Here is a 110,949-nt window from a genome sequence, read left to right on the forward strand (position 1 = left end):
GAGCGCGTGCCGCGGGGACGAGCGCGTGCCGCGGGGACGAGCGCGGGCCGGGCCGGGCCGCCCGAGCGGGCCAGGTCAGCCCAGCGCGACGAGCACCGTGAGGCCGGCCAGCACCGCGCAGAGGGGCGCCATGGTCCACCGCTCCGGCCGCGACCGTGAGGCGGCATTGAGCACGATGCCGAGCAGGAAGTAGCCGGCCAGGACCCAGGTCGCAACGATGACGAACCCGGGCCACGGGATGATGTCGGCCAGTCCGGCGCGCTGCACAACGAGCACCCCGAAGATCAGGTAGAGACCGATCGACGTGGCACTGCCCAGGCGCTTCCGGATGGGCAGCACCCGGTCCTGCCCGCCCCAGGCGAACTGCCCCAGTGGCGCCCCGGCGATGAGTGCGGCCTGGAAGACAATCAGACCGGCCATGAGCACACAGAACAGCACGGCCGCGCCGGTCACCACCCCGCTCACCGGGGCACTCCCGTCGGCCCGGCCGGTGGGCCTTCTCGCTCACTGAGCGCCAGAAGCAGCGTCAGACCGAACAGCAAGGCCGTGAACGGGGCCCAGCCGAACCGTTCCCAGGGGCTGGATGAGGCCAGGTTCATGAGCACGCCCAGCGCGAGATACCCCACCAGCACCCAGGTGCCCCAACGGCTCAGCGCGGGTGGCACGCGCATCCCGAGTCCACCCCGAGCGAGCACGATGACCGCGGCGACAACCCAGATCACCGCGCTCACGGCGCTGACCATCCGCAGCTCGGCCGGCAGGGTGCCCGCATTCGCGCCACCGAGCGCGGCGGCGCCGAACGGTGCACCGAGCAGCAGGCTGATCTGGAAGATCACGACAACGAGGAACCCGAGTGCGACGGCAATGGCGGTTCGCCGCCGTGGGAAAAGACGGCGCGAGACGGTCGAGCCGGCGCTCATGAGTGCTCCCGGGCGGGGGTGGCGGCGGAGTTGGCAGCGGGCGGGGCCGCCGACGCCAAGCCGTCGAGAACACCCAGCGCCTCATCCGCCCAGGCGAGCGAGGCACGCGCGGCATGCTCGCCGGCCAGCACGGTGAGGAGAATATACGGCGCATCCGGTCCGGTGTCGGTCTCCAACTCCTCGCGGATGCGGCACATCTCGGCGAGTTCGGCGTCGGCGGTGGCCCGAGTGTCCGCCACCAGTTTCCGGCAGGCCTCCTGACCGAGTTGGCGCCCGAAGAACAGCCGCAACAGCACACCGTTTCGCGGCTTCACCGGCTGAGGGGCCTCGGCGAGCAACTCGCGCAGGCGCTCAGTGCCCAGCGGGGTGAGGGCGAACGTGGACGAGCCGGCGCGGAGGGCCGCCTGGCGCTCGATGAGCCCGTCGCGCTCGAGTGCGCTGAGCGCGGGGTAGATCTGCCCGAAGCTCTCCGCCCAGAAATGCCCGAGGGCATCCCGGATCTGCTCACGCAGGGCGTACCCGGTCATCGGCGCGATGCTCAGGCCGCCGAGGACGGCCATCCGGGTCTGGTCTGTCGTAGCCATCGATAAACTCCTTATATCTTCTAGATATATTTATCAGATAGACGAGCCGAAAGCCAGCTTTCGGTCCTCAATCGCTAGACTTGCCATAACGTTACGAACAGTAACGATATTGGGCGCAACAATATTGGGGGAGTGACGATGGCACCGGGCGACCTGGCTGCACGACCGCAACGAGGGTCGGCGCGGGAGCGCGGGCGTCCGCGGCATCCCGATGTCGACGCGGCCATCATCGCCGCGGCCCTCGATCTGCTCGGTGAGGTCGGCTACGCCGGCTTCACCATCGCCGGGGTAGCCAGGCGGGCCGGGGTGGGCAAGCCGACCGTTTACCGACGATGGCCGCACAAGTCCCAGCTCGTCGTCGAGGCGATGGCCACGCAGATGCCGGGGGAGACCGGCGTGCGCGTCGGCAGCGTCGCCGAACAGCTGCTCGATTACGCCACCCGGCTGTCGGTGACGCTCACACACACGCCGCTCGGTCGGGTGCTGCCCGGACTCGTCGCCGAGATGGCGACCGACCCTCAGCTCGCAACGAGCTATCGCACCCTGATCATCGAGCCCACCCGACGGCTGTGGCGGGATGCCGTGCAGCGCGGCATAGCCACCGCTGAACTACTGCCGGACACCGATGTCGAGTTCGTGCTCGACGCGCTGGCCGGCCCGCTGTACGTGCGGGCGCTCATCACCGGGGCACCCGCGAACCCCGATGCGCCACGGCTAGCCGTTCAGCTTGTACTTGCCCGCTACGGGATGGCGCCGGCCCACGGCGCGCCCCGGCACCCGTTCCGCACCGCGAACACCGGGGCCACGCCGTGACGGCCAACCACGTGCCGAGCGAAGCCCGGCAGGTGAGCGAGGCGTGGCGCCAGCTGGCCGCCCGCTCCGCCCCGACCGAGGCCTTCGCGCCTGAGCTCGTGGCGCAGCTGCCCGAGCCCGCACGGCGCTGGCTCACTCACGCCATCCCCACGGGAACGCCCCTCTCCAGCTCGGTGCAGCTGACCATGCGCGGCGAGATCAGGCTCGGCGTCTGGCGGAGGTTCTCCGCCCGTCAGATCCTCGCTCCCGGCATCGGCTACATCTGGGCGGCCACGGCCTGGGTGGCCGGGCTGCCCGTGCGCGGCTTCGACCGGTTCACCACCGGCGCCGGGGAGATGCGCTGGCGGATGCTCGGGCTCTTTCCCGTGGTCACCGCCGTCGGCGCCGACGTGGCCCGCAGCGCCGCCGGGCGACTGGCCAGCGAGATCGTGCTCGCCCCCGTCGGCTTCCGCACGGCGGTCTGGACGGCCGGCCGTTCGGCAGATCACGTCATCGGAACGTGGCAGGTCGACGGCGAAGCGGAATCCGCCGAACTGTGCATCGGGCCGCGCGGTGAGGTGCAGTCCGTGTCCCTGTGGCGCTGGGGGAACCCGGGCGGGGAGCCTTTCGGACGATATCCCTTCGGCTGCACCGTGCACAGCGAGCAGGAGTACGCGGGTCTGACGCTGCCGGCTACGTTCACCGCCGGGTGGTGGTGGGGCACCGCTCGGCAGGGTGAGGGTGAGTTCTTCCGCGCCCGCATCACCGCGGTGGAGCTGGGCTGACGCCGAAGACGGTGAAGCTCGGCCTGAACTCGGCCAATGATCCGCATTCTCTTGCATTCCCGGCGAATTCCAGTAGCGTATGACGTCAGACGTTCTACATCCCACAGACGAGAGGCGAAAATCATGCTTGCAAACCTCACCGGATGGCACATGGTCATCATCCTGGCGATTGTTCTGCTGTTGTTCGGCGCCCCCAAGCTCCCGGGCCTGGCCCGCAGCGTCGGCCAGTCGATGCGCATCTTCAAGAGCGAAGTCAAGACCCTGAAAGACGACGACGGCACGGATGCGCCCGACCCGGCCGCCGAGCTGACCCACCCCGGCGCCCCGGTTGCCGAGCCCATCCCGCTCCCGACGCGCGCCTCCACCCGGATCTGACCCATCGTGACCACCGTCACGAAGGTGAAGTCCGCCCGGGACGGAAAGATGACGCTGGGCGGACACCTGATCGAGCTGCGCAAGCGCATCACCCGGGCGGCTATCGGAATCCTGTTGGGCGCGATCGTGGGCTGGATGCTCTCCGAGCCCGTGCTCGACGCGCTTCGTGTTCCGATCGGCAACATCGCCCAGGCCCAGGGCCGCGCCTCCGAGCTGAACTTCACCACCATCTCCGAGGCGTTCGACCTGCGGATGCAGATTGCCGTCACCGTCGGCGTGGTGATCTCCTCACCGATCTGGCTGTACCAGATCTGGGCATTCTTCATGCCGGGCCTGGCGCGCCGGGAGAAGCAGTTCGCGATCGCCTTCGTCGCCTCCGCGGTGCCGCTGTTCCTGGCCGGCTGCTCGGCGGGCTGGTTCGTGCTGCCCAACATGGTGGCGCTGCTGACCTCGTTCGCTCCGGAGGACTCGGCGGCGATCATCAGCGCCAAGGGCTACTACGACTTCGTGCTCAAGCTCGTGGTTGCGATCGGCATCGCCTTCGTGCTGCCGGTGTTCCTGGTGCTGCTCAACTTCGCCAGTGTGCTGAGCGCCAAGTCGATCCTCGGCTCGTGGCGGATCGCCATCGTCGTCGTGATCATCTTCACCGCCGTCGCCACCCCCGCCGCCGACGTGATGTCGATGTTCATGCTCGCCGTGCCGATGATCCTGCTGTACTTTGTGGCCGGTTTCATCGCCTGGATCCACGACCGGCAGGCCCGAAAGACCGCCGACCGGATCGACCAAGAACTGGCCGGCCTTCGATGACCGGCCGGTCGACAGCAGCGAAGGAGTTCCCGCCATGTTCGGATTGACGTTCGACAAGCTCATCATCATCGCGATCATCGCCGCGTTCCTGCTCGGCCCCGAACGCATCCCGCATTACGCCGCGATGCTCGGCCGGTTCGTGCGCAAGGCCAAGGAAATGGCCGACGGCGCCAAGGACCGTCTCAAGGACGAGATGGGCCCGGAATTCGACGACATCGACTGGAAGAAGCTCAACCCCCGCCAGTACGACCCGCGCCGGATCATCCGCGATGCCCTGCTGGACGAGTCCCCGCACGACCCCGCCACCCCAGCCACGCCCGCCACACCCCTGATGAAAGGCTCCACCCCGTGAAGATCGCCCGCACCAGCACCCCCGGCCTCGTCCTAGGCATCGGCCACAACGCCGATCCGCAGGCGACCCTGCCCGTGCAGGCCTGGCTCAAGTCGGTGCGCACCGTCGCCAACGACGGAGACCAGATCGTGCTGGCGGCGGATGCGGGCACCGTTGTGGCCGAGGGCGAGCTCGCGGTCGTCATCGGCCGCACGGCCAGCCGGCTGACGGTGGAGAACGCTCTCGAGCACGTGCTGGGCTACACGATCGTGAACGACGTGACCAGTGCCGAGCGCAACGCCGTGGACAATAAGAACTTCGAGAGCAAGGCCGGTACCAACTACACCCCGCTCGGCGCCTGGATCGAGACCGAGATCGCCGACCCCGAGAACCTCGAGATCATCGTGGAGGTCAACGGCCAGGTCGTGGCCAGCTCCGGCACCTTCAACCTGCCCTCCCGGGTGGTCGACACCCTCGTCTACGTCACCCGGTGGATGACCCTCGAGCCCGGCGACGTGGTGATGACAGGGTCGCCGAACACCGCGGCCGAGCTCAACCCGGGCGACGAGGTGGCGATCACCATCCCCGAAATCGGCACCCTGCGCAACACGGTCCGCTGAGAGCGCCCGCATGCTGTTGGACCTGCCCGAAGCCGAGCTGCACGACTACCGAAGCGCGCAGGTGAACCCAGACGATTTCGACGAGTTCTGGGCCGAGACCCTGCACTCCTCCCGCCGGCATCCGTTGGTCCTCGAGGTGCAGAAGATCGACGCCGGCCTGGTCACCCTCGACGTCTTCGACCTCACCTTCTCGGGCTTCGAGGGAGAACGGATCAAGGCCTGGCTGCGGGTACCCGCAGGCACGACGGATGCCCTGCCCACGATCGTGCAGTTCCACGGCTACGGCCGGGGCCGCGGCGATGCCATCGAGAACCTGCTCTGGGCCTCCGCCGGCTACGCGCACCTGGAGCTGGACACCCGAGGACAGGCCTGGAGCGGCTCGCGGGGGAGCACCCCGGACAGTGCGGGATCTGGGCCCCAGGTTCCCGGGTTCGTCACCCGGGGCATCGACTCGCGGGAGACCTATTATTACCGACGCCTGATCGTGGACGCCGTGCGCCTGGTCGACACCGTGACCGAGCTGCCGACCACGGATCCGGACCGGGTAATGGTCACCGGCATCAGCCAGGGCGGCGGGCTGGCCCTGGCCGTCGCCGGCCTCGTTCCCGGCCTGCGGGCCGTGGCCGCGCGGGTGCCGTTCCTGTGCGACTTCCCGCGGGCGATCATGATCACCGACTCCGACCCGTACAAGGAGATCGCCAACTACCTGTCCTGGTATCGGGATAAGGCCGACGCCGTGCTGCACACCCTGTCGTACTTCGACGGGGTCAACTTCATCACCCGCGCCACCGCGCCGGTCTGGCTGTCCGCGGCGCTGATGGATCCGATCTGCCCGCCGTCGACGGTGTTCGGTGCCTACAACGCCTACGAGGGCCTCAAGGAGATCACGGTGTGGCCGTTCAACGGCCACGAGGGCGGCGGGGTCGACGACGAGCAGCTGGTGCTCGACATCGCCCGCCGGAGCCTCTCCGGCGGCTAGGGGGCAGCTAGCCGGCGACGGTCTGCAGCGCCGCCTTCTCGAGGGAGCGACGCAGCGGTTGGTAGTGCGCGATGACCGCTTCACGATACGCGTCGAGGTCGCCGGCCTTGGCCGCATCCAGCATCGCGCCGTGCGCACGCGCCGTGTCGTCGATATCGGTGGCCGGGGCGATGCCGAGCTTCGGGTACAGCACGGTGTTGATCTCCCAGAACGCCGTGACCAGCTGGCCGACCAGGGTGTTGTCCAGGTACGCCAAGAGCCGGGTGTGGAAGGCCAGGTCTTCCTCGGCGAAGGACTCGCCGGTCGCGCTCTTGGCGACCATGGTGGCCACCAGGCCCTCGAGGATCTCGTCGGTGCCGCCGTGCAGCGCATCGATGATCTGCTGCGCCATGACGGTGTCGAGCGCCTCGCGCACCTCGATCACCTCGCGGAGCGCCGCGAAGTCGTCCTGCGGCCGGAGCACGCCCCGGAACACGAGCCCCTCCACCAGGGGGGCCAGCGACAACTGGCCGACATAGGTGCCGTAGCCGTGTTTGACTTCCACGATGTCCAGCGCAGCAAGGGTCCGAATCGCCTCGCGAACACTCGACCGGCTAACTCCCAGTTCAGCGCAAATTTCGGTTTCGGTGGGCATCAGGTCGCCCGATTTGAGCCCCTTGGTCAAGATAAAGTCCTTGATCTGGTCGGTCACGGAACTGCGTTTCCGCGACGTTTCGGATGCGAAAACTCCTGATTTCGACTTGTCATGATTTGGCATCCGATGCTTGACCTTTCACTCGAGTGTGTATAACTTCAGTTTATCACGTAGGACGTCTGACGTCTGATTTAGCTTTCCGAACACAAAAAAACGAGAGGCAATCTGATGCTCCAAGAATCACTTCAGGGGAAGACTAGCCGTAGGGTCTTCCTCCAGGCCGCAGGCGCCATGGGTTTGGTGGCGACACTCGCCGCCTGCAGCGGCCCCGCGTCTACCAACACCGTGGCACCGACCAGCTCCGAGGGCCCCGGCATTGACAAGAACGGAACCATCGAGGCGGGCATCTCCTACGCCCTCTCCACCGGTTTCGACCCGATGACCACCACCGGCGCCGTCACGGTCGCCGCCAACTGGCACGTGCTCGAGGGCCTGGTCGAACTCGACCCAGTCACCCGCGAGGTGTACGCGGCGCTCGCCGCCGACTTGCCCGCGGTGAGCGGCAAGACCGTCACCGCAAAGCTCCGTGACGGCGCTGTCTTCCACGATGGCAGTCCGGTAACAGCAGACGATGTCGTCTTCTCGTTCCAGCGTGTGCTCGACCCGGCGAACGCGTCGCTCTACCTCACCTTCCTGCCGTTCGTCGACTCGATCGCCAAGGTCGACGCCAGCACTGTCAAGATCACGCTCAAGCAGGAGACCGCCCTCGCGCTGGAGCGCCTCTCGGTGGTCAAGATCGTTCCCAAGGCACTGGTGGAGGCAGACAAGGTCGCCTTCGACTCCCTGCCGACCGGAACCGGTCCGTACAAGATGCTGTCGGCCGTCAAGGACGACAAGATCATGTTCGAGCGCTTCGACGCCTACACGGGCGCCCGCCCGGCCCTGGCCGCCGCGATGACCTGGAACCTGCTCTCGGATGCCGCTGCCCGCGTCACCGCCGTGCAGTCCGGTCGGGTGCAGGCCATCGAGGATGTGCCGTACATCGACGTCGCCTCGCTGAAGGACGCCACCGTGGAGTCGGTGCAGTCGTTCGGCCAGCTGTTCATGATGTTCAACACCTCGGTCGCCCCGTTCGACGACAAGCGCGTTCGCCAGGCGTTCCGCTACGCCATCGACTACGAGAAGCTCATCAACACGGGCATGCTGGGCCAGGCCACCGCGGCCACCAGCTACCTGCAGAAGGAGCACCCGTCGTACCAGAAGGCCAAGACGGTCTACACGTACGACCTGGCCAAGGCCAAGAAGATGCTCAAGGCCGCTGGGGTCGACGGGCTGTCCATCACGCTGCTGGCCACCGACACCAGCTGGGTGAAGGATGTGCTGCCGCTGATCAAGGAGGACCTCGACGCCGCCGGCATCGCCACCACCATCGACTCCAACCAGTCCGGTGCCCAGTACAAGACCGTCGACGAGGGCAACTACATGGTGATGGTCGCCCCCGGCGACCCGTCGGTGTTCGGTAACGACGCCGACCTGCTGCTGCGCTGGTGGTACGGCGCCGCGACGGTCTGGCCCACCAAGCGGTACCGCTGGGCCGACTCCGCGGAGTTCGCCACGCTGACCGGCTACCTCGACGACGCCATGGCGACATCGGATGCCGCCGAGCAGAAGAAGCTGTGGGGCAAGGCCTTCGACCTCATCGCCGACGAGTGCCCGGTCTACCCGCTCGTGCACCGCAAGCTGCCGACGGCCTGGAACGAAGACGCAATCACCGGCTTCAAGCCCGTGGCCTTCACGGGCCTGTCCTTCCTGGACGTCGCGCGCACCGCAGAGTAATCCACCCGGGGGCCGGCCGGTGGCCGGCCCCCACCCCATTTTCTTTCTAGAGGAGACAATTGTGACCGCGTTGCTCAGGCTCATGGCCCGACGAATCGCCGTGCTCCCGATTATGATCCTGGGCATCACCGCCCTCGTCTTTTTCGTTATGCAACTCGCGCCGGGAGATCCGGCCATCAACGCTCTCGGGGAGAGCTCGTCGGAGACCGCCAGAGAGGCCTATCGCGAAGACGCGGGTCTCAATGACCCTCTGATCGTGCGCTACCTCACCTTCCTGGCCAACCTGGTGCAAGGCAACCTCGGCGTCACCGTTCCACCGGCGAGCAAGGTGACCACCCTGATCGGGTCGGCCTTCCCCCTCACCGTGCAGCTGACCATCATGGGCCTGCTGATCGCGGTGGTGCTCTCGCTCACGCTCGGCGTGACCGCGGCGCTGTACCGCGACCGCTGGCCCGACCAGCTCATCAGGGTGGTGTCCATCGCCGGCATCGCGGTGCCGTCCTTCTGGCTCGCCATCCTGCTCATCCAGAACTTCGCCCTGGGCCTGGGCTGGCTGCCCACCGGCGGGTACGTCAACATCAACGACTCGTTCACCGGCTGGCTGGGCACCATGATCCTGCCGGCGATCTCGCTCGGCATCCCCGTCGCCGCCTCCCTCACCCGGGTGGTGCGCACCTCGATGGTCGAGGAGCTCGACCGGGACTACGTGCGTACCGCCATCGGCAGCGGCCTGCCGCGCAGCGTCGTGGTGAGCCGGAACGTGCTGCGGAACGCCCTCATCACCCCCGTGACGGTGCTCGGCCTTCGGGTCGGTTACCTCATCGGAGGGGCCGTCATCATCGAGGTCATCTTCGACCTGCCCGGCATGGGCAAACTCATCCTCAACGGTGTGACCAACAACGACATCAACCTGGTGCAGGGCGTCACCCTCACCGTGGCGCTGGCCTTCGTGGTCGTCAACATCGTCGTTGACATGCTGTACCTGCTCATCAACCCACGGATTCGGACGGTGTAACGATGCGTCGATCACTCAACGCACGACTGAGCGTGCCGGCCCAGCGCTTCGGCGCAATGCCGCTCGGCTCCAAGGTCGCCCTCGCCTTCTTCGGTCTCGTGGTGCTGCTCGCGGTCCTCGCGCCGGTCATCGCCCCGTTCGACCCGCTCAAGTCGGGCATCCCGGCGCTGCCGCCGTCGTTCGAGCACCTCTTCGGCACCGACCGCAACGGCCGCGACATCTTCTCCAGGCTGCTCTACGGCGCCAGGTTCTCCCTGGCCATCGGCCTGGGGGCCACGTCGCTGGCTCTCATCGCCGGTGCGATCATCGGGTCGATCGCCGCCACCGCGTCCCGTTGGCTCAGCGAGACCATCATGCGCATCCTCGACATCATCATGTCGTTCCCCGGCATCGCCCTGGCTATCGTCTTCGTTGCCGTCTTCGGCAAGGAGCTGCCGATCCTGATCTGCACGATCGCGTTCCTCTACGTTCCGCAGATCGCCCGGATCGTACGCGCCAACGTGATGGCCCAGTTCGGCGAGGACTACGTCTCCGCCGAGCGGGTAATGGGTGCCCAACTGCCGCACATCCTGTTCTGGCACGTGGCCCGCAACTGCGCGGCCCCGATCATGGTTTTCGTCACCGTGCTGGTGGCCGACGCGATCGTCTTCGAAGCGAGCCTCTCGTTCATCGGCGCCGGCGTGCAGGACCCCGCCCCTTCCTGGGGCAACGTGATCTCCTCCGGCCGGAACCTGCTGCTCAGCGGCGGTTGGTGGGCCACCTTCTTCCCCGGCATGCTCATCCTGATAACGGTGTTGTCGCTGAACATCCTCGCCGAGGGCCTCACCGACGCCCTGGTGAAGCCGGCCGCGAAGAACGCCAAGGCCGTTGCCGCCGTGTCCGCGGCCGACAGCGCCACCACTACGACAGTGTCCGTGGTGGAAGTGGCCGCAGCATCCGTGCCCCTCGAGATGCACCTCGCCCAGCTGCGGCTGATCGAATCGACCCGCACCGACCGACTGGTGTACACCGGTGATGCGGCCCCGCTGCTCGAGGTGAAGAACCTGAGCATCCGCTTCCCGAACCGGCACGGTGACATCGCCATCGTCGACAACGTGAGCTTCTCGGTTCGCCCCAGCGAGACCATGGCCCTGGTCGGCGAGTCCGGCTGCGGCAAGAGCATCACCAGCCTCGCCATCATGGGGCTGCTGCCGGACACCGCCGAGATCACCGGGCAGATCCTCTTCGAGGGTCGCGACCTGTTGACCATGCCGCGCAAGGAGCGCCAGGCGCTCCTCGGGCACGAGATGGCGATGGTCTACCAGGATGCGTTGAGCTCGCTCAACCCGTCGATGCTCGTCAGCACCCAGCTCGGCCAACTGATCAAGCGCGGCGGCACCCGAAGCGCCAAGGAGCTGCTCGAACTCGTGGGCCTGGACCCCGTGCGCACGCTGAAGAGCTACCCGCACGAGCTGAGCGGCGGACAGCGCCAACGGGTGCTGATCGCCATGGCGCTGACCCGGGACCCCAAGCTGATCGTGGCCGATGAGCCCACCACTGCGCTGGACGTGACGGTGCAGGCCCAGGTCATCGACCTGCTCAACGACCTGCGCGAGAAGCTCGGCTTCGCGATGGTGTTCGTCAGCCACGACCTCGCGCTGGTCGCGGAGCTGGCACACCGCATCACCGTCATGTACGCCGGCCAGGTGGTGGAGTCCGCTCCGACCACGGCGTTGCTGATGAGCCCCCGCCACGAGTACACGAGGGGCCTGCTCGGTTCGGTGCTGTCCATCGAAGACGGCGCCACCCGCCTGCACCAGATACCCGGCACGGTGCCCTCGCCGCGTGACTTCGCCACCGGCGACAGGTTCGCGCCACGGTCGAGGAGCGGCGACGCGGTACGGGCCACCCGCCCGGAGCTGCGGCCGATCACCGGCACCCTGCACCTTGTGTCCACCCACAACGATGCCCTGCTGGCACCGGATGACGAACTGGAGACCACGCGATGAGCACCGGCAACGAGATTCTGCGACTCGACGACATCCACGTCATCCACACCGCCCGCACCGGAACGCTGTTCCGCCGGGACAAGGTGCACGCCGTCAACTCGGTGAGCCTCACCCTGAACCGCGGCGAGACCATCGGCATCGTGGGGGAGTCCGGCTGCGGCAAGTCCACCCTCGCCCGGGTGATGGTCGGGCTGCAGGAGCCGACCAGCGGCACGGTGTCGTTCAAGGGACGCAACATCGTCAAGCGCGACCGGACCACCGCCAGGGCCTACGGCAAAGCGGTGTCCATCATCTTCCAGGACCCGTCCACCGCCCTGAATGCCCGCATGAGCGTGCACGACGTGCTGATGGACCCGCTCCGGGTGCACGGAATCGGCACCCTGGCGCAGCGGGAAGCGCGGGTGCGGGAACTGCTCGACCTCGTCGGGCTGCCCGCCTCCACCAGCGATGTGTTCCCCGGTCAGGTCTCCGGCGGCCAGCGCCAGCGTGTGGCCATTGCCAGGGCGCTCGCGCTCGAACCTGACATCATCATCGCCGACGAACCGACCAGCGCCCTGGATGTGTCGGTGCGCGCCCAGATCCTCAACCTGTTGAGCGACCTGAAGGTGGGCCTCAACCTCGGCATGGCGTTCATCTCGCACGACATCCAGACCGTGCGCTACGTGTCCGACCGGATCGTCGTCATGAAAACCGGACGCGTCGTGGAGGAGGGACCCGCAGAGCAGGTCTTCACCACTCCGAGCGATCCGTACACCCGCACCCTCCTCGGTGCGGCTCCCAGCCTTCTCATCCATAACTAAAGAAATCAGGAGCAACAACTATGTCAGCACCCACCTTCGGCGGAGTCGTTCCCCCTCTCGTCACCCCTCTCGCTGCAGACGGAGCCGTCGACCTCGAGTCCTTCGAGCGTCTGGTCAACCACCTCATCGACGCCGGCGTCGACGGCCTGTTCGTCCTGGGTTCCTCTGGTGAGGTCGCCTTCCTCTCCGACGCGGACCGCACCGTGGTCCTGACCGAAGCCGTGCGCATCTCCGCCGGCCGGGTCAAGATCATGACCGGCGTCAACGACATGACCCCGGCCCGCGTCGTGGCACAGATCCGCCTGGCCGAGGCCGCCGGCGTCGACGCCATCGTGGCCACCGCCCCGTTCTACACCCTGCCGAACCAGGCCGAGATCGAGACGCACTTCCGACTGCTCGCCGCCGCGACCACGCTGCCGGTCTTCGCCTACGACGTGCCGGTGCGGGTGCACAACAAGCTCAGCCTCGACATGCTCATCCGTCTGGGCACCGAAGGCATCATCGCCGGCGTCAAGGACTCCAGCGGCGACGACGTCGGATTCCGCCGCCTGGTGATGGCCAACCGGGCCGCCGGCAGCCCCCTGGTCGTCTTCACCGGCCACGAGGTCGTCGTCGACGGCGCTCTGCTGCTCGGTGCCGACGGCGTGGTTCCCGGCCTCGGCAACGTCGACCCGAAGCGCTACGTCGACCTGTTCGCCGCGTCGAAGGCCGGCGACTGGGAGGCCGTGCGCCGCATCCAGGACGAACTGTCCGAACTGTTCGAGATCGTCTTCCAGGCCTCCGGCGTCAGCGGCGAAGCCGCGGGCCTCGGCGCGTTCAAGACCGCCCTGGCGCACCTGGACATCATTTCGACAAACCGGATGTCGCCGCCGGTTCCCGCCCTCGCCGGCGAGACCGTCGAGCGCATCCAGGCGATCGTCGACCGCGCGGGCCTTTTGGTGCGATGACCTTCACACTCGGCGTCGACCTCGGCGGCACCAAAATCGCGGCGGGACTCGTCGCCCCCGGCGGCGTCGTCACCCGGCGGATGTCGGCGCCGACGCCAACCGCCGAGGGCCCGGAAGCTATCCTCCAGACCATCGTCGACCTCGCCACCAGCCTCACCGCATCCGCACCCGGCGCCGCCATCGCCGGGTGCGGGATCGGCGCGGCCGGCGTTATCGACCCCGTGAGCCGCACCGTGCAGTTCGCCACGAACTCCCTGCCCGGCTGGACCGGAACCCGGCTCGGCGCCGAGATCGAGCGCCGGCTGGCTGTGCCGGTCGCCACCGTCAACGATGTGCACGCGCATGCCATCGGCGAGGCCGTGCACGGCGCCGGCCGGGGCGAGGGCACTGTGCTCGTCATCGCCGCCGGAACCGGGATCGGCGGGGCTCTGGTGATCGACGGCGTGCTGCAGGCCGGTCGCCACGGGGCCGCCGGCCACTACGGGCACGTCCCCGCCGCGGAAGCCGCGGGACTGGCCTGCACCTGCGGCGGGGTCGGCCACCTCGAGGTCATCGCCTCGGGGCCCGCGATTCTGCAGGCCTATCTGCGCCGCGGCGGAAGCGCGCCCAGGGATACCCAGCAGATCTTCGCCAAGGCCGACGCCGGCGATTGGGTGGCGGCGGAGGTCATCGACGTCGCCGCCACCGCGCTGGGCCGCTCGATCGGCGGCCTGATCAACAGTCTGGACCCCGATCTCGTCATCGTGGGCGGCGGTCTCGCTGCCGCCGGCCCCCGCTGGTGGAACACCGTAGAGAGCCAGGCCCGCGCCGAAGCGATGGGCCTGCTGGCCGGCTGCCGGATCGTGCCGACCTCCCTGGGCGCGGACTCGGCCATCGTCGGCGCGGCGTCCCTGATCACCAGCTCCACACTTCTGACACCACAATCTCTTTGAACTCTTTCTGAACGGACACCCGGAATGACGCATCCCTACCTCGCCGCGCTCGAAGGCGGCCTCATCGTGTCGTGCCAGGCCTACCCGGCTGAGCCCATGCGGCACCCCGAGACCATGACCCAGATCGCCGAGGCCGCCGTGCGCGGCGGCGCCGTGGGCATCCGGGCCCAGGGCCTCGCCGACATCCGCTCGATCCACGAGCGGGTGGCCCTGCCGCAGATCGGCCTGTGGAAGGACGGCGCCGATGACGTGTTCATCACGCCGACCCTCGAGCACGCCCTGGCCGTGATCGCCGCGGGCGCACAGATCGTCGCGATCGACGGCACCCGCCGGGCCCGGCCAGACGGCCTGACCCTGGCGGAGACCATCGACCGCATCCACGAGCAGACCAGCGCCCTGGTGATGGCGGATGTCGGCTCTGTCGCCGACGGTATCGCCGCTCACGAGGCCGGCGCCGACTGTGTGGGCACCACCCTGTGCGGCTACACGGGGGAGCGGCCGAAGCTTGTCGGACCCGACCTCGAGGTGCTGCGCGAGCTCGCGTCGACGCTGCCGATCCCCGTGATCGCCGAGGGCCGCGTGCACACGCCGGCCCAGGCGTCGGCCTGCATCGATGCCGGCGCGTTCGCGGTCGTCGTCGGCACCGCCATCACGCATCCGACGACCATCACCACCTGGTTCGCGGATGCCGTTGCGCGGTAGCGCGACATAAACGGGTGCCGGGCCTACAAGGGTGCCGGGTCGGCGTCGGCCGTGGGTTCCGCGAGGCTCGTGGGCGAGTCGGTGAGGTAGCCCATGCCGCAGCCCGCGAGCAGCGCGCCGGCGCCTCCCCAGACCAGGTCGCCTATCGAGTCGTTGTAGCCGACGAAGATCTCCGGATCGAGGTAGGTGTGCCCGAACCACTCGAAGACCTCCCAGAGCACGCCCAGCGCCAGCCCCAGCGTCGTCGTCACCACGGCTGCCGAGAGCATCGGCCGGGGCAGGGTGTCGGCGTCGGCCAACACCCTGAACTGCACGAGCACGATGTAGAGCAGCGCGGCGCAGAGTCCGTTGGTGAGGAAGTGCACTGGCAGGTCCCACCAACGGGTGGTGAGGTAGATCCCCAGCACGCTGCTCCAGACCGCCACGAGCACCACCACGCCGAACGCGATGTCGACGCTCGGTCGCAGCCCCAGCAGCCGGGGGAGCAGCATCCCGCCGGCCACGAGCGCCAGGCTGATCCCGGACAGCGGGCCCCAGCCGACGCCGGCGACCACGATGCCGACCAGTGCCAACGCCCGCAGCGCGTCGGCGGTCGCCTCCGCGAGGCCGGACGGTCGCCGCAGCAATGTGTGGATCATGGCCAGCACACTAGCCGGATCGGCCGCCGGCAGTAGAGCCTGCCGGGCGCAGAACTGCCTGCACGGGCTCGTGGTCGGAGCCGGACCGACCGTCGAACCGTGCCGCGTTGATGCCCGTGCTCGCCACCTCGACGCCCGGCCCCACCAGGACGAAGTCGATGCACGCCCCGCCCCGGCGCAGGCGCCGATAGCCCGAGAAGGTGCCCCACTGCGGGGTCAACCGTTCGGCGGCCGCCAGCCAGGAATCCCGGAGCGCACCCTCGCCGGTCAGCCGGCGGTAGACGGCGGAATCCACGGTGGCGTTGAGGTCGCCGGTGACCACGATTACGGCGTCGGGTTCCGCGGCGTGGGCGGAATTCACCAGGGTGATGATGAACCCCGCCGAGGTGAGCCGGGACCGCCAGGATAGGTGGTCGAAGTGGGTGTTGAAGGCCAGCAGTCGGGCGCCGGTGGCGAGGTCGGTGAAATCGGCGGACACCACCACCCTGCTGGTGAGATTGCCCCAGGAGCGCGACCCGTGCACGTGCGGCGTGGCCGACAGCGCCCGTTGCCGCCAGGCGGTGAGCTGCAGGCGTCGGCTGTCGTAGAAGATCGGGTTGTGCTCGTCGCGCCCGGTGGCGTGCCGACCGCGGCCCACCCAGCGGTAGTGCGGGCCGAGGGCGGTGGCCACGAAATGCACCTGGTCCACCAGCGCCTCCTGCGCGCCGAGCAGTGTCGGCTGCTCGGCGACAAGCAGGCGCTTCAACAACAGCTTGCGGGTGTCCCACCGGTCGGCGCTGCCTCGCCGCAGGGTGGGCACCCGGCGACGGATGTTGTAGGTCATCACGTGCAGGTCGGGCGCACTCACCGCACCGATCAGCGCCGCATCCGTCATGGGGCCCACGGTACCCGCGCGGTGGGGAAAGTGCGCCAGAAGAGGTGGCTGTCCGGTGGTTATCTCGCGGCCATTTGGCTGCTATTTGGCGGCCAGCAGCCGGGCCACGCGGGGCTTCACCTCGGTGGCCAGCAGGGTGAGCGACTCGTGTAGGTGCTCCGGCGGCAGACCGCCGAAGTCGCCCTGCACGAAGTGCCGCATGTGGCCCAGGTAGCCGTGCAGGTGCACGATGCGCTCGGCGACGTCATCGGGATCGCCCACGTAGTAGGCGCCGGGCGCCGCGACCTGGGTGTCGAACTGTCGGCGGTCGGGGGCGCCCCAACCGCGCAGTCGGCCCATCTCCACGTTGAGGCTGTGCCAACCAGGGTAGAACCGCTCCAGGGCTTCCGCCTTCGAGGGGGCGACCAGACCGAACGTGGCCACCGAAACCTTCACGTTCTCGGTGTGCCCGGCCTGCGCGGCCGATCGGCGGTAGAGCTCCGTCAGCGGTGCGAACCGGTGCGGTTCGCCGCCGATGATGCCGTAGGAGACGGGCAGGCCCAGCCGTCCGGCCCGGGCTGATGACGCCGCGTTGCCTCCGGTGGCCAGCCAGATCGGCAGCCGGCCGTTCACCGGGCGGGGCACCACGGCCAGGGCGTCGATCGCCGGGCGTACGCTGCCCGACCAGCTCACCGTCTCGGTGGGGCTGTTGTTGATGGTCATCAGCAGGTCGAGCTTCTCGGCGTAGAGCCTGTCGTAGTCGGCCAGGTCGTGTCCGAACAGCGGGAAGGTCTCGACGGAGGATCCTCGCCCCGCGGTGATCTCCACCCGGCCGCCGCCGGAGACGGCGTCGGCGGTGGCGAGCTGCTGGAACACCCGCACCGGGTCATCCGTGCTGATGATGCTCGCCGCGCTGCCGAGGATGATCCGGTCGGTCGCGGCGGCAGCGGCGGCGATGAGAGCACCGGGGGAGGATGCGGGCATGCTCACGGTGTGGTGTTCGCCGATGCCGAAGTAGTCCAGCCCCACCCGGTCGGCCAGGACGATGGCGTCGAAGAGGGTGCGGATGCCCTCCGCGGTGTTGCGGAAGCTGCCGTCGGGGTTCAGTGGGGTGTCGCCGAAGCTGTATGCGCCGATTTGCATGGGTCTGTCCGATGTCTGGTGGAACGGGGTTGTCTGGTGGAACGGGGTGTCTGGTGGTGCGGGGTCTGGCGGAGCGGGGGGGGGCCTGCGGAACTGTGCCCGAAACGGACATCTGCGCCCGGTGTGCCGGATGCAGATGTCCGCACGGGGAACAGTTAGGCGGCGGCGTCCGCTTCGGCGGCGGCGAACTCCAGCTCGGCCATCAGTTCGGTCGCGGTGTGCCGGCCGCCGAACACTGTCGAGCCCGGCTCGAACGCCGCCCCGGCCGCGAGCGGGCCGGCGTAGACGGCGTCGAAGCCGAACCGCTCGATGACCTCGGCCACGACGGATGCGGCCTGCGGTTCGCCCGCGATGGCCAGGGCGTGCCGGTCGGGATGCCCGGCCGGCCGGGCGTCGGTCTCCAGGTCGTGGTAGCCGATGTGGTTGAGGGTCTTCACCAGCCGGGCCGTGGCGAAGTGGTCGGCGACGACCTCGCTGCTGCCGCGGGGGTCGGTGGCGACCTCGGGGAGTTCGCCGTCGATGGGCTGCCAATAGTTCATGGTGTCGATCACGATGGCGCCGGCCAAGGTCGCCGGGTCGACCGAGCGGAACTTGTGCATCGGCACGGCGAGCACCACGAGGTCGGCGGATGCGGCCACCTCCGCCGCCGACATCGCTGAGGCACCGGGGATGACGATGTCAACGATGAGCTGGATGTCGGCCGCGGCCCCGGATCCGGCGATGGTGACCGCGTAACCGGCCTTGAGCGCGGTGCGGGCGATGGCGGAGCCGACGCGGCCCGCCCCGAGGATGCCGATCGTGGTAACCATTGAGGGCCTTTCTGCGGGTGTTCGCGGCGCCCGAATTCGCGCCGACATCCCACGATGCCAAACTCCGTCACCATTCGCCATCCGGAGGTAAGCTGCTAATCAATAGTTAGTGAGTCGGTCAGTAAGGAAGCGCAGCCAGTGAAACAAGACGTCAGCGAATCGACCTTCGCCCTCGACGAGGAAGAGTGCCGTCGGTTCCAGATCTCGGTGGAGTTGGCGGGCCGCAAGTGGAGCGCCGCGATACTGATGGCCGGCGCCCGGGGCGCTCGCCGCTTCTCCGAGTACCGTGCCCTCGTCGAAGGCATCTCAGACCGGGTGCTCGCCGCCCGGCTCAAGGAGCTCGAGCAGGAGGGCCTGATCGAGCGTGACGTGCAGCCCACGACGCCGGTGTCGATCAGCTACAGCCTGACGACGTCCGGCCGGCAGCTGATCTCGCTGCTGCATCCGCTGGTCACCTGGAGCCGCACCCGCCAGGGCACGGACACGCCCTAGCCGCCTCGCTGCCGCAACTATTTTGCGCGGCGCACCAACGCGGCCGTCGACCAGAGTGCCCAGGCGATCAGCAGCGGCTGTCCGAAGAGGCGACCGATCCGCTTGGCGTCGGTGTCCAGCCCGAAGGCATCCTTGTGATGCACGGCCTGGGCGATGTTGCCGGGGAAGATCGCGGTGAAGAAGGCGGCGGCCAGCAGCCCGACCTTGCCGCGCAGGCCGGCCGGGGCGAACAGCAGCGCGCTGCCGAGCGAGATCTCGGCCACTCCCGAGAGCAGCACCGTGGTGTCCTCGGGGAGCGGCACGAACTCCGGCACCTGTGCCCGAAAGTCGTCCCGCGCAAAGGTGAGGTGGCTGGTGCCGGCCAGGACCAGGATCGCGCCGAGCGCGATCCTGCCGGCGGTACGGCCGGTGGATGCGGGTGTGCTGGTCATGCGTGCTCCTTGTCGATACGTCATGGCCCGGTTCCGGGCTAGCGAATCCCGGCGATCCGCTCCAGGCCGGCGCGCAGGATGAGTTCTTCGGGGTCGGCGAGCAGGTGGTGGTTGAGGTAGAGCCCTTCCAGCCACTCGAGCACCTCTGCCTCGGGCAGGCCCACAGCGTCCCAGTCCACCCGGGGGCGGGCCGAGACGGCCGGCTGGCCGCTGGCCGGGTCGGTCCAGGCGGTGGCCAGGGGCAGGTCGGGCTCCTCGTGCTGCGCGTTCCAGAGCAGCGCGATCGGGTGGTTGGGCCCGTCGATGTGGTCGTGGCCCACGTGGCCGGCGCCCAGCCAGGGCAGCATCATCTGTTCGCCCTCGAGTTCGAGGTCGACGACCTCCAGCTGTGTCGGTTCGGGCGGGCTGGTGGCGTAGACGGTGAGGCCCAGCGCGCTCCACTCGGCAGCTTCGGCGGCATCCATGGTCAGTTCCTCGAGCAGCTCGCTGACGTGACGCACGAACGGGCCGGCCCAGGCCAGCAGCTGCGCGGTATCGGCAGCCGGCCACGGGCTGATGTCGCTGTCGACGCCGTCGACGTTGTGGAAGTGGTGCGCAATGCCCCGTTCCGACACGTCGAAGTGCAGCTCGCCCTCCTCGAAGCCGATGTAGATCGCGGCCCCGTCCTCGAGCCACTGCGCATCCAGCACCGGCAGGGCGAATCGCGTCGGCAGAGGGGGCGCCACCAGGGGCAGAACGCCGAGGTTGAGCACCGCGCAGAACTGCGTGTTGGGCAGGCGAAGGCTGGGGTCTGACACCGGTCTCATCTCCGTGGATCGTGGCGGGCGGGTGCCCATATCCAAGTATGGGGCAGGCTGCCGACTCCGGGCGATGCCCTCACGGCTGAGCCGGCGAGGTGCCGGCGCGCAACACCGCCTGCACAGGCTCGTGGTCGGAGGCCGCCAGGCCGTTGAACCGCACCGCGTTGATGCCGGTGCGCAGCACGGTCACAGCGGGCCCGGCCAGGATGAAGTCGATGCGCTTGCCGCCGGGTGTCGGTCGTTTGTAGTGGCCGAAGGTGCCCCACTGCGGGGTGAGCCGATCGGCCGCCGCGAGCCAGGCGTCGCGCAGGGTGCCATCGAGGGTCAGCCGCCGGTGCAGCGCCGAGTCCGCGTCGGCGTTGAAGTCGCCGGTCACCACGATCGCGGCGGCCGGCTCCGCACTCTGTGCCGCGCGCACCAGCCCCAACAGGGCGTCGGCGGCGCGCAGCCGGGAGCGCCAGGAGTGGTGGTCCAGGTGGGTGTTGAACGCGAGCACCCGCCCATTGGTGGCGAGATCGGTGAACTCGGCCGACACCAGCACCCTGCGCACCCGATTGCCCCAGGACCGGGAGCCGGGCACGTCCGGCGTGTCGGACAGCGCGCTTTGGGTCCAGTCCGTGAGCTCGAGGCGACGGGAATCGTAGAAGATGGTGCAGCGTTCGTCTCCTCCGTCGGCGTTTCGCCCCCGACCGACGCCGCGGTAATGCGGCCCGAGGGCGCCGGCCAGCCATTCCACCTGGTCTGCCAGAGCCTCCTGCACGCCGAGCAGCGTGGGCTGCTCGGCGACCAGGATGCGCCGCACGAGCGGCTTGCGGCTCTCCCAGCGGTCAGGATTGCCGGGCAACAGATGGGCGAACCGCCGGCGGATGTTGAAGGTCATGACGTGCAGCTCGGGTGCGGCCACCGGGCCGATCAGTGCAACATCCGTCATCAGGCCAGCGTACGTCGTGCCCGACCCGCCAGTGCCGCGACCTGCGGCCCCGCACCTTCAACCCACAGTCTCTAACGCGCAGCCTCTACCCCGTGATCTCGACCTTCCCGGCCCCGCCCACCACGGTGCGGTCCCCAAGCGGCTGGGTCGGCCGGGCGTTGTGGTTATGCGCGCCCGCGAGCGTGCCGATCTGCTCCGCCGACATCGAAATCGGTGTACCCATCACCACCCACTGCACGTCCTCGGTGCACGGCGGGGTGGTCAGGCTGCCCGAGTACTCGTAGTTCTCCAGCGACGCCGGCAGCACGGCGGCGAGATCCAGCGTCACCTCCTCGTCGTCGGCCAGGTGGCTGGCCGCCTCGATGAACGGCGTCAACGCGTCGGATGCCGCCCCCTCGGTCACCAGGACCCCGAGCACCAGCAGGTTTCCGTCCGCATCCGCATGCACCAGGTGCAGCTCGGCCGCGGCGGGCTGTCCCGCCACGGTGTGCTCCGACGGCACATGCGCGTGCAGTTGCTGCAGGCTGTAGTCATCGTCGGCGAACGTGAGCGTCTCGCCCTGCCCGTCGGTCTCGATCTCCACGGCATGGCCGCTGTCGAAGACGTCCCCCTCCGCTTCTTCGGCGCTCAGCTCGATGCTGGTGCTCGGTGCCGGAACGGCCGCCGGCAGGTCGATCGGGGACTGATCCGTGCCGGCCTCGCAGGCCTGGAAAGCGTCGTCCAAGCCGGCCCAGGATTCCGGGCCACTGTCTCCGTCGTACGACCAGTGGGCCGGCTCGGCCACTGGCCTCTCGGTTGGCGCAGTCTCGGCCGGAGCGGCCTGTGCGCAGCCGATAAGGGTGGCGGCGGCCACCGTGAGAGCTGAAGCGGTGAGCCAGGATCGTGCGGACATGGGAACTCCTCGTACTGCGTAGAGAACGCCACACCGAACATGTGGCGTGGCCGCTCTCCTGCGAGAGCCGCCTTCCCGAATCATCCTCTCGACCCGCACCCCTGCTGCCGCCGGCGTAGGGCCTTCCGACCTACCGCGCCGGGTTCCTTCCTCGTCGTTGCACCAGGTATGGCCCACCGCGCCCCCTATAGCGGGCGCAATGGGCCATACGAGGTGCAGTGAGCGCGCTGCTCGGGCTTTCGCCGCCGTGATCTACACCAAGGCGAACTACACCGCGGCGAGCTCGGCGCGGGTGGGCGGGTCGGCCCCGGGGCGGGACACCGTGACGGCGGCCGCCGCGGCGCTTCGCCGCATGATGCTCTCCAGCACCCCCAGCGGCACGTCGCGGAGCGCCTGGCGACGGTCGGCCCCGATCAGGTCCGCGTCGATCAGCCCGTCGATGAGAGCGCCCATGAAGGTGTCGCCAGCACCGACGGTGTCGACCACCGTCACCCGGGGCGCCGACGTCCACACCCGTCCCTGAGCGGTGAGCGCGAACGCGCCCTGCCCGCCCTGGGTGACCACCACCACGGCGGGCCCGGCGGCCAGCCAGGAGGCGGCAGCGTCGGCGAGTTCGCGGTCGGGGTGCAGCCAGAGCAGGTCTTCGTCGCTGACCTTCACGACGTCGGCGAGGCGCACAAGCTGCTCCACCCGCGACCGGGCGGCCGCGGCATCGTCGATCAGGGCCGGACGGATGTTCGGATCGAACGTGATGGTCGCCGTCGCGCGGCGGGCCTCCACCAGGTGCGCCACGTCGGACGCGCCCGGCTCGAGCACCGTGGCGATCGACCCGATGTGCAGCACATCGGCCGGGCCCGCCAGCGCCACATCCACGGCCCAGGCCAGGTCGAACTCGTAGGTGGCCGCCCCCGCGTCATCGAGCAGTGCCGTCGCGGTGGAGGTGTGCGCCCCTGTCGCGCTCCCCGCAGACACCTGTACCCCCGAGTCCTCGAGCCAGGTCCGCACCGCGTGGCCGCGGTCGTCCTCGCCCAGGCTGGTGAGCAGCTGCGGATGCCGGCCCAGCCGCCCCAGCGTCAGCGCCACGTTGGCGGGGCTGCCGCCGGGCGCCTCGTCCCGGGAGCCGTCGGCCCGTTGCACCAGGTCGATCAGTGCCTCGCCGACCACCAGCACTCGGCGCTCGGCCCGGTAGGTGCCGGTTACCGCACCGCCGCTCACAGCACCGCGGCGGCGAAGGCCGGCGCCTCGGCCGAGTCCAGCGCCGGCCGGTGCACAAGCCCCCGCACCGGATCGGCCGTGACCGGGATCGGGTCGCTGAGGGTGCCGACGAACTCGCCGTCGACGATGTTGATGAAGCCGAGCAGCGCCCAGCCGCCGTCGGCATCCCGCAGCAGTCGGGCGGCGTAGAGGTCGGTGCGGTCGAACAGCACCGAGCCGGTGAAGTCCACCTGCTCCAGCCGCGCATCCACAGCCACGCTGTAGACGCCGCCCACTTCGCCGGCCGCCTGGCGCTCGGGCGAGAGCTCGGAGACACCGCAGCAGAACAGCAGGATCGGCACCCCGTCGACGATCTCGAACTGGAACACCTCGAGCTGGCCGAAGCCCTGGCCGGGCTGGCTGAGCGGCGGCTGTACCGTCCAATGGAGCAGGTCGGAGCTGGTGGCGTGGCCGAGCACGCCGCGCACCCGCGGGTCGCCGGATGCGGCACGGGCGGTGATCAGCATCTGCCAGGTGCTCTCGCCGGGGAAGCGGAACACCCACGGGTCGCGCCAGGCCTGGTCGTGCCAGACCGACAGGTCGAGCGTCTCGTAGAACGCCGGGTCGGCCTCCACGAGCGGCTCGGTCGACACCTTGGTCCAGGTGAGCAGATCGGGGGAGGTGGCCGCGCCGACGCGCTGCACCATGGTGTCTTCGGTGCGGGAGGTGCCGGTGTAGAACATCCACCAGAGGCCGTCGTCGGCCTGCACCACGGAGCCGGTCCAGGTGGTGGCGTCGTCGAACGCGGGAGCATCCGAGATGATCAGGGCGTCCTCAACGACGGTCCAGTTGGTGAGGTCGGTGCTGACGGCGTGGCCCACGATGGGGTGCCGGTGCCGGCGTTCGGGGTCTCCCAGGGCCTTGCTGGCGTGCAGATAGTAGGCGTGCGTGACACCGTCGACCTGAACGTACCAGGAGTCCCAGATCCACTTATCGGGCAGTTGGAGCGACATGAAAACCGGCCTAACCTTTCACACCGCTGGACGCGATGCTGTTGACGAATGAGCGTTGGAAAGCGATGAACAGGGCCACCACGGGCAGCGTGATCAGCGTGGAGTACGCCATCACCTCGCCCCAGGAGACGTTGAGCTGGAAGAAGTACTGCACGCCCACCATCACCGGGCGCAGCTCCTCGGTTTGCACCACCATCAGCGGCCAGAGGTAGGAGTTCCAGGCGGGCAGGAAGGTGAGGATGGCGACGGTGGCGATTGCGGGGCCGGAGAGCGGCATCACCACCTGCCGGTAGATGCGGAACCAGCCGGCGCCGTCCATGCGGGCGGCCTCGTCGAGTTCCTTGGGGATCGATTCGAAGTACTGGTGGAACAGGTAGATCGAGAAGGCGTTGGCCACGAACGGGATGATCTGCACCTGGTAGGTGTCGATCCAGCCCTTGCTGAACATGAAGCCCAGCTCGGTCAGCTCGAACGAGGGCAGCTGGTTCACCCACCACACCAGCGGCAGCGCGAGGGTCTCGAACGGCACGATCAGGGTGGCGATGATCAGGGTGAGGATGACGGTCTTGCCGCGTACCCGCATCCGGCTCAGCGCGAATGCGGCCAGGCTGTTCACCAGGATGCCTGCGACCACGGTGATCGCCGAGATGCCGATCGAGTTGACCAGGAACCGGGCGGCGGGCACCCGGTCGAAGACGGCGGCGTAATTGTCCATCGAGATGTTGCCGATGGGCAGGAACGCGGCGATCGACGAGAGGTCGCCGAAGATCTGCTGGTCGGGCTTCAGCGACGAGACGAACATGAACAGGATCGGGAAGAGGAACAAGACGGCCAGCCCGATCCGGAGGATCCAACCGCCGAGGCCGATCACGCGCTTCTTGCGGGCCGTCTTTTGGCCGAGCACCACGTGCGGGGCGGATGCCGGCGCCACGTCTGCGATGGCCGCTGGCGCTGTAGAGATGTGGGGAATCGCCATGATCAGGCCTTCTCTCTGCTGAGGAAGCGCTGCACGACGGAGATCAGCAGCACGATGACGAAGAACACGAGGGAGATCGCCGAGGCGTAGCCGGTCTCCTGCTGGGCGAAGCCGGATTCGACGGCTTCGTAGACCACCGTGGTGGTGGAGTTGAGCGGGCCGCCCTGGGTCATCACGCTGATCTGGGTGAACAGGCTCAGCGCCTGGATGGTGATGGTCACCAGGATCAGGCTGCGGGTGGCGGACAGGCCCGGCCAGGTGATGTACCTGAATCGCTGCCAGGGTGAGACGCCGTCGAGGTCGGCCGCTTCGTAGAGGTCGGCGGGGATGGTCTGCAGCCCGGAGAGCCAGATGATCATGTGGAAGCCGACGCCTTGCCAAACCGACATCAGGATGATCGCCGGCATCGAGGTGGTGGTGTCGTTGAGCCAGTCGGGCCCGGTGACCAGTCCCACCGTGACCCGGTCGATGATCACGTTGATCAGGCCGTCCTGGCGGTACATGAACAGCCAGAGCAGCGACACGACGACCATCGAGGTGACCACCGGCAGGAAGTACACCGTGCGGAAGAACGTGGTGCCGCGCACCTTCTTGTTCACCAGGATCGCCATCACCAGGGCGAGGCCGGCCTGCAGCGGAACGACGACCAGGGCGAAGTAGCCGACGTTGATCAGCGCCCGGAAGAACGCGGCATCCGCGAACAGCCGGACGAAGTTGTCGAGGCCCACGAAGGTGGCCGGGTAGGGCGAGATGAGCCGGGCGTTGGTGAAGGCGAGCCCGAACGCGAGGATCGCGGGGACGAAGATGAACAGGGCCAGCAGCAGCACCGCGGGCGCGAGCATGGCCAGTCCGGCGCGGTTTTCGGTCTTGCTGGTGCGGTCCCGTTTAGGCCGGCTGGGCCGGGCCGGGCGGCCGGCGGCGGGGGCCGCCGGGGGTCGTTCGATCGTGCTGGTCATGAGAGTCTCCCTGAGCGAGAGCGGGGGCGCAGCGTGGCTGCGCCCCCGCGGTCGACTACTTCTGCGTGTAACCGCCGTTGGACTTGATGTTGGCGTCGATGGCCGTGACCGCCGCGTCGAGGGTCTCTTGCGGGTCGCCGCCGTTGATGATGTCCTGGGTGGCCTTGGTGAACTCCGTCGCGATGAACGGGTACGCCGGGGTCTCGGGGCGGAGCACCGCGCTCTTCGCGGAGAACTCACGGAAGATGGCGAGGTTGCCGCCCTCCTCGAAGCCGGGCACCAGGGCGGCGGCGGCATCCGTGGCGGGGATGGTGGCGGTGGCCACCGCGACCGCGGCGATGTTCTCGGGGGAGAGCGAGTAGGAGAGGTAGTCCATGGCCGCCTCGGTGTCGGCGCAACCGGTGGTCACACCCCACTGCCAGGAGCCGCCGCCGATCTTGGTGCCTTCGCCGAGGTCGACGGAGGGCATCACGGCCAGGTCGTCGCCGACAGCGGCGGCGTTGTTGGCGGCCGCCCAGCTGCCGCCGTACTGGATGGCGGTGACGTTGTTCTGGAAGTCCAGGGCGGAGTCGGCGCCGCTCTTGGTAGCGATGTAGCCGTCGGTGGCGAGGGACTGGATCCACTCGGCCCACTCGAGGGCTTCGGGGCCGTTGAGCACGCCCTCGGCCGACTGGTACTCGTCACGTTCGATGAGGTCGCCGCCGAAGGACTGCAGCAGCGGGGAGAACGCGTAGGGGTACCACTCGCCCACATCGCCGGTGCCGATGTCGAGCGGGTTGGTCCAGGTGCCGGTGGCCTTGAGCTTCTCCAGAGCGTCACCGAACTCGGCCTGGGTCCACGGCTGGTCGATGGTGGCCTGGCGGATGCCGTTCTCGGCGAGCACCGACTTGCGGGCGAACATCGCCAGCGCCACGTCGTAGTAGCCCACCGAGTAGGTCTCGCCGTTCCAGATGCCCAGGGTGCTGGGCAGGTTCTCGTCCAGATCCACGCTCAGGTCCAGCGGTGTGAGGTACTTGGCCCAGGCCCAGTTGGGCACGTTGGGGCCGTCGATGTCGACGATGCAGGGCAGCTTGCCGGATGCCGCGGCCGCGATGACCGAGTCGTTGTAGGAGGCCTGCGGGAACGCCTGCAGCTTCACCGTGGTCTTGTCCTGGCTCTCGTTGTAGCCGTCGACGATGGCCTGCACGGCGGCGAGCTCTTCAACGTTGCCGCCGTTGTGGGTCCAGACGGTCAGTTCGCCGTTGTTGCCATCGGAGCCGCCGCCAGCGGCGCCGCTGGCGCAGCCGGCCATCGTGGCAACGAGACTCGTGGCGACTAAACTCGCTACGATCAGGCGCTTCTTTGCGTGTCGCATCTTCATTCCTTCTTATCGGTTGGGTTGGGGGTGTTTCGGCGGAGGCGCCGATCGTCGCGGCCGTTCCAGCGGTCGCGAAGTAGAGGAGGTCGGCTCGTCGCCGCGTTATCGCGGGGGCGGGCCGACTGACTGCCGCTGAACCAGTGGGCAGTGCATGCGAATCTGCTGCGGTGCCGACTCGGCGTCGCCGGCGAGCTCGGCCGCGAGCCGTTCGATGGCCCAGCGGCCCATCTCGTAGTGGGGCAGCGCGATGGAGGTCAGTCCGGGCAGCAGCGCGTCGGCCAGGACCTCGAAGTTGTCGATGCTCACGATGCTCAGGTCGTCTGGGATCGCCAGGCCGGCCAGCTGTGCCGCCTGGTACGCGCCCATGGCGATGCGGTCGTTGAAGCAGAACAGCGCGGTGGGCCGGTCGGGCTGGGTGAGCATCCGGCTGGCGGCGTCGCGGCCCGGTGCGGTCATCGACTCGCTCACGGTGACGAGGGACTCGTCGAAGGCAATGCCGTGTTCGGTCAGGGCGGCGCGGTACCCGGCCAGGCGTCCGCGGGTGGCGGGGATGTCGTCGACGTTGCCCAGGTAGCCGATGCGGCGGTGCCCGGCCTCGATGAGGTGCTCCATGGCCGTGTGGGCGGCGCCCTCCTCGTCGGGCACCACCGAGGACAGGTCGGTGCGGTCGCTGGATGCGTCGAGCAGCACGGTGGGGATGCCGCTCAGTGCCCCCGGCAGCTCCACCGCCTGGTGGTACATGCGGGCGTAGATGATGCCGTCGACCCGGTGCTGCAGCAGCGCTTCGATGCCGAGGTCTTCGACCTTGTAGTTGCGGTTGGAGTTGACGACCATGAGCACCTGGTCGTTGGCCGCGGCGGCCTCCTGCGCGCCGAGCAGCACGTTGCCGGCGTACGGTGTGGTGGAGATCTCGTCGCTGACGAAGCCGATGATCTGTGAGCGCTTGCTGCGGAGGCCGCTGGCAAGCCGGTTGGGTGCGTAGTTGAGGCCCTCGGCCACCGACTTCACGCGTTCCCGGGTGGCGTCGCTGAGCTGTCCGCCGCCGCTGAGCGAGTGCGACACGGTCGTCACAGAGACGCCGGCCGCGGCCGCGACCTCTCGAATTCCCACACGCTTGCTCATCATTGAACCCATTCCCAAAAACGTTTTTGTTGATGTGGGTGAGAGCTTACATAAACGTTTTTGTGGATGTCAAGAGCTTCTCTTGTCTCTTCCGCGGAGGCGATGCTCTTAGCTGCGGCCTCGCCGGGTGGCGCAGTGTGGACATTCGAGTGTGGTGTGGGTGGGGTCCCGACAGGCGATATCGCGACCATCCATCACGTGGACGCATGGGGAATGCGCCTGCTGACTCGCTCTGCAGGGCCTTCAAATCAGCGGCCGGGGTGATCCCTGGGGACTGCTGCCTCAAGTTGGGCAACAGGAGTTGACAATCGACAACCTCGTACGCACAATGGATGTACACAGGAGGCAACAATGAATGCCAAGACTCCCACGCGCCCATCTAAGAACCAAAGAATAAACGTTCGCGCCACGGACAGACAAGAACAGCTGATCCGACGCGCAGCAGAAGTCACTGATCGAACAGTAACCGACTTCGTTTTGGAAATCGCAAGCCAAGAGGCGGAGCGAATCCTTGCCGATCGCAGGTGGTTCGTCGCGACTGACGCGCAGTGGGACGAATTTGAGCGGCTACTCGACGTCCCCATTCCTAAGGACAGTAAGCTCGAAAGACTTTCTCGCCGACCAACTCCATTTGCCGAGTGACTCCGAAACCCTCTGTTCCGAGGAAGCTCGCACGATCCGATGTACGTGAGTCATTCACTTCTGGGGCTGATGAGCTTGACGTATGGTTACGACGCTATGCGCACCAAAATCAGAAGGCCAATAGCGCGGTAACCTATGTCTCGTGCATCGATGGTGTCGTCGTTGGCTACTATGCGATAACCGTCGCTGCGATCTCTCGGGAAGAAGTTCCGGGCGGATTGCAGAAAAGCGCACCCCAGCAGATTCCATGTATTCTCATCGCGCGTCTCGCGGTTGATTCGAGCTACTCGGGTCAGGGCATAGGAGCGGCACTGCTGGAAGATGCCCTGCGGCGGTCGCTTCAGATCAGCGAAAGCGTGGGGGCAATGGCTGTGCTAATTCACGCCAGAGACAGCGACGCCCGATCGTTTTACGAGCATCACGTGGATTGCTATCCGTCGCCCGTGGACGACCTTCAGCTCGTTATCCCGATGAAACAAATCGCCTCGGTCTATGCCGCCGAAGCGACGGCCTGAGATTCAAATGGCGACGGTGCGTGCGGCGGATATCCACTCAGTCACAGCGTAATAACGCAATTCAGGGGCTTGATCTCGCATCAGCGATTCGGGCGCCCAAAGCCAACCTGAGCGGGTGTCGTCCTCAGTAACCTGCAACGCCTCCAAGAGCATGAGACATTCGGTGCGCTTTCCTTGAGCCAAGAGGCATGATGCGTGGTTGATGCTGTTTATCAATGGATTTAGACGTTCCAGCTCCGTGTCAGTTAGCAACTCCGCAGCGTGAAACGGGTCGGTCGCGACCAAGAGAAATGCAAAAGCATTCCGGATGTGCGGGTCAGTGGGAAACTTTTTTGAGGACTCACGTGCGAGACTTTGAGCCTGTACGAGGTCGTTCGCTCGCGCGAGATGAACGATCTGCTCGAGGACCTCCAAGATGTCGATGCCCGCAAAGGAACGTCTTCCGGCTTCGACGCTTGCCGCCGAGTTACGAGTCACGAGCTCCGCGATTAGGGCGTCCGATTCGACTTCGCGCTCCCCTAAAATTGCTGGATTAATGCCCGCGCCAGCCGCCACAGCAATTGGTTGTGATATGTAACTTAATTCCCAGGAAATGCTGGACGGCGACCACTCAGTCAGGTAGGTGTGCGCGAAGCGCTCGAATATCCAAACAGTCGCCTCGCGTCCCCCTCGGACTATGCAATCCTGCGGTCGCACGTCTGACCTGAACACATCAGCTATGTTCCAGGCAATCAGGTGGGAGACGGCGGTGTCGTCCATCCAAGACGTGACAACTTGGTTGAGCGTGCCAGTGCGCGCCGCAGCCAGGACTTCTTCGAGGGCCAGCTTGAATCTGTCGCCCTCCAGATCGGCTAGGGCTGCATCAAACAATCGCAACCAGTCCTGCATCCCAGGTGGCAGGTTAGACGGGTCGACCGCACCCGTGCTCGCCGCATGCCAGGCAGTGGCCACGTCGAAACAGATGCGGCGCCTTAGTGCGGACGACAGGCACGTCCTCAGAAGCGCGTCAGCGGGGAAGCCTCGTTCGGCAAGCCGGGCGAGTGCGCCTGTCAGCCAAATTGTCCGCCGAAATGCGTCCGGTGCCCAAGGCGACGATAAGAAGAGCTCCTTTGCGCATCTCATGAGTGCCGCAGTTGACCACCTTGCGCTCGGCTCAGTCTGCTCAACACTCAAATACTGGCTGAACGCATCGAAGCTGCTCCCTGGTGCTGCCGGTGCTGAAGCGGACAACTTGTCGCAGCGTTCTGGATCGCCACACTCTATGTGGCCTGAGTCGCCGCAACTTTTCGCCAACAAGGAAATCACCTTGTGATCGCGCTGGTCCGGCCGACTCATTGATGTCCCCCCCCTGATCCCAAATGGCCCTGAGACACACTTGAACTCTATTCCCAGTCGCCTTGGCTATCGCGTAAAGCGCAGATGTGTCCCGCAGGTCTTTGGTGTCGGGTGCCCCAAAGCGATCGACGAGCAGGCAGTCCGCCGAAGAAGTTGAGTCCTTCACCACTCAGCGGGACGTGGCCCGAACTCGGTCGGCCTTCTGGACGGCGCGATGAGCGGCTTGGCATGCGATTCAGATACCGCATTGGGTCACCAGTCGGGGCAGCCCCGTGGAGGCGGCGACCGCGGCGATGGACGGGTCGGTGGTGTCCAGGAGTTCGCGGGCTCGGACCATCCGGAGCTGGGTTTGGTATTGCAGGGCGGGGTAGCCGATGCGGCTCTTGAAGAGGGCGGCGAAGTGGGAGCCGCTCAGGCGCGACATGGCGGCGACCGCGGCGACACTCACGTGGTCGTCGATGTGGGCGCGCAGGTATTCGGCGGCCCGGTCGATGGTGGCGTAGTGGCCGTCGCCGGTGGAGCGGTCGGAGGCGAGCAGGGCCATCAGGTGCCAGGCGGCGCCGGCGGCGGCGAGCAGGCTGGCGGTGGTGGTGTCGCGCTCCATCGGCTGCAGGACCTCGGCGATCAGCGCCCACCCGGTACACGTCGGACGGCGTGCGGATCGGGGCGCCCGGGGTCATGCCGGCGGCGGTGAGAAACTCGGGCAGGTCGCGGCCGGGCCGTCGTGACGATCTGCGGTGCTTTGGTGGACGCGTCGCCAACGCGATATTTGGTGTGTTCTCGCACCGCACGCCGGGAGGATGGGGACGCCGCAGCCCCCGGCTTCTGGGGGCCCAGGCGAAGGAAAAACCCTCGTACAATGATTCGCTATGGGGGATTCGTCGTTTGAAGAAGAGCTGCGTGCTGCGCTGAGCGAGCAGGCGTGGTCCGCCGCAATCGACTCAGTCGAGACGCACTGGGTAGCTCTCACACAGACGAATCAGGCCCTCCTCTTGGAAGTGATTAATGCGCTCCCGGCCGAGGTTCTTGCCGATAACCCGCGGCTCGTTGCGGCGAAGACCTACGTGAATTACCTGCCGGTGAGCGGCGATCGCCGCCCGCTTCGGTTCCAGCATCGGGTAGCACCCGTTCCCCGTGGCCTGCTCGACATCCTCGTCGACCTCACGAGCCGGAGCGTGTCCGCACGGTTCCAGGGCAACATGGCCGAAGCGGTGGCTTTGGTGCGCGAGGCGCACGGGATGATCGCCGACGTCTCCGACGAAGCGATCGCATCCATCCGACCGGTGCTCCCTGACATTCGGCTGCAATGGGCGATCACTCTCGAACTGGGAGGCGAGCTGATCGATGCGAACCGTGCCTACGAACGCACCTTCGATGAAGCGTTGACCTTCGACAACGAGCGGATCGTCACGGAGGCGGCGGGTTCGTTGGCGCTCAACTACGCGCTCTCCGGCAACCGAGGTGTCGCTGAACAGTGGTTGAGCCGCCAGCCGGGAGCCGGGCGTGAGACTCAAGATGGTCCAGCGGAAGCGACGGCCGTTGACACTGTATTGACGGCGGGCGCACTCGCGCGCGCCCTTCTGGCCGTAAATGATCTGCGTTTCGAAGATGCGCAAGAGGCACTGGATGCCGCGCCATCGGCCGACATCGACCGGGAGTCTTGGGCGTTCAGGCTCTTTGTCGAATCCGCATTGGCCAGAGCCTCCGGTCAAACTCAGCAGCAGCTCGCCCGCGTCGGCGCGACACTGTCAACTCAGCCAGAGCGCCTGCGTTCGAGCGGCCTGAACGGGTGGCTGTCCACGATGGCGGTCGCTGAGTTGCAATTGGCGCTTGGCGATGTCGGCTCGGCGACTCAGACGATCGCGCAACTCGACGGTGTCACCCTTCCCGCCGCGGTCGATCCGGTGCGCCTCGTTCGTGCGTGGGCTGCTCTCCGGCGGGGAGACGCCCGGGGGGCTCTCGTGCTCGCAACTCCGGGACTGTCCCAGACTCTGATCAGTCCTCGCGTCACCGTCGAACTGTTGGTGCTCGTCGCCGCGGCGAAGCTCGAGCTCGGCCAGATCGAGGAGGCACGGGGGCACTTCGCGGCGGCAATCGACCTCGTGGCCTCTGAGAAACTCGGCATCGTGCTGCTGCGCCTGACCGCTTCCGAACAAGCGACACTGCTTTCCAATCACCGGGCGGCGCTCGAACCGCGCATGCTCCGCGAACTCCACGCTCGTACAAGCGCGGTAACCGCACCCCCGACCGTGCAACTCAGCGAACGCGAACGAGTCGTGTTCCGCCACCTTGTGCAACGGCGAAGCGTCGCGGCGATCGCTGCCGCGGAGCACCTGTCACCCAACACGATCAAGTCCCAATTGAAGTCGATCTATCGAAAACTCGAAGTGAACGACCGAGACGGTGCCATTCGAGTCGCTACGTCGGCACCTCACCTGCTCGCCTGACCACAAACCGTCAACCGCGCCGAAGAAGGCAAGCGCAGCCAAGCCGAATCTCTCGGTTTTGGGCATCGACAGCGCCATGATTCCGAGCTCAGCCGCTGGGGCGACGAGTCGATGAAGGCCACCCCGCCCGGTTCGCAATGGCCGCTTTGCCGCCTGTCGGCACCTGTTCTGGCCTGGGATGCGATAATTGCCGCCTCATCAGCCAGATTGCAGATTCCTGTCCCCCAAGGGGAGGGTGTCCGGCCGCGACGCGCGCCACAGATCGCCTGCCGGGAAAAGGGTGAAGTGGCGGGTGAAATTCGCAGAATCCGAGCTGGTGCGGGCGTGGGAGAGGCGAGCATTGGGCGGCAGTAACCCAGCTGCCGGGCATGGCCGTTCTCCGTATGTGCTGTGCCATCCGATCGACCATGGAGACCCGATCACGTGAGACGACTACGTCCTGATTCATCCGCACGACACAGAAATACGCGACATGTCGCGCGCGGGGCGGTGGCGGCAACCCTCGCCTCGGTGCTGGCGATCAGCGGTGCCTCGGCAGCATTCGCAGTACAGTCCGCAGTGCCTGCGGCCCCGAACCCGGCCATGGCGGCACAGTGCGAAGTGGATTTCGCCATCAGCCTGGACCTGTCCAACTCGGTAACCGACCCGCAGCTTCAGCAGGCACGAGAAGAGCTCGCCGAGCTCGCGAACGCGCTCGAGGGCTACCCGGTTCGCTTTGCGGTCAGCAACTTCGCGTCGAACGCGCCGGCCACCAACGGTGGAGCCAACGCGCCGCTGCCGCTGACGTCGGTGGCCGACGCCGCCGGCGTCGACGCGATCGTGTCGTACGTCAACGGCCTGCAGCGTCCGGTTCCCGCCCAGGGCGGCACGAACTGGGACCGCGGTCTCGCAGCCATTGCCGGGTCGACCGAGAACTACGACGCGCTCTTCTTCCTCACCGACGGCAATCCCACCCAGTATGCCGACCCCGTCCAGGGCCCGGGAAACAGCACCAATCAGGCGACCATCGACGCTGCTGTCAGCAGCGCAAACGTGGTCAAGGGCGAGGGCACCCGGATCGTTCCAATCGGTGTGAACGACAACATCGCGGGCGGTCAGCTGGCGATGTTCCGTGAGCACATTACTCAGATCTCCGGACCGGCCGAGGGCGACGACTACCACCTTGCCGGATTCGCTGCGCTGGCGAGCACTCTCATCGGCATCGTGAACACGAACTGTGCGTCGATCGATCTGGAGAAGACCGGAACCCTCGCGGACGGCGCGACCGGAACGGCCGGCGACATCGTGGACTATGAGTTCACCGTCACCAATACGGGGACCGTTGCCCTCACCGACGTCACGCTCGCCGACCCGAAGCCGGGCCTGTCTTCCATCGAGTTCGGTATCTGGCCCGGCGCTCCGGGTGTTCTTGAGCCGACACAATCGGTGACCGCGACCGCGAATTACACCCTTACAGAAGCCGATGTCACGGCGGGAGAAGTGTCGAATACTGCGACGACCTCGGGCATCCCACCGGCCGGAACGGCCGTGACCGATGAGGCTCCGGCCCTCGTCACTTTGCCTGAACTCACTCCGGGAATCTCCCTGGAGAAGACTGGTGTGCTGGCTGGCGACACGATCGCCTACTCGTTCACCGCGACGAACACCGGCAACGTGACGTTGACTGCGGTGTCGATCGTCGACGAGCTCGAGGGCGTGTCGGAGATTTCTTACGGCGCGTGGCCGGCCGCGTCGGGTGTTCTTGCCCCTGGCCAGTCGGTGACCGCAACTGCTTCGTATGCGATCACTCAGGCCGACCGTGATGCGGGCACCGTGGCCAACACCGCCACCACCACGGGAACGCCGCCGAGCGGTCCGCCCGTTTCTGACGAGGACGACTTCGACCAGCCTCTGGCTGGTGCACCTGCGCTGAATCTGGTGAAGACCGGTGTGCTCGCTGGCGACACGATCGCCTACTCGTTCACTGCGACGAATACCGGCAATGTGACGTTGTCGGCGGTGACAATTGCGGATGAGCTCGATGGACTCTCGGAGATCTCGTATGGCACGTGGCCGGCCGCGACGGGCGTTCTTGCCCCGGGCCAGTCGGTGACCGCAACTGCTTCATACCTGGTGACCCAAGCCGACCGTGATGCGGGCACCGTGGACAACACCGCGACGACGACGGGAACGCCGCCGAGCGGTCCGCCGGTTTCTGATGAGGACGACTTCGACCAGCCTCTGGACGGCACACCTGCGCTGAATCTGGTGAAGACCGGTGTGCTGGATGGAAACACGATCGCCTACTCGTTCACCGCGACGAACACCGGCAGCGTGACGCTGTCCTCGGTGACAATTGCTGATGAGCTCGAGGGACTCTCGGAGATCTCGTATGGCAAGTGGCCGGCCGCGACGGGTGTTCTTGCCCCGGGCCAGTCGGTGACCGCAACTGCTTCGTATGCGATCACCCAGGCTGACCGTGATGCGGGCACCGTGGACAACACCGCGACGACGACGGGAACGCCGCCGAGCGGTCCGCCGGTTTCTGATGAGGACGACTTCGACCAGCCTCTGGACGGCACACCTGCGCTGAATCTGGTGAAGACCGGTGTGCTGGATGGAAACACGATCGCCTACTCGTTCACCGCGACGAACACCGGCAGCGTGACGCTGTCCTCGGTGACAATTGCTGATGAGCTCGAGGGACTCTCGGAGATCTCGTATGGCAAGTGGCCGGCCGCGACGGGTGTTCTTGCCCCGGGCCAGTCGGTGACCGCAACTGCTTCGTATGCGATCACCCAGGCTGACCGTGATGCGGGCACCGTGGACAACACCGCGACGACGACGGGAACGCCGCCGAGCGGTCCGCCGGTTTCTGATGAGGACGACTTCGACCAGCCTCTGGACGGCACACCTGCGCTGAATCTGGTGAAGACCGGTGTGCTGGATGGAAACACGATCGCCTACTCGTTCACCGCGACGAACACCGGCAACGTGACGCTGACGGCGGTGTCGATCGCTGACGAGCTCAAGGGCCTGTCGGAGCTTCAGTACGGTGAGTGGCCGGCCGCGACGGGCGTACTCGCCCCGGGCCAGTCGGTTACCGCAACGGCGACGTATGCGGTGATTCAGGCGGATCGTGATGCCGGCACCGTGCACAACACGGCGACGACCACGGGAACCCCGCCCGGTGGCGGCATCGTCACCGACGAGGACGAGTTCGACCAGCCCCTCGGCGGGACTCCGTCGGTGTCTCTGGTCAAGACCGGTGTGCTGAGTGGAAACACGATTGCCTACACGTTCGTCGCGACGAACTCGGGCACCGTCACCCTGACCTCGGTATCCATCGAGGACGCCCTCGACGGGCTGTCGGATGTGTCGTACGGCGCCTGGCCGGCTGGCGCCGGTGTGCTTGCACCAGGGCAGTCGGTGACGGCCACGGCCAGCTACACCCTGACGCAGGCAGACCTTGACGCCGGCCTCGTGTCCAACACGGCCACTGTGACGGGAACGCCGCCGCATGGGCCGGTGGTCTCCGACAAGGACACGTTCGAGCTGCCGCTCGTCGACGGCCCGGCGATCTCGTTGGTGAAGACCGGTGTGGTTCACGGTGACACGATCACCTTCACCTTCGTCGTGACGAATACGGGCAACGTGTCGCTGACATCCGTCTCGATCGCTGATGAACTGCGCGGCCTGTCGGCGATCACATACGGTGCGTGGCCGAACGCCCAGGGTGAGCTTGCTCCGGGTGCGTCCGTGACGGCGACCGCTACCTACGCCGTTACGGATGCGGACAAGTCGGCGGGCTTCGTGAGCAACAAGGCGAGCGTCACCGCGACGCCTCCCACGGGGCCGGAGATCACCGACCGTGACGACGTGAGAGTGACCCTGAAGTCGGTGGGTGCACTCGCGCACACCGGGGTGGACTCAGACCTTCTGCGCGGGGCTGCACTCTTCAGCCTGTTGACCATACTTGTCGGTGCCGCCGCCATGTTCATGGTGCGTCGCAAGCACACCTAATCTGACGACACAGAAGCGCCCCCGCAGCCAGCTCCCCAACTGGCTGCGGGGGCGCCTCCGCGTGTGCTGCGGATGTGAGCGACGTGCGATCACCGAGTGCGAGCCGGCGCCATGACTGAAGGCGTGACCCTCTGCGTATACCTAAGTGCTGGAACCGAATCGACCGTAGATCGACGCCTCCGACACTGTGAGGGTGGCGATCGTGATGCCCTTGCCCTGTGGCCGGCTGGCCGGTTTGGCCTGTCCCAGGCTGCTGCTTCCGGATAACCGAGCTCGCCGGGGGCTGCCGGCTTGAACCGGCGGATGCCGTGACCTCCCGCGCGGCCTCGGAGGAGATCGGCCCGGACCTGGTGGCGAGTGCGCCTAGACCCGAACCTGACGCCCACTACGTTGCCACGGAGCCGTGCTCGATGCGGGCGCGAGAACGATAACTCAACGGGGATTCACCGACCCGACGCTTGAAGGCGGTGCTGAACGCGCTTTCGGATGAATAGCCGAGCTGAAGAGCGAGCGCCCGAATCTGCGTGTCCGAGGTGCGGAGTTCACGCTGAGCGAGCAGCATCCGCCAGTTGATCAGGTACGACAGGGGTGGCGTGCCCGCAGCGTCGCGGAACCGCCCTGCGAAAGTGGTGCGAGACATGGAGGCGGCCCGGGCCAGGTCCTCCAGGCTCCAGCCCTTGGCGGGTTGCTCGTGAATGAGCGCGAGAGCCGGCCGCAGACGTTCGTCGGTGAGCACCTTCAACCAGCCGGCCGGCATATCGGGGTCGTGCAGGTATCCACGGATGACATCGAGCACGAGCAGTTGGCCGTATTGGCGGATTGCGAAGTCAGACCCGACGCGGTCGGCCACGATCTCTTCGAACAATCGTTGGATGTGGCCGCGCAGCGCAGCGCCGACCGGGCTCGCCAGACCGATGTGCACAACCGGCGGCAACGTGCGCAGGAGCAACTCCCGGCCGGTGGGGTTCAAATCCACCCGCCCGCCGATGAGCACGTCCGCACCATCCGCATTCGCGTCTTCGGCAGACATCACGGAGCCCGCCGACGGCGGTCGCACCTGGATGGGTTCGCCGTCGCCGACCCCGCCCTCGAGCGCCAGCCACGATCGCCCGTTCAGGATCACGACATCGCCCGCGTTCAGTTCGAGCGGCTCGAGCAGGCCGTTGGTCGTCAACCGGGCCTGGCCCCGCACCACCGCGATGAACTTGAGGTCGTCGTCGATGTTGTTGCGGGTCTGCCAGCGACCGCGCACGGCCGAGCCACCCGACACCACACTTCTCACCTCGATGAGATCGAGGATGTCTGAGAGCCGGTCGGTCGCCATATCCGAACTATAGGGCAATTAAAACGGACATTGCGTTATTCCGAATCCCGGCCACGGTCGTCAGGCTGAGCTGTGCCGCACAAATCGTTTCGGCACTGAAGGAGCACCTATGACCACCCCCAGGACCAACCCCATGATCACCCTCGTCACCGGCGGCAACAAAGGAATCGGGCGCGAAATCGCCGCCCAGCTCGCCCACCTCGGCCACACCGTGGTCATCGGCGCCCGGAGCCTCGAGCGAGGCGAAGCGACCGCTGCCCAGCTGCGTGCAACCGGCGGCGATGTCACCGCGGTTGCCCTCGACGTCACCGACCCGACATCGGTGCAGGCGGCAGCCGAGACCATCCAGACCAGGTTCGGGCGCCTCGACGCCCTGATCAACAACGCCGGCATCAGCCACCGGCCCGGCGCTGATTTCGCTGGCCAGATGCCCCAAACCGCCGATGTCGACCACGTGCGCTACGTCTTCGAGACGAACGTGTTCGGGGTAATCACCGTCACCAGCGCGTTCCTGCCGATGTTGCGCCGGTCGGCGGCCCCGCGAATCGTAAACGTATCCAGCAGCGCGGGCTCACTGGCGGCGATCTCCGACTTCGCGAACACCGACCCGATCGCCCTCGGCTACGTACCCTCGAAGACCGCACTGACCGCCGTAACCATGATGTATGCCCGGGCCCTCGTCGCCGAGCGCATCCTGGTCAACGCCGTCTGCCCCGGCTTCGTCGCGACCGACCTGAACAACCACCGCGGCGTACTCACCCCGGCCGAGGGCGCACGATCCGCCGTGCGCATGGCCACGATCGATGCGGATGGCCCCACCGGCACGTTCACCGACGTTCAGGGACCCGTCGCCTGGTAACCCCCCTCGGGCTGGATGCGGACCCGGGCGCGGCTGCCCGGGTCCGCATCCGCTTGCTCGAACCCGCACCGCCGCGCCGCGACCGGTTTGCCTGACGTACACCGTGCCGTCGCCTGCGAGACTCCCGCGGGTCATCCACAGGTCGCCCGCCGCCGTCACGCTCGGTGGGTACATGTGAAGACGTACAGACCACGTTCGTGATCCAGGGGAAGCCATGCCACTCTCGAAAACCGCCCGCCGCGCCACCCTGATCGTGGGGGCCACACTCATGGCCAGCTGCGTGGTCGTCGCCCCGGCGCTCGCCGCGACGCCGGCCCCGACTTCCTCGGCGTTTCACCGCACCGCCACCTACCCGGTCTACCTCAACGCACCCGCGGGAGCCGACGCGGCCGACACCACCGCCGCGGAGATCTCCGGCGTCACCGATGACGGCAAGACCGTGATCTACACGGATGCCCCGGGCAAGCGCATCGGCTTCCTCGACATCACCGACGTGAACAACCCCGTCGGCGCCGGCAGCATCTCCCTGGCCGACCTCGGCCACGCTGATGACCAGCCCACCTCCGTTGCCGTGTACGGCGACTACGTGCTCGTAGTCGTCGACGAGAGCGGCGGAGACTTCGTCTCGCCCTCCGGCCGGCTCGACGTGATCCGCATCAGCGACCGCAGCCTGGTCACCAGCATCGACCTGGGCGGCCAGCCCGACTCCATCGCCATCGGCGCCGACAAAAAATACGCGGCCATCGCGATCGAGAACCAGCGCGACGAGGATTTCACTCCCACAGCCGGTAAGAAGGGCGACCTGCCCCAACTGCCCGCGGGGTTCGTTCAGGTGATCGACCTGAACGCCGACCCCACCAGCTGGGTGACCACCCCGGTGCCGTTGGTTGCCGCCGACGGCGCCGCCCTGTCCTCGTTCGTGGCCGCGGGCCTGGACTCGCCCACCGACCCCGAGCCCGAATATGTGACCATCAACAGCGCCAACCAGCTGGCGGTCACCCTGCAGGAGAACAACGGCATCGCGCTCATCGACCTGCCGACCAGGGCGATCACCAAGGTCTTCAGCGCCGGCACCGCCACTGTCACCGGCATCGACACGAAAAAAGACAAGGTGATCAACCTCACCGGTCAGATCACGAATGTCCCGCGCGAGCCCGACTCGATCGCCTGGGTCGACGACACCCACCTGGCCACCGCCAACGAGGGTGATTGGAAGGGCGGCACTCGCGGCTGGACGATCTTCGACGCCAGCACGGGCGACGTCTCCTGGGACGCCGGAAACTCGTTCGAGCACCTCGCTGTGGCCAATGGCGTGTACGCCGACAGCCGCGCCGACAAGAAGGGCAGCGAGCCCGAGGGACTGATGGTCTCCACCATCGACGGCACCAGGTACGGCTTCGTCGCCTCCGAGCGCAGCAACTTCGTGGCTGTCTACGACCTCTCCGACCCTGTGAAGCCGGTCTATCAGCAGATGGTGTTCGCCACCAACGGGCCAGAGGGCCTGCTGGCCGTGCCCAGCCGCAACCTGCTCGTCGCCTCGAGCGAGACCGACGACGCCAGCGTCGGCGTGCGCGCCTCGGTGGCCCTGTACCAGCTCGGGGATGGCACGCTCGGTAACGCTTCGGCGGGCCAGCCGAGCATCGTCTCCGACGACGTCGACGGCCTGCCGATCGGCTGGCAGGCGCTCGGCGCGCTCAGCGCCAAGCCCGGCGACACCGCCCACATCTACACGGCGAGTGACTCCGCCGTCTCGCCGAGCACGATCTTCACGGTCGACGTGACCGCCGCGCCCGCGCGCATCGACGACAGCCTGGTGGTCACCGAGAACGGCAGGCCGGCCGTGCTCGACATCGAGGGCCTGCACGCGCGTGAACAGGGTGGTTTCTGGCTCGCCGCCGAGGGTGCCACCGGCGATGGCAATGCGCTGTACCGAACGGATGCCGCGGGTGGGGTGCAGGAGAAGGTGTCGCTGCCCACGGAGATCTCCGACCACATCTCCAAATGGGGCTTCGAGGGCGTGACCGCGACCACCGACGCGGCCGGAAACGAACAGCTCTACGTTGCCGTGCAGCGTCCGCTCTGGGCAGACCCGGCCGAGCCCACCACGACCGTGGACGGCGAGGGCGTCACCCGGATCGGTCGTTACGACGTAACCGAGCAGAGCTGGACCTGGTTCGGCTACCAGCTGGAGGCAGCCGCCGGCGGCGGCGACTGGATGGGCCTGTCCGAGATCGTCGCGGTCGACGAGAGCACCCTTGCCGTCATCGAGCGAGACAAGCTCAACGGCCCTGCCGCCGCGGTGAAGCGCATCTACACCGTGACCGTTCCAGAGGCAGACCCGGCCGCAGGTACGCTGCCTGTTCTGCCCAAAACGCTCGCCCACGACGTGCTGCCTGACCTTGCGGCCACCAACGGCTGGACCCAGGAGAAGCTCGAGGGCCTCACCATCGGCGCCGACGGCAACGTATACGCGGTCACCGACAACGACGGCCTCAAGGACGCCACCGGCGAAACGGTCTTCCTCAACCTCGGAACCGCGACCGAGGTCTTCGGCCTCGTCACGCCAACACCGACGCCCACCGCCACCCCGGTTCCGACGGCGACGGCGACGGCGACACCGACCCCGGCTCCGACCGGCACCACCACACGCAAGCCATCCGTCGCTCTCGCAGACGCCGACCTGCGGGTGGCCGCGGGCAGCACCGTTGGCGTCTCCGGTCGCGACTTCGCCGCGAACGCCGAGCTCAACGTCGTGCTGCACTCGGCACCGGTGCGACTCGGTGCTGTCACGGCGGATGCTGCGGGCGCCTTCAGCAGAACTGTCACCATCCCGGCCAACACCGAAGCGGGCGTGCACCGCATCGTCGTGACGGCCGCAAACGGAGAGACCGCCGAGATCGCCTTCACCGTGGTGGCGGCCAAGAGCGCCACCGCGGCCCTGGCCAACACCGGGGTCAGCTCGCTGGCCCCCATGATCGGCGGCGCACTCGCGCTCCTGGCTGCCGGAGCCGGCACTCTGCTCATCCGCCGCCGTCAGCGGGCCTGAGCCGCACCGGTCGCCCCGCGGCCAGATCGTCGAGGAGGTGCCCCGATACGTCGGGGCGCCTCCTCTGCCTCGTTGTGGGTCGTGCGGGGAACCCGCGAGAATGGCCCCATGACTGAAGCCGTTTCAACCCGTGAGGTGTACCGCAACGCCTGGATGACCGTGCGCGAAGACATCGTGCGCCGCCCGGACGGGTCGCAGGGCATTTATGGCGTCATCGACAAGCCCGATTTTGCCATCGTGGTGCCGTATGTCGACGGCGGGTTCTGGCTGGTCGAGCAGTTCCGGTACACCGTCGGGCGGCGGGCCTGGGAGTTCCCGCAAGGCTCCTGGCCGGGTGAGAACGACGGCAGCCAGGAGGACCTGGCTCGCGCCGAGCTGCAGGAGGAGACCGGGATGCGCGCCGGCGAGGTGCGACACCTGGCGCACTTCTACAGCGCCTACGGGCACAGCAGCCAGGGCTGCGACCTGTATCTGGCCACCGAGCTGACGCCCGGCCCGCCGGAGCGGGAGATCACCGAGCAGGACATGGTGCACCGCTGGTTCAGCGAAGACGACTTCCGGCGCATGATCCGCGCGGGCGACATCGTGGATGCGGCGACCATCGCGGCCTATACCTACGTGCTGCTTGACCGGCAGGCCTGATCCGCTAGAAGTGCGTCAGGCAGTGGGCGGGCCGCTCGACGGCGAAGAGCCTGGCGGCCAGGAACGCTGCACCCGACGTGTGTTCGCGCACCTTGTTCGCCGCCGCCAGCGACACGGGGTTCACCGCGCCCAGGTAGATCGAGGAGAGCGCGGCGATGTCCAGGTCCAGGTCGGGCGCCGAGGTTGATTCGGTGACCTGCGCCGTGCCGCCCTGCACCTTCAGTGAGAAGGTGCCCGCCGTGAGACTCAGCCCGTCGGTGACTCTCAGCACCACGGCGCCGTCGGTGGCGAATTGGCGCGCTTCGAGTGCCTGGCGCACATCGAGGATGCGCAACCAGAGCAGGTCCCGCGGGTTCGTCGCGGACACACATCGCGGATCAGTCAAGGCCCAAGTGAGCGGGTTGTCCGCCGGCGCCTCGTTCCAGGTGACGCGCTCCACCAGATCGATGGCCGCCAGATACTGCCAGAGCTCCAGGTAGGCCGCCGGGGTGGCGGCCACCAGGTCCACAATCTCCATCGTCGCGGGCGTCTTGTCCCAGCCGCCGAATCTGTACGAGACATAGCCGTCGACCGAACCGTCGGGCGCGTAGTGCAGGGCCGCCTTCACCTTGGCATCGGGGCCGCCCTCGCGGCTCGACGCCCCGGCGGCCAGCTGGCGGTAGAACTCCTGACGGCCGATGGACCCCGGTTGTTCGCCGTGCAGCCGGGCGAAGACCCGTGGCGCCAGCTCGAGAAGGACCTTGGGGTCGGCGACCTCCACAGAGCCCACTGGCAGGTGGTCGAGCCGGAACTTGGCGCTGGTATCCACCGTGATGCTCTGCTCCGAAGTGGCCACACCGAAACCGAAACGGCCATAGATCGACGCCTCAGACGCGGTGAGGGCGGCGATCGCGATGCCGTTGCCCTTGGCCAGGGTGAGGTCTTCGGTCATCATGCGGCGGAGCAGCCCGCGACGACGGTGGGAGGTGCGCACTGTCACGCCGGTGATCAGATGCGCATCCAGCAACCTGCCGAACCCGATGTTGAGCGTGCTCGGCTGGGTGCCGAACGTGGCCACCGGCACGTCGCTGCCCAGCGAATGCGGGGCCGGCTGGCCGGTTTGGTAGGCGCCCGTGTAGACGGCGCCGTCCACACGGCTCCTGGCGATGGACTCCTGAACCCGCTCGTCGCTGCTGCGCTCCTCATGGAACCCGAACGAGACTGCGCTGTCCCAGGCTGTCGCTTCGGGGTATCCGGGCTCGCCTGGGGCTGCCGGCTCAAACCGACGGATCTCGTAATCTGCGTTGATCAAGGACATGGATCCGAGTCTAGGGATACCAGCCTTGGGCCACTCGGTGACCGCTTAGAACGGTGGGTTCTCGGGCACCGGTGGGGTCGGCTTCCGACTCGGCCGCTGCCGGGGCATCAGGTAACTCTCGTCGGCGGGCCGCTTCCGGGTCTTGGGCCCGGCGACCGGTGGTCGGGGTCGGGGTGGTCCCATCGGGTTGGCGGGGTCGGTGCGGTAGCTGCGTTTGCCGGGCGAGGTCCAGTGCAGGATCCCGTCGGGTTCTTGCGTGACTCGCCACTGGCTGAGGTGTTTGAGTCGGTGGTGGGGTTCGCAAAGGTGGGCGAGGTTGTCGCAGTCGGTGTTGCCGCCGCCGGCCCAGGGGTCGGTGTGGTCGACGTCGCTGGTCACCGCGGGTCGGGAACAGCCCGGGAACCGGCAGGTTTCGTCGCGCACCCGCAGGTATTTCTTCATGGCCTTGGTGTTCTTGTGCTGGGTTTTGCCGAGCGAGAGCACCACCCCGGTCTCCGGGTGGGTCAGCAGCCGGGTGAAGCTCGGTGCGTGCCCGGCGATCTCCCTTGCGACCTCCGGCGAGATCGGCCCGTAGCCCTCGAGGGTGGCGGGTTCCTCGTCCAACCCCAGCAGGGTGAGCACGGGCACGGTGACCATGACGGTGCCGCGGATGCCGGCGCCCATCCCGTCGGGCGTGATTCCGTCCAGCAGCAGGGCGGCGGTGATGTCGGCGCGGAGCTGGTCGAGGGTGCGGGTCGGGGAGTCGTCGGCCGGGTCCTGCGCGATGCCGAAGGCGGCACCGTTGCTGCTGGCGTCATCCGTTTGGTCGGCCGGGCTCGGGTCGCCGAGGTGCTTGAGCTTCACGGCCATCGTGTTGATCCGGTCGTAGGCGGCCTTGGTGTCGTGGGCGGTGCCGTACCAGTGCAACCAGCCCATCCCATCCGGGGCGGCCTCCCAGCGGCTGTGCCGTTCGGCGAGGGCGTTCGTGCTGCGGGTCACGATCGACTCCGGGTGCAGCCGCTCCCGTAGCCGGCGGGCCTTGTCGATGAACCGGCCCACCGGCAGGCGCTTGGCCTCGGGCAGCACCTTCTCTTCGAACGCCGCCTGGTCCTCCATCGGCAGGGTGCGCATCTGGTCGACGAGCGCGGTGGCGTGCCGGTAACTGATCTCTCCGGTCGAGAGGGCCTCGAAGGTCGCCGGGGCGGCCAGGAGCCAGAGGGACTGGTCCATCAGGTGCTCCACGGTGCGTTCAGACAGGCGCAGCAGGCAGGCGGTCTCACTGACAATCGTGCGGCGGGCCACGTCCCGGTCGTCCCACCGGTTGTAGGCGGCCGCGCGGGCTTGGTCCTCGGTCAGGGTGGCCGCGTTCACGTCGGCCAGCCGGATGCTCTCCGGGTTGCCGTGCAGGCGCGAGGAGACGAGCGGGTCCTCACTCCAGCCCTGCAGGGCGACGAGGAACTCGGCCTGCCGGGCCTGCGCCTGCGCAATGGCGCGGGCCTCGACCGCGATCAGCTCGGTGCGGCGGGCCAGCTCCGAGCAGACCAACTCGTCCAGGGCCGGGTTGGGGACGTGCGGCCCGAAAGCGGTCGGGTCGACGGGGGAGGGGGTGGAGCCAGGTGGAGCGGACTCCGGAGAGTGGTGGTCATCATCCGGAGCGGGCGGTACTGCCTGGTCGGGGTTACTCATGATGAGATCGTCTCACCTACCACTGACACTGCAGAAGGTTCCGCGAGCTGTGAGAAAAGCCCCAGAAATCGCGAGATTCTGGGGCTTGACTCACAGTTCGCGAGAGGGAATCAGGGGGTCAGGACGACCTTGATGCAGCCGTCGTCCTTGGCGCTGAAGGTCTCGTACATCTCCGGGGCGCGATCCAGCGGCACCCGGTGGGTGACGAGGTCCATCACGCCGAGCGGGTCGGTGGGGTCCTCCACCAGGGGCAGCAGATCGCCGACCCAGCGCTGCACGTTGCACTGGCCCATCCGCAGCTGGATCTGCTTGTCGAACATATTCATCAGCGGCATCGGGTCGGCCACACCGGAGTACACGCCGCTCACCGAGACCGTGCCGCCGCGACGTACAAGGTCCAGCGCCATGTGCAGCGCGGCCAGGCGGTCAACACCCACCGTGGTGAAGACCTTCTTGGCCACCGCATCCGGCAGCAGCCCTGCGGCGTACTGGGTGAACGCGGCGGCGGGGTTGCCGTGCGCCTCCATTCCCACGGCGTCAACGACGGAGTCCGGGCCGCGACCGTCGGTCGTCGCCCGCAGCATCGCGACGATGTCGTCGTCGAGGTCGAACACCTCCACACCGTGCCGGGCGGCCATCTCGCGGCGCTCCGGCACCGGGTCCACACCGAGCACCCGGAAGCCCAGGTGGCGTCCGATGCGGCTGGCGAACTGGCCCACGGGGCCCAGGCCGATCACGGCGAGGGTGCCGCCGGCGGGCACATCCGCGTACTGCACGCCCTGCCAGGCGGTGGGCAGGATGTCGCTGAGGAACAGGTAGCGCTCGTCGGGCAGGTCCGCGCCGACCTTGACCGCGTTGAAGTCCGCGAACGGAACCCGCAGGCGCTCGGCCTGGCCGCCGGGAACCGATCCGTAGAGCTCGCTGAAGCCGTAGAGGCTGGCGCCGGTGCCGGAGTCGCGGTTCTGGGTGGTCTCGCACTGGGTGGTGAGGCCCTGGTTGCACATGAAGCAGTCACCGCAGGCGATGACGAACGGGATGACGACCCGATCGCCCACCGAGAGGGTGGTTACCGCGGCGCCGACCTGCTCCACGATGCCCATGTTCTCGTGGCCGAGAACGTCGTTCTTGGCCAGGAACGGCCCCATCACGTTGTACAGGTGCAGGTCTGAACCGCAGATGGCCGCTGACGTGATGCGGATGACCACATCCGTGGGCTTTTCGATGACCGGATCGGGGACCTCGATGACCTCTACCTTTTTGGTGTTCTGCCAGGTGAGTGCTTTCACGGTGTCCTCTTCTTTGTACGATCGGGCCGCGGTTGCGGTGCCGCCCGGGTGGGGCGAATCTGACCAGCCTTGTTCAGGCAGACGAGAAACTCAAGGAAGCTGGACGTATCTCCAGGCTTGGCGCCGAGGCGTGACGAATCGGGAAATTCACCGTCGCACCAACGGGTGTGCGCGGCCGCAGCCGGGCAGTGGTCGCTTCCATCCCCATACCTAGAACTGCTAGGGTTCATGCATTGCAGCTCTAGGTATAGGAGGCGCCATGCGCATCGAGAAAGACCTGGTCGCCGCCGCGGCCACCCCGCTGGTGCTGGGGATTCTGATGGACGGCGACCTCTACGGTTACGCCATCCTCAAGCGGGTGAGCGATCTCAGCGGCGGCAGTATGCAGTGGACCGACGGGATGCTCTACCCGTTGCTGCACCGCCTCGAACGGCTCGGCTACGTGACCTCGCTCTGGGGCACCTCCGACGTGGGCCGCCGGCGCAAGCACTACGCCATCACCGACCTCGGCCGGGAACAGCTGGCCGAGCGGCAGGAGCAGTGGACCGTCGTGGCGGATGCCCTCCGCCAGGTCTGGCAGGACCGGCCCCGACCGACGGCCGTGACGGAGGGGTGGGCCTGATGGACCTCGACGCCGACCTGGAACCCCAGATCGATAGCTGGCGCGGCTACGTGCAGCGACGCCAGGCCATCGCCACCGCCGACGTGGAGGAGCTGGAAGATCACCTGCGCGAGCAGATCGAAGACCTGCTGGCCACCGGGCTCGACCACGACGAGGCCTTCCTCGTGGCGATCAAGCGGCTGGGCAACCTCGACGCCGTGTCCCGCGAATTCGCCAGGGAGCACTCCGACAGGCTCTGGAAACAACTCGTGCTCCTGCCCGACGCCGCCGGCGACAGCCGCGCGCCGGCCCGGCGGGAACTCGCCGTGGTGGTCGGTTTCGCCCTCGGCGCGGGCCTGGCCGTCAAGGCCGGCCTCACCTGGTCCGACGGCGGCACGGGCCTGGTCCGAAACCTCGGCCTGCTGGTGTTCCCGTTCCTCGCCGCCTACTTCGGCTGGAAGCGTCGGCTCACCCTGCCCGTCGCGGCAACCCTCATCGTCTCGTTCGCCGCCCTCGCGGTGCTGCTCAACGTCTACCCGTTTGCCGCCGGCGGCTCCACCGAGTTGCTCGCCGCGCTGCACGCCCCGGTGCTGCTCTGGATGCTGGTCGGGATCGCCTACGTCGGCGGCCGTTGGCGCTCCGACGCCCGACGGATGGACTTCGTGCGGTTCACCGGCGAGCTCGCGATCTACTACACGCTGCTCGCCCTCGGCGGAGCCGTGCTCATCGGGCTCACCGTCGCGGTGCTGTCCGCCGTGCGCGTCGATCCCGGTCCGGTGCTGACCGGCTGGATTCTGCCGCTCGCGATACCCGGCGCCCTCGTCGTGGCCGCCTGGCTGGTCGAGGCCAAGCAGAACGTGGTCGAGAACATCGCCCCGGTGCTCACCCGGGTGTTCACCCCGCTGACGATCATCATGCTCCTGGCCGTGCTCGCGGTGCTGGCCACCGCCGGCGGGCTGGGCGCCGTCGACCGCTACCTGCTCATCCTGATGAACGCCATCCTGGTGCTCGTGCTCAGCCTGCTGCTCTACTCGATCTCCGCCCGCGATTCCCTCGCCCGGCCCGGCGTCTTCGACGTGCTCCAGCTGGTGCTGGTGATCGTGGCCCTGGCTGTCGACGCCGTGATGCTCACCGCGATGCTCACGCGCATCACCGAGTTCGGCTTCAGCCCCAACAAGATCGCCGCGCTGGGCCTCAACCTGCTGCTCCTCGTGCACCTGGTGCGTGCGGCCTGGCTCGCCATCGGGTTCCTGCGAGGGCGACACCCGTTCGCGGCGCTCGAACACTGGCAGACCCGGTACCTCCCGATATACGGGCTCTGGGCGCTCGTCGTGGTCGCGGTCTTCCCGCTGGTCTTCGGTTTCGCCTGATTCCGCGCTAGGCGGTGCGGGTGACCGGGCCGGATGACCAGCCGGAGACATGGAGGCGCTCGAAGCCGTCCAGGAGCAGGTCGAGGGCGAATTCGAACTCGAACCTGTCGTCACAGCCGTGCGCTACGACCGAATCGTCGTGGGCCGCCGCAGTGCTGATCTGCAGGATGTGGGGATACCGCTCCGCCATCGTCTGCATTCGGGCAGCCTGCACGGCGGGGTCGACGGGTGGCCGGGCCGGGTCGGCGGATGCGTCGAAGAGCTCCTGGGTGAACCCCCACATGCGGCTGCCCAGGGCGTGCATCACGTGGTGGGTGAGGTCCGCCGAGAACCCGCCGGCCAGGAACATCCCGATCGTCGACTCCAGGTAGTCCAGCACCGCCGGGGTGTGCGTGGTGCGCGACTCGAGCACCGACCGGGCCCACGGATGCCGTAACAACATCTGGCGGGCCGAGAGCACCCGCAGTCGCACCGCGGCCTTCCACTCGGTGTCCGGGGCCGGCGGGTCGATCTCGGCGACGATCACCTCGACCATGCCGTCGAGCAGCTCGTCCTTGTTCGCCACGTGCTTGTACAGAGCCATCGGCACAACGCCGAGCTCCTCGGCCAGCCGGCGCATGCTCAGCGCCTCGATACCGGCCTGATCGGCAAGCCCGACGGCGGCCTGCAGCACCCGATCACGGTTGAGGCGCACCCGCGGGACCACCAGAACTTGAGCCATGTGAGCTCCCTATGAACGAGATCAGTCCTGCCCATTGACAGGAGTACAGCGTACACCTTAGAGTCGCTGCATCCGAGTGTACGCCGTACACCTCAACCTTGAAGGAGCTCTCATGTCTCCCATCCGCCGAACCGCAATTCTCGCCGGTGTACTCTTTCTCCTCACCGAAGTCGGCGCGATCGTCGGTCGTCTGCTCTATGCCCCGGTGCTCAACACGCCCGGTTATGTCCTCGGTGCCGGCCGCGACCCGATGGTGGCCGTCGGCGTGCTGTTCGAGGTCGTGCTGGTGATCGCCGTGGTCGGCACCGGGGTGGTCCTTTATCCGGTGCTCCGCCGCCAGAGTCCGACGCTGGCGCTGGCCTACGCTGCCGCGCGCATCCTCGAGGCCGCGATCATCCTGGTGGGCACCCTCAGCCTGCTCACGGTGCTGATGCTGCGGCAGCAGCCGCCCAGTGTTGATGACAGCGCGCTTGAGGCCGTCGCCGCCGCGTTGCTGGCCCTGCAAGACGGCACCCTGCTGTTCGGCCCGGGCTTCGCGCTCGGCGTCGGCTCGATCCTGCTGGCCTCCCTGATGTTCACCTCCCGCCTCGTGCCTCGCGCCATCGCGGTACTCGGCCTGGTGGGCGGGGCCATCATCACCATCTCGACGGTGCTGGTGATCTTCGGCCTGTACGGCCAGTTCTCCCCGACCGGGCTGCTCGTTGCGCTGCCCGTGTTCGCTTGGGAGGTGTCGCTCGCACTCTGGCTTATCCTCAAGGGCTTCAACACCGCCGCCGTCGAGCGGATGCCGCAGCGCCGAGTCGGCGCCGACCCGGTTGGGGCGACCTCGTGAGGGCCGCGGTCTACGGACGGTTCGGCCCCGCCGACGTTGTCTCGGTTGAGGAGATCCCCACTCCGGCGCCCGGGCCGGAGGAGGTGCTCATCCGGGTGCTCGCCAGCACCGTGAGCGCCGCCGACCACCGGGCCCGCTCCCACGACGTGCCGAAGGGACTCGGCCTCCTGGCCGGGGCCGGCCTGGGGTTCTTCAGGCCCCGCCGGCGGGTGCTCGGCATGGACGCCGCCGGGGTCGTCGCAGCGGTGGGGGAGAAGGTCACCAGATTCGCGCCCGGCGACGAGGTCATCGCCATGCTCGGCGCGAAGTTCGGCGGCCACGCCGAGTATGCCCGGATCGGGCAGGACGGACCGATCACCGCCAAGCCGGCCGGCCTGGGCTTCGACGAATCCGTCGCCCTCGTCTTCGGCGGCATCACCGCGAGGGTCTTCCTGAACCGCGCCGACATCCAGCCGGGCGCGCGGGTGCTGGTCAACGGGGCATCCGGAGCCGTCGGCACCGCGGCCGTGCAACTGGCCAAGAACCTCGGTGCGCACGTGACCGCGGTCTGCGCGGCGCGGAACGCCGCCCTGGTCACCGACCTGGGCGCCGACAGGGTGATCGACTACGAGAGCTCGGACTTCACGACCGGATCCGACACCTACGACGTGATCATGGACTGCGTCGGTAACGCGTCTTTCGACAGGGTGCAGCGGCTGATCACCCCCGGCGGAGCCCTGTTGGCCGTCATCACCGACCTCACCGGTCTCCTGCGCGCGAGGTCCCGCACTCGCAGGAGCGGCAAGCTGGTCAGCGCCAGCGGCGTCGACTACCGGGCCGAGGACCTTCGGTTTCTCGTGGGCCTCGCGGAGCAGGGCAAACTGCGACCGGTCATCGACCGCAGTTACGACCTCGACGAGATCGTGGCCGCGCACCGCTTCGTCGACGCCGGCCACAAGCGGGGCAGTGTTGTGCTGCGCATCGCCGGATCGAGCTAGACCGGCCTCAGGCGATGTGGCTCAGGCAAACGCGCTCAGGCCACGCGCTCAGGCCAACGCGGCCAGGGCCTCGCGGGCGCGTTGCATCGACGAACTGAGCCCCCACGTGGCCGACAACTGCTCCAGCTCGGCATTCTGCTCGGGTGTGCTGGGGCGGATGCGGGCGTCGAAGTCCGGCAGGTCCAGGTCACGCACGACGTTCACCACGGTCGGGGCCACCGTGAGGTAGTCCGCGGCGGCGAGGATCTTCGCGCGCACGGAGGCGCCCAACTTCACATCGGGGTCGGCCGCCGCCGCCACGATCCCGTCGAGGTCGCCGTACTCGGCCAGCAGCGTGGCCGCGGTCTTCTCGCCCACCCCGGCCACGCCGGGCAGGCCGTCGGAGGCGTCGCCGCGCAAGGCGGCGAAGTCGGCGTACTGCGCCGGAGTGACGCCGGTCTTGGCCGTCAGCGTCGCGTCGGTCAGAAGCTCCAGCCGGGCCATGCCGCGGCCGGTGTAGATCACCCGAACGTCCCGGGTGTCGTCGACGAGCTGGAAGAGGTCCCGGTCGCCCGTGATGATGTCCACCGGGATCGACGAGTGCGAGGCGAGGGTGCCGATCACATCGTCTGCCTCGTGCTGGGCGGCGCCGATGATCGGGGTGCCGAGCGCGGTGAGCACCTCGCGGATGATCGGCACCTGCGGGGTGAGCAGGTCGGGCACAACCTCGATTGCGGGGTCGGCAGCCACCGAAGGCTCGGCGGCGACCCGATGGGTCTTGTAGGTGGGGATGAGATCGACCCGCCACTGCGGCCGCCAGTCGTCGTCCCAGCAGGCCACGATCTCGGTGGGCTGGAACTCGGTGGCGAGTCGGGCGATCATGTCGAGCAACCCGCGCACGGCGTTCACCGGTTCACCGGTGGGTGCGCGCACCGAGTCCGGCACGCCGTAGAACGCGCGGAAATACAGGGAGGCGGTGTCAAGGAGCATCCGGCGCTCGGGTTGAGTGGTCACGGCCGCATCTTGCCACACCTGAGGAACCGGCGCAGTGGCCGGCCGCGCCGCTAGCGTGCCTGGGCCACCAGTGCCTCGGCGGAGATGCTGCGGTTCACCACACCGGCCGCCGCAGCGCGCAGGGTGACCGCGTGTGTGCGGGCGTAGTCGCGGAGGGCGTCGAAGGCCTCGCTCATGGTGCAGGAGCGCACCTCGGCGAGAACCCCCTTTGCCTGCTCCACCAGAATCCGGGTGTCCAGAGCGAGGTGGAGCTGCGCGGCCACAACCTCGGGCTGCCGGAAACTGCGCTCGTGCAGGATGCCGACTGTCGCGACATCCGCCAAGGCCTGGGCGAGCTGGGCGTCTCGGTCGCTGAGCGCGCCGGCCTCCGTACTGAGCAGGTTCATCGCGCCGATGACCTCGCCGTGCAGCCGGAGTGGGGTGGCGTGGGCGGCCCGAAAGCCCTGGTCGAGGGCGGTGCGGCGGAACCGCGGCCAGTCGCGGGGGTCGGTTTCGATGTCGGGAACGCTCACCACCGCCCCGGTCTGGTAGCAGTCGATGCATGGGCCGGCGCCGGCGGCGACGATCATGACCTCGACGATTTCAGCCTCTTCGCTGGTCGAGGCCACCAATTCGAGCATCCCCGTGCCATCGGCCAGGAGGATGCCGCCTGCCTGTACGTCGAGAAGCTGGGTGCAGGTGTAGACGAGGGTGGACAGCAGATCGACGATGTCGTAGTCGGCGACCAGGCTGCCGGCCACGCGCACAAACGCGTCGTTGATTCTTTCTTCACGGGTGTTGTCAGCCGCGTGGTCTATGGCGTGCATGTCATACCTACTCTGGGAGCTCTGCGAAATTGAGGCGCCGGCTGACGACGGCGTGGGCAATCTCTTGGACGGTATATCCGCTAGAAAAAGCGTAGGCCCGGATTCGTGAGAAAGCATCCGTTGCGTTGATATCCAGCTGGCCGAGAACCATCCCGGTGGCCTGGTGGATCTCCCGCCGGGATTCGATCGGTGCCTCATCGTCGGATGATTCGTGTTCGGCGAGGACTATCGCACGGCGGAAGGCGGGCCCGGCGATGGCGCGACACAGGGAAGTGCCCAGTGCGGCGGCCTGGTCATCGAGGGCCCCGGGGGTGGTGCGGTAACAGGTGACAGTGCCGGTGCAGGCCGCTCCCAGCATGAGGGGAAAGGTGAAGACGGCGCCCACGGTCAGCTCGGCAGCGCTCCGCAGGAATGCCGGCCACCGGTCGGTCAGCGCGAGGTCGGGAACCGATATGAGCGATGCGGTCCGAAACGCATCGAACTGAGGACCTTCACCCAGATCGAATTGCATCTCCTCCAACCGAGCGGCCGTGGGGTCGGTGGCGTGGATCAGCGAGGCGCGGCGGTCCTGATCCATCACCGAAATGGCCGCACCCGTGATCGGCAGGAGTTCCAGGAACGGGGAGGCCAGCTGCCCGCCCGTCATTCGGGGTGTCCCCGAGACTTCACTCATCAGCACCGCCAGCCGTGTCCATAGTGTCAAAAGGGCACGTGTCATCGAAACGAGTCCGAACCTAAGGTCAACGTTAGTCCTGTCTGGCCCGGCTCGACCAGTCCGAACCGGCTGCGATCCCGGATGCCCGGCGGTACTCTCGTGAGTCCCGACCCGCGGCGGCCGATGCTGCCGGTTCTCTTCACGGAAGGTTCAGCCCATGTCGCACTCCTCTCCGGTTCCGGACGTACCCGGCGGCGCCCCTGACGGTCGCGGCGAAACCCCGAATGAGCGTCTGGACCGCAACTGGAATGAGCTGCTCCAGGAGCTCAGGGTCATCCAAACTGGAACCCAGATTCTCACCGGCTTCCTCCTGGCCGCGGTCTTCCAATCCCGGTTCGAGGACCTCGATGCGTTTCAGCGCGACATCTATCTGGTCCTGGTCGCAACCTCGGTTCTGACGACCCTGGTGGGCCTGGCTCCGGTGAGCCTGCATCGAGTGCTGTTCCGCAAGCACGCGAAGAGCCGCATCATCCGGTACACCGACTATTTCGTGCAGGCCACGCTCGCCGGGGTCGCCATCACGGTCGCCGGCATCGGGCTGCTCATCTTCGATCTGGTGCTCGGCCGGGCGTGGGGTGTGGCCTTCGCGGTGTTCATCCTCGTCGTTGTCGCGCTGCTCTGGATTGTGGTGCCGCGCATCATCCGTCGTTCGGCCTGACATCCTGGCCGATCGGCGTCACGAGCGGTACGGTCGAGCCATCATGAGACTAGGACCGCACCTTCACCGCATCGGCAACGACATCGTGGCCGCCTACCTCGTCGACACTCCCGAGGGGGTGACCGTGATCGATGCCGGACTCGCCGGCCAGTGGCGGGACCTCCTCGCCGAGCTGACCGGCATGGGGCGCACCCTCAGCGACGTCAAAGGCGTCATTCTCACGCACGGTGACGGCGATCACGTCGGCTTTGCCGAACGGCTCCGGCGCGATCACGGCGTGCCGGTCTACGTTCACCCGGGCGACGCGGCTCGCGCGAAGGGTGGCCCCAAGCCGGCGAACGGCCGCCAGTCGATGAAGCTGGGCGCCACTCTGGGCTTCGCGGCGTACTCCCTGCGCAAGGGCGGGATGCGCACCACCTACCTGACCGAGACCGTGGACGCGAACGACGGAGACACGCTGGACCTGCCCGGTGCGCCCCGAATCATCGGCCTGCCCGGGCATTCCGAAGGCAGCATCGCGATCCATGTGCCGATTGCCGACGCCGCTTTCGTGGGCGATGGGCTCACGACCCGTCACGTACTCACGGGCAAGACGGGGCCTCAGCCGGCGCCGTTCACGGATGAGCCGGAGCAGGCGATCGCATCGCTTCGCGCCATTCTCCCCACGGGGGCCACCTGGGTGCTGCCCGGACACGGCACCCCGTGGAACGCCGGCGTTGCGGCGGCCGTCACCGCCGTAGAGAGGGCCGCCCGGGTCTGACGCCAACTCTGACACCATCAATGCTTGACGTGACACCATCGTGGTGTCATGATGGTGGCATGGAACTTGGACCGTACGTCAATGACCTTCAGCGTCAGCTGGTGGATGCCGCGGAGAACGGTGCGGAGGACACTCGCGCCGTCGCCGAGCGCCTCGCCGCCGGGCTGGATGCAGCGGCGCGGCTCGTGCTCCTCGACGTGCTGTCGGCCGCGGTGGGCGAAATCACCCGCGACCTCGCCCCCGGCTCCGTCGACCTGCGGCTGCGCGGTCGTGAGATCGAGTTCGTCGTCACCGCGCCGAACACCGAGCCGGAGAGCGACGAGCGGCCCGCAGCATCCGTCGACCTCGACGAAGCGAGCACCTCACGCACCACCCTCCGTCTGCCGGACGCCCTCAAGGCGCGGGTGGACGAAGCGGCGGCGGCCGATGGTCTGTCGGTGAACACCTGGCTGGTGCGTGCGACGGCGGCCGCTCTGCAACCCAAGCAACGCCGTTCCGTGCAGCGCACCCTGCGCACCGGCGACAACTTCGCGGGCTGGGCGCGCTAACCCGCCCAGCACGCTGAACACTCCAACCACGCGCACCCGCGGGGTCGGTCCGTCGTACCCACATTGCACAGCACCACATTGCACAGCCCCGAATTGCACAGCCCTGAATTGCATAGCCCACAGAGAGGGACGCATCAGCATGCCCACCTACGACACCCCCAACCCCATCGACCTCGCCATCCACCTGCCGGTCGGCGCAATCGACGTCGTCGCCAGCGACCGAACCGACACCGTCGTGACGGTGTCACCCACCAGCCCGGCCAGGGCAGTCGACCGCCGCGGTGCCGAGGAGACCAGAGTGGACTTCGACGGCCAGCGCCTCACCGTCACCGGCCCGAAGCCCCGCTTCAGCATCATCGGCCCCAGCGAGTCGGTGGACGTGCTCATCGAGCTGCCGACGGGATCGCGGCTCACGGCCGAGATTTCATCGGGCAATGTGCGCGCAACCGGACGCCTCGGCGCCACCCGGATCAAGTGCTCGAACGGTGCGGCGGAGGTCGATACCACCGGCGACCTGTGGCTGCGCGCCGGCAACGGCAACGCCACCGTCGGCGCCGCCGAGGGAGACATCGAGATCACCGCCGATCACGGTCAGCTCCGGATCGGCACTGTCACCGGCAACGCGATCCTCAAGGCCTCGCACGGCAACATCTCGGTGGGGGAGTCCGGCGGCGATCTCGACGCGAAGCTCTCCTACGGCGACCTCGAGATCACCCGGGCGCTCGCCGCCGTGTCGGCGAAAACCGCCTATGGCAGTATCCAGCTCGGAGAGATCTCGAGCGGGTCGGTGCAGGTCGAGAGCGGCTTCGGCCAGGTCAGCATCGGTGTGCGTCCCGGCGTTCCCGCCTGGCTCGATCTGGCCTCCAAGAACGGCCGCCTGCGCAACGAGCTCGACGGCGACAGTGCCCCAGACCCGTCCGAGCAGACCGTGGCAGTGCGTGCGCGCACCGCGTTCGGCGACATCGGCATCCACCGCGCGCGCTGAGTGCGCGCACCGAAGCGAAGGGTAGAACATCATGACCACCACCGCGATCGCCGTGCAGGGATTGCGTAAGTCCTACGGCAGCAAGACCGTTCTCGACGACGTCGACCTCACCGTGAAGGCGGGCACCGTGACCGCGCTGCTCGGCCCGAACGGCGCCGGCAAGACCACCACCGTGCACATCCTCTCCACGCTCGTGCGGGCGGATGCCGGCACCCTCACCGTCGCGGGATGCGACGTTTCGCGCGACCCCGACGGTGTGCGCGCGGCGATCGGTCTCACCGGCCAGTTCTCCGCTGTCGACGGCCTGCTCACCGGCGAGGAGAACCTCCTGCTGATGGCCCGGCTGCGTCACCTCGGCGCGAAACGCTCGAAGTCGCGGGTGGCCGAACTGCTCGAGGAGTTCGACCTCGTCGAGGCCGCGCGCAAGCCACTCGCCACCTACTCCGGCGGCATGCGCCGCCGCCTCGACCTCGCGATGACCCTGGTCCAGGCGCCGAGCGTGATCTTCCTTGACGAGCCCACCACGGGCCTGGACCCGCGCAGCAGGCACACCATGTGGGACATCGTGCGTGGCCTGGTGTCGGAGGGCACCACGGTCTTGCTCACCACCCAGCACCTCGAGGAGGCGGACCAGCTCGCGGACCACATCGCGGTGCTCGACGGCGGTCGCATCGTCGCCGACGGCACGCCCGACGAGCTCAAGAGCCTCGTACCGGGCGGTCACATCCGGCTTCGCTTTGCGGATGCCGCGGCGCTGGACACCGCCGCCCGCCTGCTCAATCAGTCGGCTCGCGATGGCTCTGCTCGCGATGGCTCTGCTCGTGACGGCTCTGCTCGTGATGACGCCGGACTGGTGCTCACCGTGCCCAGCGCCGGCGGCGTCGGCGCGCTGCGCGCCGTGCTCGACCGCCTCGACGCGGCCCATCTCGAGGTCGACGACCTCAGCATCCACACCCCGGACCTTGATGACGTGTTCTTCGCGCTGACCGGCACGAAGGAATCGTCCGGCCGGGCCGATTCGAAGGGAACAGACTCATGACCACCATCACCGCCCCGCGCCCGACCGTGCAGGGCAGCCGTCATCGGTCCTATGTCGTGACCGACGCGATCACAATGCTGCGCCGCAACCTGCTGCACATGATTCGCTACCCGGGCCTGTCAGTGTTCACCATCGTGGGTCCGGTGGTGATCCTGCTCATGTTCGTGTTCGTCTTCGGCGGCACCCTCGGGGCCGGCCTGCCGGGCGTGGACCCGGCCGGCGGGAGGGCGGCGTACCTCGCCTACGTGATGCCGGGCATCCTGGCGATCACCATAGCCGGCACCGCCGGCGGCACTGCCACGACGGTCTCGATGGACATGACCGAGGGCATCACCGCGAGGTTTCGCACCATGGCGATCTCCCGCGCGGCGGTGCTCGCCGGGCACGTGCTCGGCAACACCATCCAGGCGATCATCGCCGTCGCGCTGGTGCTCGGCGTCGGTGTGCTGATCGGGTTCCGGCCCACCGCCACCCCCATCGAGTGGCTCGCCACCTTCGGCCTGATCGCGCTGATCGCCTTCGCGATCACCTGGATCGCCGTGGGGATGGGCATGCAGGCCAAATCGGTGGAGACGGCGAGCAACCTGCCGCTCCTGCTGGTTTTGCTGCCGTTCCTCGGCAGCGGCTTCGTACCGACCGAGTCGATGCCGGCCGGGCTGCAGTGGTTCGCGGAGTACCAGCCGTTCACGCCGATCGTGGAGACCCTCCGCGGGCTGCTGCTCGGCACCCCGCTCGGCTGGAACGCTGTGCTCGCGGTCGGCTGGTGCGTGGTGATCACGGTCATCGGCTACGCCTGGTCGATGATCATCTACGAGCGCAAGTCGGTGCGTTCCTAGTCACGCCGCCCGGGCTCTCGCGAGTTGACTTGCGGATCGCGATGAACCGCCCCAGTAACCTGGGCCCATGTCGTCCCTCACCCCAGTGTCGCCCGGCGATACGGCCGACCTGACCGACTTCCTCCGCGAGGTAGATCTGACGCTGAGCGGGCTTGACGCTCCCACGGTGCACCTCTGGATCGAACGGGATGCGGTCGGCAGCATCGTGGCGTGCACGGGATTCGAGCTCAGCGATGACCAGCAGCACGCGCTCATTCGGAGCGTGGCGGTTCATCCACTCACCCAGCGAACCGGCGAGGGCACCCGGCTGGCCCTGTTCGCCCTAGCGCGGGCTGCTGAAAGCGGAGCGCAGCGGGCGTGGCTGTTCAGTCGACGGTCCGGGCCTTTCTGGCAGAAACTGGGCTTCGAGGCTGCCGACCGCGACGACCTCGCCAGGGCGCTCGCCGGTACCCACCAGGTGCAACACTTCGTCCAATCCGGCCAGCTCAGCCGTGAGGTTGCGTGGTCTCGCCCGCTCCGAGCCGGGTAGGGACCGGCAAAAATCCGCACCGGCTGTGGCACATCGAGTCGCCAAGCGGCCGTGCCGTAGCCTGAGCGGATGAGCAGAGCATCCGCTGGGGGCGCCATCGGCGCGGGTCACATCGTTGTATGCGGACCGGTGTCGTGGAACACGCTCGTCTACCTCGACCAGCTGCCGGAGCCGCGCCCGCACGTCACGTTCGCCCTCGAGGATTTCCAGACCGTCGGTGGCACCTCCGCGGGTAAGGCGCTGCACCTGACCGGGCTCGGGCGGGCTGTCGAATGCCAGACCCTGCTCGGCGACGACGACGCATCAGGACGGGTGCGTTCCGTTCTCGAGGCGGCGGGAATCCAGGTGACCGCGTCGGTGGTGCCGGGTGCCGGCGAACGACACCTGAACCTGATGACCCGGGCGGGGGAGCGGGTGTCCGTGTACCTCTCGGTGCCGGCGTTCACCGCACCCGACATCGCCCAGTTCACGGCGTTGAGCCGGGGTGCCGCGGCCCTGGTGATGGACCTCTCCGAAACCTCCCGAGCCCTGCTCCCCACGGCTATCGCGGCCGGCGTCCCCGTCTGGACCGATGTCCACGACTACGACGGCCGGTCCGAGTTCCACGAGCCCTTCATTCGGGCGGCCGACTACATCTTCATGAATGCCGACGGCATGAGCGATCCGTCGGCGTTCATGCGGGCCCGTGTGGCGGCCGGCACCACGGCCGTCGTGTGCACGCTCGGCGCAGAGGGCGCGATGGCCGTCGACGCCGAGGGCCTGCACCGGGTGGCTGCCGTGCCCGTTCAGGTGCGGGACACGAACGGCGCCGGCGATGCGTTCTTCGCGGGTTTTCTCGACGCCACCCTGTCAGGCGCCTCCACGGAGGCGGCGCTCGCCGCGGGCGCCGACCAGGCGACAGTTGCTCTGCGCACGAAACACCTGCACCCGGCGTTGGAGACGCTGGTTCCCTAGCTCGGGGGGTTAGGGGGCGATGCGCCTACTCCTTCGAGAAGGCGTTCGGTTCGAGGCCCGCGATGCGACGGGCGTGCTCCTGAAGGGCCTCGTCAGTCACCTGGTGGCCGCCGTCGGCGAAGCGTTGGCGTAATGCAACCAAGACCTGGGCCTCGTCGTGACCGGCCAGGTCCGCTTCCTGCTGCAGCAGGATGCCCGCCACTTTGTCGTCTTCGGTTGTGCTGTGCTGGGCCTGAATCGGTTCGTCCTGGGTGTCGCCGGGCATGCTGTCCTCCGTTGGCAGAATCTCGTGGGGACCATTGTGCCTCACGAAGCTCCGAGCGCTGGTCGAGGTGTCACCAACGGTTGCGGATGTCTTCCGCCCAGCCCAACAGACTGTCGACCCGGATGCGTCCCAGATCGGTGTCGACCCAGCCTGAATAGTGGCCGAAACACTGGTGACCGCGGCTGCCGAAGACCAGAAGCTCGGTCTTGCTGGCATGGTCCCAGAACGGGTCGAAACGCAGGTCGAGGCTCCCTCCGTGAATTCGCCACGGGGCGAGCCAGTGGGCTTCGTCGTAGACCCAGTCGAGTTCATCGCTGACCTTGTGGAGCGTTCCGTCGATGAGCACCGCGTTCTCGGTCGAACCGGTTCCGTCCGTCCACCGGCCGCCCAGCTGGAGGCCGATGGTGCGTCCGTCGACGATTCCCGACGCCGCGCCCCAATTCCAGGTCATCTTGTACGGCCAGCGACCGCGGCCGTGGTCGAGCACCGCCCAACTGTCGCCGGCGGGAAGCTCAAACCGGTCACCCTGGACCTCGACCCAGCCCTCGGCCGGACGGGCCACGTCTTTGACGGTGTACTGGAAGCGGCTCTTGGACCACGGAACCACGACGGCCAGCGCCTCGTGGCCGGCCGGACGCACGGCGGTGATGTCGAAGGCCACCCGCGCGCCGCGACCGCGCAGGCGGGTGCCGCCGGGTACCTCGTCGATGTCGATCGTGAGCGACCGGGTGCGCGCCCGGGCGGATGAGGCGCCGAGGGATGCCGGCAGGGTGGCACTGGATCCCAGCGGTGCGACGGCGCCGCGTTCCATCGTCGTTCCCGATACGCGGTCGTAGATCAGGATGTTGTGCACCGCTGCGTAGTCGAGCGAGGAGACGGTCAGAGTCACGATGTGGGTGGGCGTGGTGACGCCCCAATACTCCCAGCGCTTATTGCGGCCCCAACTGCTGCGGCCGTCGATGCCTGCAGTGTCGTGCAGAGGCCTTCTGCTCCAACCGACGGCGGCGGGGTTGAGCCGCCCGTCGGGCAGGCACAGCGAAACCGGCTCGGTGATCTCGCGCTCGACGATCGTGCGATTCACGCGTGCTCCTTCATTGGTGTCATCTGAATCTAATGGTGCTGCAGGGTCGACGAAGACGTCGAAGAGCCAGGCAAATGCCACCCCATCCGTCACCATCCGTGCATAGGGTCTCCCTGAAAATAGTTTTCGTCAATCCGAATATTACTGCCCCGCGCCTGCTACAGTTTAGTAATCGTCAAACAGACGAAAACTAGAGGGACGACACATGAGCATCACATTCCGCGCACAGGCCAACGGGTTTCCCGTCGACTCGTGCTTCGTACCGTTCACCTTCCCGGGTGGCGAACGCCACTTCAAGGACAGCGGGACCGGCGCCGAGCAGAACGAGCACTGCATCATCCGCGGAGCCGACGCCAACGACTACGTGGCCGCGAAGATGTGGGCCGAGATGGTCCACGCAGCCGGGGGAGTGGCCACCGCCTACATCCCCTACCTCCCCGGAGCCCGCGCCGACCGCGGCCTCCCCTTCGGCGCCAAGGCCTACGCCGGCCTCATCAACGACATCGGCGCCGACCACGTCATCTGCTTCGACCCGCACTCGCCGGTCATGCCCGCGCTCATAAACAACCTCCAGATCATCGACAGCACCCGCCTCGTTCGCCGGGCCGTCGGCGGCTACGACACGACGTACACCGGCATCATCGCCCCGGACAAGGGTGCCGCCGTCCGCGCCGGCCACGCCGCCCACGCGCTCCACTTGCCGCTATACACCGCCACCAAGGACCGTGTTGAAGCTACCGGTTCCCTCAGCAACTTCCAGTGCCCCGACCTGCCGGCCGACGGCAAATACCTCGTGGTGGACGACATTGCAGACGGAGGCGGCACCTTCCGCGGCCTGGCCGCAGCTACCGGTCTCCCGCGCGAACAGCTCGGCCTCTTCGTTTCCCACGGCATCTTCTCCGGAGCCGCCGCCGACCTCAACGACTCGTATGGCGAGATCATCACCACCGACTCACACCCCGGTGCCTACAACCCCGATGTCGCGGCCCGCGTCATCCCCGTCATCCCCTACATGATTGGAACCCACTAATGCCTCGCCTCGCACAACGCATCACCACCGCCAGCCCGATCGCTGCGCTGCTCGACACCGACGGCTACAAGCTTTCGCACCGGGCCCTGTACCCGCAGGCCGGCAGCGGCCGGGGAAACAACACCGGCACGACTCGCATCCTGATCAACTGGACCAACCGCAGCAACAAGTACATGCCCGGATCCACCCACGCCGTCGTCTTCGGCGTGCAGTCCTTTATCCAGAGCTACCTCGTGGAGACGTGGAGAGCATTCTTCGAAGCAGATGAGGATCTTGTCGTCGCCCTTTACGAAGAGGCACTCACCAACTACCTCGGCCCGAACCCCATCGGTAGCGAACACATCCGAGCCCTCCACAAGCTCGGCTACCTCCCGCTGAAGATCAAGGCGCTGCCCGAAGGAACGCTGGCTCCCATCGGCGTTGCCACCCTCACCATCGAGAACACCCACGATGCCTTCTACTGGCTGCCCAACTACATCGAAACCCCGCTGAGCGCCTCCATCTGGCACCCCGGAACCGTTGCTACCATCGCCCTTGAATACCGCGAGCTACTCGAGAAGTGGGCTCTCCGCACCGACCCCGCCGGTCTCGCCGGAGTTGACTTCCAGGCTCACGACTTCTCGATGCGCGGTCAGAGCTCCATCGGTAGTGCCGCAGCCAGCGGAGCAGGCCACCTCACCAGCTTCCTTGGCACCGACTCGATGCCCTCCATTGACCACATCAGCCGGTACTACCCCGGAGACAACGGCTGGGTTGCAGCGTCGGTCCCCGCGACCGAACACTCCGTCATGTGCGTCCGCGGCCAGAAGGGCGAACTCGAGGCCTTCGAACAGATCCTCGACACCTTCCCGACCGGCATCGTCTCTGCCGTCGCTGACGGGTACGACCTCTTCACGGCGATCACCGAGGTGCTCCCACGGCTCAAGAACCGCATCCTCGCCCGTGACGGCAAGCTCGTCATCCGCCCCGACTCCGGCGACCCAGTCGACATCGTCACCGGTGAATACAACGCCCACATGACCGATGAGGACGTGGCCGACGACCGGAGCGACGCCCGCCTCGACAAGGCCCGCTACTACGAGCACGAGAAGTCGCGCGGTCGCATGCCGAACGAAGCCCGGGGCGTCGTGGAGCTCCTCGGAGACATCTTCGGCTACACCGTCAACGACCAGGGCTACAAGGTTCTCGACCCCCACATCGGCGTCATTTACGGCGACAGCATCAACCTCGACCGCGCCCTGCGCATCATGCAGCGACTCGAGGCCAAGGGGTGGGCGTCGACCAACGTAGTGTTTGGCATCGGCAGCTTTACCTACCAGATGGCCACCAGAGATAATTTGGGATCAGCTGTCAAGGCGACCTGGGGCATGGTCGACGGAGTCTCCACCGATATCCAGAAGGATCCGAAGACCGGTGCCGGCGGCAAGAAGAGTGCCAAGGGTCGCATTGCCCTCCACCGCGACGAGAACGGTGAGATCTACCAGGTCGACGAACAGACAGCTGAAGAGGCTGAGTCCGGCCTTCTCGAGGTCGTCTGGCAGGATGGGTACTTCTACAAGCACCAGTCGTTCGCTGACGTCCGTGCCACCCTCAAGGCAGAGCGGACCGCTCGCTCCAAGCGCAACACCAACCAGCAGAAGGCGGCCTAGCGCATGTCTCAGCCGTTGATCAGCATCGACGTCGTCGCGCTGCGGTATAGCCGCTCGACCAAGCAGGTGGAAGTGGCGCTCGTCCGACGCCAGTTCGAGCCGTCAGCAGGGCGACTGGCCCTTCCTGGCGTGCTTCTGGTCAGCGGCGAGCTGCTGGATGACGCCGTGCACCGTGCCCTCCGCGACAAGGCCGGCGTCATGCGCGAGTACGTCCGCGCCATCGGTGACGTTGGCGTTTTCGACACCCCAGGCCGGGACCCGCGCGGCCCGACCCTGTCCGTCACCAAGTACGTCATCCTCGGCGACAAATTCGAGGTGGGTGAGGGTGTGACGATGGTCCCGCTGGCTGACGCGGTTGGTCTCCCGTTCGACCACGACGTCATCATCCGCCGCGGCGCCAGGATCGTGCACGACAAGCTCTGGGTAGACCGCGGGGCGACGGAATCCCTTCTCGGACACGAGTTCAAGACCAGCGACGCTGCGGACACACAGGACGCCCTGGCGGCTGCTGCGGACCCGCAGGCTCCGAAGACGAACCGGACGAACCTGGCACGAGATTTGAAGCGAATCCGGTGGCTGGCGGAGCCGCGAACCGGGCCGGCGGCCGGCGAAGGTCGGCCGTCAAAAGTGTGGAGTTTCATCGACTGAGAGCCCGGTGAAAGAAGTGCCCGACCGGGCGACTGGTCGGGTGGTGACCGCCCAGTACTCCCAGCGTTTGTTCCGGCCCTGGGTGCTGCGGCCGTTGATGCCGACGGTCTCGTGCAAAGGTTTTCTGCTCCAGCCGACGGCGGCCGGGTTGAGGCGGCCCGTCGGGCAGGCAGAGCGAGACCGGCGCGGTGAGCTCACGTTCGACCCAAGGCCATCAGGCGGCTACTTTGCCGCGGGGATAAACGGGATCGCGATCTTCGGGTTGGCTATCCGGGTGCGTGCCCGGGCCACCCCGACGGTGGACACGACGAGGTGTCCGATCACAGCCGCCCACAGCAGCAAATTCGCTACGAGAAGTATTGGCGTCGTCCCATTCTCGTTTTCTCCAGCCACAACGAGCCCGGCAATCGTGTCGAACATCACGAGGGCCGACCCGATTGCTGCGACGAGCGTCACAGTAATCACCCAGTTCGCTGCCCATCGCGAATTCTCGCGCACCAGCGAGTTTGGGTTCCGGCGGTTCTGAGCCGCGAGAATACCGAGCAGAACCGGTGCTAGCACCGCGCCGAACAGCGGAACGAACCAGAGGAACCACAGCGCCGCGCAAGAGCGGGATGGCAGCTCCGCGCATTGCGACTGGAAAGACACGACAGCGGCAGGCCTACGCACTTCTTAAGGGCATCATGGCGACAGCGGAACGTGATGGACTCATTGGAAAGAATCCGTGCCAGATCCAAGGAGCTGGACAGGTCAAGACGTCGGAGCGCCCATTGATCAGCCTTGCTGACTTCGCACGGCTGGTGGACGCTCACCCGCTAGACCTTCGTCCCGTCCTCTATGCGGCCTTCGGCGCTCATCTTCGCCTTGGTGAGGTTGTGGGGTTGCAGCGTAGAGATTTCGACGTCGCAGCTGGGACGCTTGCCGTAAAAGAGCAGGTGATCTACTCGCGAGCAGCCGGGGAGGTTAGGACGCAGACCAAGTCGGACAGCACTAGGACTGTGGACCTTCCCAGCTTCACTGTTGACGCTCTCGCTGAATACCTGGAAACCGTTCCCAAGGCTCTCCCTGCTGCCCCTCTGTTCGTGCGGGCGGATGGTCGGGCGCTTACTCGGGCGCAGGTGCAACACGCGTGGAACAAGGCTCGGGAGGTCGTGGGGTTGCCTCAATACCACTTCCATGACATCCGGCACAGTGGACTCACCCTGAGCGCTCAGACGGGCGCGACAGTGCGCGAGCTGATGCAGCGGGCCGGGCACAGCACGTCAGCCGCCAGCCTCAAATATCAGCACGTTGCACAGGAACGGGGTAAGGAAATTGCAGGGGGCATGGATGTCGTCATGCGTGGCTTGAACCGGGCCTGATCGCAGCCGCAGACTCGGCCCTATGGGCGCACCAGTTCATGGGGTCTTTTCATGCCCGGGGTGGATCAATTTTGCAGGCTAGTGGCACGTAGCTGGCACGACAGCGAATCTGAGCCGCAAATTCCCTAAAAAGAGTTTCAGGGGATACGGCACCTGACCAGGCATTTGACTTACGGAGCGGATGACGGGAATCGAACCCGCGCTATCAGCTTGGGAAGCTGAAGTTCTACCATTGAACTACATCCGCGCGTCCAGGCCGCCGAAGCTGCACTGGAACCGTGCCATCCTATCAACCCTCCGCCGATAGGCTGGCACCGTGCTTCTCTCGGATCGTGACATCAAGGCCCAGATCGACGCGGAACGAATCGCGCTCGCCCCCTACGACCCGGAGATGATCCAGCCGTCGAGCATCGACGTGCGGCTCGATCGGTTCTTCAGGCTGTTCGACAACCACAAGTATCCGTTCATCGACCCGGCCGTCGACCAGCCCGAACTCACCCGGCTGATCGAGGCCAAGGGTGACGAACCGTTCATCCTGCACCCGGGCGAATTTGTGCTCGGCGCCACCTTCGAGGCCGTCACCCTGCCCGATGACGTGGCCGCCCGCCTCGAGGGCAAGAGCTCGTTGGGCCGGCTCGGCCTGCTCACCCACTCCACCGCCGGATTCATCGACCCGGGCTTCACCGGGCACGTCACCCTGGAGCTCAGCAACGTGGCCACCCTGCCGATCAAGCTCTGGCCGGGTATGAAGATCGGCCAGCTGTGCTTTTTCCAGCTCAGCTCGCCGTCCGAGAAGCCCTACGGTTCTGCCGCGTACAGTTCCCGGTATCAGGGCCAGCGCGGCCCCACGGCCTCCCGCTCGCACCTGAACTTTCACCGCACCGACGTGGGCACCACGGATGCCGGCAGCCTCGGCGGCTGACCTGGAACGCCATGTTCATGCGCGCGTTACGTGCGCCCGGTAAAATCGAGGCATGACCACCTCAGAGTCCCGTTTTGCCGAGGCGCTGATCGCCGACGGTCCCACCCCGGAATACCCCGGGCGCATGCGCCGATTCGGCCAGCTCGTGGGCACCTGGGCGGCGCACGGCAGCCGGCTCGACGAGGCCACGGGGGAGTGGACTGAACGCGAGTTCACCTGGATCGTGCAGTTCATCCTCGACGGGCGCGCGGTGCAGGACGTGGAGGTCGAGGCCAGCGCCACGCATCCGTCCGGCTTCGAGACCGTCGCCACCGCCGTGCGGGTCTACGACCAGCTGGCCGGTGCCTGGCGGGTGAGCTCCTTCGCCCCGACGATCGGCGAGTACTGCCACCTGATCGCCACCCCGTACCGCAACGGCCTGCGCCAGGACGGCACCGGCACCGACGGTCGCCCGGTGCGCTGGAACTTCACCTCGATCACCGAGGACGGTTACACCTGGGAGGGCTGGGTGAGCGACGACGAAGGCACCACCTGGCACCTCGTGGAGCACAACGAGGCCGTGCGGGTGCACTGACCGGCTTCGGCAGCGCTCACTCGGGTGCGCCAGCCTCTGCGACCGTGGTGTGCACGATGATCTCCGAGTGCAGCGTGCGGTGCACCGGACACCTGTCGGCGATCTCGCTCAGCCTCTGACGCTGCTGCTTATCGAGGTCGCCGTCGAACCGGAGTACCCGTTCGACGTGGTCGATGTGCCCGACCGCGGTCTCGCAGTCCGCGCAGTCCGTGGCGTGGATGCGGCTGTGCCGGAGGGTCACGGTCACCTTCTCCAATGACCAGTTCTTGCGTTCGGCATACATGCGCACGGTCATCGACGTGCACGCGCCGAGCCCGGCCAGGACCAGGTCATACGGGGACGGGCCGGTATCGGTGCCGACCGGGCGAGGCTCGTCGGCGGTGAGTCGGTGCTGGCCGACGGTGATCTGTTGGGCGTAACCGCCTTTTCCTGCCTCGGTCACGACCACGAGACCTTCAGCCGGATCAGCTTCGGCCGGCTCAGCGGCGGCTTCCGGGGCGGCTTCTGGCGCCGCGTTGCCGGATGGCGACGCCGGCGCACCTGCCAGCAGCGTGGCCAGCTCGGCCAGCCGGCCCACCGTGTAGTCGGGGGCCGTGAAGTAGCTCGGGTAGGTGTCACCGCCGCGGTTCAGCCAGGCGGTGGCCAGGCCCGCTTGCGCGGCTCCGTGGATGTCCCAGGGATGCACGGCCACGAGCAGCAGCTGGGCCGGGCGCACCTCGCAGGCCTCGGCGGCGTAGTCGTACGCGGGCCGCCCCGGCTTCCAGGCACCAGCATCTTCGACGCTGAGCAGCGCCTCGAATTCTCCCTCGAGCCCGGCCGCGGCCAGGAGCGACCTGGCGACCCCGGCGGATCCGTTGGACAGCGTCACCAGGCGCATCCCGGTGCTTGTCAACGCTCGCACGCCCTCGGGCACATCGGCGTGCAGTTTGAGCAGCCCGAATCCCGCCATGATGTGCTCCACGGCGTCGGCGGGGCTGCGCAGGAGTGCCACATCGCGCAGCACCTCGCGGAGGAGCTCGGACCCGATCACCGCGAACGGCGCGGCGCCACCCGCCGCGGCGAGGGCGAAACCATCCCGCAGGAGCGCGGCGAACCACACGGACGCCAGATGGGCGGGGGCGCCGACCTGCACGAACCGGGCCTTCATGCCCGACATGTCCGAGAGTGTCTCATTCACGTCGCAGACGATCACGGCTGGAGTGCTGCTGGTCATTGGTTCGGTTCCCTCCCGTCGGCGGGTGTTACACGTCGCGGCCGTGACGGCGCAGGAGGTCCAGGAACTCGTCGGCCATGGCGAGCTGCTCGGCTAGCTTCTGCCGGCGCTCCTCGGCCTGGGTCACAAACGACGCCAGGTCGGCCCGCACGGCGGTCCGATCGGCCGCGTCGGCCGCATCCAGGGTGTCGATGGTCTTCAGCAACGCCATCATCTGCTCCAGCGAGAAGCCGAGCGGCTTCATCCGCCGGATGAGGATCAGCCGCTCCAGGTCGACGGCTGTGTACAGCCGGAAGCCACCCTCGGTGCGACCGGAGGGCTTCAGCAGACCCACCTCGTCATAGTGCCGGATGGTGCGCAGGGACAGGCCGGTGCGGTCGGCCAACTCGCCGATGTGCATCGTGGCCGGTGCGTCATCCGTTGCCATGTCTCAAACCCCTCCCGCGCACAGGAACTAAACCAACCCTTACGTTAGGGTAGGGTTGTGCTGGTTGGCTGACGCTGCTGCCAGCCCTTCCATCCTGCCGGTTCGGCGGATGGCGTGCGCACCCGGCGCACCCCCTACTTTGCCCCATCCCGGTCCGCACCGCGGGCCCCGTCGCTGGAGGCCGCCATGGCTCTCATTGAGAAAACTCCCACGCCCAACCGCTACAAGGCCGACCCGTCCGTGCTGACGGCGCTCCGCACCCCGCGCATCCTTACCCGGGAGGTGCTCGCCGGCCTCGTCGTGGCGACGGCCCTCATCCCCGAGGCCATCTCGTTCTCGATCATCGCCGGCGTCGACCCGCGGGTGGGGCTGTTCTCCTCGTTCGTGATGGCCGTGTCCATCGCATTCCTCGGCGGTCGCCCCGCCATGATCACCGCCGCCACCGGCGCGGTCGCCCTGGTGATCGCACCCGTGGCGCTGGACTACGGCATGGACTACTTCATCGCCACGGTCATCCTGGCCGGGCTGCTGCAGGTGATACTCGGCGTGCTCGGCGTGGCCAAACTGATGCGGTTTATCCCGCGCAGCGTCATGGTCGGCTTCGTCAATTCGCTGGCCATCCTGATCTTCATCGCCCAGCTGCCGCACCTGCTCGGCGTGCCGGTCATGGTCTACCCGCTGGTGGCGATCGGGATCATCATCATGGTCGTGATGCCCCGGTTCACCAAGATCGTGCCGGCGCCGCTGGTGGCCATCGTGCTCCTCACCATCGCCACCGTCACCATCGCGATCACCGTGCCCACCGTGGGCGACCAGGGCGAACTGCCCAAGAGCCTGCCGGAGCTGTTCATCCCGAATGTGCCGCTGACCTCTGAGACCCTCTCCATCATCGCGCCGTACGCCCTGGCGATGGCGATGGTGGGCATACTTGAGTCGCTGATGACCGCCAAGCTCGTCGACGAGGTCACCGACACCCACTCGCACAAGACCCGCGAAACCTGGGGCCAGGGTGTGGCGAACATGCTCTCCGGCTTCTTCGGCGGCATGGGCGGCTGCGCCATGATCGGTCAGACCATGATCAACGTCAAGGCCTCTGGTGCCCGCACCCGCATCTCCACCTTCCTCGCCGGGGTGTTTCTGCTGATCCTGGTCGTCGCCCTCGGCGACGTCGTGGCGATCATCCCGATGGCGGCGCTGGTGGCCGTGATGATCATCGTGTCGGTGCTCACCTTCGATTGGCACAGCATCCGCCTGTCGACGCTCAAGCGGATGCCCAAGAGCGAGACCACCGTCATGCTCTCCACCGTCGTGGTTGTCGTTTTCACCCACAACCTCGCCATCGGTGTGATGGTGGGTGTGCTCGTGGCCATGGTCGCGTTCGCCCGGCGGGTGGCGCACCTCGTGAACGTTCAGCGCACCGTCTCCACCGAGGACACCGTGCCCACGGCCCTCTACACCGTGACCGGTGCGCTGTTCTTCGCCTCGAGCAACGACCTCACCACCCAGTTCGAGTACGCCGACGACCCCGACCGGGTGGTCATCGACATGTCCGCCTCGCACATCTGGGACGCCTCAACGGTGGCCGCGCTGGACGCGATCACCAACAGGTACGAACGCCACGGCAAGCGTGCCGTGATCGTCGGGCTGAACAAAGCCAGCACCGACATCCACGCGCGTCTCGCGGGCAATCTCGGCGGCGGGCACTAGGCCGCCGGTTCGGAGGACCGCGACGGGGCGCTCGGGCTGTACAGTTGCACGACCGAAGCCTAGACATCTGAGGTGGCTAAACATGCCGAAAGGCGCTGCAGATCCCGCGGACGTGTTCCTCACCTGTTCACGGCACCGAGGCCGGCCGTGGCGGTGACACGCGCCTCGTTCGGGCGGAAGACGCAGGGGCATCCCCGTACGGCGACGGGCTTGTCGAATCTGGTCGTCCACGACTTCTCAGCGCTGCTGGCCCTGATGGTGTTTCTCTTCGTTGTGCTGCTGTTCACGACCTTGCTCAGCCTGCCCATAGCCGCCGCTGATGGTCGCGGCACCGCGTTCCACGACACTCTTTTCACAGCGGTCTCGGCGATGACGGTGACGGGCCTCGTCACCGTCAACACGGCGGAGCACTGGTCGTTTTTCGGCCAGATCGTGATCCTGCTGGCCATCCAGATCGGCGGTCTGGGCATCGTCACGATCGCACTGCTCCTGACTCGAGCGGTGACCCGAAATCTCGGTTTGAAGGGTCGCATCCTGGCCCGTCAGGGGGTCGGAACCACCAAGCTCGGTGAGGTGCAGTCGCTGCTGCGCGTGGTGATCCTGACAGCCCTGACGCTGGAGCTGGCGCTGGCCGTGTTTCTGGTGCCACGGTTCATAGTGGTGGAGCAGTCCTGGAGCGGCGGCCTCTGGCACGGCATCTTCTACGCCGTTTCGTCGTTCAACAACGCCGGTTTCACCGCTCATACCACCGGCCTGTCCGGGTTCGAGAACGACCCGTGGATCCTCGTGCCCATCATGGTCGGCGTTCTTGTCGGAAGTTTCGGGTTCCCGGTGTTCCTGGTGCTGATGATGGCCAAGGCCCATTGGCGCAAGTGGAACCTGCACACGAAGCTCACCCTGACGACGACAGGCATCCTGTTGGTTGTCGGCGCCGCACTGTGGGGCGCTTTGGAATGGTCCAACAGTGCCACGATCGGGGACCTCTCGGTGGGGGAGCGGGTGATGCAGTCGATTTTCGCGTCGACCATGATGCGGTCGGGCGGGTTCTCCCTGGTGGATCCGGCCGCATCCACCTCGGCGACCCTTCTGGCGACCGACGCGTTGATGTTCGTCGGCGGCGGGTCGGCGTCTACCGCGGGCGGGATCAAGGTGACCACGATCGCGCTGCTGTTCCTGGCGATCGTTGCCGAGGCCAAGGGCGACAAAAACCTGATGGTGTTCGGGCGCACCATTCCCGAGCAGACCATGCGGGTGGCCATCAGCGTGACCTTTTTCGGGGCAACGCTGGTGCTCGGCGGGAGCGGCCTGATCATGCTGGTCAGCGACGCGTCGCTCGACCATATTCTCTTCGAGGTGATCTCCGCCTTCGCCACCTGCGGGCTGAGCGTGGGGCTCAGCGCGGAACTGCCACCTGCGGGCAAATACCTCCTCGCGGCGTTGATGTTCGCCGGCCGGATCGGACCGATCGGGTTGGCGTCAGCGTTGGCGCTGCGCCGCCGCAATCTGCTCTACAAGTACCCGGAGGAACAGCCCGTCATCGGCTGACCGGCGAGGGTGCCGGCGAAGCACAAGTCACAGCTGTGACAGACACGCCCACGTGTTCCGGGTGCACAGATGTGCACCCAAAACGGTCGGCGAATCCCGAGGCGTCTTTCCGGCCCTCGACGGCGCGCCACCACTACATGTAGCGGCACCAGGGACCAAGGGCACCCAAATCTAGTGATTTCGGCGAACTGACGTCCCTATGCTGAAGGCGTGAATCCAAGCATCAGCGCCCCGGCCCCGACCACTGCCACCCGCGACGACGTCGTCGCCATCCAGGTCGTCAAACGCGACGGCCGCCGGGTGGACTTCGATGACACCAAGGTCTACGAGGCGCTGGTCAAGGCCGCGGTGGAGATTCACACCGAAATTACCCCGCTCGTGCACCGGGCGATCGTCGATATCGTCGCCGCCGTCAACCGGGAGATCGCCGGCCGCTTCAGCACCGACATCAAGATCTACGAGGTGCAGAACATCGTGGAGCACGCGCTGCTCGAAAGCCACGAATATGACCTCGCCGAGAAGTACATCGGATACCGCACCCAGCGCGACTTCGCCCGCAGCAAGTCCACCGACATCAACCACTCGATCATCAACCTGCTCAGCAAAGACTCCTCGGTGGTGAACGAGAACGCCAACAAAGACAGCGACGTCTTCAACACCCAGCGCGACCTCACCGCCGGGGCCGTGGGCAAGGCCATCGGCCACAAGATGCTGCCGCCGCACGTGTCCAATGCGCACCAGAAGGGCGACATCCATTTTCACGACCTGGACTACAGCCCATACGCACCGATGACCAACTGCTGCCTGATCGACTTCACGGGCATGCTCAGCCGGGGTTTCCGCATCGGCAACGCTGACGTGGAGCCGCCCCGCTCCATTCAGACTGCCACCGCGCAGATCTCGCAGATCATCGCCAACGTGGCGTCCAGCCAGTACGGCGGATGCTCCGCCAACCGCACCGACGAGCTGCTGGCTCCGTACGCCCGCGCCAACTTCGCCAAGCACCTTGCCGACGCGGAACGGTGGATCGGCGACCAGACCAAGCACCACGCCTATGCGGAGGAGAAGACCCGCAAGGACATCTATGACGCGATGCAGAGCCTCGAATACGAGATCAACACCCTGTTCACTTCGAACGGGCAGACCCCGTTCGTGTCGCTGGGCTTCGGCCTGGGCACCGACTGGTTCGAGAGGGAGATCCAGCGGGCGATCCTGCAGATCCGCATCGACGGCCTGGGCAGCGAGAAGCGCACAGCCATCTTCCCCAAACTGATCTTCACGCTCAAGCGCGACCTCAACCTCGCTGAGGGCGACCCGAATTACGATATCAAGCAGCTCGCGCTGGAGTGCTCGACCAAGCGGATGTACCCGGACGTGCTCAGCTACGACAAACTCGTCGAGATCACGGGCAGCTTCAAGGTGCCGATGGGCTGCCGATCCTTCCTGCAGGGGTGGACCGACGCTGACGGCAACGATGTCTCCGAGGGCCGGATGAACCTGGGCGTGGTGACGGTGAACCTGCCGCGCATCGCGCTGGAGGCCGCCGGGGACCGGGCGAAGTTCTGGAGCATCCTCGAGGAGCGTCTGTTGATCACCCGCGACGCCCTGGTCTACCGCATCGAACGGTGCAAGCAGGCGACCCCCGCGAACGCCCCGATCCTCTACGTCTATGGCGCCTTCGGCCAGCAGCTGGCGCGCACCGATTCGGTCGACACCCTCTTCAAGGACGGCCGCTCCACGGTGTCGCTGGGCTACATCGGCCTCTACGAGGTGGCTGCGGCCTTCTTCGGCGGCGCCTGGGAGGGCGACGCCGAGGCGAAGGCGTTCACCCTGGACATCCTCAAGACCCTCGACGCGCACACCAAGGCGTGGAGCGCAGAGTACGGCTACCAGTTCAGCGTCTATTCGACCCCGAGCGAGAGCCTGACCGACCGGTTCTCCCGCCTCGACAAGGTCAAGTTCGGGTCGGTGGAGAACATCACCGACAAGGATTACTACACCAACAGCTTCCACTACGACGTGCGCAAGAACCCGACCCCGTTCGAAAAGCTCGACTTCGAGAAGGACTACCCGGTGTTCTCCTCCGGCGGTTTCATCCACTACTGCGAGTACCCGGTGCTGCAGCAGAACCCCAAGGCGCTCGAAGCCGTCTGGGACTACGCCTACGACCGGGTCGGTTACCTGGGTACCAACACCCCCATCGACCGCTGCTACAAGTGCGACTTCTCCGGCGACTTCACCCCCACCGAGCGTGGTTTCGCCTGCCCGGATTGCGGCAACGACGACCCGGCCAGCTGCGACGTGGTCAAGCGCACCTGCGGTTACCTCGGCAACCCGCAGGCCCGCCCGATGGTGCACGGTCGCCACCAGGAGATCGTTTCCAGGGTCAAGCACATGGCTGGCGCCACCGGCGTCAGCGGCTCCCTGTAGGCAGCCGTTATGCGGAACCCGAAACCCGGTGAGTGGCTCTCCGACAAGCTCAGCCAGGGCTTCATCGGTGACTACAAACCGTTCATGTTCGTCGACGGCGAGGGAGTGCGCTGCAGCCTATATGTGAGCGGATGCCTGTTCGCGTGCGAAGGCTGCTTCAACGAGGCCACCTGGAACTTCCGCTATGGCACGCCGTACACGGTCGAGCTCGAGGATCGGATCCTTGCCGACCTGGCCCAACCGTACGTGCAGGGCCTCACCCTGCTGGGCGGGGAACCCTTCATCAACACCGGGGTGTGCCTCTCCCTGGTGCGCCGGGTGCGGGCGACCTTCGGCCAAGCCAAGGACATCTGGTCGTGGACCGGGTATTCCTACGAAGAGCTGCTGCTCGACAGCCCCGACAAGCTGGAACTGCTCGATCAGATAGACATCCTCGTGGATGGCCGATTCGACCTCGCCAAGAAAGACTTCAAGCTGCAATTCCGCGGCAGCAGCAACCAGCGCATCATCGACGTGAAGAAGTCCCGCGCCGCGGGTCGCGCCGTGCTCTGGACCAACCTGCTCGACGCCACCCAGACCTATGAGCAGCTCGTGAAGCAAACGCTGATCTAGCTGCGCCTCCCGCCTGTCCGGTTGTGACTTTGTCATCGACCCGCCGACAGGTTTCGAACAATGAAGATAGGAAGCACGATCATGGCACGCACGGAGAATGGAAAAGTCGCACTCATCACCGGTGGTGGACAGGGAATCGGGCGGACGGTCGCGGAGCGGCTGCACGCTGACGGCTTCAAGGTGGCCATCGCCGACCTGAACCTCGAGACCGCCGTCGCCGTCGCCGAATCGCTCGGTGGCACGGCCGGCGGAGCAATCGCGGTGCACGTCAACGTCTCCGACCGAGACAGCGTCTTCGCTGCGGTCGCGCAGGCCGTCACCGAACTGGGTGGCTTCGACGTGATCGTCAACAACGCCGGCATCGCCCCGACCTCTCCCATCGAGGAGATCACCGAGGAGAGCATCGCGAAGATCTTCTCCATCAACTTCAACGGCGCGGTGTGGGGCATCCAGGCTGCCACCAAGGCGTTCAAGGAACTCGGCCACGGTGGAAAGATCATCAGCGCCGCCTCCCAGGCCGGCCACATCGGCAACCCCGGCCTCGCGTTGTATTCGTCGACGAAGTTCGCCCTTCGCGGTCTGTCCCAGACCGCCGCCCGGGACCTGGCGCCGTTCGGCATCACGGTCAATACCTTCGCCCCCGGCATCGTGAAGACGCCCCTGATGGAGAACCTGGCGAAGAAGCTGGCGACCGACAACGACAAGCCTGAAGCGTGGGGCTGGGAACAGTTCACCAAGGGCATCGCCCTCGACCGCTTGTCTGAAACCGCCGAGGTCGCCGGAGTCGTCTCCTTCCTGGCCGGCCCCGACTCCAACTACATCACCGGCCAGTCAATCGTGGTCGACGGTGGGATGGTCTTCAACTAGTCGCGCTTGACCGCGACCCGGCGCTGCCTCCGGCAGCGCCGGGCGCTCGCGGCACGGGAATCGCCCCATTTTGGGGGTTCGCGGCACGGGATTTACGCCTCTTTCAGCCAATAGGGTCCCCGATCCTCATCCTGCCCGGAGAAACCTACACGGTCGAGCAGACCCCCGCCGGTACCACGAACCCGGACGCCTACAACACGGTCTGGACCTGCGTCGATCCGGCAACCGGTACTCAGGTCACCGGGGGCACCGGAACCTCCGGGCAGTTCACCGTCCCCGCCGGTGTGAAGGACGTCGCCTGCACCTTCACCTCGACCCCCAAGCCCGCCCCCGTGGCGAACGACGATGTGTCGACAGGCAATGAGCTGGGCAAGCCCGTCACGGTCGAGGTGATCGACAACGACTCCGGCGACCTCGACCCGACGACAGTTCAGATCATCGACGGTAAGGGCGACCCCGTCACCAAGCTCGTCGTGCCCGGTGAGGGCACCTGGACGGTCGACCCTGCCACCGGCGCGGTCACCTTCGCCCCGGAGAACGGCTTCTCCGGCAACCCCACGCCGATCACCTACTTGATCTCCGATACGCGCGGCAAGACCGCCATTGCTGACGTCACGATCACGTTCGTCCCGGAGGCCGCGGACGATGAGTCGCTGAACAATGCGCAGGGCAGGTCGGTCCTCGTCGACGTGGTCGGCAACGACCGCGGCGACCTCGACCCGACGACCGTTCGCATCATCGACGGCAAGGGTGACCCGGTCACCAAGCTCGTCGTGCCCGGTGAGGGCACCTGGACTGTCGACCCTGCCACCGGCGCGATCACCTTCGCTCCGGAGGCCGGATTCTCCGGCAACCCGACCTCAATCAGCTACGCCATCGCCGACACCCTCGGCACGGTCACGGCCGCCGACGTCGTTGTCACCTACGTCCCCGGCGCGATCAATGACACGTCGCTCAACAACCCGCAGGGTGACCCGGTCACCGTCAACGTGATCGGCAACGACCGCGGCGACCTCGATCCGACCACTGTGCGCATCATCGACGGTAAGGGTGACCCGGTCAGCAAGCTCGTCGTCACGGGCGAGGGCATCTGGACGGTCGCCCCCGCCACCGGCGCGATCACCTTCACCCCACAGGCCGGCTTCGCAGGCAACCCAACGCCGATCACCTACGAGGTCAGCGACACCGCCGGAAACACCACCACCGCCAACGTCACGATCACGTTCGTTCCGGAGTCAGCGAACGACAAGTCGGTCGGTAACCCGCAGGGTGCCCCGGTCACTGTCGACGTGATCGGCAACGACTCCGGCGACCTCGACCCGGCCACCGTGCGCATCATCGACGGTAGGGGTGACCCGGTCACCAAGCTCGTCGTCACGGGCGAGGGCACCTGGACGGTCAACCCTGCCACCGGCGCCATCACGTTCACCCCACAGGCCGGCTTCACGGGAAACCCCACGCCGGTCACCTACGAGGTCAGCGACACCGCCGGAAACACCACCACCGCGATCGTGACCATCACCTACGCGCCCGCCACGGTAGTTGTCGTGCCCCNTACGCGCCCGCCACGGTAGTTGTCGTGCCCCCGGTTGCCACTCCGGCGGCCACCAGCAAGCTCGCCGCCACTGGAGTCAACGTGGTCGGCGTCGCGGGCACCGGTCTGGGAGTGGTGCTCCTCGGCACGGCGCTCATCCTGTTCCGCCGCCGGCGCCAGCAGCTGGGCTAGCCGCTCCACTGGGCCATCCGCCGGCCTGACAGTACCTTGAACCGCACCCCGAAAGTTGGGCTCCTCATGGGGAGTTCACTTTCGGAGGTGCGGTTCTTGCTGCAACAGATGGAACGCACAGTGATGGCAAGGTCGCGCCCGTCACACTCACTGCATTCGCGGTCGAGTCGCGACGGCCACCGTCCCGCTCGAGAAGCAGGCACTGATTTAGCCCTGGCACGATTGACTTTCAGTGAGGTTCGCCCGCAATGCGAACCTGATGCGCCAGAGACGCTCGCATCGCACCCTGGCGGTTCCCGCTCATTCCCGAGCTCACCCACTGCATCGCTGATGCCCGCGTTCTGCTGGCCGACTGTCTGGGACGACCGATCCCCGATGCGGCTGTGTCGGTTGATGAGACCCGTCACGCTTTCGGGTTCGGGCAAATCGGATTCGGCTTCATCGACTGAGGTGGAGCTGGGAGCCGGTGTCGCCACGGTAACCGTCGAAATCAGCGGCTGGCCGGGGCCCGCGGGGATGTTCCCGTTAGGTGCGAGGCGGCGGGAGAAAGGCCCTGAACTCAGCTATCCACTGGGGGAAGGCATCGAGGTGCGCATCATGGCTTCCGCCGTCGAGGTCGACGCGCGTGACTTTCGAACCACGCGATACGAACTCATCCTTCGCTGCCGCAGAGAACATTCCCTCGGTGCCGAAAACGGCGAGGGTGGGGATGTTGAGGTCGCACCACTCCGGCCAGCGCGGGTGAGCATCCACGTGAGCGATGGTCTCGACCATCACGTCGGGATCGAAGCGCGGCCACAGCCCATCGGGCCGCACCTCGAGGTCGGCGATCCAGGCGCGCGAGAGCGGAGAGTCACCGAGAAAGGCGCGCGCGTGCGATTTGTTGCCGAACGGCACCGGCCAGGACGTGAAGAAGCGACGCATGGCATCTCTGCTTTGTTCGTTGCCGTCCCCGCCGACACCGGCCTCGAGGAGAACGAGACGTTCCACCAGATCGGGCCGGGCACTTGCGACCAGCAGAGCGGTGTGGCCGCCCAGGGATTGGCCGGCAAGGGAAACAGGGCTCCCGAGCACCGACTCGATCACGAACACCACGTCGGCCACATGGGCCGCCCGCGACACGTCGTCCGGAAAGCGGGTGCTGCGTCCGTGACCTCTAGCGTCAACCGTGACCACTCGGTGATCGCCGAGAGCCGCAGCTGTCGCAGCCATCTCGGTGCTGCTGCCCGCCAGGCCGTGAAGGATTACGACCGGAGGCCCAGAGCCTTCGGTGTCGGTGATGTGGAGGTCGATCGCGCCTCGTCTGATTTTCATCGCTAGTGCCGCAACGTCACAAGCGGTCGAGTCTGCGGATTCGGTTTTCGAGACCAACGCGCTTGCGGTTCAGGTTCCACATTGACGTGACGCCGAGCACGAGGGCCTTGCCTTGCGCTGCGGCACTGGGCAGCCCGCGTTCGGCGAGCGCGACCTCGACGGCATCCTTGCCCGCCTGCCGGTGCTCGGCAACGACCTCACGCGCATCCTTCAGCGCGCTGCTGTTGAGCGGATGGTTGTCGATTTGCACGTTGATGTCGGTGAGCTCGCTCTGAGCCTTCACGAGCTTTTCGCTGACGGCCACTGGCCTCCTCCTCAGGTCAACCGCTCTGAAAGCCGGACGACGACGTCGTCGCCTACCTTTTTGCCGAGCTTCTTCCGCAGCTTGGCGCTGATCGAGAGCATGTGACCACCCGATCCGGTGGGCATCAGGCCAGCCGTCACCGGCTGGTCATCCACCTGCGCCACTACCCGGACGGCCTTCCCGGTGCCGAACAGCTCCACCGAACCCGGGACTTCGACACACGACCACATCTCGCCCTTCACCAGTACTCCGATCGGAGCGGTGAAGGAGAACTGCATCGGGCCCTGTTCGGTGCTCATGACAAGGATCTCCAATCGACACGCCTGGATGGACCGTCCGTTCACAGTATCGGCCACCCGCGGCTCATCCCAATAGCAGCTACCCAGCCGGCCAAAGTCTCCTACGGTGATGGCATGACACTAAAACTGGGTTTCATCGGGATCGTGACGGGTGACATGGCCGCTTCGCTGGCCTTCTATCGAGCGCTGGGCGTGCGGATCGAGGAAGGACTCGACGATGCGCCGCACGTCGACGCGAAACTCGATGACGGCACGAGCCTGGCATGGGACACTATCGCGACTATTCGCGGATTCGACCCCGACTACATCGCACCCACGGGCGGCCACCGCATCGCGCTCGCGTTCGACAAAGGCACGCCGGCCGAGGTGGATGCGGCCTTCGCCGAGCTGGTCACCGCCGGTTACGTTGCCCATGTCGAACCGTGGAACGCGCACTGGGGCCAGCGCTACGCGACCCTGTTGGATCCCGATGGCAACTCCGTGGACCTCTACGCCGAGCTGTCCGCGAACTGACGAAAACTCCCGCCGACCCGTCGGAACACACGCTCGACTGACCGGGTTCGCACGTCAATAAGGAAATAGTGAGATTTCAAGGATGCTTTTGGCAACTGCGTCCTAGAAAACTCACTATCTCCTAATATGGCGCGCACCTTAGGGCGCCGGATGCCCGGCGCGGGCCGCCTCTCCGTCCGGGGTGGCGTCGGCGAGCACCTGCAGGTAGTGCGGGTTCGTCATCACGCCGAGCACGTTGCCGAACGGGTCCACCACGGCCGCCGTCGTGAAGCCCTCGCCGCGCTCCCGGATGTCCTCGCGCATCGTCGCGCCCAGCTCGAGCAGCCGGTCCAGGGCCGCCCTGATGTCGTCGACGTGCCAGTTGAGCACCGCCCCACCGGGCACATCCGCTGCAGGCTGCGGGGCGTACCTGGCGTCGATCAGGCCCAGTTCGTGGCCGTAGTCGCCCACCCGCCACTCCGCGTAGCCTGGCATCTGAAAGTAGGGCTCCATGCCCAACAGCTCGGTGTACCAGGCCGTCGCGGCGGCGTGGTCCTCGGCCCAATAGCTCACGTTGCTCATGCCGCGCAGGATGCCGGTCGGTGCGTTCATCGGTAGGCCGTTTATCGGTACGCCGTTCATCGGTACACCGTTCATCGGTACAGTCCTCTCGTCGGAGTGCTCAGGTCGTCCACGCTACGCATGGTGGCAGAGAGCGCTAGGCCCTCGAGTCGACACCGGTGGGCATAGGCTGTGCGCATGACGGATGCGTCGCCCGCGAATTCGCCGGCACCCGACCCGGCCCAGGCCGTGGAGCTGGTCCTCGCGGTCACCCGGGGCGCTTGGCCGGCGACAGATGCTGCGGTGGGTGACCTTTTTGCGACGCTGGGGGTGCGGCCGGTCGACACCGACACCGACACTGGCAACGACGACGACGGCGCCGGCGCGGCCGCCGGCCAGACGTGGCCGAGCCCGGTCGATATCCGGCGCCTCGAGGTGTCGTTCGGCGGCGAGGTCTACGCCAGCTGGATGTCCCACGCGGGTGACTTCCTGGGCATCGACCTGCAGCTGTACAACACGCCGAGCCCGAACGATCCGGGAACCAGGCTCGGCTATGACCGCATTCTTGCCCTGCTCAGTCAGAATCTGGGAACTCCGACAGAGCCCTGGAACGATGAGGAGATCCCGCCTCGCCAGTGGGAGGTCGGCCGCTGGCGGATTCTGCTGCACCTGTTCACCCTGCGAGACAGCGGCGTGATGCTCAGCGTGGACGACGCCGCAATCGCCGACCGGGCCGAGCGCGAAGCCAGTGCCCGACAGGACGCTGCGCATGCCCAGGCGGCCACGCACCGTCCCTAGGGGGCGTCGCCTCGCAGGATCGTGTTCGCGGCCGTACGTCCGGCCGTGAACGGGTCGGCGAAGGTGCCCATCCCCACGGTCACCAGGGCGCCCTCGTAGAGCAGCATCAGAATGTCGGCCACCCGGTCCGCACCGGCGATGCCCGCGTCCCGGCAGAGCCGCTCGAACACGTCGCGCATCCACTTCTTCTGGCGAATCGCCTCGACGGCCACCGGATGCGCCGCATCGTCTGTCTCGGCGCGCGCGTTGATGGCGCTGCAGCCCTTGCTGCTGTTGGCGACGGCCCAGCGCGCCGAAATGTCGAACACCGCGAGGACACGGTCCACGCTGCCGGGCGCCTGCAACGCGAGTCCCTGCTCCAGGAACTCCCGCCACCGAGCGTCCCGCCCGCGGAGATACGCCACGGCCAGCGCCTCCTTCGACCCGAACCTGTCGTAGAGCGTCTTCTTGGTGACCCCGGCCGCCGCGGCAATGGCGTCGACGCCGACGGCGTGGATACCCTCCCGATAGAAGAGGTCGGACGCCGCGGCCAGCAGCCGCTCGGCCCCCGGGGTGTAGTGCGGGATCGCCTCGGGCGAGTTCTCGGTGGTCATGGCCCCACTATACCGTTCTGTATACTCGATCGAATGAGTACACAGATCGGTATACCTCAGCGACTTCTTCTGGTCGCTGCCTCGGCCGCCTTCGTGCTGACCTGGAGTTCCGGGTTCATCATCGCGAAGATCGGCACGGAGGCGGCGCCGGCCCTGACCGTGCTGGTTTGGCGGTACCTCGTCGTCGCGGCACTCCTGCTGGTCGGCATGATGGCGCTGCGCTTCCGAGATCGTCGGCTTCGAGCTCACCGACGCGCGTTCCCGGCCTGGCGCGACATCCGCCCGCACCTCACCATCGGGCTATTCGCCCAATTCGGCTACATCCTGCCCGTCTATCTGGCCGTCGGCGCGGGGGTCTCGGCCGGGACGACGGCCCTCATCGACGCGATCCAGCCCCTGGTCGTGGCAACCCTGGTGGGACCGCTGCTCGGGCTGCGTGTGCGGGCGCTGCAGTGGCTGGGCCTGGCGCTCGGTGCGGTGGGAGTGGTCCTGATCGTGGCGGCGGATGCTTCGACGTCGATCTCGCCCACCCCCGCCTACCTGCTGCCGTTGGTGGCGCTGGCCAGTCTCGTCGCCGCGACCTTCCTGGAGCGGCGCACCCCGGCCCGGCTCGGCGTCTTCGCCACCCTGGCCACCCACGCCGCCATCACGCTGGTGGCCGTGACGCTGCTGGCCGCTCTTACCGGGGCGCTCGCCCCGCCGGCCACCCTGAGCTTCTGGCTCTCGACGGTGCTGATCGCTGTGTTCCCCACCCTCATCGCCTACGCGCTCTACTGGTACCTGCTGCGCCGCCTCGGCATCACTGCCCTCAACGCCCTGCTGTACCTGGTGGCGCCGACCACGGCCGTCGCCGGCAGCATCCTCTTCGCCGACCCGTTCACTCCCGCCACCCTCGTCGGACTCGTGCTCGGAGCGGGCGCGGTAGTGCTGGTCATCGCTCCCGAGCGCGCCGCGTCATCCGCAGCCGCGCCCGCATGTAAAGGCGGAGAATCTCGGGAAACGCCGCTCGTTCGGTCCGAAGCCACGGCGAGTCGCGAAGAACTACGCCTTTAGCGACACGGGAGCCGCCGCAGCCCTGGTCACCGCGCCGATCGTGACCCTGGCCGCCGGCGAGACCGTGCAGCTGGCGAGACCGTGCAGCTGGCCCGGTCGCACTCGTTCCGGGCCATCACCACCCGGCGCTACCACCCGGGGGTGCACGCCCTCGAGGTGCAGGTGAACGGGGCGGCCTGGGGCCGGGTCGAGTTCACGCTGCTTCCCGAGGACTGAGCATTGCCTATAGTCTGTAGTTTATAAACTGCGAGACTTAGGAAATTTGATGAAGCGTCCCGGATTGACCGAAGCCCGGCTGGTCCAGGCCGCCGCCGAACTGGCCGACGAGACCGGACTGTCCGCCGTGACGCTCTCCGCCCTCGCCCGCCGCTTCGACGTGCGCCCGGCGAGTATCTATTCGCACATCTCGGGGCTCGACGACCTGCTCGACCTCACCGCCGCGTTCGCCCTGCAGGAGCTCGCGGACGGTCTGGCTGAGGCCCTGCCCGGCAAGGCCGGCCGGAGCGCCCTGTTCGCGTTCGCGAACGCCCACCGCGACTACGCCATCGCCTACCCCGGCCGGTGGCAGGCGGCGCAGCGCCGCGTATCGCCGGAGGCTGCCGCCCAGAGCGCGGGCGGGCTCATCGCCCGCTCAGCCCGGGCCATTGTGAGCGGCTACGGCCTCAGCCCTGACGACGAGGTGCACGGTGTGCGGCTACTCGGCAGCGCCATCAACGGCTTCGTCGCGCTCGAGTCCGGCGGCGGCTTCGACCACTCGGATCCCACCGCGGCTTCGAGCTGGACCCGGGTGCTCGACGCCATCGACACGTCGCTTCGGAACTGGCCCACGACCGACACGCAGCACCCCGACCACTCAACCGATTGAGACTTCGTATGCTCCCCCTCAGTACCGCCACCATCAAGGCCACCTTCGTGAACGCCTCCCGCAAGGTCGTGTCCGACATCACCCTGCCGCCCGGCTTCGACCAGCTCGACTGGGCGCAGCTGGACTATGTCGGCTGGGTCGACCCCAGGATGAAGCGCCGCTCCTACGTCGTCGTCCCCGTCGACGGCGAGCCTGTCGGCATCGTCCTCCGACAGGCGGATGCCTCCCCACGCCGTCGCGCCCAGTGCTCGTGGTGCCGCGATGTGAAACTGCCCAACGAGGTGGTGCTCTACAGTGCCCAGCGGGCCGGGGCGGCCGGCCGCAACGGCGACACCGTCGGCATCCTGGTCTGTGAGGCGTTCCAGTGCTCCGCCAACGTGCGGAAGCTGCCGTCGATGGCCTACATCGGTTACGACGTTGCCGCCGCCCGAGATGACCGGATCTCGATGCTGCGCGCCCGGTCGACCGGATTCGTGGGCGAAGTGATTCGCCCCGGCGACTGAACCTGGAGCCGGGCGCGGGAGTCGGCGCGCCGATCAGCTGAACGACGACTCGACGAGTTCCCGCCATCCGGCGAGCCCGCCCGTGCGGAACGCCCGCCGTTGCTGCTGGGCGCCCGTTCCCGTGCGCCGCACCTGCTCCACCAGCTCGGCCACCCGGGGCCGGTCCCCGGTGCTCTCCAACGCGTCGCCGACGGAGCGCAGCAGACTGTCGGTGACCGCACTGGCCGGGGCCAGCTCCCTGGTGGTGGGATCGAGGAGCTGGCCGCGGATGCCGTCGCGGGAGGCGTGCCACAGCGCGGCGTCGAGCAGTTCGGGCTCCACCGCGGGCGGCGGCGCCCCACGCTCGCCCGCGGCCATGCCGGTCACGACCAGGGCGCGGGCCACCGCCGCCAGCATCATCGTGGGCGCCAGGTCGAGTTGGGCGTCGGCCACCCGCACCTCGAGCGTGGGATAGCTCTCGGACAGCCGCGCGTACCAAGCCACCGTGCCGGTGTCGACAGTGGCTCCCACACCGACCAGACGCCGGATGCGCCGGTCGTAGTCGTCGGCGTCGGTGAACGCCGGCGGACAGCCGGTGGTCGCCCAGCGGCGCATGATCACCGCCCGCCAGGAATCGAAGCCGATGTCCCGGCAGCGCCAGAACGGCGAATTGCCGGTCAGCGCCATCAACGTGGGCAGCCAGACCCGCAGATGATTGAGGGCGTGCACCCCGGCCTCCCGGGTGGGCACGCCCACGTGCACGTGCGTGGCGCAGATCTGATGGTCCCGCACGACCCCGCGCACTCCGGACCCGATCCGGTGGTACCGGGCCGCGTCGGTGAGGGTCGGCGCCGCCGGGGCGTCGAAGGGCGTGCCGGTTCCGACAGCCAGGACGCCGCGCTCCCTCGCCACCGCAGCCAGCTCGCCTCGAAAGGCGGCCAGGTCGGCCTCGGCCTCGGTCAGCTCGGTGAAGACCGCCGAGGCTCGTTCCACCTGTGAGGCCAGGAACTCGCGGGTGACGAGTCCGGGCGCGCGAGCCCGGGGCGGCAGATCGCCCAGGATGGTGTCGGCCATACTGACCGGCCGCAGGGAGCGCGGGTCGACGAGAAAGTACTCTTCCTCGATGCCAAACGTCACCATGTGCAGCCTCCGGGAGCCGGATCGGCGGAGCCGGACAGGAACATCCTGTCACCGGGAGGCAGGTCAGGGAACACCTCACCGAGCGGACAGGAATTTAGGTAAGGCTATACTTACCAAGGCCCGCATCGCGAGGAGCCGTCACTTTACGCTCAGCACCGTCAGGAGTTCCCATCACTACGAAAAGGACGCACGCCCTCGTGGGCCTGCTCACCGCCGTCGCGCTCGCCACCCTGTCGGGCTGCGGCGCCTCCGAGGAGATCGACTCGCCGGCGGCCCTGGCCGTCGCCAGCGACGGGAAGACGGGGTATCCCCTCGTCGTCTCGAACTGCGGCTCCGAGCAGACGTTCGAGGCCGCCCCGGAGCGCGTGGTGTCGTTGGACCAGAACTCGACGGAGATCCTGCTGTCGCTCGGCCTGGAAGAGCGCATGGTCGGCACCGCGTCGTGGACCGACCCGGTGCTCGACTCGCTGGCCACCGCGAACTCGGCGGTACCGCGGCTGGCCGACAACGCGCCCACCTACGAGGTGCTGTTGGGTACCGACCCCGACTTCGTCACGGCCTCGTTCGGTCGCCACTACGCCGACGCCGGGGTCGCCAGCCGCGAACGGCTCGCCGAGACGGCCATCGGCTCCTACCTCTCGCCCACCGACTGCGACAACGGTGTGAGCGTCAACGGCGGCGGAACCCGCACGACGGCGCTCAAGGTCGACGCGTTGTACCAGGAGATCCGCGAGCTGGCCGAGATCTTCGACGTGACGGACCGGGGCGAGGCGCTGGTCAGCGAACTCGAAGGGCGGGCCGCGGCGGCCTCCGACGGCCTGGACTTCGACGGACACTCGGTCATGTTCTGGTTCGCCGACACGAAGACGCCCTACATCGCCGGCGGCCTCGGCTCAGCGGCGCTCCTGGCCAGCACCACGAACATGACGAATGTCTTTGCCGACACCGCCGACGATTGGCCTGCCGTTGGCTGGGAGAGCGTCGTCGACGCCGACCCGGACATCCTCGTCCTGGGCGATCTGCAGCGCGACCGCTTCCCCGGCGACCGTCTCGACGAGAAGATCCAATTCCTCGAGAGCGACCCCCTCACCAAGAACCTCGAGGTCGTGCAGGAGCAGCGCTACATCGCCCTGCACGGCGCCGAGATGAACCCGTCCATCCGCTTCGTCGACGGCCTCGAGAAGATCCGTGCCTGGTGGGACGAGCACAAGGACGCGCTCTGAGCACCGTTGAAGCCGCCTCGGTGACCCGCGGGCGGCCCCTGCCGCGCGCGGTGCTCGCCCTGGCCCTCGGCCTGCTCGGCCTGGTCGCGATCGTGCTCTCGGTGGGCGTCGCCGTCACGCTCGGCCCCGCGGATGTGTCCCTCGTCAACGTGCGCGACATCCTGTTGAACCATCTAGCGTTGACCGACATCCCGGTGCGCGTCTCGGAGGATGCGATCGTCTGGCAGGAACGGCTGCCGCGGGCCCTGGTCGCAGCGGCGTGCGGGGCCGGGCTCGGCCTGAGCGGGGTCATCCTGCAGTCGCTGCTGCGCAATCCGCTTGCCGACCCGTTCGTGCTCGGGGTGTCCTCCGGGGCATCGACGGGGGCGGTGCTCGTCGGGGTTCTCGGCATCGGCGGCGGAGCCATCGGGCTCTCCGGCGGCGCGTTCATCGGCGCCCTGGCCGCGTTCGGCTTTGTGCTGCTCCTCGCCCGGTTCTCGTCCGCCGGCACGGCGGGGGTCATCCTGGCCGGCGTCGCGAGCACCCAGCTGTTCTCGGCGCTCACCTCCCTGGTCGTGTTCGCCTTCGCGGACTCCGACGAGACCCGTGGGGTGATGTTCTGGCTCCTCGGCTCGCTCGAAGGCATGCGCTGGGACGACGTGGCCCTCAGCTCCGGCGTGGTCACGGTGGGCGCCCTGATCTGCCTGGTCTGGGCGCGATCGCTCGACGCCTTCGCGTTCGGTGAGGATGTCGCCGCGTCTCTCGGCATCCACGTCGGGCGCACCCGGCTGATCCTGTTGATCGTCACGGCCCTGTTGACCGCCACCCTGGTGAGCATCGCGGGCGCCATCGGCTTCGTCGGCCTGGTTCTGCCGCACGCGGCCCGCCTGCTCTTCGGCCAGCGCCACTCGAGGGTCATCCCGGCCACGATTGTGCTCGGCGCTGTCTTCATGGTGTGGGTGGATGCCGCGTCCCGCGTCGTCTTCGCCCCCACCCCGCTGCCGGTCGGCGTGGGCACCGCCCTCGTGGGCGTTCCCGTGTTCGTGCTGTTGCTGCTGCGGAACAAGGGCAGGGGCAGGGCGTGACACTCGAAGCGCACCGCGTGAGCTGGCGGCGAGGCGGCACCCTCGTGATCGACGACGTGACCCTCTGCCCGCTGCCCGGCTCGACGGTGGGTCTGCTCGGCCCGAACGGCTCCGGCAAATCCTCCCTGTTGCGCCTCCTCCAGGGCGTGTCGGCACCCGATACCGGCAGGATCACGCTCGACGGGGCCGACCTCACCTCGGTGCGTCGCCGCCACGTCGCCCGAACCGTGGCGACCGTCACGCAGCACGCGGAGACCGAGGTGGACATCCTGGTACGGGACGTCGTGCGGCTGGGCCGCACGCCTTACCGGTCGCTCTTCGGCGGGGACACCGCAGACGATGCGCGGGCGATCGACCGCGCACTGGCGCACGTGGGTCTGACCGACAAGGCGGACCGACTCTGGCGCACGTTGTCGGGCGGGGAGCGCCAGCGCGCCCACATCGCGCGGGCTCTCGCGCAGGAGCCGACCGAGCTGTTGCTCGACGAGCCCACCAACCACCTCGACATCCGGCATCAGCTGGAGCTGTTGGCCCTCGTCGCCGACCTGCCGGTCACCGCGATCGTGGCCCTGCACGACCTGAATCTCGCGGCCACCTTCTGCGACAGTGTGCTTGTCCTGCAGGACGGACGCGCGGTCGCCGGGGGCAGCCCGCGAGACGTGCTCACGCCCGAGCTCATCGGCGACGTCTACGGGGTGCGGGCCCGGGTCGCCGAGGACGCGATGACGGGCCGCTCTCACGTGCTGTTCGATCCCACCCCGCTCTGACGGCCGCGCCCCGCGGCGGCCGGCGTCGGAGGGTCTAGGCCGTGTCCGCCGGGCGCCGGTAGAAACCGGCCAGCGCCGCGGTGAACGCCTGCGGCTGCTCCACCCACGGGTAGTGCCCGGCGCCGGCGATGGTCACTGCACGACCGTTCGTGAACAGGTCCGCGACGGCCAGCACCGGGGCCAGCCCGGTCAGGCCGTCGTCGGCGCCCGCGACCACCAGAACCGGGCAGTGCACCTGCGCCAGGCCGATCAGGATGCCCGCCGGGTCGGCCCCGGCGAAGAACAGGTCCTGCGCCGCGGGATGCCAGGCGCCGGTCGCCTCGTGCTCCCGGGCCTGGGCCGTCCACCGCGACCAGGCGATCGGGGCGAGGTAGGGGAACAGGTGGTTCAGGTCGGAGGCGGTCGTCGCCGCCGTCGCCGCGATCCGGTGCGCGACGTAATCGGCGTACCAGGGCTCGGCGCGGTGCCCCGTGATGATGTGCGAGCTGTCGTCGGGGACGGTCACGAGCCACTGCGCGGGCGGGGTGAGCAGGCACAGGCTCGCCAGCCGATGAGGGTGGCGGGCCGCATAGGCGAGCGCGACGCGGGTGCCGGCCGAGTGGCCGAGCAGCTCGATCTCGGCCAGCCCCAGGTGCCGGCGGAGCGCCTCGACGTCGTCGGCCAGGGCGGGCCAGGATGCGGCGGGCGCGGTGGGCGATGGCGACGACGCCCCCACGCCCCGCTGGTGCAGCACCACGAGGGTGCGCAGGCGGGTGAGCCCGGCCAGATCGCCCAGGTACTCCGGATGCCGGGCCGGCCCGCCGGCCAGCACGACCAGCGGCGGGCGCTCAGGCGCGCCCGCCGCATCCGGGGTCAGAACGTCGTAGTGCAGAACGGTCTCATCGTGCGACGCGAAGCTGGGCATGACCCCACCGTACCGAGCCGCCCACGCCGAGGCCGGGTTAGAGCTCGAAGGGGAAGCCGAGGTCGTCGGGGTAATCGCCGAGCGCGGTGAGCTGGGCGGCGGCGCGCTGCAACGCGGCGAGGGCCAGGCCGAGGGTACCGGGGCCGAAGCTGACCCTGGAGACGCCGAGTTCGGCCAGCCGGGCCAGGGGAACGGCGCCGGGGTTCCCGATCACGGAGATGCGGCCGTTCACCTCGTCGAGGGCGCGCTTGACCTTGTCTTCGTCGCCCAGGCCGAGGAAGAAGATCACGTCGGCGCCGGCGTCGAGATAGGCGTTGGCACGCTGAACGGCCTCGGCCCACTCGCCGCCGCCCGCGAGGGTGTCGACGCGGGCGTTGATCACCAGCGGCACCCCGGCCGCCTCGGCGCCCTCCCGCGCCGCGGCGACCCGGGCGGCCGCGGTGGGGATGTCGAACTGCGGCGCCTTGGTGGCGCCCACGGAGTCTTCGATGTTGATGCCGGCGGCCCCGGCCTCCTCGATCAGGCGGCGCACGTTGCGGGCGACCCCCGCGGAATCCGCCGCGTAGCCCTTCTCGAAGTCGACCGAGACGGGCAGGTCGGTCGCTCCGGTGATAATGCGGGCGGCGATGATGGCCTCGTCGACGGTGAGGCCCTCGCCGTCCGGCAGGCCGCGCACGTTGGACACCGAGTGCGAGGCACTGGCGAGGGCTTTCACGCCCGGGGTCTCGGAGACGATCTTGGCGGTGATCGCGTCCCACACGTTCGTGACGATCAGTGGCGTGCCGGGCACGTGCAGGGCGTTGAGGAGTTCGGCCTTGTTCAGCAGTGTGGTTGTCATCGGTCCAGTGTGCCGGGTGCGCCGGTGTAAACGCTGGAGGGTTTCAGACAAAGACAAAGACGCAGCGCTGTCAACCGTGTATACACGTCGCCGCTTTGGTCTTAGCGTGAGATCTACACCGAGGGAGATGTCATGCAGGCTCACACCCTCACGGTCGGCGAGCGCCTGTTCCGATTGCGCAGCTCGTGCGACGTGACCGCGCTCGTAGCAGCCCTCACGGCCGCCGTCCGGCAGGGTGGCGGAATGGTCAGGCTACCCGTCGTCGGCGATGTCGGTGTGGAGGCGCTCGTGTCACCCGGCGTCAGCGTGGTGCTGGAGACCTTCGAGGTGGATCCGCTCGCGCTTCTGGACCCGGCGGTGCCGGTGCCGTGGTTCGCCGTCGACGATTTCGACTACTAGTCCGGGTGTGAACAATCCGGCCGCTAGGGTTTCGGTAGTGACACGGGGTGCCCTGCCAAACGGCCGGGGCTGAGAAAACACCCGTTGAACCTGATCTAGTTCGTACTAGCGAAGGGATGTCCCGGATGACCATCCGTCTGACACCAGAGAATGCTGCCCATCTGCTCGACCGTCTGCGCGAGAGCCAACCTCTCGTACAGTGCCTCACCAACGCGGTGGTGACCAACTTCACCGCCAACGTGCTGCTGGCCCTGGGAGCCGCGCCCGCGATGGTGGACGTGCCCACCGAGGCCGGACCGTTCGCCGGGGTGGCCTCCGGAGTGCTGGTGAACGTGGGCACCCCGCACGCCGAGCAGCGCAGTGCGATGCTCGAGGCCGCGTCGGCCGCACACGCCGCCGGCACCCCCTGGGTGCTCGACCCCGTCGCGATCGGCGTGCTGCCGGTGCGCACCGGGCTGGCTCGCGAGCTGCTGCACTTCCGGCCCACGGCCATCCGCGGTAACCCGTCGGAGATCATCGCCCTGGCCCAGCTGGGCACCGGCGGCCGAGGCGTCGACGCCACCGACTCGCCGGAGGGCGCCGCCGACGCCGCCGCCCTGCTCGCCCGCAGCACCGGAGCGAGCGTAGCCGTGTCCGGCGCGGTCGACCTCATCACCGACGGTTCGCAGACCATCCGGGTGGCCAACGGTCACGTGCTGCTCACCCGGGTCACCGGCGGCGGATGCGCGCTCGGCGCGGTGACCGCCGCCGTGCTCTCGCTCGTCGACCGTGACGAACCCGGCGCAACGCTCGCCGCGACCGCCGCCGCCACGCTGCTGTACACCGTCGCCGCCGAACTCGCCGCCGCCGACGCGGCCGGGCCGGGCAGTTTCGCGGCGCACTTCCTCGACCGGCTGCACTCCCTCGACGGCGCCACCATCATCGACCGGGCGCGGCTGGCGTGAGCGATCTCTCGCTCTACCTCGTCACCGACACCGCCCTGTGCGCTGCCAGGGGCGTGCTGAGAACCGTGATCGACGCCGTCGCCGGCGGCATCACCACCGTGCAGGTGCGCGACAAGACCGGGTCGGACGACGACGTGCTGCGCCTGCTGCTGCAGGTGGCCGACGCGGTCGGTGACCGCGCCACCGTGGTCGTCAACGACAGGGTCGACGTGTACCTGCGGGCGCTCGCCGAGGGCGCCGCCGTGCACGGCCTGCACGTGGGCCAGGGCGACGAAGCCGTGGCCAGAGTGCGCGACAGGGTCGGCTCCGACGCGATTGTGGGCATCACCGCCAACACCCCGGCCGAGCTCGACAGGGTCTTCGCGCTGCCCCCCGGAACCGTGGACTACCTGGGCGTCGGCGTCATCCGGGCCACCAGCACCAAACCCGACCATCCACCCGTGCTCGGGGTGCCCGGCTTCGCCGCGCTGGCCGCCACGAGTGCGCTGCCCTGCGTCGCGATCGGCGGCATCGGGCTCGCGGATGTCTGGCCGTTGCGCCGGGCCGGGGCCGCCGGGGTGGCCGTGGTGTCGGCCGTCTGCGCCGCTCCGGATGCCCGTGCCGCCGCCAGCGCCCTGCGCCGGGAGTGGACCCGATGACCGGGCCGAGGGAGATCCCCCGGGTGCTCAGCATCGCCGGCACCGACCCCACCGGCGGCGCCGGGATTCAGGCCGACCTCAAGAGCATCGCCGCTAACGGCGGTTACGGCATGGCCGTGGTCACCGCGCTCGTCGCCCAGAACACCCGCGGGGTGCGTTCGGTGCACATCCCGCCGGTGTCCTTCCTCGTGGAACAGCTCGACGCGGTCAGCGACGACGTCACCATCGACGCCGTGAAGATCGGCATGCTCGGCCAGGCCGACCTCATCGAGACCGTGGCCGCGTGGCTGGCCCGGGTGCGGCCATCCGTGATCGTGCTCGACCCGGTGATGATCGCCACCAGCGGCGACCGGCTGCTCGACGCGTCCGCCGAGGCCGCGCTCCGCGCCCTGGTGCCGCTGGTGCACCTGGTCACCCCGAACCTGCCCGAGCTGGCCGTGCTCGTGAACGAACCCGAGGCCGCCGACTGGGCAGCGGCCCTCGAGCAGGGCGAGCGGCTCTCCCGCGCCTGCGGCACCCGGGTGCTGGTCAAGGGCGGCCACCTGGCCGGTCCGGCCTGCCCGGATGCCCTCGTCGACGCGGCCGGCACCGAGCCAGGGCGGGCCCGCATCGTGCAGGTCTCCGCGCCGCGCATCAACACCGTGAACACCCACGGCACCGGCTGTTCGATGTCGTCGGCCCTGGCCACGCTGGCGGCCCGGCACCGGGACTGGCCGCGGGCGTTGACCGAGACGAAGGCCTGGCTCAGCGACAGCGTGGCCTCCGCCGACCGGCTCGAGGTGGGCGGCGGGCACGGCCCGATCAACCACTTCCACGCGCTCTGGGCGGCGGCCGGAACGCATCCGGAGCCACCGCCTCGAGGGCTCAGCCCATCTGGTTCTGCCGGGCCTTGACCGGCAGCAACAACAGCAAGCCGATGACAAGCACCAGCACGATGCCCAGGATGCCCCAGTAGGTTTCGCCGAAGATGGTCACGGCCAGTGCGAACGCCGTGGGGGCCAGGAAGCTGGCGGCACGACCGGTGGTGGCGTACATGCCGAACACCTCGCCCTCCCGGCCGGCCGGGATGATCCGGGCCAGGAAGGTGCGGCTGGCCGACTGGGCGGGCCCCACGAACAGGCACAGGGCCAGGCCGGCGGTCCAGAAGACGATCTGGCCGCCGTCGTGCAGCAGGAACACCAGGCTGCCGCTGACGATGAGGCCCACCAGGGCGGTGACGATGACGGGCTTGGCGCCCAGCCTGTCGTCGAGCACTCCCACGCTGATGGTGGCGACTCCGGCCACCACGTTCGCGGCGATCGCGAAGATGATCACCTCGCCGGGGGAGAAGCCGAACGCCGACGCGGCAAGTACCCCGCCGAAGGTGAAGACGCCGGCCAGGCCGTCACGGAAGATGGCGCTGGCGAACAGGAAGTAGACGACCTGGCGGTTGGTCTTCCAGAGCTTGGCCACGTCGCGGCCCAGTTCGACGTAGGACTGGAAGAAGCCGACCTTGGCGCGCTTCGCGGCATCCGGCGCCCGGTATTCGGGCACCCGCAACAGCAGCGGCAGCGCGAACAGGCCGAACCATGCGGCGGCGATGAGCATCGTCACCCGCACCGCCAGCCCGTCTTCGCTGGTGACGCCGAACAGGCCCACCTCGGGGCTGATGAAGCCGAAGTAGACGATCAGCAGCAGCACGATGCCACCGATGTAGCCCATGCCCCAGCCGAAACCGCTCACCTTGCCGATGGTGCGTGGCGTCGAGACCTGCGCGAGCATGGCGTTGTAGCTGACCCCGGCGAGCTCGAAGAACACATTGCCGGCGGCCAGCAGCACCAGGCCGAGCAGCAGGTACTCCGGAGTGGGCAGCACGAAGAACATGCCGGCGGTGAGGCCAACCACGATGAAGGTGTTCACGCCGAGCCAGAACTTGCGCCGGCCGGAGGAGTCCGAGCGGGCGCCGGTGACCGGGGCGAGCACGGCGATCAGGAACCCGGCGATCGCGAGTGCCCAGCCGAGCTGGGCGGCGACGTCGCCCTCGTCGCCAAATGACGAGCCGGTGAGATAGACCGAGAAGACGAACGTGGTGACCACGGCGTTGAAAGCGGCCGAGCCCCAGTCCCACAGGCTCCAGGCGACGACGGCGGCGCGGGCGGGAGTGCGGGCCGCGGGGGCGTGGGCGGCGCCGTTGCCGTCGAGTGTCTCGGTCATGCGTTCACCCTAGGGCCGTGGGGTGAACAATGGGCGACGGATATTAGGGCAGTAGTCAGGGCAGCAGCGATCTGTGCATCACGTGCAGGCCCACATAGCCGTGCACCGGATGACGGAAGGCGCCGGGCACCGTGGTGAGGATGCTGAAGCCCAGATTCTGCCAGAGGCTCACGGCGTTGTGGTTGGTCTCCACCACGGCGTTGAACTGCATCGCGCGGAACCCCGCGTTCGCGGCCTGCTCGAGAACATGCTCGGCCAGGGCGCGGCCGATGCCTCGACCGGCCGCCTGCGGGGCCACCATGAAGCCGGCGTTGCACACGTGACCTCCCGCCGCCGGCTGGTTGGGGTGCAGCTCGGCGGTGCCGAGCACCCGGCCGTGGTCCTCGGCCACGAAGACCCGGCCGCCGGGCTTGCCCAGCCACCACGCCTGAGCGTCGGCCTCGCTGGTGTCCCGTGGCCAGCAATAGGTCTCGCCGGCCGCCACAACGTCCCGCAAAAAGGGCCAGATCGCGCCCCAGTCGCCCTCCCGGGCTTCCCGTATCTCCATTCCCCCAAATTACCGCCCCGCGAGCCGTGACTTTCGCACCGAAAACCCGAGGTTTTAGCGCTCAACGCACAGTTCGCGGAGGGGTGGCGAGGGTGGACTGGCGCAACACGAGCCGGGTCGGCAGCTCGATCCTGTCGAAGTGCTCCCCGCCGCGGGCGCGCATTTCGTGCACGAGGGCCACCGCGCGGGCGGCCATCGCCCCCAGCGGCTGGTGCACGCTGGTCAGCGGAGGTGACGCCACAATGGAGCGCGGTTCGTCGTCGAAGCCGATCACACTGATGTCCGCGGGAATGCGCAGCCCGGCCCGCCGGGCCGCGGGGTACACCGCCAGGGCCATGGCGTCGTTGCAGGCGAAGACGCCCACAGGGGTGCGGTCACCGGAGAACAGGTCGGGGATCGCGGTGCTGAGACCAGCGCCGTCCCAGCCCACGTCCACGCGCGTGACCGGGGCGCCGGGCGCGTGCTCGGCGATCGCGCGGCGGAAGCCCTCCTCGCGAGCCTTGCCGAACCTGAACCGCGGGGTGCCGGTGATCACGGCGAAGCGGCCGAGGCCCGTGGCGGCCAGGTGCGCGCCGGCGTCGTAACCGCCCTGGTGGTCGGTCGTGCCCACGCTGGCCAGCTCGCCGTTGGGGTCGGACCGCGGGTCCAGCAACACCAGGGGGATCCTCAGCCCCCGCAGCTCGGTGAGTTGCCGACGGGTGGGCCTGATGAGGCCCAGGATCACGCCGGACGGCCGGCGGGTGGCGACCCGCGCGGGCCAGTCGTCGGCGGGGTCGTCCCGCTCGAGGGTGAGCACGAGGTCGTAGCCGTGCTCGAAGGCACTGCGCCGCGCACCCGCCGTGACCTCGTCGGTCCAGGCATCGTCGAAGGAGCCGAGCACGAGCTCGATCAATCGCGTGTCCAGGGTGCTGGGCCGTCCGCGCGACGACGTGCCCCGGTCGTAGCCCAGCGCGGTCGCGGCCGCCAGAACCCGTTCCCGGGTGGCCAGACCCAGTTCGCCGCGCCCGGCCAGGGCGCGTGAGGCCGTGGCGATGGACACTCCCGCTCGCTCGGCGACATCACTGAGTGTCACCCGTGCCGTTTCGCCCATCACCCTGCCTCCTCCCACCATTTTTGCGCAAAAAAGTGCCGGGGTGGTGCTGGTGCTGCCATCCTCGCAGAGGACAAGCGTCCGACGATGGTGTCGACTGAAGGAGCGCGAATGGCAGACCAGACCCCGCTGCGGGTGGCGTTGATCGGAACCGCGTTCATGGGCGCGGCCCATTCGCAGGCCTGGCGCACGGCGCCGAGGTTCTTCGACCTTCCCCGAGAACCCGAAATGGCGCTGCTCGTGGGCCGGTCCGCTGACACCACCGCCGCGCAGGCCACAAAACTGGGCTGGCAGGAGTGGTCGACCGACTGGCGCGAAGCCGTCTCCCGCGACGACATCGACGTCATCGACATCTGCACTCCGGGTGACACCCACGCCGAGATCGCCCTGGCCGCCCTCGCGGCCGGCAAGCACGTGCTGTGCGAGAAGCCGCTGGCCAATTCCGTGGCTGAAGCCGTGGCGATGGCCGACGCCGCCGAGCAGGCCGCCCAGTCCGGCGTGCTGTCGATGTGCGGCTTCAGCTACCGCCGCACGCCGGCGCTGGCGCTGGCCCGCCGGTTCATCGCCGAGGGCCGGTTGGGCGCTATCCGGCACGTGCGGGCTGACTACCTGCAGGATTGGCTGAGCGATCCGGCGGCCCCGCTCAGCTGGCGGCTGGACAAGGCCAAGGCCGGCTCCGGGGCGCTCGGCGACATCGGCGCCCACAGCATCGACACCGCGCAATGGCTCACCGGCGAGAGCATCACCGAGGTCTCTGCGACCCTGCGCACCTTTGTCACCGAACGTCCGCAGCGCGGCGCGGCGGCCGGACTCGGCGGTGTCGCCGACCCCGACGCGGCCCGCGGGCCGGTCACGGTCGACGATGCGATGGCGTTCACCGCCACCTTCTCCGGCGGGGCCCTGGGAGTGTTCGAGGCCACCCGGATGGCCACCGGCCGTCGCAACGCGAACCGCATCGAGATCAACGGTGAGAGCGGATCGATAGCCTTCGACTTCGAGCGGATGAACGAACTCGAGTACTTCGACGGCCGCGGTACCGACCCCGAGGCCGAGGGTTTCCGCCGCATCGTCGTCACCGATCCCGTGCATCCCTACGTCGCCAACTGGTGGCCCACCGGGCACGGCCTCGGCTACGAGCACCAGTTCACCCACCAGATGGTCGATTTCGTGACCGCCATCGGCGCCGGAACCGCGCCCTCGCCGGGCTTCGGCGAGGCGCTCGATGTTCAACGGGTACTCGCCGCGGTCGAGGCGAGCGCCAAGGCCAGATCCCAGACGACGCCCGTGGAACGGAGAACCGCATGACCCAGCACAACGCCCTGATCGTTCGAGGAGGCTGGGACGGCCACCACCCCGTCGCCGCCACGGCGATGTTCCTACCGTTCCTCGCCGCACACGACTACTCGGTGCAGATCGAGGAATCACCCGAGATCTACGCCGACGCCGAGCAGATGGCCCGGTTCGACCTCATCGTGCAGAGCGTCACGATGAGCGAGATCAGCGGCGACCAGGTCGCGGGACTTCGCGCGGCGGTGGCCGCCGGCACCGGTCTCACGGGCTGGCACGGCGGCATCGCCGACTCCTTCCGGGCCTCCGCCGACTACCTGCAGCTGATCGGCGGACAGTTCGCCACCCACCCGGGCAAACCGCCCGCGGACCGGGTCGATGGCGCGCAGGAGAACAACTACCTGGACTACACGGTGCAGATGACGCCGCTCGGCCGGGAGCATCCGATCACCGCCGGCCTCGCCGACTTCGACCTGTGCACCGAGCAGTACTGGGTGCTGCACGACGACCTCATCGATGTGCTCGCCACGACGACCCATCCGGCGCCCGACTGGGAGCCCTGGCACCGGCCCATCACCTCGCCGGTGGTGTGGACCCGGCTCTGGGGCACGGGTCGCTTATGCGTCAGCACCGCGGGGCACAGCCCGGAGGTTCTCGCCGACCCCAACGTACGCACCATCATCGAAAGGGGCATGCTGTGGGCCACCCGCACCGCCTAGGAATCGTAGGCCTGGGCAACATCTCGGCCGCCTACCTCGACACTCTCGCCGACAGCGCCCAGATCCGGATCACGGCGGTCGCCGACCTCGACACCGCCCGGGCCCGCACCCTGGCCGACCGGCTGCCGCACGCGCGAGCCCTGTCGGTGTCCGAGCTGGTCGCCAGCGACGAGGTCGACACCGTGCTGAACCTCACCATCCCGGCCGCGCACGCCGAGATCGCGCTGACCGCGATCGGCCACGGCAAGAACGTCTACGGGGAGAAACCGCTGGCCGCCCGGATGGCCGACGCCCGCGAGATCGTTGCCGCGGCGCTTGCCGCCGGGGTGGGCCTGGGCAGCGCGCCGGACACCGTTCTGGGTACCGGGGTGCAGACCGCTCGTCACGCGATCGACGACGGCCTGATCGGGCGCCCGCTGGCCGCATCCGCCGTCATGGTGACAGCGGGGCACGAACGCTGGCACCCCAGCCCCGACTTCTACTACCAGAGCGGCGGCGGCCCGCTGCTGGACATGGGCCCGTACTACGTGGCCGCCCTGGTGCACCTGCTCGGGCCGGTGCGCTCGGTCACCGGCGCGGCCAGCCGGCTGCGGGGCACGCGCACGATCACGCAGGGCCCGCGGGCCGGCGCGGTGATCCCGGTCGACGTCGACACGCACATCACCGGGGTGCTCGAGCACGACAGTGGCGCCCTGTCCACGATCACGACGAGCTTCGACGGCGCCGCCACCGACGCGGCCCCCCTCGAGGTGCACGGTGAGAACGGCACCCTCTCGGCGCCAGACCCGAACCGGTTCGACGGCGAGACGCGCTTCTTCGAGCTCGGGGCCACCCAGTGGCGGCCCCTGCCGACGGCGGCCGGTTACCTGGACAGCGCCCGCGGTATCGGCCTGCTCGACTTCATCGCGGCCGGCCCCGACCGTGCGGCCCGCGCGAACGGTGACATCGCGCTGCATTCCCTCGACGTGATGACCTCGCTGCTGCAGTCGGCCGCCGAGGGGCGCCGGCTCGAGCTGACCACGACGACCGAGCGTCCCCTCGCGGTGCCGCTGACCGCCCGGGAGGTCTGGTCGCCGCGCGAGTGACACCTCGCGGACGGTGAGTCAAGCCCCGAAACCCTCTGGTTTTCGGGGCTTTTCTCTCAGCTCGCGAAACTGGTGGCGGCCAGGACCGTGCGGCCGGCCTCGTGTGTTCGGGGGAGCATGTCCACCAGGGCGATTTGACCGAGGGTGAGGGACTGGCCGGGGTGAAGGCGGGCGGGCGGCTTGTGCGTCACATGGGCGCGGAAGCCGTCGCCGGTGAAGGCCGGTTCGTCTGGAGCGGCGGCGAACGGCCGCAGGGTGTCCACCAGGGTGTGGTGCAGCCGGGTGAGTCCCTCGTGCGGGAGCAGCATTGTGACGGGGATGGTGTGCCGCCGCCCGAACAGCGCGTCCTCGCCGGCGACGACGGTGAGCGGCGCCTGGTTCTCGACGGCGAGACGGATGGCGTGGCCGACGTCGCCGGGGTCGGCATCCGTGAGAAACGGCGCCAGCACCGTGACGTGCAGGGGCCATTCGGCCACGGCGAAGCCGGCGCCCACGCGCAGCGGCACCACGGGGAGCACCACCACCAGTCGGGGCATCACGGGCGCCGGGTGCCCGGGGTGGGCAGGGTGACTGTGAAGGCGGTGCCCGCGGGGGAGGACCGCACCCGGATGGTGCCTCCGTGCGCCTCGGCGATCGACAGGGCGATCGCCAGGCCCAGGCCGGTGCTGCGGGGGCCGCCGGACACCTGGGTCCTGGAGGCATCGCCGCGCGCGAAGCGTTCGAAGATCACCGGCAGCAGATCCGCGGTGATGCCCGGCCCGTCATCCTGCACGCTCAGCTGCACCGGCATGCCGGGCGAGCCCACCCGCAGCCGGGCGGTCACGCTGCTGGCGGGCGGGGTGTGCACCCTGGCGTTGGAGAGCAGATTCGCCACCAGCTGGTGCAGGCGTTCCCGGTCGCCGCGCACGACCACGGCAGTGTCCGGCACCTCGGCGAGCCAGCTGTGCGACGGCGCGGATGCCCTGGCGTCGTTCACCGCGGTCAGCAGCAGGTCGGCGAGGTCCACGTCTTCCACGTGCAGGTCCTGGCCCTCGTCGAGACGGGCGAGCAGCAGCAGGTCACTCACGAGCGAGCTCATCCGCCGAGCCTCGGATTCGATCCGGGCGAGCGAGTACTCGGTGATCTCGGGCAGCTCGGCGCTGTCCTGCCGGGTCAGTTCGGCGTAGCCCTGGATGGCCGCGAGCGGGGTGCGCAGCTCGTGGGAGGCATCCGTGACGAACCGGCGCATCCGCCGGTCGGTGGCGGCCCGCACGCTGAGGGCGGTGTCGACGTGGTCGAGCAGTTGGTTGAGGGCTTCACCCACCTTGCCCGTCTCGGTACGGGGATCGGTGTCTGCGGCCGCGAGGCGGGTGGAGATGCCGTGGTCGCCCACGGCCAACGGCAGCGCGGTCACCTCGACGGCGGTCTCGACCACCCGGGCCAGTGGGCGCAGGGCGAGTCGCACGACCAGAATCGTGCCCAGCACGGTTCCGGCCAGCGCCAGCACCGTGAAGACGGCGATGGCCAGGCCCTGGCGCAACAAGGCCATCTCGGCGGCCTCGAGCGGTACGCCGGCCACCAGCAGCTCGCCGTCGTTGACGACTGTCGCGACGCGGTAACTGCCGAGGTCGCCCAGGTTCAGGCTTCGGTTCTCGCCGTCCGACTCCAGATCGGTGACGGCAAGCTCGATCGCCTCGATCGCGTCGGTCGAGAGCACAACGGCGCCGGTGCCCGAGAACAGGGCGGAGTCGGCGACCACACCATCAGCGACGACCGCGATCACGGTGCCACGCCCGTGCCCGACAAAATCGACGAAGGACTTGGCCACGCCGCCGCCGTGCCCGTGCCCGCCGACGGCGGGCGGACCCCGGTACTTGTCGACAGACTGGCTCAGCGCCGACAGCGACGCCGTGAGCTGGGCATCGGCCACGGTGTTCGTGGAGGTGCTCAACACGGCGATGCTCAGCAGGCCCATGCCCAGAAGCACCGCTGCCACGACGCCGGCGATTCCCACCACCAGTCGGCGGCGGAGTGTCCAGGGCGCCGCTCCGCGCTCGGGGGGAGCCGTAGACGAACCGACCGCGCTCACTCCGCGGGCCTCAGCATGTAGCCGACACCGCGCACGGTGTGCAGCATCGGGGCGCGTTCCGCATCGATCTTCTTGCGCAGGTACGACACGTAGAGGTCCACGATGCTCCCGCGCCCGGCGAAGTCGTAGTTCCAGACCTCGTCAAGGATCTGCGCCCGGCTCAGCACCCGCATCGGGTTGCGCATGAAGTAGCGCAACAGGTCGAACTCGGTCGTGGTGAGCATGATGTCGGCGTCGTCGCGACGCACCCGATAGCTGGTTTCGTCCAGGGTCAGGGTGCCCACCACCAGCGCGGCCTGCTCCTCGGGGACGGCCTGCACGGTGCGGCGCAGCAGCCCGCGCAGCCGGGCCACGAGCTCCTCGAGGCTGAACGGCTTGGTCATGTAGTCGTCACCGCCGGCGGTCAGGCCGATGATGCGGTCGTCCACAGAGTCCCTGGCGGTGAGGAACAGGGTCGGCGTGGTGGAACCGCCGGAGCGCAGGTGGCGCAGCACGCTCAATCCGTCGGTGTCCGGCAGCATGATGTCCAGGATCACGACGTCCGGCCGGTTGTCCCGGTAGGCCCGCAGGGCGGCCTGCCCGGTGTGGGCGACGTCCACGATCCAGCCCTCATAACTCAGCGCCAGGCTCACCAGATTGGTGAGGGTGTCCTCGTCGTCGACGAGGAGAACCCGGATGGCGGAGCCGTCGAGCCGGGAGATCCGCGGGAGCTTCGCCAGCACGGCGCGTCGGCGTACGGAGTCCGCGGCGGGATCGGGTGAGGTCGAGGGCGGCACACGTTATTGTCCCACTTCTTGTGAGAACGCTGGGAGTTGAGCCTCTCCGACTCAACTTTGGCGACCCCGGCTTGACTTAGGTTTTTGGGCGGTGGCACACTTGAGCCAGCAACACTCAAGTCTTTGAAACAGGCCTTGAACCCAAACTTTGAAGGAGATACTCTCACATGGCTCGTGCAGTCGGCATTGACCTCGGAACCACCAACTCGGTGGTGGCCGTACTCGAGGGTGGAGAACCCACCGTCATCGCAAACGCTGAAGGCTTCCGCACCACGCCTTCCGTGGTCGCGTTCACCAAGGACGGCGAGGTACTCGTCGGCGAGACCGCCAAGCGCCAGGCCGTCACCAACGTGGACCGCACCATTTCGTCGGTCAAGCGCCACGTCGGCACCGACTGGACCGTCGACATCGACGACAAGAAGTACACCCCGCAGGAGATCTCCGCCCGCATCCTCGCCAAGCTCAAGCGCGACGCCGAGCAGTACCTGGGCGACAAGGTGACGGATGCCGTCATCACCGTTCCCGCGTACTTCAACGACGCCGAACGCCAGGCCACCAAGGAAGCCGGCGAGATCGCCGGCCTCAACGTGCTGCGCATCATCAACGAGCCCACCGCGGCCGCCCTGGCCTACGGCCTGGACCGTGGCAAGGAAGACGAGCTCATCCTGGTCTTCGACCTCGGTGGCGGAACCTTCGACGTCTCCCTCCTCGAGGTGGGCAAGGACGACGACTTCAGCACCATCCAGGTGCGTTCGACCTCCGGTGACAACCGCCTCGGCGGCGACGACTGGGACCAGCGCATCGTTGATCACCTGATCAAGCGCTTCAAGGACTCCACCGGCGTCGACGTCTCCAAGGACAAGATCGCCAAGCAGCGCCTCAAGGAAGCCGCGGAGCAGGCCAAGAAGGAACTCTCCTCGAGCATGTCCACCAGCATCCAGCTGCCGTACCTCTCGCTGACGGAGAACGGCCCGGCCAACCTCGACGAGACGCTCACCCGCGCCCAGTTCGAGAAGATGACCGAAGACCTGCTCGACCGCACCAAGAAGCCCTTCCAGGACGTCATCCGTGAGGCCGGCGTCAAGGTCGAGGACATCGCGCACGTCGTTCTCGTCGGTGGCTCCACCCGCATGCCCGCCGTGTACGAGCTCGTCAAGGCCGAGACCGGTGGCAAGGACCCGAACAAGGGTGTCAACCCCGACGAGGTCGTCGCCGTCGGCGCCGCACTGCAGGCCGGTGTCCTCAAGGGCGAGCGCAAGGACGTTCTGCTCATCGACGTCACCCCGTTGAGCCTCGGCATCGAGACCAAGGGCGGCATCATGACGCGCCTCATCGAGCGCAACACGGCCATCCCCACCAAGCGCAGCGAGACCTTCACCACGGCCGACGACAACCAGCCGTCCGTGGCCATCCAGGTCTTCCAGGGCGAGCGCGAGTTCACCCGCGACAACAAGAACCTGGGCACCTTCGAGCTCACCGGCATCGCGCCGGCCCCGCGCGGCATCCCGCAGGTCGAGGTCACCTTCGACCTCGACGCCAACGGCATCGTCCACGTGTCCGCCAAGGACAAGGGCACCGGCAAGGAGCAGTCGATGACCATCACCGGCGGCACCGCGCTGGGCAAGGAAGACATCGAGCGCATGGTTCGCGAGGGTGAAGAGCACGCGGCAGAAGACAAGCGCCGCCGCGAAGCCGCCGAGACCCGCAACGGCGCCGAGCAGCTCGCCTACTCGATCGAGAAGCTGATCAAGGAGAACGACGAGAAGCTGCCCGAAGAGGTCAAGACCGAGGTTCAGGCCGACGTCGACGCCCTCAAGTCCGCTCTCGCCGGTGACGACGACGACGCTGTGAAGACCGCGTTCGACAAGCTCACCGAGAGCCAGGGCAAGCTCGGCGAGGCCATCTACGCCTCCAGCCAGGCGGATGCCGCGGCCGGCGAGTCCGAGACCGCCGAGCCCACCGCCGAGTCGGGCAACCCCGACGAAGACGTTGTCGACGCCGAGGTTGTCGACGACGAGGACGAAGCGAAGAAGTAATGAGCGACGCCAACCGTCCGGACGAGAACCGTCCCGAAGACGAGTCTGCTGCTGCTGCGGGAGCGCCCGAATCGGGCGCCCCCGCGGCGGGCGGGCCGGACTCCGACGCGGCCGCTCCGGCCGAGTTCGTCGACGCGGCTGACGCCGCGGGCATCGAGGAGGACGAGCTGACCGTGCAGGACATCCTGGACGCGGCCGACCTCGAGGCATCCGATCCCTCCAGCGAGCACCTCGCCGACCTCAAGCGGGTCACCGCGGAGTACGCCAACTACCGTAAGCGCACCGAGGCCAACCGGGAGATCGAGCGCGAGCGCGTCACCGGCGAAGTCGTCAAGGTACTGCTGCCGGTGCTCGACGACCTGTACCGGGCCGAGAAGCACGGCGATCTCGAGGGCGACACCGCCTTCGCGACCATCGCGGCCAAGCTGCGCGCCAGCACCGAGCGCATCGGCCTCAAGCCGTACGGCACCGTCGGCGACGTGTTCGACCCCACCGTGCACGAGGCCATCTTCCAGATGCCCACGCCCGACATCGACGTGGAAACCGTCGGCGACGTCGTCGAGACCGGCTACTACCTCGGGTCCTCGCTGTTGCGGGTGGCCAAGGTCGTCGTGCAGGTACCGAGCGATGGCTAGCCAGGACTGGTTCGACAAGGACTTCTACAAGGTTCTCGGGGTGTCGAAGGACGTCTCCGCGGCCGACCTGAAGAAGGCATATCGCAAGCTGGCCCGCAAGTACCACCCCGACTCCAACCCGGGTAACCCCGCGGCGGAGGCGAAGTTCAAGGAGATCAGCGAGGCCCACTCGGTCATCGGTGACCCCGAACAGCGCAAGGAGTACGACGCCGTGCGCGCGATGGGCGGTGGAGCTCGCTTCACCGCCCCCGGGCAGGGCGGCCAGCAGGGCGGCTTCGACGACGTCTTCGGCGGCATGTTCGGTGGAGGAGCCCGTCAACAGCAGGGCTACTCCTACGAGCAGGCCGGCTTCGACGACATCCTCGGCGGAATGTTCGGCCGTGGCGCCCAGGGTGGTGGTGGCCGGTTCGGCACCCCCACCGGAGGTTTCCGAGGCGCGGGCGGGCCGACCAGGGGGCGTGACGTGGTCGCGTCGACCACGGTCGACTTCATCACGGCCACCCACGGCGACCAGATCACCCTGCAGACGCAGGAGGGTCGGTCGATCAAGGTCAAGATTCCCGCCGGCGTGGCCGACGGGCAGAAGATCAAGCTGCGCGGGCAGGGGCAACCCAGCCCGGACGGCGGCGAGAACGGTGACATCGTGCTCACCGTCACCGTGCGCAAGCACCCGGTCTTCGAACGTGACGGACTCAACCTGCGTGTGAACGTGCCGGTGACCTTCGCTGAAGCCGCCCTCGGTGCCACCATCGAGGTGCCCACCCTGGGCGGGCCGCCGGTGAAGCTGCGCGTGGCGCCCGGCACCCCCAGTGGGCGGGTGCTGCGGGTCAAGGGTCGCGGTGTGGTCACCCCGAAGGGCACCGGCGACCTGCTCGCCGAGGTTCAGGTGGCCGTGCCGTCGCACCTGTCGAAGGACGCCGAGGAGAAGCTGCTCGCGTTCAACGAGGCGCTGCCCAAGGAGAACCCGCGCGACGAACTGCTCGCCAGGGCCAAGGGCTGACACCGGTCATGGATGAGAACACCCGGGTCTTCGTGATCAGCACTGCCGCAGAGTTGGCGGGTATGCACCCGCAGACCCTGCGGCAGTACGACCGGATGGGGCTCGTCAGCCCCGGCCGCACGCCGGGCCGCTCGCGCCGCTACTCAATGCGCGATGTGGCCCGGCTGCGGGAGATCGCGGATCTGGGTGCCGAGGGTGTGAGCCTGGAGGGGATCCGGCGCATCCTCGCGCTGGAAGACACCGTGCGGGCCCTGGAAAGCCGGGTGGGGGACCTGGAAGCGGCCCTGGCCGACGAATTGCTCAACCGTCCGGGCCGCCGCGTCTTCGCGGCCGGCTCGGCCGGTGACGTCATCTCGATGCGCGCCGGCACCCGCACCCGCCGCTCGAACCAAGTGGTGATCTGGCGCCCCCTCGACAAGTAGCGAGACGTCGAGGCTCTGGGTGCTGCCGCACTGAGTTGTAGGGTTGCTGAATGGAACTGCGTCAGCTTGAACACTTCGTGACGGTCGCCGACGAACGTCACTTCACCCGGGCAGCCGAGCTGCTGCACATCTCCCAGTCGGGGCTGTCCGCGTCGATCCGGGCCCTGGAGATCGAGCTGGGCACCTCGTTGTTCATCCGCAGCACCCGCCGGGTCGAGCTCACGGCCGCCGGTCAGGCTTTGCTGGCGGATGCGCTTCGCACCCTGGCCAGCGCGGCAGCGGCCCAGAACGCTGTTGCCGCGGTACGCGGCCTCATGCGCGGACGCCTTACCGTGGGCGCCGAACCGTGCCTGGGCTCCGTGGACCTGCCCGCCGAGCTCGCCCGTTTCCGCACCGCGAACCAGGGGGTGGAGGTGCGCCTGCGCCAGCTGGGTTCCGTGGAGCTGATCGAGGGGGTGGCCAGTGGCACCACCGATGTGGCGCTGGTCGTGGTGACGGGGGACACCCCGCCCGGAGTGCGGCTGCACCGGTTGAGCAGCCAGAAGATGGTGGTGCTCTGCCACCCGGACCACCCCGTCGCGGCTCTGGCCGAGGCCGACCTGGAGACCCTGCGCACCGAACCGCTGATCGGCTTCCAGGCCGGCTGGGGCGCGCACATGCTCGCCCGGCGGGCGTTCGCCGCCGCCGGCTTCGAGTACCGGGCGGCGATGGAGGTCAACGACGTGCATCCGCTGCTCGAACTGGTGGGCTACAACCTGGGCGTGGCCATTGTGCCCACCAGCTTCGCGCTGAAGCGGCCCGACGACCTCGTTGCGGTGCCGCTGCCGGCGACCGTGCCCGAGTGGGCGGTGGCCGTGGCGGTCGCCGACGAGCCCAGCCCGGCCGCGTCGGCGTTCCTTGAGCAGCTGCTCGAAGACGTCGCCGCCGCTGCCGCCGCCCTCGAGCCCGTCGACGCTGTCGGCTCGGCGGCCTGACCGACCGGCTGACCGGCTAGAGGGCCAGCGGGATCCGGCCGGAGAAGACCGTCTTCACCGGCGGAGCAGCGAGAACCTCACCCAGACGACTGACACCCTCCGGCGTGGTGCGCCAGGCGGCGTAGGCGTCGTGGTCGGCGGCGGTGGCCCAGTGCTCGACGACGATCACGTGGGCGGGGTCGGCGTCGTCGACGATGACCTCGAGTCCCTCGTTGCCCGGCCAGGCGCGGGTCGCGGTGAGGACTTCGTTCAGCAGGGCCGGGACGGTCTCGAGCGCGGCCGGGTCGAGGCGCAGGTCGAGGTGCACGATGGCGGTCATGCCGTCACCGCGGGGTCCTTCAGAGCGGCCGACAGGGTGGAGAGTTCCTCGTCTGACAGGGTCAGGTCGGCTGCGCGGACCGAGTCACGGATGCTCTCGGGTCGGCTCGCACCGGGGATGGGAATCACCCGGGGCGACGCGGCCAGGTGCCAGGCCAGCGTGACGACCTGCGGGCTCACGCCGTGGGCATCCGCCACCCGCTGGAACGGCGCGAAGGCTGTGCCCAGGTCGGCGGCGGACTTGATGCCGCCCAGCGGGCTCCAGGACAGGAACGCGACGCCGAGCTCGGTGCAGAGGTCGAGCTCGGGCCGGCTGCTGAGGAACGCGGGCGAGTACTGGTTCTGCACGCTGGCGAGCCGGCCGCCGAGGATGTCGTGGGCCTCGCGGATCTGCGCCGGGTTGGCGTTGGAGATACCGGCCAGGCGGATGGTGCCGGCGTCGAGCAGGTCCCGGATGGCGCCGATCGAGTCGGCGTACGGCACCGCGGGGTCGGGCCGGTGGTGGTGGTACAGGTCGATCGCGTCGCCGCCGAGGCGCTTGAGCGAGGCTTCGGCGGCCTGCTTGAGATACTCGGGTCGGCCGTCGACGTACCAGGTGCCGTCGCCGGGCCGCAGGTGCCCGCCCTTGGTGGCCACGATCACCCGCGACGAGTCGCCGCCCCACAAGGCGATGGCCTTTGCGATGAGCGACTCGTTGTGGCCCACCTCGTCGGCGTGCAGGTGGTACGCATCCGCGGTGTCGAACAGGGTCACGCCCTCCTCGAGGGCGGCGTGGATGGTGGCGATGGAGCGGGCTTCGTCGGGTCGGCCCTCGATCGACATGGGCATGCCGCCCAGGCCGATGGAGCTGACGGGACGGTCGCCGATGAGTCGGGTCTTCATAGGGTGTCCAATCGAGTGCTGCGGAGGATCAGGAAAGAGTGGAGTGCGCGGTGACGAGCCCGTCGAGGGTGGCGTTCAGCGCCGCATCCACCACCTGCTGGTCGGGATGCGCGTCGTACCAGGCGATCGCCTCGCGGAAGCCGAGCGCGACCGGGGTGGTGCACACGAAGTCGGGCACGAGTGCGGTGACCTTGCTGTTGTCGAAGATCACCGAGTGAGACCGGTCGCCCAGCAACGGGCCACTCCACTCGGGGTTGGCCGCCGCCATGGTGTCACTCGCCACGTGCACGATCTGCGGCGCCGGGGCGCCGGCGGCGCGGGCGTACTCGGCGTAGATGGCGTCCCAGGGGAGGTACTCGTTCGAGGTGATGGTGAAGCTGTCGCCCACGGCCTGCGACCGGCCGAACAGGCCCACGAGCGCCTTGGCGAAGTCGGTGCTGTGGGTGAGGGTCCAGAGCGACGTGCCGTCGCCGTGCACCACCACCGGCTGACCGGTGCGCATCCGGTGGATGTCGGTCCACCCGCCGAGCAGCGCGATCTGGGTTCGGTCGTAGGTGTGCGACGGGCGGATGATGGTGACCGGGAAGCCCTGCTCCCGGTGCGCCGCCATGAGCACATCTTCGCAGGCGGCCTTGTCGCGGGAGTACGCCCAGAACGGGTTGTGCAGGGGAGCGGACTCCCGCACCGGCAGGGCGGCCGGCGGCTTCTGGTACGCCGAGGCCGAACTGATGAAGAGGTACTGCCCGCAGCGGCCGGCGAACTGGGCGATGTCGGCGCGCACGTGCTCCGGGGTGAACGCCACGAAGTCCACCACCACGTCGAAACGACGCTCACCGAGCGCCGCCGCGACCGCGGCCGCGTCCCGCACGTCCACGGTGAGCACCTCAGCCGCGTCGGGAACGCTGCGCAGGGCGGACTGGCCGCGATTGAGCACGGTCAGCCGGTGGCCACGAGCCACGGCCAGCTCGGCCGCGGCCGTGCTGATCACCCCGGTGCCGCCGATGAAGAGAACACTCAGTCCGGCGCTCACCAGGCGTAGTCTTCCGGCGCGGTGCGGTAGCCGGGAAAGATCTCGTCGAGGCGATGGAGCGCGGCCTGGTCGAGCTTCAGGTCAACGGCGCGCAGGCCGGCCTCGAGCTGCTCC

The 110,949-nt window shown here is 68.0% G+C and carries 119 protein-coding genes, 1 tRNA gene and 1 riboswitch (1 of these 121 only partly in view); of the genes, 68 read left to right on the forward strand and 52 right to left on the reverse strand.

The features are described from left to right. Positions 1-75: 75 nt before the first annotated feature. The 3 genes from E3T19_RS01140 to E3T19_RS01150 are packed head-to-tail and all read right to left on the reverse strand — an operon-like array spanning position 76 to position 1,504. Positions 76-420, reverse strand: a complete 345-nt coding sequence (locus E3T19_RS01140; protein WP_134407859.1) for a hypothetical protein — start codon at positions 418-420, stop codon at positions 76-78. A gap of 41 nt (positions 421-461) precedes the next feature. Next, positions 462-920 (reverse strand): hypothetical protein, encoded by a 459-nt coding sequence (locus E3T19_RS01145; RefSeq protein ID WP_134407860.1) that lies wholly within the window; start codon positions 918-920, stop codon positions 462-464. Then, on the reverse strand, positions 917-1,504 hold the full coding sequence (locus tag E3T19_RS01150; RefSeq protein ID WP_134407861.1) for a PadR family transcriptional regulator: 588 nt from the start codon (positions 1,502-1,504) through the stop codon (positions 917-919). The genes E3T19_RS01145 and E3T19_RS01150 overlap by 4 nt, the downstream gene beginning before the upstream one ends. Positions 1,505-1,642: 138 nt before the next feature. Here E3T19_RS01150 and E3T19_RS01155 point away from each other — a divergent pair, with 138 nt between their 5' ends. The 7 genes from E3T19_RS01155 (at position 1,643) to E3T19_RS01185 (ending at position 6,193) form a co-directional block, all read left to right on the forward strand. Continuing rightward, on the forward strand, positions 1,643-2,317 hold the full coding sequence (locus E3T19_RS01155) for a TetR/AcrR family transcriptional regulator (protein WP_241979921.1): 675 nt from the start codon (positions 1,643-1,645) through the stop codon (positions 2,315-2,317). After that, entirely contained in the window at positions 2,314-3,081 is a 768-nt protein-coding gene (locus E3T19_RS01160; RefSeq protein ID WP_134407863.1) for a DUF6544 family protein, read from the forward strand. Before E3T19_RS01155 ends, E3T19_RS01160 begins: the two co-directional genes overlap by 4 nt. A 123-nt stretch (positions 3,082-3,204) precedes the next feature. After that, positions 3,205-3,456 (forward strand): Sec-independent protein translocase subunit TatA, encoded by a 252-nt coding sequence (gene tatA, locus E3T19_RS01165; RefSeq protein ID WP_134407864.1) that lies wholly within the window; start codon positions 3,205-3,207, stop codon positions 3,454-3,456. 6 nt (positions 3,457-3,462) lie between these two features. Continuing rightward, a complete protein-coding gene (tatC, locus tag E3T19_RS01170) occupies positions 3,463-4,263 on the forward strand; it encodes a twin-arginine translocase subunit TatC (RefSeq protein WP_241979901.1) in 801 nt (266 codons plus the stop codon). 34 nt (positions 4,264-4,297) lie between these two features. Continuing rightward, on the forward strand, positions 4,298-4,615 hold the full coding sequence (locus E3T19_RS01175) for a Sec-independent protein translocase TatB (RefSeq protein WP_134407865.1): 318 nt from the start codon (positions 4,298-4,300) through the stop codon (positions 4,613-4,615). Further along, on the forward strand, positions 4,612-5,214 hold the full coding sequence (locus tag E3T19_RS01180; RefSeq protein ID WP_166788758.1) for a fumarylacetoacetate hydrolase family protein: 603 nt from the start codon (positions 4,612-4,614) through the stop codon (positions 5,212-5,214). Before E3T19_RS01175 ends, E3T19_RS01180 begins: the two co-directional genes overlap by 4 nt. A gap of 10 nt (positions 5,215-5,224) precedes the next feature. Continuing rightward, the gene (locus E3T19_RS01185; RefSeq protein WP_134407867.1) at positions 5,225-6,193 is read left to right on the forward strand and encodes an acetylxylan esterase; all 969 of its coding nucleotides are present in this window, start codon (positions 5,225-5,227) and stop codon (positions 6,191-6,193) included. Between the two features lie 7 nt (positions 6,194-6,200). On the opposite strand, the gene E3T19_RS01190 is transcribed toward E3T19_RS01185, so the two are convergent. Next, positions 6,201-6,884 (reverse strand): FadR/GntR family transcriptional regulator, encoded by a 684-nt coding sequence (locus tag E3T19_RS01190; protein WP_241979902.1) that lies wholly within the window; start codon positions 6,882-6,884, stop codon positions 6,201-6,203. Between the two features lie 288 nt (positions 6,885-7,172). On the opposite strand from E3T19_RS01190, the gene E3T19_RS01195 reads away from it, so the two are divergent. The 7 genes from E3T19_RS01195 to E3T19_RS01225 all read left to right on the forward strand — a co-directional run bounded on the left by E3T19_RS01195 (position 7,173) and on the right by E3T19_RS01225 (position 15,047). After that, complete coding sequence (locus tag E3T19_RS01195) at positions 7,173-8,663, forward strand: ABC transporter substrate-binding protein (protein WP_370294231.1); 1,491 nt, start codon at positions 7,173-7,175, stop codon at positions 8,661-8,663. A 61-nt stretch (positions 8,664-8,724) separates the two neighbouring features. Then, positions 8,725-9,678, forward strand: coding sequence for an ABC transporter permease (locus tag E3T19_RS01200; protein WP_103430889.1), 954 nt, complete (start codon positions 8,725-8,727; stop codon positions 9,676-9,678). A 2-nt stretch (positions 9,679-9,680) separates the two neighbouring features. Then, on the forward strand, positions 9,681-11,666 hold the full coding sequence (locus E3T19_RS01205; RefSeq protein WP_134407869.1) for a dipeptide/oligopeptide/nickel ABC transporter permease/ATP-binding protein: 1,986 nt from the start codon (positions 9,681-9,683) through the stop codon (positions 11,664-11,666). After that, positions 11,663-12,466 (forward strand): ABC transporter ATP-binding protein, encoded by an 804-nt coding sequence (locus E3T19_RS01210; RefSeq protein ID WP_134407870.1) that lies wholly within the window; start codon positions 11,663-11,665, stop codon positions 12,464-12,466. Before E3T19_RS01205 ends, E3T19_RS01210 begins: the two co-directional genes overlap by 4 nt. A gap of 20 nt (positions 12,467-12,486) precedes the next feature. Continuing rightward, complete coding sequence (locus E3T19_RS01215) at positions 12,487-13,413, forward strand: dihydrodipicolinate synthase family protein (protein WP_134407871.1); 927 nt, start codon at positions 12,487-12,489, stop codon at positions 13,411-13,413. After that, complete coding sequence (locus tag E3T19_RS01220; protein ID WP_134407872.1) at positions 13,410-14,345, forward strand: ROK family protein; 936 nt, start codon at positions 13,410-13,412, stop codon at positions 14,343-14,345. Before E3T19_RS01215 ends, E3T19_RS01220 begins: the two co-directional genes overlap by 4 nt. A gap of 24 nt (positions 14,346-14,369) precedes the next feature. Further along, positions 14,370-15,047 carry an N-acetylmannosamine-6-phosphate 2-epimerase gene (locus E3T19_RS01225; protein WP_134407873.1) on the forward strand — a complete coding sequence of 226 codons (678 nt, stop codon included), beginning with the start codon at positions 14,370-14,372 and terminating at the stop codon, positions 15,045-15,047. A 23-nt stretch (positions 15,048-15,070) separates the two neighbouring features. On the opposite strand, the gene E3T19_RS01230 is transcribed toward E3T19_RS01225, so the two are convergent. The 4 genes from E3T19_RS01230 to E3T19_RS01245 form a co-directional block, all read right to left on the reverse strand. Then, positions 15,071-15,685: a hypothetical protein gene (locus E3T19_RS01230; protein ID WP_134407874.1), complete on the reverse strand. Its 615-nt coding sequence runs from the start codon at positions 15,683-15,685 to the stop codon at positions 15,071-15,073. 10 nt (positions 15,686-15,695) lie between these two features. Further along, positions 15,696-16,559 carry an endonuclease/exonuclease/phosphatase family protein gene (locus E3T19_RS01235; RefSeq protein ID WP_134407875.1) on the reverse strand — a complete coding sequence of 288 codons (864 nt, stop codon included), beginning with the start codon at positions 16,557-16,559 and terminating at the stop codon, positions 15,696-15,698. 81 nt (positions 16,560-16,640) lie between these two features. After that, positions 16,641-17,681: an LLM class flavin-dependent oxidoreductase gene (locus tag E3T19_RS01240; protein ID WP_134407876.1), complete on the reverse strand. Its 1,041-nt coding sequence runs from the start codon at positions 17,679-17,681 to the stop codon at positions 16,641-16,643. A 155-nt stretch (positions 17,682-17,836) separates the two neighbouring features. Beyond that, positions 17,837-18,571: an NADPH-dependent F420 reductase gene (locus tag E3T19_RS01245; protein ID WP_370294232.1), complete on the reverse strand. Its 735-nt coding sequence runs from the start codon at positions 18,569-18,571 to the stop codon at positions 17,837-17,839. 57 nt (positions 18,572-18,628) lie between these two features. On the opposite strand from E3T19_RS01245, the gene E3T19_RS01250 reads away from it, so the two are divergent. Next, positions 18,629-18,982, forward strand: coding sequence for a helix-turn-helix domain-containing protein (locus E3T19_RS01250; protein WP_241979905.1), 354 nt, complete (start codon positions 18,629-18,631; stop codon positions 18,980-18,982). 17 nt (positions 18,983-18,999) lie between these two features. Here E3T19_RS01250 and E3T19_RS01255 read toward each other — a convergent pair whose 3' ends face one another. From E3T19_RS01255 to E3T19_RS01300, 10 genes are all read right to left on the reverse strand, one after another. Then, positions 19,000-19,413, reverse strand: coding sequence for a MauE/DoxX family redox-associated membrane protein (locus tag E3T19_RS01255; RefSeq protein WP_134407878.1), 414 nt, complete (start codon positions 19,411-19,413; stop codon positions 19,000-19,002). Between the two features lie 38 nt (positions 19,414-19,451). Then, positions 19,452-20,210 (reverse strand): hypothetical protein, encoded by a 759-nt coding sequence (locus E3T19_RS01260; protein ID WP_133163774.1) that lies wholly within the window; start codon positions 20,208-20,210, stop codon positions 19,452-19,454. Between the two features lie 79 nt (positions 20,211-20,289). Then, on the reverse strand, positions 20,290-21,144 hold the full coding sequence (locus E3T19_RS01265; protein ID WP_134407879.1) for an endonuclease/exonuclease/phosphatase family protein: 855 nt from the start codon (positions 21,142-21,144) through the stop codon (positions 20,290-20,292). 85 nt (positions 21,145-21,229) lie between these two features. Next, positions 21,230-22,036, reverse strand: coding sequence for a carbonic anhydrase (locus tag E3T19_RS01270; protein ID WP_166788759.1), 807 nt, complete (start codon positions 22,034-22,036; stop codon positions 21,230-21,232). Between the two features lie 267 nt (positions 22,037-22,303). Further along, a complete protein-coding gene (locus E3T19_RS01275) occupies positions 22,304-23,251 on the reverse strand; it encodes a carbohydrate kinase (RefSeq protein ID WP_241979907.1) in 948 nt (315 codons plus the stop codon). Beyond that, positions 23,248-24,243 (reverse strand): glycosyl hydrolase family 32, encoded by a 996-nt coding sequence (locus tag E3T19_RS01280; protein ID WP_134407881.1) that lies wholly within the window; start codon positions 24,241-24,243, stop codon positions 23,248-23,250. The genes E3T19_RS01275 and E3T19_RS01280 overlap by 4 nt, the downstream gene beginning before the upstream one ends. Before the next feature lie 10 nt (positions 24,244-24,253). Next, positions 24,254-25,045, reverse strand: a complete 792-nt coding sequence (locus E3T19_RS01285) for a carbohydrate ABC transporter permease (RefSeq protein WP_241979923.1) — start codon at positions 25,043-25,045, stop codon at positions 24,254-24,256. A 176-nt stretch (positions 25,046-25,221) separates the two neighbouring features. Then, positions 25,222-26,175, reverse strand: coding sequence for a carbohydrate ABC transporter permease (locus E3T19_RS01290; protein WP_134407883.1), 954 nt, complete (start codon positions 26,173-26,175; stop codon positions 25,222-25,224). Between the two features lie 55 nt (positions 26,176-26,230). After that, positions 26,231-27,529, reverse strand: a complete 1,299-nt coding sequence (locus E3T19_RS01295; RefSeq protein ID WP_370294233.1) for an extracellular solute-binding protein — start codon at positions 27,527-27,529, stop codon at positions 26,231-26,233. 105 nt (positions 27,530-27,634) lie between these two features. Further along, positions 27,635-28,642: a LacI family DNA-binding transcriptional regulator gene (locus E3T19_RS01300; RefSeq protein ID WP_241979909.1), complete on the reverse strand. Its 1,008-nt coding sequence runs from the start codon at positions 28,640-28,642 to the stop codon at positions 27,635-27,637. Positions 28,643-29,005: 363 nt separating this feature from the next. Between E3T19_RS01300 and E3T19_RS01305 the strand changes: the two genes are divergently transcribed. Beyond that, the gene (locus E3T19_RS01305) at positions 29,006-29,296 is read left to right on the forward strand and encodes a DUF1778 domain-containing protein (RefSeq protein WP_134407886.1); all 291 of its coding nucleotides are present in this window, start codon (positions 29,006-29,008) and stop codon (positions 29,294-29,296) included. Further along, the gene (locus tag E3T19_RS01310) at positions 29,293-29,811 is read left to right on the forward strand and encodes a GNAT family N-acetyltransferase (protein WP_134407887.1); all 519 of its coding nucleotides are present in this window, start codon (positions 29,293-29,295) and stop codon (positions 29,809-29,811) included. Before E3T19_RS01305 ends, E3T19_RS01310 begins: the two co-directional genes overlap by 4 nt. A gap of 3 nt (positions 29,812-29,814) precedes the next feature. Here E3T19_RS01310 and E3T19_RS01315 read toward each other — a convergent pair whose 3' ends face one another. Together E3T19_RS01315 and E3T19_RS19535 are read right to left on the reverse strand one after the other, a co-directional pair. After that, entirely contained in the window at positions 29,815-30,699 is an 885-nt protein-coding gene (locus E3T19_RS01315) for a hypothetical protein (protein ID WP_134407888.1), read from the reverse strand. A 682-nt stretch (positions 30,700-31,381) separates the two neighbouring features. Continuing rightward, on the reverse strand, positions 31,382-31,750 hold the full coding sequence (locus E3T19_RS19535; protein ID WP_134407889.1) for a helix-turn-helix domain-containing protein: 369 nt from the start codon (positions 31,748-31,750) through the stop codon (positions 31,382-31,384). A 265-nt stretch (positions 31,751-32,015) separates the two neighbouring features. Between E3T19_RS19535 and E3T19_RS01325 the strand changes: the two genes are divergently transcribed. Then, the gene (locus tag E3T19_RS01325; RefSeq protein WP_134407890.1) at positions 32,016-33,593 is read left to right on the forward strand and encodes a LuxR C-terminal-related transcriptional regulator; all 1,578 of its coding nucleotides are present in this window, start codon (positions 32,016-32,018) and stop codon (positions 33,591-33,593) included. Between the two features lie 600 nt (positions 33,594-34,193). After that, a complete protein-coding gene (locus E3T19_RS01330) occupies positions 34,194-37,595 on the forward strand; it encodes a DUF11 domain-containing protein (RefSeq protein WP_166788760.1) in 3,402 nt (1,133 codons plus the stop codon). Between the two features lie 385 nt (positions 37,596-37,980). On the opposite strand, the gene E3T19_RS01335 is transcribed toward E3T19_RS01330, so the two are convergent. Beyond that, a complete protein-coding gene (locus E3T19_RS01335; RefSeq protein ID WP_134407892.1) occupies positions 37,981-38,919 on the reverse strand; it encodes an AraC family transcriptional regulator in 939 nt (312 codons plus the stop codon). 109 nt (positions 38,920-39,028) lie between these two features. On the opposite strand from E3T19_RS01335, the gene E3T19_RS01340 reads away from it, so the two are divergent. From E3T19_RS01340 to E3T19_RS01350, 3 genes are all read left to right on the forward strand, one after another. Continuing rightward, complete coding sequence (locus E3T19_RS01340; RefSeq protein WP_134407893.1) at positions 39,029-39,778, forward strand: SDR family oxidoreductase; 750 nt, start codon at positions 39,029-39,031, stop codon at positions 39,776-39,778. Between the two features lie 214 nt (positions 39,779-39,992). Beyond that, complete coding sequence (locus tag E3T19_RS01345) at positions 39,993-42,824, forward strand: esterase-like activity of phytase family protein (RefSeq protein WP_134407894.1); 2,832 nt, start codon at positions 39,993-39,995, stop codon at positions 42,822-42,824. A gap of 108 nt (positions 42,825-42,932) precedes the next feature. Next, complete coding sequence (locus tag E3T19_RS01350; RefSeq protein ID WP_088457651.1) at positions 42,933-43,466, forward strand: NUDIX hydrolase; 534 nt, start codon at positions 42,933-42,935, stop codon at positions 43,464-43,466. Between the two features lie 4 nt (positions 43,467-43,470). Here the strand turns inward: E3T19_RS01350 and E3T19_RS01355 are convergent, their stop codons facing one another. The 3 genes from E3T19_RS01355 to E3T19_RS01365 all read right to left on the reverse strand — a co-directional run bounded on the left by E3T19_RS01355 (position 43,471) and on the right by E3T19_RS01365 (position 47,714). Next, a complete protein-coding gene (locus tag E3T19_RS01355) occupies positions 43,471-44,763 on the reverse strand; it encodes a GNAT family N-acetyltransferase (RefSeq protein ID WP_134407895.1) in 1,293 nt (430 codons plus the stop codon). A 45-nt stretch (positions 44,764-44,808) separates the two neighbouring features. Then, entirely contained in the window at positions 44,809-46,428 is a 1,620-nt protein-coding gene (locus E3T19_RS01360; protein ID WP_134407896.1) for an HNH endonuclease signature motif containing protein, read from the reverse strand. Between the two features lie 110 nt (positions 46,429-46,538). After that, entirely contained in the window at positions 46,539-47,714 is a 1,176-nt protein-coding gene (locus E3T19_RS01365) for an alcohol dehydrogenase catalytic domain-containing protein (protein WP_103460254.1), read from the reverse strand. A gap of 259 nt (positions 47,715-47,973) precedes the next feature. Between E3T19_RS01365 and E3T19_RS01370 the strand changes: the two genes are divergently transcribed. Beyond that, entirely contained in the window at positions 47,974-48,336 is a 363-nt protein-coding gene (locus E3T19_RS01370) for a PadR family transcriptional regulator (protein WP_088457647.1), read from the forward strand. After that, positions 48,336-49,685 (forward strand): permease prefix domain 1-containing protein, encoded by a 1,350-nt coding sequence (locus E3T19_RS01375; protein WP_134407897.1) that lies wholly within the window; start codon positions 48,336-48,338, stop codon positions 49,683-49,685. Before E3T19_RS01370 ends, E3T19_RS01375 begins: the two co-directional genes overlap by 1 nt. 7 nt (positions 49,686-49,692) lie before the next feature. Here E3T19_RS01375 and E3T19_RS01380 read toward each other — a convergent pair whose 3' ends face one another. After that, complete coding sequence (locus E3T19_RS01380) at positions 49,693-50,406, reverse strand: TetR/AcrR family transcriptional regulator C-terminal domain-containing protein (RefSeq protein ID WP_134407898.1); 714 nt, start codon at positions 50,404-50,406, stop codon at positions 49,693-49,695. A gap of 112 nt (positions 50,407-50,518) precedes the next feature. Here E3T19_RS01380 and E3T19_RS01385 point away from each other — a divergent pair, with 112 nt between their 5' ends. After that, entirely contained in the window at positions 50,519-51,238 is a 720-nt protein-coding gene (locus E3T19_RS01385) for a DUF4386 domain-containing protein (protein ID WP_134407899.1), read from the forward strand. Further along, a complete protein-coding gene (locus tag E3T19_RS01390; RefSeq protein WP_134407900.1) occupies positions 51,235-52,215 on the forward strand; it encodes an NAD(P)-dependent alcohol dehydrogenase in 981 nt (326 codons plus the stop codon). The genes E3T19_RS01385 and E3T19_RS01390 overlap by 4 nt, the downstream gene beginning before the upstream one ends. A gap of 48 nt (positions 52,216-52,263) precedes the next feature. On the opposite strand, the gene E3T19_RS01395 is transcribed toward E3T19_RS01390, so the two are convergent. The 3 genes from E3T19_RS01395 to E3T19_RS01405 form a co-directional block, all read right to left on the reverse strand. Further along, on the reverse strand, positions 52,264-53,184 hold the full coding sequence (locus E3T19_RS01395; RefSeq protein WP_134407940.1) for a 5'-3' exonuclease: 921 nt from the start codon (positions 53,182-53,184) through the stop codon (positions 52,264-52,266). A gap of 74 nt (positions 53,185-53,258) precedes the next feature. Further along, positions 53,259-54,014 (reverse strand): GAF and ANTAR domain-containing protein, encoded by a 756-nt coding sequence (locus tag E3T19_RS01400; RefSeq protein WP_103460260.1) that lies wholly within the window; start codon positions 54,012-54,014, stop codon positions 53,259-53,261. 7 nt (positions 54,015-54,021) lie between these two features. Then, positions 54,022-54,687: a GAF and ANTAR domain-containing protein gene (locus E3T19_RS01405; protein ID WP_134407901.1), complete on the reverse strand. Its 666-nt coding sequence runs from the start codon at positions 54,685-54,687 to the stop codon at positions 54,022-54,024. Between the two features lie 199 nt (positions 54,688-54,886). Between E3T19_RS01405 and E3T19_RS01410 the strand changes: the two genes are divergently transcribed. The 8 genes from E3T19_RS01410 (at position 54,887) to E3T19_RS01445 (ending at position 61,038) form a co-directional block, all read left to right on the forward strand. Further along, complete coding sequence (locus E3T19_RS01410; protein WP_134407902.1) at positions 54,887-55,387, forward strand: DUF6328 family protein; 501 nt, start codon at positions 54,887-54,889, stop codon at positions 55,385-55,387. Positions 55,388-55,430: 43 nt separating this feature from the next. Continuing rightward, positions 55,431-56,147: an MBL fold metallo-hydrolase gene (locus E3T19_RS01415; RefSeq protein WP_134407903.1), complete on the forward strand. Its 717-nt coding sequence runs from the start codon at positions 55,431-55,433 to the stop codon at positions 56,145-56,147. A 59-nt stretch (positions 56,148-56,206) separates the two neighbouring features. Beyond that, the gene (locus E3T19_RS01420; protein ID WP_088457638.1) at positions 56,207-56,695 is read left to right on the forward strand and encodes a toxin-antitoxin system HicB family antitoxin; all 489 of its coding nucleotides are present in this window, start codon (positions 56,207-56,209) and stop codon (positions 56,693-56,695) included. Positions 56,696-56,834: 139 nt separating this feature from the next. Next, positions 56,835-57,680: a DUF4097 family beta strand repeat-containing protein gene (locus tag E3T19_RS01425; RefSeq protein WP_088457637.1), complete on the forward strand. Its 846-nt coding sequence runs from the start codon at positions 56,835-56,837 to the stop codon at positions 57,678-57,680. Between the two features lie 31 nt (positions 57,681-57,711). Continuing rightward, the gene (locus E3T19_RS01430; RefSeq protein WP_088457636.1) at positions 57,712-58,719 is read left to right on the forward strand and encodes an ATP-binding cassette domain-containing protein; all 1,008 of its coding nucleotides are present in this window, start codon (positions 57,712-57,714) and stop codon (positions 58,717-58,719) included. Beyond that, positions 58,716-59,555, forward strand: a complete 840-nt coding sequence (locus E3T19_RS01435) for an ABC transporter permease (RefSeq protein WP_103479995.1) — start codon at positions 58,716-58,718, stop codon at positions 59,553-59,555. The genes E3T19_RS01430 and E3T19_RS01435 overlap by 4 nt, the downstream gene beginning before the upstream one ends. 67 nt (positions 59,556-59,622) lie before the next feature. After that, positions 59,623-60,084, forward strand: coding sequence for a GNAT family N-acetyltransferase (locus E3T19_RS01440; RefSeq protein WP_134407904.1), 462 nt, complete (start codon positions 59,623-59,625; stop codon positions 60,082-60,084). A gap of 69 nt (positions 60,085-60,153) precedes the next feature. Continuing rightward, positions 60,154-61,038: a carbohydrate kinase family protein gene (locus E3T19_RS01445; protein ID WP_088457633.1), complete on the forward strand. Its 885-nt coding sequence runs from the start codon at positions 60,154-60,156 to the stop codon at positions 61,036-61,038. Between the two features lie 25 nt (positions 61,039-61,063). On the opposite strand, the gene E3T19_RS01450 is transcribed toward E3T19_RS01445, so the two are convergent. Both E3T19_RS01450 and E3T19_RS01455 read right to left on the reverse strand, forming a co-directional pair. After that, the gene (locus E3T19_RS01450; RefSeq protein ID WP_088457632.1) at positions 61,064-61,303 is read right to left on the reverse strand and encodes a hypothetical protein; all 240 of its coding nucleotides are present in this window, start codon (positions 61,301-61,303) and stop codon (positions 61,064-61,066) included. 70 nt (positions 61,304-61,373) lie between these two features. Beyond that, entirely contained in the window at positions 61,374-62,384 is a 1,011-nt protein-coding gene (locus E3T19_RS01455; protein WP_241979911.1) for a DUF2804 domain-containing protein, read from the reverse strand. A 205-nt stretch (positions 62,385-62,589) separates the two neighbouring features. Here E3T19_RS01455 and E3T19_RS01460 point away from each other — a divergent pair, with 205 nt between their 5' ends. Genes E3T19_RS01460 through E3T19_RS01470 form a run of 3 tightly spaced genes read left to right on the forward strand, consistent with a single transcriptional unit; the run spans position 62,590 to position 65,711 of the window. Then, positions 62,590-63,414: a phosphoribosyltransferase family protein gene (locus E3T19_RS01460; protein ID WP_134407906.1), complete on the forward strand. Its 825-nt coding sequence runs from the start codon at positions 62,590-62,592 to the stop codon at positions 63,412-63,414. Beyond that, positions 63,414-65,063, forward strand: a complete 1,650-nt coding sequence (locus tag E3T19_RS01465) for a nicotinate phosphoribosyltransferase (RefSeq protein WP_134407907.1) — start codon at positions 63,414-63,416, stop codon at positions 65,061-65,063. Before E3T19_RS01460 ends, E3T19_RS01465 begins: the two co-directional genes overlap by 1 nt. Positions 65,064-65,066: 3 nt before the next feature. After that, on the forward strand, positions 65,067-65,711 hold the full coding sequence (locus tag E3T19_RS01470) for an NUDIX hydrolase (protein WP_134407908.1): 645 nt from the start codon (positions 65,067-65,069) through the stop codon (positions 65,709-65,711). A 222-nt stretch (positions 65,712-65,933) separates the two neighbouring features. On the opposite strand, the gene E3T19_RS01480 is transcribed toward E3T19_RS01470, so the two are convergent. After that, a complete protein-coding gene (locus E3T19_RS01480; protein WP_134407909.1) occupies positions 65,934-66,359 on the reverse strand; it encodes a hypothetical protein in 426 nt (141 codons plus the stop codon). Positions 66,360-66,394: 35 nt separating this feature from the next. Between E3T19_RS01480 and E3T19_RS01485 the strand changes: the two genes are divergently transcribed. After that, complete coding sequence (locus E3T19_RS01485) at positions 66,395-67,072, forward strand: site-specific integrase (RefSeq protein ID WP_166788761.1); 678 nt, start codon at positions 66,395-66,397, stop codon at positions 67,070-67,072. Positions 67,073-67,248: 176 nt separating this feature from the next. Here E3T19_RS01485 and E3T19_RS01490 read toward each other — a convergent pair. Then, positions 67,249-67,319, reverse strand: a tRNA-Gly gene (locus E3T19_RS01490). Positions 67,320-67,388: 69 nt separating this feature from the next. Between E3T19_RS01490 and dcd the strand changes: the two genes are divergently transcribed. Further along, a complete protein-coding gene (gene dcd, locus E3T19_RS01495) occupies positions 67,389-67,994 on the forward strand; it encodes a dCTP deaminase (protein ID WP_088457628.1) in 606 nt (201 codons plus the stop codon). Between the two features lie 52 nt (positions 67,995-68,046). Then, positions 68,047-68,568, forward strand: coding sequence for a hypothetical protein (locus E3T19_RS01500; protein ID WP_088457627.1), 522 nt, complete (start codon positions 68,047-68,049; stop codon positions 68,566-68,568). A gap of 16 nt (positions 68,569-68,584) precedes the next feature. On the opposite strand, the gene E3T19_RS19290 is transcribed toward E3T19_RS01500, so the two are convergent. Both E3T19_RS19290 and E3T19_RS01510 read right to left on the reverse strand, forming a co-directional pair. After that, a complete protein-coding gene (locus tag E3T19_RS19290; protein WP_241979913.1) occupies positions 68,585-69,781 on the reverse strand; it encodes a haloacid dehalogenase type II in 1,197 nt (398 codons plus the stop codon). 28 nt (positions 69,782-69,809) lie between these two features. Next, positions 69,810-70,208 (reverse strand): MerR family transcriptional regulator, encoded by a 399-nt coding sequence (locus tag E3T19_RS01510; RefSeq protein WP_134407911.1) that lies wholly within the window; start codon positions 70,206-70,208, stop codon positions 69,810-69,812. A 186-nt stretch (positions 70,209-70,394) separates the two neighbouring features. On the opposite strand from E3T19_RS01510, the gene E3T19_RS01515 reads away from it, so the two are divergent. The 7 genes from E3T19_RS01515 to E3T19_RS01545 all read left to right on the forward strand — a co-directional run bounded on the left by E3T19_RS01515 (position 70,395) and on the right by E3T19_RS01545 (position 79,095). After that, complete coding sequence (locus E3T19_RS01515; RefSeq protein ID WP_134407912.1) at positions 70,395-71,915, forward strand: SulP family inorganic anion transporter; 1,521 nt, start codon at positions 70,395-70,397, stop codon at positions 71,913-71,915. Between the two features lie 210 nt (positions 71,916-72,125). Further along, on the forward strand, positions 72,126-73,460 hold the full coding sequence (locus E3T19_RS01520; protein WP_241979914.1) for a TrkH family potassium uptake protein: 1,335 nt from the start codon (positions 72,126-72,128) through the stop codon (positions 73,458-73,460). A 210-nt stretch (positions 73,461-73,670) separates the two neighbouring features. Then, positions 73,671-75,890: an anaerobic ribonucleoside-triphosphate reductase gene (gene nrdD / locus E3T19_RS01525; protein WP_241979915.1), complete on the forward strand. Its 2,220-nt coding sequence runs from the start codon at positions 73,671-73,673 to the stop codon at positions 75,888-75,890. A gap of 9 nt (positions 75,891-75,899) precedes the next feature. Then, the gene (gene nrdG, locus E3T19_RS01530) at positions 75,900-76,502 is read left to right on the forward strand and encodes an anaerobic ribonucleoside-triphosphate reductase activating protein (RefSeq protein WP_088457626.1); all 603 of its coding nucleotides are present in this window, start codon (positions 75,900-75,902) and stop codon (positions 76,500-76,502) included. Between the two features lie 81 nt (positions 76,503-76,583). Continuing rightward, positions 76,584-77,369, forward strand: coding sequence for a (S)-acetoin forming diacetyl reductase (locus E3T19_RS01535; protein WP_088457625.1), 786 nt, complete (start codon positions 76,584-76,586; stop codon positions 77,367-77,369). A 284-nt stretch (positions 77,370-77,653) separates the two neighbouring features. After that, a complete protein-coding gene (locus E3T19_RS01540) occupies positions 77,654-78,943 on the forward strand; it encodes a tandem-95 repeat protein (RefSeq protein WP_134407913.1) in 1,290 nt (429 codons plus the stop codon). A gap of 5 nt (positions 78,944-78,948) precedes the next feature. Then, positions 78,949-79,095 carry an LPXTG cell wall anchor domain-containing protein gene (locus E3T19_RS01545; RefSeq protein ID WP_134407914.1) on the forward strand — a complete coding sequence of 49 codons (147 nt, stop codon included), beginning with the start codon at positions 78,949-78,951 and terminating at the stop codon, positions 79,093-79,095. Between the two features lie 525 nt (positions 79,096-79,620). Here the strand turns inward: E3T19_RS01545 and E3T19_RS01550 are convergent. From E3T19_RS01550 to E3T19_RS01560, 3 genes are read right to left on the reverse strand one after another with little or no spacing between them, the layout of a single operon-like run. Further along, complete coding sequence (locus E3T19_RS01550) at positions 79,621-80,409, reverse strand: alpha/beta fold hydrolase (protein WP_088457623.1); 789 nt, start codon at positions 80,407-80,409, stop codon at positions 79,621-79,623. Positions 80,410-80,425: 16 nt separating this feature from the next. After that, positions 80,426-80,713, reverse strand: a complete 288-nt coding sequence (locus tag E3T19_RS01555; RefSeq protein ID WP_134407915.1) for a hypothetical protein — start codon at positions 80,711-80,713, stop codon at positions 80,426-80,428. Positions 80,714-80,724: 11 nt separating this feature from the next. Continuing rightward, on the reverse strand, positions 80,725-81,069 hold the full coding sequence (locus E3T19_RS01560; protein WP_241979916.1) for a DUF1905 domain-containing protein: 345 nt from the start codon (positions 81,067-81,069) through the stop codon (positions 80,725-80,727). Between the two features lie 57 nt (positions 81,070-81,126). On the opposite strand from E3T19_RS01560, the gene E3T19_RS01565 reads away from it, so the two are divergent. Further along, entirely contained in the window at positions 81,127-81,525 is a 399-nt protein-coding gene (locus E3T19_RS01565) for a VOC family protein (protein WP_088457620.1), read from the forward strand. Positions 81,526-81,663: 138 nt separating this feature from the next. On the opposite strand, the gene E3T19_RS01570 is transcribed toward E3T19_RS01565, so the two are convergent. Beyond that, positions 81,664-82,116 (reverse strand): VOC family protein, encoded by a 453-nt coding sequence (locus tag E3T19_RS01570; RefSeq protein WP_241979917.1) that lies wholly within the window; start codon positions 82,114-82,116, stop codon positions 81,664-81,666. Between the two features lie 147 nt (positions 82,117-82,263). Here E3T19_RS01570 and E3T19_RS01575 point away from each other — a divergent pair, with 147 nt between their 5' ends. Further along, positions 82,264-82,863 (forward strand): hypothetical protein, encoded by a 600-nt coding sequence (locus tag E3T19_RS01575; RefSeq protein WP_134407916.1) that lies wholly within the window; start codon positions 82,264-82,266, stop codon positions 82,861-82,863. Here the strand turns inward: E3T19_RS01575 and E3T19_RS01580 are convergent. Continuing rightward, positions 82,860-83,456 carry a TetR/AcrR family transcriptional regulator gene (locus E3T19_RS01580; RefSeq protein WP_134407917.1) on the reverse strand — a complete coding sequence of 199 codons (597 nt, stop codon included), beginning with the start codon at positions 83,454-83,456 and terminating at the stop codon, positions 82,860-82,862. The genes E3T19_RS01575 and E3T19_RS01580 overlap by 4 nt on opposite strands. Before the next feature lie 33 nt (positions 83,457-83,489). On the opposite strand from E3T19_RS01580, the gene E3T19_RS01585 reads away from it, so the two are divergent. The 4 genes from E3T19_RS01585 to E3T19_RS01600 all read left to right on the forward strand — a co-directional run bounded on the left by E3T19_RS01585 (position 83,490) and on the right by E3T19_RS01600 (position 85,877). Continuing rightward, positions 83,490-84,509 (forward strand): DMT family transporter, encoded by a 1,020-nt coding sequence (locus tag E3T19_RS01585; protein ID WP_134407918.1) that lies wholly within the window; start codon positions 83,490-83,492, stop codon positions 84,507-84,509. A gap of 81 nt (positions 84,510-84,590) precedes the next feature. Further along, positions 84,591-84,725: a hypothetical protein gene (locus E3T19_RS19475; protein WP_255455313.1), complete on the forward strand. Its 135-nt coding sequence runs from the start codon at positions 84,591-84,593 to the stop codon at positions 84,723-84,725. 49 nt (positions 84,726-84,774) lie between these two features. After that, positions 84,775-85,374 (forward strand): TetR/AcrR family transcriptional regulator, encoded by a 600-nt coding sequence (locus E3T19_RS01595; protein ID WP_088457616.1) that lies wholly within the window; start codon positions 84,775-84,777, stop codon positions 85,372-85,374. Positions 85,375-85,382: 8 nt separating this feature from the next. Beyond that, entirely contained in the window at positions 85,383-85,877 is a 495-nt protein-coding gene (locus tag E3T19_RS01600) for an FBP domain-containing protein (protein WP_134407919.1), read from the forward strand. 33 nt (positions 85,878-85,910) lie between these two features. On the opposite strand, the gene E3T19_RS01605 is transcribed toward E3T19_RS01600, so the two are convergent. Further along, positions 85,911-86,996 carry a glutamate--cysteine ligase gene (locus tag E3T19_RS01605; protein WP_134407920.1) on the reverse strand — a complete coding sequence of 362 codons (1,086 nt, stop codon included), beginning with the start codon at positions 86,994-86,996 and terminating at the stop codon, positions 85,911-85,913. 197 nt (positions 86,997-87,193) lie between these two features. Here E3T19_RS01605 and E3T19_RS01610 point away from each other — a divergent pair, with 197 nt between their 5' ends. The 3 genes from E3T19_RS01610 to E3T19_RS01620 are packed head-to-tail and all read left to right on the forward strand — an operon-like array spanning position 87,194 to position 90,050. Next, complete coding sequence (locus tag E3T19_RS01610) at positions 87,194-88,219, forward strand: ABC transporter substrate-binding protein (protein WP_241979918.1); 1,026 nt, start codon at positions 87,194-87,196, stop codon at positions 88,217-88,219. Next, the gene (locus E3T19_RS01615; protein ID WP_134407922.1) at positions 88,192-89,283 is read left to right on the forward strand and encodes an iron ABC transporter permease; all 1,092 of its coding nucleotides are present in this window, start codon (positions 88,192-88,194) and stop codon (positions 89,281-89,283) included. Before E3T19_RS01610 ends, E3T19_RS01615 begins: the two co-directional genes overlap by 28 nt. Beyond that, a complete protein-coding gene (locus E3T19_RS01620) occupies positions 89,280-90,050 on the forward strand; it encodes an ABC transporter ATP-binding protein (RefSeq protein WP_134407923.1) in 771 nt (256 codons plus the stop codon). The genes E3T19_RS01615 and E3T19_RS01620 overlap by 4 nt, the downstream gene beginning before the upstream one ends. 34 nt (positions 90,051-90,084) lie before the next feature. On the opposite strand, the gene E3T19_RS01625 is transcribed toward E3T19_RS01620, so the two are convergent. Further along, positions 90,085-90,954 (reverse strand): alpha/beta fold hydrolase, encoded by an 870-nt coding sequence (locus E3T19_RS01625; protein WP_088457610.1) that lies wholly within the window; start codon positions 90,952-90,954, stop codon positions 90,085-90,087. Between the two features lie 37 nt (positions 90,955-90,991). Next, on the reverse strand, positions 90,992-91,792 hold the full coding sequence (locus E3T19_RS01630; RefSeq protein ID WP_134407924.1) for an isocitrate lyase/phosphoenolpyruvate mutase family protein: 801 nt from the start codon (positions 91,790-91,792) through the stop codon (positions 90,992-90,994). A gap of 132 nt (positions 91,793-91,924) precedes the next feature. Between E3T19_RS01630 and E3T19_RS01635 the strand changes: the two genes are divergently transcribed. The 4 genes from E3T19_RS01635 (at position 91,925) to thiD (ending at position 94,666) form a co-directional block, all read left to right on the forward strand. Next, positions 91,925-92,191: a hypothetical protein gene (locus tag E3T19_RS01635; RefSeq protein ID WP_088457608.1), complete on the forward strand. Its 267-nt coding sequence runs from the start codon at positions 91,925-91,927 to the stop codon at positions 92,189-92,191. A 33-nt stretch (positions 92,192-92,224) separates the two neighbouring features. Further along, positions 92,225-92,325: riboswitch (TPP riboswitch) on the forward strand. Next, positions 92,317-93,135 (forward strand): hydroxyethylthiazole kinase, encoded by an 819-nt coding sequence (thiM, locus tag E3T19_RS01640; protein WP_134407925.1) that lies wholly within the window; start codon positions 92,317-92,319, stop codon positions 93,133-93,135. It overlaps the preceding riboswitch by 9 nt. Then, a complete protein-coding gene (thiE, locus tag E3T19_RS01645) occupies positions 93,132-93,773 on the forward strand; it encodes a thiamine phosphate synthase (protein ID WP_134407926.1) in 642 nt (213 codons plus the stop codon). The genes thiM and thiE overlap by 4 nt, the downstream gene beginning before the upstream one ends. Then, positions 93,770-94,666, forward strand: a complete 897-nt coding sequence (gene thiD, locus E3T19_RS01650) for a bifunctional hydroxymethylpyrimidine kinase/phosphomethylpyrimidine kinase (RefSeq protein ID WP_088458160.1) — start codon at positions 93,770-93,772, stop codon at positions 94,664-94,666. Before thiE ends, thiD begins: the two co-directional genes overlap by 4 nt. Here thiD and E3T19_RS01655 read toward each other — a convergent pair. The 3 genes from E3T19_RS01655 to E3T19_RS01665 form a co-directional block, all read right to left on the reverse strand. Beyond that, positions 94,638-95,966: an MFS transporter gene (locus E3T19_RS01655; RefSeq protein WP_134407927.1), complete on the reverse strand. Its 1,329-nt coding sequence runs from the start codon at positions 95,964-95,966 to the stop codon at positions 94,638-94,640. The two genes, thiD and E3T19_RS01655, sit on opposite strands and share 29 nt — an antisense overlap. Positions 95,967-96,021: 55 nt before the next feature. Next, on the reverse strand, positions 96,022-96,513 hold the full coding sequence (locus tag E3T19_RS01660; RefSeq protein ID WP_088457604.1) for a GNAT family N-acetyltransferase: 492 nt from the start codon (positions 96,511-96,513) through the stop codon (positions 96,022-96,024). A 61-nt stretch (positions 96,514-96,574) separates the two neighbouring features. After that, the gene (locus E3T19_RS01665; RefSeq protein ID WP_088457603.1) at positions 96,575-97,603 is read right to left on the reverse strand and encodes a LacI family DNA-binding transcriptional regulator; all 1,029 of its coding nucleotides are present in this window, start codon (positions 97,601-97,603) and stop codon (positions 96,575-96,577) included. A gap of 111 nt (positions 97,604-97,714) precedes the next feature. Here E3T19_RS01665 and E3T19_RS01670 point away from each other — a divergent pair, with 111 nt between their 5' ends. The 3 genes from E3T19_RS01670 to E3T19_RS01680 are packed head-to-tail and all read left to right on the forward strand — an operon-like array spanning position 97,715 to position 100,694. Next, positions 97,715-98,908, forward strand: a complete 1,194-nt coding sequence (locus tag E3T19_RS01670; protein WP_134407928.1) for a Gfo/Idh/MocA family protein — start codon at positions 97,715-97,717, stop codon at positions 98,906-98,908. After that, positions 98,905-99,609: a ThuA domain-containing protein gene (locus E3T19_RS01675; RefSeq protein ID WP_134407929.1), complete on the forward strand. Its 705-nt coding sequence runs from the start codon at positions 98,905-98,907 to the stop codon at positions 99,607-99,609. Before E3T19_RS01670 ends, E3T19_RS01675 begins: the two co-directional genes overlap by 4 nt. After that, on the forward strand, positions 99,588-100,694 hold the full coding sequence (locus E3T19_RS01680; protein ID WP_088457600.1) for a Gfo/Idh/MocA family protein: 1,107 nt from the start codon (positions 99,588-99,590) through the stop codon (positions 100,692-100,694). Before E3T19_RS01675 ends, E3T19_RS01680 begins: the two co-directional genes overlap by 22 nt. 56 nt (positions 100,695-100,750) lie before the next feature. Here the strand turns inward: E3T19_RS01680 and E3T19_RS01685 are convergent, their stop codons facing one another. From E3T19_RS01685 to E3T19_RS01695, 3 genes are read right to left on the reverse strand one after another with little or no spacing between them, the layout of a single operon-like run. Continuing rightward, positions 100,751-101,230, reverse strand: a complete 480-nt coding sequence (locus tag E3T19_RS01685) for a 2'-5' RNA ligase family protein (RefSeq protein ID WP_088457599.1) — start codon at positions 101,228-101,230, stop codon at positions 100,751-100,753. After that, positions 101,230-102,762: a cell wall metabolism sensor histidine kinase WalK gene (locus tag E3T19_RS01690; protein WP_198415023.1), complete on the reverse strand. Its 1,533-nt coding sequence runs from the start codon at positions 102,760-102,762 to the stop codon at positions 101,230-101,232. Before E3T19_RS01690 ends, E3T19_RS01685 begins: the two co-directional genes overlap by 1 nt. Further along, positions 102,759-103,484 carry a response regulator transcription factor gene (locus tag E3T19_RS01695; RefSeq protein ID WP_279327056.1) on the reverse strand — a complete coding sequence of 242 codons (726 nt, stop codon included), beginning with the start codon at positions 103,482-103,484 and terminating at the stop codon, positions 102,759-102,761. The genes E3T19_RS01690 and E3T19_RS01695 overlap by 4 nt, the downstream gene beginning before the upstream one ends. 221 nt (positions 103,485-103,705) lie before the next feature. Between E3T19_RS01695 and dnaK the strand changes: the two genes are divergently transcribed. Genes dnaK through E3T19_RS01720 form a run of 5 tightly spaced genes read left to right on the forward strand, consistent with a single transcriptional unit; the run spans position 103,706 to position 108,605 of the window. Then, positions 103,706-105,574 carry a molecular chaperone DnaK gene (gene dnaK / locus E3T19_RS01700; RefSeq protein ID WP_103460304.1) on the forward strand — a complete coding sequence of 623 codons (1,869 nt, stop codon included), beginning with the start codon at positions 103,706-103,708 and terminating at the stop codon, positions 105,572-105,574. Then, positions 105,574-106,209, forward strand: coding sequence for a nucleotide exchange factor GrpE (locus tag E3T19_RS01705; protein WP_103430804.1), 636 nt, complete (start codon positions 105,574-105,576; stop codon positions 106,207-106,209). Before dnaK ends, E3T19_RS01705 begins: the two co-directional genes overlap by 1 nt. Next, positions 106,202-107,209, forward strand: a complete 1,008-nt coding sequence (locus E3T19_RS01710; RefSeq protein WP_088457595.1) for a DnaJ C-terminal domain-containing protein — start codon at positions 106,202-106,204, stop codon at positions 107,207-107,209. Before E3T19_RS01705 ends, E3T19_RS01710 begins: the two co-directional genes overlap by 8 nt. 8 nt (positions 107,210-107,217) lie before the next feature. Continuing rightward, complete coding sequence (locus tag E3T19_RS01715; RefSeq protein WP_088457594.1) at positions 107,218-107,631, forward strand: heat shock protein transcriptional repressor HspR; 414 nt, start codon at positions 107,218-107,220, stop codon at positions 107,629-107,631. A gap of 50 nt (positions 107,632-107,681) precedes the next feature. Beyond that, a complete protein-coding gene (locus tag E3T19_RS01720) occupies positions 107,682-108,605 on the forward strand; it encodes a LysR family transcriptional regulator (protein WP_088457593.1) in 924 nt (307 codons plus the stop codon). A 16-nt stretch (positions 108,606-108,621) separates the two neighbouring features. Here E3T19_RS01720 and E3T19_RS01725 read toward each other — a convergent pair whose 3' ends face one another. The 4 genes in view from E3T19_RS01725 to E3T19_RS01740 are tightly spaced (at most 28 nt apart) and all read right to left on the reverse strand, a layout consistent with a single transcriptional unit that may run on beyond the window. Beyond that, the gene (locus E3T19_RS01725) at positions 108,622-108,924 is read right to left on the reverse strand and encodes a putative quinol monooxygenase (protein ID WP_103479922.1); all 303 of its coding nucleotides are present in this window, start codon (positions 108,922-108,924) and stop codon (positions 108,622-108,624) included. After that, positions 108,921-109,805 carry an aldo/keto reductase gene (locus E3T19_RS01730; RefSeq protein WP_134407931.1) on the reverse strand — a complete coding sequence of 295 codons (885 nt, stop codon included), beginning with the start codon at positions 109,803-109,805 and terminating at the stop codon, positions 108,921-108,923. The genes E3T19_RS01725 and E3T19_RS01730 overlap by 4 nt, the downstream gene beginning before the upstream one ends. A gap of 28 nt (positions 109,806-109,833) precedes the next feature. Then, complete coding sequence (locus E3T19_RS01735; protein ID WP_241979919.1) at positions 109,834-110,835, reverse strand: NAD-dependent epimerase/dehydratase family protein; 1,002 nt, start codon at positions 110,833-110,835, stop codon at positions 109,834-109,836. Next, positions 110,832-110,949 carry the end of an aldo/keto reductase gene (locus E3T19_RS01740; protein ID WP_134407932.1) on the reverse strand. The gene runs 854 nt beyond the window's last position, so 118 of the gene's 972 nt are visible here — the last part of the coding sequence; its start codon lies beyond the right edge, outside the window; the stop codon is at positions 110,832-110,834. Before E3T19_RS01740 ends, E3T19_RS01735 begins: the two co-directional genes overlap by 4 nt.

This window comes from Cryobacterium sp. TMT4-31 (assembly GCF_004403385.1).
Lineage (GTDB): Bacteria > Actinomycetota > Actinomycetes > Actinomycetales > Microbacteriaceae > Cryobacterium > Cryobacterium zongtaii.

Bases quoted from the DNA above. Each gene is read 5' to 3' on its own strand.
- E3T19_RS01140 (WP_134407859.1), bottom strand. From the start codon at position 420: ATGGCCGGTCTGATTGTCTTCCAGGCCGCACTCATCGCCGGGGCGCCA.
- E3T19_RS01145 (WP_134407860.1), bottom strand. From the start codon at position 920: ATGAGCGCCGGCTCGACCGTCTCGCGCCGTCTTTTCCCACGGCGGCGA.
- E3T19_RS01150 (WP_134407861.1), bottom strand. From the start codon at position 1,504: ATGGCTACGACAGACCAGACCCGGATGGCCGTCCTCGGCGGCCTGAGC.
- E3T19_RS01155 (WP_241979921.1), top strand. From the start codon at position 1,643: ATGGCACCGGGCGACCTGGCTGCACGACCGCAACGAGGGTCGGCGCGG.
- tatA (WP_134407864.1), top strand. From the start codon at position 3,205: ATGCTTGCAAACCTCACCGGATGGCACATGGTCATCATCCTGGCGATT.
- E3T19_RS01175 (WP_134407865.1), top strand. From the start codon at position 4,298: ATGTTCGGATTGACGTTCGACAAGCTCATCATCATCGCGATCATCGCC.
- E3T19_RS01185 (WP_134407867.1), top strand. From the start codon at position 5,225: ATGCTGTTGGACCTGCCCGAAGCCGAGCTGCACGACTACCGAAGCGCG.
- E3T19_RS01205 (WP_134407869.1), top strand. From the start codon at position 9,681: ATGCGTCGATCACTCAACGCACGACTGAGCGTGCCGGCCCAGCGCTTC.
- E3T19_RS01210 (WP_134407870.1), top strand. From the start codon at position 11,663: ATGAGCACCGGCAACGAGATTCTGCGACTCGACGACATCCACGTCATC.
- E3T19_RS01215 (WP_134407871.1), top strand. From the start codon at position 12,487: ATGTCAGCACCCACCTTCGGCGGAGTCGTTCCCCCTCTCGTCACCCCT.
- E3T19_RS01220 (WP_134407872.1), top strand. From the start codon at position 13,410: ATGACCTTCACACTCGGCGTCGACCTCGGCGGCACCAAAATCGCGGCG.
- E3T19_RS01225 (WP_134407873.1), top strand. From the start codon at position 14,370: ATGACGCATCCCTACCTCGCCGCGCTCGAAGGCGGCCTCATCGTGTCG.
- E3T19_RS01230 (WP_134407874.1), bottom strand. From the start codon at position 15,685: ATGATCCACACATTGCTGCGGCGACCGTCCGGCCTCGCGGAGGCGACC.
- E3T19_RS01235 (WP_134407875.1), bottom strand. From the start codon at position 16,559: ATGACGGATGCGGCGCTGATCGGTGCGGTGAGTGCGCCCGACCTGCAC.
- E3T19_RS01240 (WP_134407876.1), bottom strand. From the start codon at position 17,681: ATGCAAATCGGCGCATACAGCTTCGGCGACACCCCACTGAACCCCGAC.
- E3T19_RS01245 (WP_370294232.1), bottom strand. From the start codon at position 18,571: ATGGCGAATGGTGACGGAGTTTGGCATCGTGGGATGTCGGCGCGAATT.
- E3T19_RS01255 (WP_134407878.1), bottom strand. From the start codon at position 19,413: ATGACCAGCACACCCGCATCCACCGGCCGTACCGCCGGCAGGATCGCG.
- E3T19_RS01265 (WP_134407879.1), bottom strand. From the start codon at position 21,144: ATGACGGATGTTGCACTGATCGGCCCGGTGGCCGCACCCGAGCTGCAC.
- E3T19_RS01270 (WP_166788759.1), bottom strand. From the start codon at position 22,036: ATGTCCGCACGATCCTGGCTCACCGCTTCAGCTCTCACGGTGGCCGCC.
- E3T19_RS01280 (WP_134407881.1), bottom strand. From the start codon at position 24,243: ATGTCGCTCCAACTGCCCGATAAGTGGATCTGGGACTCCTGGTACGTT.
- E3T19_RS01285 (WP_241979923.1), bottom strand. From the start codon at position 25,045: ATGTTCGTCTCGTCGCTGAAGCCCGACCAGCAGATCTTCGGCGACCTC.
- E3T19_RS01290 (WP_134407883.1), bottom strand. From the start codon at position 26,175: ATGACCAGCACGATCGAACGACCCCCGGCGGCCCCCGCCGCCGGCCGC.
- E3T19_RS01295 (WP_370294233.1), bottom strand. From the start codon at position 27,529: ATGCGACACGCAAAGAAGCGCCTGATCGTAGCGAGTTTAGTCGCCACG.
- E3T19_RS01305 (WP_134407886.1), top strand. From the start codon at position 29,006: ATGAATGCCAAGACTCCCACGCGCCCATCTAAGAACCAAAGAATAAAC.
- E3T19_RS01315 (WP_134407888.1), bottom strand. From the start codon at position 30,699: ATGCAGGACTGGTTGCGATTGTTTGATGCAGCCCTAGCCGATCTGGAG.
- E3T19_RS19535 (WP_134407889.1), bottom strand. From the start codon at position 31,750: ATGGAGCGCGACACCACCACCGCCAGCCTGCTCGCCGCCGCCGGCGCC.
- E3T19_RS01325 (WP_134407890.1), top strand. From the start codon at position 32,016: ATGGGGGATTCGTCGTTTGAAGAAGAGCTGCGTGCTGCGCTGAGCGAG.
- E3T19_RS01335 (WP_134407892.1), bottom strand. From the start codon at position 38,919: ATGGCGACCGACCGGCTCTCAGACATCCTCGATCTCATCGAGGTGAGA.
- E3T19_RS01340 (WP_134407893.1), top strand. From the start codon at position 39,029: ATGACCACCCCCAGGACCAACCCCATGATCACCCTCGTCACCGGCGGC.
- E3T19_RS01345 (WP_134407894.1), top strand. From the start codon at position 39,993: ATGCCACTCTCGAAAACCGCCCGCCGCGCCACCCTGATCGTGGGGGCC.
- E3T19_RS01350 (WP_088457651.1), top strand. From the start codon at position 42,933: ATGACTGAAGCCGTTTCAACCCGTGAGGTGTACCGCAACGCCTGGATG.
- E3T19_RS01355 (WP_134407895.1), bottom strand. From the start codon at position 44,763: ATGTCCTTGATCAACGCAGATTACGAGATCCGTCGGTTTGAGCCGGCA.
- E3T19_RS01360 (WP_134407896.1), bottom strand. From the start codon at position 46,428: ATGAGTAACCCCGACCAGGCAGTACCGCCCGCTCCGGATGATGACCAC.
- E3T19_RS01370 (WP_088457647.1), top strand. From the start codon at position 47,974: ATGCGCATCGAGAAAGACCTGGTCGCCGCCGCGGCCACCCCGCTGGTG.
- E3T19_RS01375 (WP_134407897.1), top strand. From the start codon at position 48,336: ATGGACCTCGACGCCGACCTGGAACCCCAGATCGATAGCTGGCGCGGC.
- E3T19_RS01380 (WP_134407898.1), bottom strand. From the start codon at position 50,406: ATGGCTCAAGTTCTGGTGGTCCCGCGGGTGCGCCTCAACCGTGATCGG.
- E3T19_RS01385 (WP_134407899.1), top strand. From the start codon at position 50,519: ATGTCTCCCATCCGCCGAACCGCAATTCTCGCCGGTGTACTCTTTCTC.
- E3T19_RS01395 (WP_134407940.1), bottom strand. From the start codon at position 53,184: ATGCTCCTTGACACCGCCTCCCTGTATTTCCGCGCGTTCTACGGCGTG.
- E3T19_RS01400 (WP_103460260.1), bottom strand. From the start codon at position 54,014: ATGCACGCCATAGACCACGCGGCTGACAACACCCGTGAAGAAAGAATC.
- E3T19_RS01405 (WP_134407901.1), bottom strand. From the start codon at position 54,687: ATGAGTGAAGTCTCGGGGACACCCCGAATGACGGGCGGGCAGCTGGCC.
- E3T19_RS01410 (WP_134407902.1), top strand. From the start codon at position 54,887: ATGTCGCACTCCTCTCCGGTTCCGGACGTACCCGGCGGCGCCCCTGAC.
- E3T19_RS01415 (WP_134407903.1), top strand. From the start codon at position 55,431: ATGAGACTAGGACCGCACCTTCACCGCATCGGCAACGACATCGTGGCC.
- E3T19_RS01420 (WP_088457638.1), top strand. From the start codon at position 56,207: ATGGAACTTGGACCGTACGTCAATGACCTTCAGCGTCAGCTGGTGGAT.
- E3T19_RS01425 (WP_088457637.1), top strand. From the start codon at position 56,835: ATGCCCACCTACGACACCCCCAACCCCATCGACCTCGCCATCCACCTG.
- E3T19_RS01430 (WP_088457636.1), top strand. From the start codon at position 57,712: ATGACCACCACCGCGATCGCCGTGCAGGGATTGCGTAAGTCCTACGGC.
- E3T19_RS01435 (WP_103479995.1), top strand. From the start codon at position 58,716: ATGACCACCATCACCGCCCCGCGCCCGACCGTGCAGGGCAGCCGTCAT.
- E3T19_RS01440 (WP_134407904.1), top strand. From the start codon at position 59,623: ATGTCGTCCCTCACCCCAGTGTCGCCCGGCGATACGGCCGACCTGACC.
- E3T19_RS01445 (WP_088457633.1), top strand. From the start codon at position 60,154: ATGAGCAGAGCATCCGCTGGGGGCGCCATCGGCGCGGGTCACATCGTT.
- E3T19_RS01450 (WP_088457632.1), bottom strand. From the start codon at position 61,303: ATGCCCGGCGACACCCAGGACGAACCGATTCAGGCCCAGCACAGCACA.
- E3T19_RS01460 (WP_134407906.1), top strand. From the start codon at position 62,590: ATGAGCATCACATTCCGCGCACAGGCCAACGGGTTTCCCGTCGACTCG.
- E3T19_RS01465 (WP_134407907.1), top strand. From the start codon at position 63,414: ATGCCTCGCCTCGCACAACGCATCACCACCGCCAGCCCGATCGCTGCG.
- E3T19_RS01470 (WP_134407908.1), top strand. From the start codon at position 65,067: ATGTCTCAGCCGTTGATCAGCATCGACGTCGTCGCGCTGCGGTATAGC.
- E3T19_RS01485 (WP_166788761.1), top strand. From the start codon at position 66,395: ATGGCGACAGCGGAACGTGATGGACTCATTGGAAAGAATCCGTGCCAG.
- E3T19_RS01500 (WP_088457627.1), top strand. From the start codon at position 68,047: ATGACCACCTCAGAGTCCCGTTTTGCCGAGGCGCTGATCGCCGACGGT.
- E3T19_RS19290 (WP_241979913.1), bottom strand. From the start codon at position 69,781: ATGACCAGCAGCACTCCAGCCGTGATCGTCTGCGACGTGAATGAGACA.
- E3T19_RS01510 (WP_134407911.1), bottom strand. From the start codon at position 70,208: ATGGCAACGGATGACGCACCGGCCACGATGCACATCGGCGAGTTGGCC.
- E3T19_RS01515 (WP_134407912.1), top strand. From the start codon at position 70,395: ATGGCTCTCATTGAGAAAACTCCCACGCCCAACCGCTACAAGGCCGAC.
- nrdG (WP_088457626.1), top strand. From the start codon at position 75,900: ATGCGGAACCCGAAACCCGGTGAGTGGCTCTCCGACAAGCTCAGCCAG.
- E3T19_RS01535 (WP_088457625.1), top strand. From the start codon at position 76,584: ATGGCACGCACGGAGAATGGAAAAGTCGCACTCATCACCGGTGGTGGA.
- E3T19_RS01550 (WP_088457623.1), bottom strand. From the start codon at position 80,409: ATGAAAATCAGACGAGGCGCGATCGACCTCCACATCACCGACACCGAA.
- E3T19_RS01565 (WP_088457620.1), top strand. From the start codon at position 81,127: ATGACACTAAAACTGGGTTTCATCGGGATCGTGACGGGTGACATGGCC.
- E3T19_RS01570 (WP_241979917.1), bottom strand. From the start codon at position 82,116: ATGAACGCACCGACCGGCATCCTGCGCGGCATGAGCAACGTGAGCTAT.
- E3T19_RS01575 (WP_134407916.1), top strand. From the start codon at position 82,264: ATGACGGATGCGTCGCCCGCGAATTCGCCGGCACCCGACCCGGCCCAG.
- E3T19_RS01580 (WP_134407917.1), bottom strand. From the start codon at position 83,456: ATGACCACCGAGAACTCGCCCGAGGCGATCCCGCACTACACCCCGGGG.
- E3T19_RS01585 (WP_134407918.1), top strand. From the start codon at position 83,490: ATGAGTACACAGATCGGTATACCTCAGCGACTTCTTCTGGTCGCTGCC.
- E3T19_RS01595 (WP_088457616.1), top strand. From the start codon at position 84,775: ATGAAGCGTCCCGGATTGACCGAAGCCCGGCTGGTCCAGGCCGCCGCC.
- E3T19_RS01600 (WP_134407919.1), top strand. From the start codon at position 85,383: ATGCTCCCCCTCAGTACCGCCACCATCAAGGCCACCTTCGTGAACGCC.
- E3T19_RS01605 (WP_134407920.1), bottom strand. From the start codon at position 86,996: ATGGTGACGTTTGGCATCGAGGAAGAGTACTTTCTCGTCGACCCGCGC.
- E3T19_RS01625 (WP_088457610.1), bottom strand. From the start codon at position 90,954: ATGCCCAGCTTCGCGTCGCACGATGAGACCGTTCTGCACTACGACGTT.
- E3T19_RS01630 (WP_134407924.1), bottom strand. From the start codon at position 91,792: ATGACAACCACACTGCTGAACAAGGCCGAACTCCTCAACGCCCTGCAC.
- E3T19_RS01635 (WP_088457608.1), top strand. From the start codon at position 91,925: ATGCAGGCTCACACCCTCACGGTCGGCGAGCGCCTGTTCCGATTGCGC.
- thiM (WP_134407925.1), top strand. From the start codon at position 92,317: ATGACCATCCGTCTGACACCAGAGAATGCTGCCCATCTGCTCGACCGT.
- thiD (WP_088458160.1), top strand. From the start codon at position 93,770: ATGACCGGGCCGAGGGAGATCCCCCGGGTGCTCAGCATCGCCGGCACC.
- E3T19_RS01655 (WP_134407927.1), bottom strand. From the start codon at position 95,966: ATGACCGAGACACTCGACGGCAACGGCGCCGCCCACGCCCCCGCGGCC.
- E3T19_RS01660 (WP_088457604.1), bottom strand. From the start codon at position 96,513: ATGGAGATACGGGAAGCCCGGGAGGGCGACTGGGGCGCGATCTGGCCC.
- E3T19_RS01665 (WP_088457603.1), bottom strand. From the start codon at position 97,603: ATGGGCGAAACGGCACGGGTGACACTCAGTGATGTCGCCGAGCGAGCG.
- E3T19_RS01670 (WP_134407928.1), top strand. From the start codon at position 97,715: ATGGCAGACCAGACCCCGCTGCGGGTGGCGTTGATCGGAACCGCGTTC.
- E3T19_RS01675 (WP_134407929.1), top strand. From the start codon at position 98,905: ATGACCCAGCACAACGCCCTGATCGTTCGAGGAGGCTGGGACGGCCAC.
- E3T19_RS01685 (WP_088457599.1), bottom strand. From the start codon at position 101,230: ATGCCCCGACTGGTGGTGGTGCTCCCCGTGGTGCCGCTGCGCGTGGGC.
- dnaK (WP_103460304.1), top strand. From the start codon at position 103,706: ATGGCTCGTGCAGTCGGCATTGACCTCGGAACCACCAACTCGGTGGTG.
- E3T19_RS01705 (WP_103430804.1), top strand. From the start codon at position 105,574: ATGAGCGACGCCAACCGTCCGGACGAGAACCGTCCCGAAGACGAGTCT.
- E3T19_RS01710 (WP_088457595.1), top strand. From the start codon at position 106,202: ATGGCTAGCCAGGACTGGTTCGACAAGGACTTCTACAAGGTTCTCGGG.
- E3T19_RS01715 (WP_088457594.1), top strand. From the start codon at position 107,218: ATGGATGAGAACACCCGGGTCTTCGTGATCAGCACTGCCGCAGAGTTG.
- E3T19_RS01720 (WP_088457593.1), top strand. From the start codon at position 107,682: ATGGAACTGCGTCAGCTTGAACACTTCGTGACGGTCGCCGACGAACGT.
- E3T19_RS01725 (WP_103479922.1), bottom strand. From the start codon at position 108,924: ATGACCGCCATCGTGCACCTCGACCTGCGCCTCGACCCGGCCGCGCTC.
- E3T19_RS01730 (WP_134407931.1), bottom strand. From the start codon at position 109,805: ATGAAGACCCGACTCATCGGCGACCGTCCCGTCAGCTCCATCGGCCTG.